Origin of the sequence: Paraburkholderia sp. IMGN_8, from assembly GCF_038050405.1 — a bacterium.
Taxonomy (GTDB): domain Bacteria; phylum Pseudomonadota; class Gammaproteobacteria; order Burkholderiales; family Burkholderiaceae; genus Paraburkholderia.
Window position 1 is genome coordinate 1,194,245 of record NZ_CP150900.1, and the last position, 115,343, is coordinate 1,309,587.

At 62.3% G+C, this 115,343-nt stretch carries 94 protein-coding genes, 2 tRNA genes and 2 pseudogenes (1 of these 98 cut by a window edge); 61 read left to right on the forward strand and 37 right to left on the reverse strand.

Annotation, left to right across the window (positions count from 1 at the left end):
• A protein-coding gene (locus WN982_RS05775) for a peptidoglycan DD-metalloendopeptidase family protein (protein ID WP_341314796.1) crosses the window boundary here: on the reverse strand, window positions 1-552 show its 5' portion. It extends 165 nt beyond the left edge of the window; 552 of the gene's 717 nt are visible here — the first part of the coding sequence; its start codon is at window positions 550-552; its stop codon lies beyond the left edge, outside the window.
• A 129-nt stretch (window positions 553-681) separates the two neighbouring features.
• Window positions 682-1,590 carry an aldose epimerase gene (locus WN982_RS05780; protein WP_341314797.1) on the reverse strand — a complete coding sequence of 303 codons (909 nt, stop codon included), beginning with the start codon at window positions 1,588-1,590 and terminating at the stop codon, window positions 682-684.
• A gap of 640 nt (window positions 1,591-2,230) precedes the next feature.
• Between WN982_RS05780 and WN982_RS05785 the strand changes: the two genes are divergently transcribed.
• Together WN982_RS05785 and WN982_RS05790 are read left to right on the forward strand one after the other, a co-directional pair.
• Window positions 2,231-3,061, forward strand: coding sequence for an undecaprenyl-diphosphate phosphatase (locus tag WN982_RS05785; protein WP_341314798.1), 831 nt, complete (start codon window positions 2,231-2,233; stop codon window positions 3,059-3,061).
• A 296-nt stretch (window positions 3,062-3,357) separates the two neighbouring features.
• A tRNA-Arg gene (locus WN982_RS05790) sits at window positions 3,358-3,431 on the forward strand.
• A gap of 76 nt (window positions 3,432-3,507) precedes the next feature.
• Here the strand turns inward: WN982_RS05790 and WN982_RS05795 are convergent.
• Complete coding sequence (locus tag WN982_RS05795) at window positions 3,508-3,891, reverse strand: DUF427 domain-containing protein (RefSeq protein ID WP_341314799.1); 384 nt, start codon at window positions 3,889-3,891, stop codon at window positions 3,508-3,510.
• Between the two features lie 266 nt (window positions 3,892-4,157).
• Window positions 4,158-5,735, reverse strand: a complete 1,578-nt coding sequence (locus tag WN982_RS05800) for an acid phosphatase (RefSeq protein WP_341314800.1) — start codon at window positions 5,733-5,735, stop codon at window positions 4,158-4,160.
• A gap of 307 nt (window positions 5,736-6,042) precedes the next feature.
• Between WN982_RS05800 and WN982_RS05805 the strand changes: the two genes are divergently transcribed.
• Window positions 6,043-7,356: a cytochrome c peroxidase gene (locus tag WN982_RS05805; protein ID WP_341314801.1), complete on the forward strand. Its 1,314-nt coding sequence runs from the start codon at window positions 6,043-6,045 to the stop codon at window positions 7,354-7,356.
• Window positions 7,357-7,392: 36 nt separating this feature from the next.
• Here WN982_RS05805 and WN982_RS05810 read toward each other — a convergent pair whose 3' ends face one another.
• Entirely contained in the window at window positions 7,393-7,632 is a 240-nt protein-coding gene (locus WN982_RS05810) for a hypothetical protein (protein ID WP_341314802.1), read from the reverse strand.
• Window positions 7,633-7,894: 262 nt separating this feature from the next.
• Between WN982_RS05810 and WN982_RS05815 the strand changes: the two are divergent.
• A pseudogene (locus WN982_RS05815) lies at window positions 7,895-8,134 on the forward strand (hypothetical protein); the annotation flags it as partial.
• Between the two features lie 112 nt (window positions 8,135-8,246).
• A complete protein-coding gene (locus WN982_RS05820; RefSeq protein WP_341314803.1) occupies window positions 8,247-8,696 on the forward strand; it encodes an NUDIX hydrolase in 450 nt (149 codons plus the stop codon).
• A 55-nt stretch (window positions 8,697-8,751) separates the two neighbouring features.
• Here the strand turns inward: WN982_RS05820 and WN982_RS05825 are convergent, their stop codons facing one another.
• Together WN982_RS05825 and WN982_RS05830 are read right to left on the reverse strand one after the other, a co-directional pair.
• The gene (locus WN982_RS05825; RefSeq protein ID WP_341314804.1) at window positions 8,752-9,630 is read right to left on the reverse strand and encodes a transporter substrate-binding domain-containing protein; all 879 of its coding nucleotides are present in this window, start codon (window positions 9,628-9,630) and stop codon (window positions 8,752-8,754) included.
• A gap of 206 nt (window positions 9,631-9,836) precedes the next feature.
• Window positions 9,837-11,546, reverse strand: a complete 1,710-nt coding sequence (locus WN982_RS05830; protein WP_341314805.1) for a glutamine--tRNA ligase/YqeY domain fusion protein — start codon at window positions 11,544-11,546, stop codon at window positions 9,837-9,839.
• 256 nt (window positions 11,547-11,802) lie between these two features.
• Here WN982_RS05830 and ggt point away from each other — a divergent pair, with 256 nt between their 5' ends.
• Together ggt and WN982_RS05840 are read left to right on the forward strand one after the other, a co-directional pair.
• On the forward strand, window positions 11,803-13,557 hold the full coding sequence (gene ggt, locus WN982_RS05835) for a gamma-glutamyltransferase (RefSeq protein WP_341314806.1): 1,755 nt from the start codon (window positions 11,803-11,805) through the stop codon (window positions 13,555-13,557).
• A gap of 49 nt (window positions 13,558-13,606) precedes the next feature.
• Complete coding sequence (locus tag WN982_RS05840; RefSeq protein WP_341314807.1) at window positions 13,607-14,179, forward strand: alpha/beta hydrolase; 573 nt, start codon at window positions 13,607-13,609, stop codon at window positions 14,177-14,179.
• Window positions 14,180-14,311: 132 nt separating this feature from the next.
• On the opposite strand, the gene WN982_RS05845 is transcribed toward WN982_RS05840, so the two are convergent.
• A complete protein-coding gene (locus WN982_RS05845) occupies window positions 14,312-15,532 on the reverse strand; it encodes a CaiB/BaiF CoA-transferase family protein (protein WP_341314808.1) in 1,221 nt (406 codons plus the stop codon).
• Window positions 15,533-15,828: 296 nt separating this feature from the next.
• Here WN982_RS05845 and alaS point away from each other — a divergent pair, with 296 nt between their 5' ends.
• Window positions 15,829-18,453: an alanine--tRNA ligase gene (gene alaS, locus WN982_RS05850; RefSeq protein WP_341314809.1), complete on the forward strand. Its 2,625-nt coding sequence runs from the start codon at window positions 15,829-15,831 to the stop codon at window positions 18,451-18,453.
• 921 nt (window positions 18,454-19,374) lie between these two features.
• Here alaS and WN982_RS05855 read toward each other — a convergent pair.
• Window positions 19,375-20,280 carry a LysR substrate-binding domain-containing protein gene (locus tag WN982_RS05855; RefSeq protein WP_341315725.1) on the reverse strand — a complete coding sequence of 302 codons (906 nt, stop codon included), beginning with the start codon at window positions 20,278-20,280 and terminating at the stop codon, window positions 19,375-19,377.
• Window positions 20,281-20,396: 116 nt separating this feature from the next.
• Here WN982_RS05855 and WN982_RS05860 point away from each other — a divergent pair, with 116 nt between their 5' ends.
• The 17 genes and pseudogenes from WN982_RS05860 (at window position 20,397) to WN982_RS05940 (ending at window position 36,911) form a co-directional block, all read left to right on the forward strand.
• Window positions 20,397-21,671 (forward strand): YbfB/YjiJ family MFS transporter, encoded by a 1,275-nt coding sequence (locus tag WN982_RS05860; protein ID WP_341314810.1) that lies wholly within the window; start codon window positions 20,397-20,399, stop codon window positions 21,669-21,671.
• A gap of 417 nt (window positions 21,672-22,088) precedes the next feature.
• Window positions 22,089-22,410, forward strand: a pseudogene (locus WN982_RS05865) (threonine aldolase); the annotation flags it as partial.
• Window positions 22,411-22,482: 72 nt separating this feature from the next.
• Window positions 22,483-23,013, forward strand: a complete 531-nt coding sequence (locus WN982_RS05870) for an NUDIX domain-containing protein (protein ID WP_341314811.1) — start codon at window positions 22,483-22,485, stop codon at window positions 23,011-23,013.
• A 23-nt stretch (window positions 23,014-23,036) separates the two neighbouring features.
• Entirely contained in the window at window positions 23,037-24,185 is a 1,149-nt protein-coding gene (locus WN982_RS05875) for an iron-containing alcohol dehydrogenase (protein WP_341314812.1), read from the forward strand.
• A 48-nt stretch (window positions 24,186-24,233) separates the two neighbouring features.
• Window positions 24,234-24,683, forward strand: coding sequence for a thioesterase family protein (locus tag WN982_RS05880; protein WP_341314813.1), 450 nt, complete (start codon window positions 24,234-24,236; stop codon window positions 24,681-24,683).
• 4 nt (window positions 24,684-24,687) lie between these two features.
• Window positions 24,688-25,626, forward strand: a complete 939-nt coding sequence (locus tag WN982_RS05885; RefSeq protein WP_341314814.1) for a branched-chain amino acid ABC transporter permease — start codon at window positions 24,688-24,690, stop codon at window positions 25,624-25,626.
• Window positions 25,619-26,905, forward strand: coding sequence for a branched-chain amino acid ABC transporter permease (locus WN982_RS05890; protein ID WP_341314815.1), 1,287 nt, complete (start codon window positions 25,619-25,621; stop codon window positions 26,903-26,905). The genes WN982_RS05885 and WN982_RS05890 overlap by 8 nt, the downstream gene beginning before the upstream one ends.
• Window positions 26,902-27,654, forward strand: coding sequence for an ABC transporter ATP-binding protein (locus WN982_RS05895; RefSeq protein WP_341314816.1), 753 nt, complete (start codon window positions 26,902-26,904; stop codon window positions 27,652-27,654). Before WN982_RS05890 ends, WN982_RS05895 begins: the two co-directional genes overlap by 4 nt.
• Complete coding sequence (locus WN982_RS05900) at window positions 27,651-28,364, forward strand: ABC transporter ATP-binding protein (RefSeq protein ID WP_341314817.1); 714 nt, start codon at window positions 27,651-27,653, stop codon at window positions 28,362-28,364. The genes WN982_RS05895 and WN982_RS05900 overlap by 4 nt, the downstream gene beginning before the upstream one ends.
• A gap of 483 nt (window positions 28,365-28,847) precedes the next feature.
• The gene (locus tag WN982_RS05905) at window positions 28,848-31,094 is read left to right on the forward strand and encodes a hypothetical protein (protein ID WP_341315726.1); all 2,247 of its coding nucleotides are present in this window, start codon (window positions 28,848-28,850) and stop codon (window positions 31,092-31,094) included.
• Between the two features lie 628 nt (window positions 31,095-31,722).
• Window positions 31,723-32,565, forward strand: a complete 843-nt coding sequence (locus tag WN982_RS05910) for a dioxygenase (protein WP_341315727.1) — start codon at window positions 31,723-31,725, stop codon at window positions 32,563-32,565.
• Window positions 32,566-32,579: 14 nt separating this feature from the next.
• Window positions 32,580-33,329 carry an SDR family oxidoreductase gene (locus WN982_RS05915; RefSeq protein ID WP_341314818.1) on the forward strand — a complete coding sequence of 250 codons (750 nt, stop codon included), beginning with the start codon at window positions 32,580-32,582 and terminating at the stop codon, window positions 33,327-33,329.
• 17 nt (window positions 33,330-33,346) lie between these two features.
• Window positions 33,347-34,228, forward strand: coding sequence for a 3-keto-5-aminohexanoate cleavage protein (locus WN982_RS05920; RefSeq protein ID WP_341314819.1), 882 nt, complete (start codon window positions 33,347-33,349; stop codon window positions 34,226-34,228).
• Window positions 34,225-34,764: a gamma carbonic anhydrase family protein gene (locus WN982_RS05925; protein WP_341314820.1), complete on the forward strand. Its 540-nt coding sequence runs from the start codon at window positions 34,225-34,227 to the stop codon at window positions 34,762-34,764. Before WN982_RS05920 ends, WN982_RS05925 begins: the two co-directional genes overlap by 4 nt.
• 12 nt (window positions 34,765-34,776) lie before the next feature.
• Complete coding sequence (locus WN982_RS05930) at window positions 34,777-35,754, forward strand: zinc-binding alcohol dehydrogenase family protein (protein ID WP_341314821.1); 978 nt, start codon at window positions 34,777-34,779, stop codon at window positions 35,752-35,754.
• The gene (locus tag WN982_RS05935; protein ID WP_341314822.1) at window positions 35,751-36,101 is read left to right on the forward strand and encodes a cupin domain-containing protein; all 351 of its coding nucleotides are present in this window, start codon (window positions 35,751-35,753) and stop codon (window positions 36,099-36,101) included. Before WN982_RS05930 ends, WN982_RS05935 begins: the two co-directional genes overlap by 4 nt.
• Window positions 36,102-36,623: 522 nt before the next feature.
• Window positions 36,624-36,911 carry a helix-turn-helix domain-containing protein gene (locus WN982_RS05940; protein ID WP_341314823.1) on the forward strand — a complete coding sequence of 96 codons (288 nt, stop codon included), beginning with the start codon at window positions 36,624-36,626 and terminating at the stop codon, window positions 36,909-36,911.
• 67 nt (window positions 36,912-36,978) lie between these two features.
• Here the strand turns inward: WN982_RS05940 and WN982_RS05945 are convergent, their stop codons facing one another.
• On the reverse strand, window positions 36,979-38,031 hold the full coding sequence (locus WN982_RS05945; protein WP_341314824.1) for a LacI family DNA-binding transcriptional regulator: 1,053 nt from the start codon (window positions 38,029-38,031) through the stop codon (window positions 36,979-36,981).
• A gap of 493 nt (window positions 38,032-38,524) precedes the next feature.
• Here WN982_RS05945 and WN982_RS05950 point away from each other — a divergent pair, with 493 nt between their 5' ends.
• The 11 genes from WN982_RS05950 (at window position 38,525) to WN982_RS06000 (ending at window position 51,199) form a co-directional block, all read left to right on the forward strand.
• On the forward strand, window positions 38,525-39,523 hold the full coding sequence (locus WN982_RS05950) for a sugar ABC transporter substrate-binding protein (protein WP_341314825.1): 999 nt from the start codon (window positions 38,525-38,527) through the stop codon (window positions 39,521-39,523).
• A gap of 95 nt (window positions 39,524-39,618) precedes the next feature.
• On the forward strand, window positions 39,619-41,130 hold the full coding sequence (locus WN982_RS05955) for a sugar ABC transporter ATP-binding protein (RefSeq protein WP_341314826.1): 1,512 nt from the start codon (window positions 39,619-39,621) through the stop codon (window positions 41,128-41,130).
• A gap of 3 nt (window positions 41,131-41,133) precedes the next feature.
• On the forward strand, window positions 41,134-42,105 hold the full coding sequence (locus WN982_RS05960) for an ABC transporter permease (RefSeq protein WP_341314827.1): 972 nt from the start codon (window positions 41,134-41,136) through the stop codon (window positions 42,103-42,105).
• Window positions 42,102-43,109: an ABC transporter permease gene (locus WN982_RS05965; RefSeq protein ID WP_341314828.1), complete on the forward strand. Its 1,008-nt coding sequence runs from the start codon at window positions 42,102-42,104 to the stop codon at window positions 43,107-43,109. The genes WN982_RS05960 and WN982_RS05965 overlap by 4 nt, the downstream gene beginning before the upstream one ends.
• A gap of 716 nt (window positions 43,110-43,825) precedes the next feature.
• Window positions 43,826-44,944 carry a porin gene (locus tag WN982_RS05970; RefSeq protein ID WP_341314829.1) on the forward strand — a complete coding sequence of 373 codons (1,119 nt, stop codon included), beginning with the start codon at window positions 43,826-43,828 and terminating at the stop codon, window positions 44,942-44,944.
• A 107-nt stretch (window positions 44,945-45,051) separates the two neighbouring features.
• A complete protein-coding gene (locus tag WN982_RS05975) occupies window positions 45,052-46,182 on the forward strand; it encodes a hypothetical protein (RefSeq protein ID WP_341314830.1) in 1,131 nt (376 codons plus the stop codon).
• Between the two features lie 248 nt (window positions 46,183-46,430).
• Window positions 46,431-46,757 carry a hypothetical protein gene (locus WN982_RS05980; protein ID WP_341314831.1) on the forward strand — a complete coding sequence of 109 codons (327 nt, stop codon included), beginning with the start codon at window positions 46,431-46,433 and terminating at the stop codon, window positions 46,755-46,757.
• A 212-nt stretch (window positions 46,758-46,969) separates the two neighbouring features.
• Window positions 46,970-47,494: a heme-binding protein gene (locus WN982_RS05985; RefSeq protein WP_341314832.1), complete on the forward strand. Its 525-nt coding sequence runs from the start codon at window positions 46,970-46,972 to the stop codon at window positions 47,492-47,494.
• 38 nt (window positions 47,495-47,532) lie between these two features.
• On the forward strand, window positions 47,533-48,735 hold the full coding sequence (locus WN982_RS05990) for an acetamidase (protein WP_341314833.1): 1,203 nt from the start codon (window positions 47,533-47,535) through the stop codon (window positions 48,733-48,735).
• A 101-nt stretch (window positions 48,736-48,836) separates the two neighbouring features.
• Entirely contained in the window at window positions 48,837-50,126 is a 1,290-nt protein-coding gene (locus WN982_RS05995) for an MFS transporter (protein ID WP_341314834.1), read from the forward strand.
• A gap of 113 nt (window positions 50,127-50,239) precedes the next feature.
• Window positions 50,240-51,199: a fumarylacetoacetate hydrolase family protein gene (locus tag WN982_RS06000; protein ID WP_341314835.1), complete on the forward strand. Its 960-nt coding sequence runs from the start codon at window positions 50,240-50,242 to the stop codon at window positions 51,197-51,199.
• An 89-nt stretch (window positions 51,200-51,288) separates the two neighbouring features.
• Here WN982_RS06000 and WN982_RS06005 read toward each other — a convergent pair whose 3' ends face one another.
• Window positions 51,289-52,263 (reverse strand): AraC family transcriptional regulator, encoded by a 975-nt coding sequence (locus tag WN982_RS06005; protein WP_341314836.1) that lies wholly within the window; start codon window positions 52,261-52,263, stop codon window positions 51,289-51,291.
• A gap of 471 nt (window positions 52,264-52,734) precedes the next feature.
• Between WN982_RS06005 and WN982_RS06010 the strand changes: the two genes are divergently transcribed.
• Window positions 52,735-53,418, forward strand: a complete 684-nt coding sequence (locus tag WN982_RS06010) for an alpha/beta hydrolase (protein ID WP_341314837.1) — start codon at window positions 52,735-52,737, stop codon at window positions 53,416-53,418.
• An 89-nt stretch (window positions 53,419-53,507) separates the two neighbouring features.
• Here the strand turns inward: WN982_RS06010 and WN982_RS06015 are convergent, their stop codons facing one another.
• The 8 genes from WN982_RS06015 to WN982_RS06050 form a co-directional block, all read right to left on the reverse strand.
• Window positions 53,508-53,711, reverse strand: coding sequence for a hypothetical protein (locus WN982_RS06015; protein ID WP_341314838.1), 204 nt, complete (start codon window positions 53,709-53,711; stop codon window positions 53,508-53,510).
• Window positions 53,712-54,326: 615 nt separating this feature from the next.
• Window positions 54,327-55,127 carry a 5-deoxy-glucuronate isomerase gene (iolB, locus tag WN982_RS06020; protein WP_341314839.1) on the reverse strand — a complete coding sequence of 267 codons (801 nt, stop codon included), beginning with the start codon at window positions 55,125-55,127 and terminating at the stop codon, window positions 54,327-54,329.
• Window positions 55,124-56,050, reverse strand: a complete 927-nt coding sequence (iolE, locus tag WN982_RS06025) for a myo-inosose-2 dehydratase (protein ID WP_341314840.1) — start codon at window positions 56,048-56,050, stop codon at window positions 55,124-55,126. Before iolE ends, iolB begins: the two co-directional genes overlap by 4 nt.
• 10 nt (window positions 56,051-56,060) lie before the next feature.
• Window positions 56,061-58,034 carry a 3D-(3,5/4)-trihydroxycyclohexane-1,2-dione acylhydrolase (decyclizing) gene (iolD, locus tag WN982_RS06030; RefSeq protein ID WP_341314841.1) on the reverse strand — a complete coding sequence of 658 codons (1,974 nt, stop codon included), beginning with the start codon at window positions 58,032-58,034 and terminating at the stop codon, window positions 56,061-56,063.
• Window positions 58,031-60,070, reverse strand: coding sequence for a 5-dehydro-2-deoxygluconokinase (gene iolC, locus WN982_RS06035; protein ID WP_341314842.1), 2,040 nt, complete (start codon window positions 60,068-60,070; stop codon window positions 58,031-58,033). The genes iolD and iolC overlap by 4 nt, the downstream gene beginning before the upstream one ends.
• Window positions 60,071-60,135: 65 nt before the next feature.
• The gene (locus tag WN982_RS06040; RefSeq protein ID WP_341315728.1) at window positions 60,136-60,942 is read right to left on the reverse strand and encodes an ATP-binding cassette domain-containing protein; all 807 of its coding nucleotides are present in this window, start codon (window positions 60,940-60,942) and stop codon (window positions 60,136-60,138) included.
• A gap of 43 nt (window positions 60,943-60,985) precedes the next feature.
• Window positions 60,986-62,140, reverse strand: a complete 1,155-nt coding sequence (locus tag WN982_RS06045) for an ABC transporter permease (protein WP_341314843.1) — start codon at window positions 62,138-62,140, stop codon at window positions 60,986-60,988.
• Between the two features lie 190 nt (window positions 62,141-62,330).
• A complete protein-coding gene (locus tag WN982_RS06050; RefSeq protein ID WP_341314844.1) occupies window positions 62,331-63,377 on the reverse strand; it encodes a sugar ABC transporter substrate-binding protein in 1,047 nt (348 codons plus the stop codon).
• 272 nt (window positions 63,378-63,649) lie between these two features.
• On the opposite strand from WN982_RS06050, the gene WN982_RS06055 reads away from it, so the two are divergent.
• The 4 genes from WN982_RS06055 to WN982_RS06070 all read left to right on the forward strand — a co-directional run bounded on the left by WN982_RS06055 (window position 63,650) and on the right by WN982_RS06070 (window position 67,948).
• Window positions 63,650-64,531, forward strand: a complete 882-nt coding sequence (locus WN982_RS06055; RefSeq protein WP_341314845.1) for a MurR/RpiR family transcriptional regulator — start codon at window positions 63,650-63,652, stop codon at window positions 64,529-64,531.
• A complete protein-coding gene (gene iolG, locus WN982_RS06060; protein WP_341314846.1) occupies window positions 64,524-65,546 on the forward strand; it encodes an inositol 2-dehydrogenase in 1,023 nt (340 codons plus the stop codon). The genes WN982_RS06055 and iolG overlap by 8 nt, the downstream gene beginning before the upstream one ends.
• On the forward strand, window positions 65,546-66,583 hold the full coding sequence (locus WN982_RS06065) for a Gfo/Idh/MocA family oxidoreductase (protein ID WP_341314847.1): 1,038 nt from the start codon (window positions 65,546-65,548) through the stop codon (window positions 66,581-66,583). The genes iolG and WN982_RS06065 overlap by 1 nt, the downstream gene beginning before the upstream one ends.
• A 1,137-nt stretch (window positions 66,584-67,720) precedes the next feature.
• Window positions 67,721-67,948 carry a sulfurtransferase TusA family protein gene (locus WN982_RS06070; RefSeq protein ID WP_341315729.1) on the forward strand — a complete coding sequence of 76 codons (228 nt, stop codon included), beginning with the start codon at window positions 67,721-67,723 and terminating at the stop codon, window positions 67,946-67,948.
• Window positions 67,949-68,088: 140 nt separating this feature from the next.
• Here WN982_RS06070 and galU read toward each other — a convergent pair whose 3' ends face one another.
• Entirely contained in the window at window positions 68,089-68,970 is an 882-nt protein-coding gene (gene galU, locus WN982_RS06075) for a UTP--glucose-1-phosphate uridylyltransferase GalU (RefSeq protein ID WP_341314848.1), read from the reverse strand.
• Between the two features lie 73 nt (window positions 68,971-69,043).
• Window positions 69,044-71,923, reverse strand: a complete 2,880-nt coding sequence (locus WN982_RS06080) for a valine--tRNA ligase (protein ID WP_341314849.1) — start codon at window positions 71,921-71,923, stop codon at window positions 69,044-69,046.
• A gap of 1,097 nt (window positions 71,924-73,020) precedes the next feature.
• Between WN982_RS06080 and WN982_RS06085 the strand changes: the two genes are divergently transcribed.
• Together WN982_RS06085 and WN982_RS06090 are read left to right on the forward strand one after the other, a co-directional pair.
• On the forward strand, window positions 73,021-75,372 hold the full coding sequence (locus tag WN982_RS06085) for a UvrD-helicase domain-containing protein (protein ID WP_341314850.1): 2,352 nt from the start codon (window positions 73,021-73,023) through the stop codon (window positions 75,370-75,372).
• Entirely contained in the window at window positions 75,369-76,175 is an 807-nt protein-coding gene (locus WN982_RS06090) for a 5'-methylthioadenosine/adenosylhomocysteine nucleosidase (protein ID WP_341314851.1), read from the forward strand. The genes WN982_RS06085 and WN982_RS06090 overlap by 4 nt, the downstream gene beginning before the upstream one ends.
• A gap of 15 nt (window positions 76,176-76,190) precedes the next feature.
• Here WN982_RS06090 and WN982_RS06095 read toward each other — a convergent pair whose 3' ends face one another.
• Both WN982_RS06095 and WN982_RS06100 read right to left on the reverse strand, forming a co-directional pair.
• Window positions 76,191-78,095 carry a propionate--CoA ligase gene (locus WN982_RS06095; protein WP_341314852.1) on the reverse strand — a complete coding sequence of 635 codons (1,905 nt, stop codon included), beginning with the start codon at window positions 78,093-78,095 and terminating at the stop codon, window positions 76,191-76,193.
• A gap of 229 nt (window positions 78,096-78,324) precedes the next feature.
• Window positions 78,325-79,590, reverse strand: a complete 1,266-nt coding sequence (locus tag WN982_RS06100; RefSeq protein WP_341314853.1) for an MFS transporter — start codon at window positions 79,588-79,590, stop codon at window positions 78,325-78,327.
• Window positions 79,591-80,082: 492 nt separating this feature from the next.
• Between WN982_RS06100 and WN982_RS06105 the strand changes: the two genes are divergently transcribed.
• The gene (locus tag WN982_RS06105; protein WP_341314854.1) at window positions 80,083-81,759 is read left to right on the forward strand and encodes a methyl-accepting chemotaxis protein; all 1,677 of its coding nucleotides are present in this window, start codon (window positions 80,083-80,085) and stop codon (window positions 81,757-81,759) included.
• A gap of 818 nt (window positions 81,760-82,577) precedes the next feature.
• A complete protein-coding gene (locus WN982_RS06110) occupies window positions 82,578-83,744 on the forward strand; it encodes an IS30 family transposase (protein WP_341315730.1) in 1,167 nt (388 codons plus the stop codon).
• A gap of 153 nt (window positions 83,745-83,897) precedes the next feature.
• On the opposite strand, the gene WN982_RS06115 is transcribed toward WN982_RS06110, so the two are convergent.
• The 4 genes from WN982_RS06115 to WN982_RS06130 are packed head-to-tail and all read right to left on the reverse strand — an operon-like array spanning window position 83,898 to window position 88,743.
• Window positions 83,898-84,758 (reverse strand): HlyD family secretion protein, encoded by an 861-nt coding sequence (locus tag WN982_RS06115; protein ID WP_341314855.1) that lies wholly within the window; start codon window positions 84,756-84,758, stop codon window positions 83,898-83,900.
• A gap of 13 nt (window positions 84,759-84,771) precedes the next feature.
• On the reverse strand, window positions 84,772-84,972 hold the full coding sequence (locus WN982_RS06120; protein ID WP_341314856.1) for a DUF1656 domain-containing protein: 201 nt from the start codon (window positions 84,970-84,972) through the stop codon (window positions 84,772-84,774).
• On the reverse strand, window positions 84,962-87,172 hold the full coding sequence (locus WN982_RS06125) for an FUSC family protein (protein WP_341314857.1): 2,211 nt from the start codon (window positions 87,170-87,172) through the stop codon (window positions 84,962-84,964). Before WN982_RS06125 ends, WN982_RS06120 begins: the two co-directional genes overlap by 11 nt.
• Window positions 87,173-87,183: 11 nt before the next feature.
• On the reverse strand, window positions 87,184-88,743 hold the full coding sequence (locus WN982_RS06130) for an efflux transporter outer membrane subunit (protein WP_341314858.1): 1,560 nt from the start codon (window positions 88,741-88,743) through the stop codon (window positions 87,184-87,186).
• A gap of 156 nt (window positions 88,744-88,899) precedes the next feature.
• Between WN982_RS06130 and WN982_RS06135 the strand changes: the two genes are divergently transcribed.
• Window positions 88,900-89,838 (forward strand): LysR family transcriptional regulator, encoded by a 939-nt coding sequence (locus WN982_RS06135; protein ID WP_341314859.1) that lies wholly within the window; start codon window positions 88,900-88,902, stop codon window positions 89,836-89,838.
• Between the two features lie 210 nt (window positions 89,839-90,048).
• Window positions 90,049-90,210, forward strand: a complete 162-nt coding sequence (locus tag WN982_RS06140; RefSeq protein WP_341314860.1) for a hypothetical protein — start codon at window positions 90,049-90,051, stop codon at window positions 90,208-90,210.
• 63 nt (window positions 90,211-90,273) lie between these two features.
• On the opposite strand, the gene WN982_RS06145 is transcribed toward WN982_RS06140, so the two are convergent.
• The 5 genes from WN982_RS06145 to wrbA all read right to left on the reverse strand — a co-directional run bounded on the left by WN982_RS06145 (window position 90,274) and on the right by wrbA (window position 94,537).
• Entirely contained in the window at window positions 90,274-91,005 is a 732-nt protein-coding gene (locus tag WN982_RS06145) for an SOS response-associated peptidase (protein ID WP_341314861.1), read from the reverse strand.
• Between the two features lie 150 nt (window positions 91,006-91,155).
• Window positions 91,156-91,962: a metallophosphoesterase gene (locus WN982_RS06150; protein WP_341314862.1), complete on the reverse strand. Its 807-nt coding sequence runs from the start codon at window positions 91,960-91,962 to the stop codon at window positions 91,156-91,158.
• A gap of 42 nt (window positions 91,963-92,004) precedes the next feature.
• Window positions 92,005-93,423, reverse strand: a complete 1,419-nt coding sequence (locus tag WN982_RS06155; RefSeq protein ID WP_341314863.1) for an FAD-binding oxidoreductase — start codon at window positions 93,421-93,423, stop codon at window positions 92,005-92,007.
• Between the two features lie 50 nt (window positions 93,424-93,473).
• Complete coding sequence (locus WN982_RS06160; protein ID WP_341314864.1) at window positions 93,474-93,881, reverse strand: DUF2069 domain-containing protein; 408 nt, start codon at window positions 93,879-93,881, stop codon at window positions 93,474-93,476.
• Window positions 93,882-93,934: 53 nt separating this feature from the next.
• Window positions 93,935-94,537, reverse strand: coding sequence for an NAD(P)H:quinone oxidoreductase (gene wrbA / locus WN982_RS06165; protein WP_341314865.1), 603 nt, complete (start codon window positions 94,535-94,537; stop codon window positions 93,935-93,937).
• Window positions 94,538-94,658: 121 nt separating this feature from the next.
• Here wrbA and WN982_RS06170 point away from each other — a divergent pair, with 121 nt between their 5' ends.
• Window positions 94,659-95,975: a YihY family inner membrane protein gene (locus WN982_RS06170; protein WP_341314866.1), complete on the forward strand. Its 1,317-nt coding sequence runs from the start codon at window positions 94,659-94,661 to the stop codon at window positions 95,973-95,975.
• Between the two features lie 35 nt (window positions 95,976-96,010).
• Here the strand turns inward: WN982_RS06170 and WN982_RS06175 are convergent, their stop codons facing one another.
• From WN982_RS06175 to WN982_RS06185, 3 genes are all read right to left on the reverse strand, one after another.
• Window positions 96,011-96,331 (reverse strand): Mpo1-like protein, encoded by a 321-nt coding sequence (locus WN982_RS06175; protein WP_341314867.1) that lies wholly within the window; start codon window positions 96,329-96,331, stop codon window positions 96,011-96,013.
• Window positions 96,332-96,542: 211 nt separating this feature from the next.
• On the reverse strand, window positions 96,543-97,376 hold the full coding sequence (locus WN982_RS06180; protein ID WP_341314868.1) for an alpha/beta hydrolase: 834 nt from the start codon (window positions 97,374-97,376) through the stop codon (window positions 96,543-96,545).
• The gene (locus WN982_RS06185; RefSeq protein ID WP_341314869.1) at window positions 97,373-98,743 is read right to left on the reverse strand and encodes an O-acetylhomoserine aminocarboxypropyltransferase; all 1,371 of its coding nucleotides are present in this window, start codon (window positions 98,741-98,743) and stop codon (window positions 97,373-97,375) included. Before WN982_RS06185 ends, WN982_RS06180 begins: the two co-directional genes overlap by 4 nt.
• A 239-nt stretch (window positions 98,744-98,982) precedes the next feature.
• On the opposite strand from WN982_RS06185, the gene WN982_RS06190 reads away from it, so the two are divergent.
• From WN982_RS06190 to aroC, 3 genes are all read left to right on the forward strand, one after another.
• Complete coding sequence (locus WN982_RS06190) at window positions 98,983-99,444, forward strand: CBS domain-containing protein (RefSeq protein ID WP_341314870.1); 462 nt, start codon at window positions 98,983-98,985, stop codon at window positions 99,442-99,444.
• A gap of 181 nt (window positions 99,445-99,625) precedes the next feature.
• Window positions 99,626-101,563: an MFS transporter gene (locus WN982_RS06195; RefSeq protein WP_341314871.1), complete on the forward strand. Its 1,938-nt coding sequence runs from the start codon at window positions 99,626-99,628 to the stop codon at window positions 101,561-101,563.
• Between the two features lie 92 nt (window positions 101,564-101,655).
• The gene (aroC, locus tag WN982_RS06200) at window positions 101,656-102,756 is read left to right on the forward strand and encodes a chorismate synthase (protein ID WP_341314872.1); all 1,101 of its coding nucleotides are present in this window, start codon (window positions 101,656-101,658) and stop codon (window positions 102,754-102,756) included.
• A gap of 198 nt (window positions 102,757-102,954) precedes the next feature.
• Here the strand turns inward: aroC and WN982_RS06205 are convergent, their stop codons facing one another.
• On the reverse strand, window positions 102,955-104,628 hold the full coding sequence (locus tag WN982_RS06205; protein WP_341314873.1) for an electron transfer flavoprotein-ubiquinone oxidoreductase: 1,674 nt from the start codon (window positions 104,626-104,628) through the stop codon (window positions 102,955-102,957).
• A 189-nt stretch (window positions 104,629-104,817) separates the two neighbouring features.
• Between WN982_RS06205 and WN982_RS06210 the strand changes: the two genes are divergently transcribed.
• Window positions 104,818-105,594: an SDR family oxidoreductase gene (locus WN982_RS06210; RefSeq protein WP_341314874.1), complete on the forward strand. Its 777-nt coding sequence runs from the start codon at window positions 104,818-104,820 to the stop codon at window positions 105,592-105,594.
• 171 nt (window positions 105,595-105,765) lie between these two features.
• Window positions 105,766-106,197 (forward strand): thioesterase family protein, encoded by a 432-nt coding sequence (locus tag WN982_RS06215; protein WP_341314875.1) that lies wholly within the window; start codon window positions 105,766-105,768, stop codon window positions 106,195-106,197.
• Between the two features lie 89 nt (window positions 106,198-106,286).
• Here the strand turns inward: WN982_RS06215 and WN982_RS06220 are convergent, their stop codons facing one another.
• The gene (locus WN982_RS06220) at window positions 106,287-106,832 is read right to left on the reverse strand and encodes a LuxR C-terminal-related transcriptional regulator (protein ID WP_341314876.1); all 546 of its coding nucleotides are present in this window, start codon (window positions 106,830-106,832) and stop codon (window positions 106,287-106,289) included.
• A 280-nt stretch (window positions 106,833-107,112) separates the two neighbouring features.
• Here WN982_RS06220 and WN982_RS06225 point away from each other — a divergent pair, with 280 nt between their 5' ends.
• From WN982_RS06225 to infC, 8 genes are all read left to right on the forward strand, one after another.
• A complete protein-coding gene (locus tag WN982_RS06225) occupies window positions 107,113-107,817 on the forward strand; it encodes a CoA transferase subunit A (protein ID WP_341314877.1) in 705 nt (234 codons plus the stop codon).
• Window positions 107,818-107,819: 2 nt separating this feature from the next.
• Window positions 107,820-108,461 carry a CoA transferase subunit B gene (locus WN982_RS06230; RefSeq protein ID WP_341314878.1) on the forward strand — a complete coding sequence of 214 codons (642 nt, stop codon included), beginning with the start codon at window positions 107,820-107,822 and terminating at the stop codon, window positions 108,459-108,461.
• Window positions 108,462-108,728: 267 nt separating this feature from the next.
• Window positions 108,729-109,640, forward strand: coding sequence for an alpha/beta hydrolase (locus tag WN982_RS06235; protein WP_341314879.1), 912 nt, complete (start codon window positions 108,729-108,731; stop codon window positions 109,638-109,640).
• Window positions 109,641-109,722: 82 nt separating this feature from the next.
• Window positions 109,723-110,076: a RidA family protein gene (locus WN982_RS06240; protein ID WP_341314880.1), complete on the forward strand. Its 354-nt coding sequence runs from the start codon at window positions 109,723-109,725 to the stop codon at window positions 110,074-110,076.
• Window positions 110,077-110,138: 62 nt separating this feature from the next.
• Window positions 110,139-112,385 (forward strand): bifunctional (p)ppGpp synthetase/guanosine-3',5'-bis(diphosphate) 3'-pyrophosphohydrolase, encoded by a 2,247-nt coding sequence (locus WN982_RS06245; RefSeq protein WP_341314881.1) that lies wholly within the window; start codon window positions 110,139-110,141, stop codon window positions 112,383-112,385.
• A 135-nt stretch (window positions 112,386-112,520) separates the two neighbouring features.
• Window positions 112,521-112,597 (forward strand) — tRNA-Val (locus tag WN982_RS06250).
• 250 nt (window positions 112,598-112,847) lie between these two features.
• Window positions 112,848-114,755 carry a threonine--tRNA ligase gene (gene thrS, locus WN982_RS06255; protein ID WP_341314882.1) on the forward strand — a complete coding sequence of 636 codons (1,908 nt, stop codon included), beginning with the start codon at window positions 112,848-112,850 and terminating at the stop codon, window positions 114,753-114,755.
• Between the two features lie 49 nt (window positions 114,756-114,804).
• The gene (gene infC / locus WN982_RS06260; RefSeq protein ID WP_084585254.1) at window positions 114,805-115,329 is read left to right on the forward strand and encodes a translation initiation factor IF-3; all 525 of its coding nucleotides are present in this window, start codon (window positions 114,805-114,807) and stop codon (window positions 115,327-115,329) included.
• Window positions 115,330-115,343: the final 14 nt, after the last annotated feature.

A 115,343-nucleotide genomic window follows, 5' to 3' on the forward strand; every position in this document is an offset into this window, starting at 1 on the left:
AGCCGTCAGATACTCGGCGTTGTGCTTGAGAATCAGCAGGTTGCCGTAGCCGCGCAGGCCGTTGCCGGCATAGACCACCGTGCCGGCCGCCGCGGCCACCACGGGGGTGCCCGACGCAGCCGAAATATCGATACCCTTCGAATTGGCGCCGTCGAAGCGTCGTATCACCGTGCCGTCGGCCGGCCATACCAGCGAGATCGACGAAGCCGGCGCGGACGACGGCGAACTGTCGGCGGGCGCTGCGCGTGGCGTGGCCGAAGCGCTTGCGCTCCCGCCACCACTACTGCGTACAGCGCCGCTCGTCGATGCCGCGTTGCCCGGCGGCGCCACGCGCAACACCTGACCGACCTCGATGCTGTCCGGGTTCGTCAGATTGTTCCAGCGCACGATGCTTTGCACCGACTGCCGGTTGCTGCGTGCGATCTTCGAGAGCGTGTCGCCCCGTTCCACGCGATAGAACCCCGGACCCACCGGCGCAGACCCGCAGGCGGTAAGCACTGCCAGTAACGACGCGCAGGCAAGCCGCTTCATCATTCTTGTTGTGTCAAACATTGGACCTCGCAAAGCGCTGCCACGCGCCGATCCCGATCACGCGGCAGGTAGATGCAAAAGCTGACGATTCTAACGGTTTTGCGTTGCAGCATCCGAGAAACGGGTTGCAGCGCGTGGATGGGGCCGCAATCAGCTAAGCGTGCTAACGCCGATGCGCAACGCAGCCGTCTCGCTTTGACCCGGTTCGAGCCAGCGCAAGCCCATGCCGTTGTGAATTGCATCCGGCAGCCCCAGCCATGGCTCGACGCAGTAGAAATCCGACTCGGGGGCTTCGGTCCATGTCGTCACTGCATACCAGGGCGCCGAGTCCGGGCGTTGCAGGTCGATCGTGATGACCCGGTTCAGGCCGGGCGCGACGAGGCGCACAGGCCGATCAGGCGCGCCGTCGAGACAATGGAAGCGGTCGAGAATGCGCGCCTCGTCGAGCGTATAGCGCGTCTCGCCCGGCTCGGCCGCGCTGATCGAGCCGTCGTCCTGCTGATGACGCCGTTCGGTGCGCGGCAGCTCCAGTGAGGTCTCGCCGCGCTGGGTGTGCGGCAGCGTGAAGTAGAAATGGTGGCCGGCGTAGTAGGGCAGCGGCGCGTCGCCGGTGTTGGCGGTGGTCAGCGTGACTTCGAGCGTGCGCGCATCGACTAGGGTGTACGCGGCTTCAAAACGGAAGCCGAACGGATAGCCGCCGCGGGTCGCGTCGCTGTCGGTCAGGATCATGCGCAGGCCGGCGCCGTGCACGTCCGCGTGAGCCTCGAATGGCAGGTCGCGTGCAAAGCCGTGCATCGGCAACGCGCGCACCATGCCGTCGGCGTCGCGCCAATAGCCGATCTTGCCGTCGACGCGATGCCGTCCGAGAAACGGAAACAGCAACGGATTGCCGCCGCGGATCCTGGCGGGCTGGCTCCAGTTGGCGTGCTCGGGCCAATGGATCACCGGTTCGCCGTCGACGGTCCACGACAGCAGCCGGCCGCCGGCTTGTGGCGCGAAACGGAGCACGGAGGCGTCCTGGGCGATCTCGAGAATGTCCTGTTGGGGGGAGAGGGGCATGGTCGATGGGCCTGGTTGGTAATGGTTAATAGCGGGTCATAGCGCTGGAACGCACGAACACAAAGCGGGCGCGATGGCGAATCCAACTCGCGGCTGGACCCGGTGGCAAGCGCCACGCGAGACGAAGATTCTGCGCTGCTTTGCGCTACGGGGAAACCCTTCTCGGGAAATTGCGGGTGTCGCAGACGCGCCATCCTTGCTGATAATCCGTCTGACTGCCCGGTGTCTTCGACTGCCGGGTGAGACAGGCTCAGGAGGCATTATGGATCTCGCAATGACAATGGCTGTGTCTTTGTTCGGCATGTTCGCAGCAAGCACGGTCTACTTTTTCTACAAGCTCGAACGCTGATCCAACTGTCCTGTTTCGTCATCCGCCGGTCCGTTCACTGCGAGCCGGGCGTTTGATCGCACCAAATTCCGCATGAAACACAGGGCCGCCGCCACGGCGGCCCTGTTTGTTTATCTGCCGCGTAACAATGGTTTCGAGTTGTGACGCGGTGCATCAAAATTTTCCCAAACGCGGTTCAAAAGCTTGGCGGTGTCATTGCAGCCAGGCATAATCGGTGCGCTTTGACGCGCCGGTTCTTTCTTTCCGCGGCGCGCTGTTCCCTGACATTTTCCTTACGAAGAGGGCCGCCGCGTGAACCTATCGTTTCTGATTTTCCTCAGTGTGTTGCAAGGTGTCACGGAACTGTTTCCGGTCAGCAGCCTCGGCCATACCCTGCTCGTGCCCGCACTGTTCGGCATGCATATCGACAAGCACGCGCCGCAGTTGCTGCCGTTCCTCGTCGCGTTGCACCTCGGTACGGCGCTCGCGCTGCTGTGGTACTTCCGCAAGCGCTGGTACGCACTGGTGCGCGGTTTCTTCGCGTCGTTCGGCGGCCGTTCCAACGACGATGCGCACTTGATGTGGGCGCTCATCATCGGCACGATTCCGGCCGGTCTGGTCGGGCTGCTGCTGGAGAAGCGGCTCGAGCGGCTCTTTCACGATCTGCGCATCGTCGCAATTGCGCTGATCATCAACGGCGTGCTGCTATGGTTCGGCGATCGTCTGCAACGCTCGCGTGAGCATCAGGCGCCGGAGAAGTTGACCTTCCGCCAGGCGTTTTTCGTCGGGCTGGCGCAGATCGGCGCGCTGATCCCGGGCTTTTCGCGCAGCGGTCTGACGATGATCGCCGGCAATGCGGCCGGCCTGACTGCGGAGAAGGCCGCTGAGTTTTCGTTTTTGCTCGGCACGCCGATCATCTTCGCGGCCGGCGTCCTCGAATTGCCGAAGCTGTTCCACACGCCGGGCCAACTCGCCGATGCGCTGCTGGGCGGCGTGCTGACCGCGATCGCGGCTTATCTCAGCGTGCGTTTCCTGATGCGCTATTTCGAAGGCCGCGGACGTCTGGCCTCGTTCGGCGTGTATTGCGGGATCGCGGGGATCGTGTTCCTCGGCTGGTTCATGTTGCATCCGCAGCCGGTTTGATTGCGTTCGATTCGCCTGCTACGCGCTGGCGGGCGAGAGTCGATCGGTTATAATCCGGGCCCGGCCCAACCTGCCGGGCCCGTTTGTTTTCGTGACTTGACTCGACATGACATGGCGATAACTGCTGAGCACGGTTGAGATTTCCAGTCCCGGCCCGGTCAGTTACAATTTCGGTATCCCGCGAACCCTGCGGCGCGCACTGTAGCGTGCAGGGCACAGGTTGCCAAAGCCCGAGAGCGGGTTCTCATTGCGGGTGATGCACATCGTACGTTGGCGTAGCATCGCCTCTCTTCATTACGGCAGTAGCTCAGCTGGATAGAGCATCGGCCTTCTAAGCCGAGGGTGGGGGGTTCGAGTCCCTCCTGCCGTACTTCAAATGCTCGCGCCGCGGTCTGCGGTGTTTCAGAGCCTCTTTCTCCCGAGCGTGTGTTCTTGCCGCGGCTGGCTCACGTTGCCGGTTGCACGTCGATCGAATCGACGCGATCCGGATAGAACGCCAGGTGCTGCGCAATCTCCTTTACCGCCGCGTACGGCGCCTCGTACGTCCACACTGCATTCACCGTGCGCTCGCCTCCCACGGGAATGCTGTAGTACGCGCAGTCGCCCTTATACGGGCAATAGGTCGCGTGGCCGGCGCGTTGCAGCAGCGCCATCTCGACGTCCTTGCGCGGAATGTAATACACGGGCGGATACGACGCTTCGCGCAGCGTCAGCGCATCGCGCGTGTCGGCGATCACGCGGCCGGCTACGGTCACGACCACACGGGCTTTGCTCGGCTCGATCGTAATCGGATGATCGGGACCGGGGACCTTGATGGTTTTTTCAGTCATGCTGTCGAACTCCTTGATGAGTGGGCCAAGCCTGTAACACGCTGCTTGAAGTGTCGAGCCGCCATCGACGGGAACGATCGCGCCTTCGCTCGAAGCATACGCCGGGTAACGACGGCGCGTTTGGGGCTCGGCTTGTGTCCCTGCTCGTGTCATGGCTTACGTCCGGCACGAGCGCGTCAGCCCGCCCTCTGCGCGACGAAAACAAAAAAGGGCAGCCGAAGCTGCCCTGTCAAAGCCGCGCCGTCAGGCGGACTGTTGCTTGGCGATTATTGTTTGATGTTCAGCGCGGCCGTCAGATCGCCCATCGGCTTGCCGCCGTTGCTGACCAGCGCGGCGTCGCGAGCCGAGATGCCCGGCAGCGTCGGCAGCGCGAAGCGGTGTGTGATGAAGCGCAGGATCGACGTCGTGTCGTACTGCGTATGATCGACGAAACCCTTCTTCGCGTACGGCGAGACGATCAGCGCCGGGATCCGCGTGCCCGGGCCCCAGCGATCGCCCTTCGGCGGCGCCACGTGATCCCAGAAGCCGCCGTTTTCGTCGTACGTGACGACCACCAGCATGTTGTTCCACTGCGGGCTCTTCTGCAGATGCGAGATCACGTCGGCGATGTGCTGGTCGCCCGACGCGACATCGGTGTAACCCGGGTGTTCGTTCAGGTTGCCCTGCGGCTTGTAGAACGACACTTGCGGCAGCGTGCCGGCGTCGATGGCCTTGATGAACTCGGAGCCGGCCATGCCGCCGTCGAGCAGGTGCTGCGCGCGGTTCGCGGTGCCCGGCGCGAGATCGGCAAAGTAGTTGAACGGCTGGTGATGCGGCTGGAAGTTCGGCGCGGTCAGATTCGGGCCGTAGATCACGTTCGACGTGCCGGTTTGCGTCGCCGACAGCGCCGCGCCCCATGCGCCGCCGTACCACGCCCACGACACGTTCGCATTGTTCAGCAGGTCGCCGATGTTCTGCTGCGTCTGCGCCGGCAACGTGGTGGCGAGGCTCGGATCGGCCAGCGTGGCGTCGCCGCCCGAAGCCGCCTTGTTGCCGCTCGGCTGATACGGCGGCTGCATTGTGTTGATCGCGTAGAAGTCAGGCGTCAGGTTGCCCGACAGCACATATTTCGGCGGGCCGCTCAACGCCGAAGCCGGTGAATTGGCCGCGAGCTTCAGCGTGACACCGTCGCTTTCCACCGCCGAGATCGATACCGCCGCCGGGCTCTTGTCCGCGTTCGGATAGGTCGGCGTGCATGAGCAAATCAGCCATTGGTGGTTCAGGAACGAGCCGCCGAATGCGCCCATGAAGAAGTTGTCGGCCAGCGTGTATTGCTGCGCGATTTTCCACAGCGGCAGCTTGTCGGCGTCGAGCGTGTAATGGCCCATGACGAGGCCGCCGGAATCCGCCCATGCGGCGAACTTGTCGTTCTTGCCGCCGTTGATCTGCATCTGGTTCTCGTAGAACCGGTGGTACAGGTCGCGCGTCGTGGCGGTGATCGGCGTGTTGAAGCCGTTCGGATCGTCGATGGCGAACGGGCTGTTCGGCAGGTTGGCGGTCATGGCCTGCGTCACTACCGGCGTCACGCCGGTTTGCGTCAGGCCGTTCCACACTTGCGGCAGCGTCGCGAGCGGTGTGCCGTTCCGGTCGACCTGCGTTGCGCTCGCCGCCGTCACGTTCTGCAAGCCGTTGGCGCCCGGGAAATTGCCGTACAGATTGTCGAAGCTGCGGTTTTCCGCGTAGATCACCACGACAGTCTTGATCGACGTGATGTCCGGCTGCGTGACTTCGCTGCCGCCGCATGCATACAGGCCCAGCGCTGCGGCGATCGCGATAGGCGTCGCGCAGATCAGTTTCTTGTTCATTTGGTATGTTTTCTCTCTCGCATTGGGGACCGGCTTGTGCAGTGCTTGCACGGATGGCCGCGGACGAAAGTCTCGCAAGGGAATTTGACAGAGAGATGTAATTAATTACGAATGCATTCGTTCCAAGGTTTTTCGTCGGCCATATGTCATTTAAACGACATGTCGGTGAAATACGCTCGCGCACTTCAACATCGAAAGCACTCACATCATTCTTATGCGGCTTGGTCTGACGGGGATTCGGGAAAGGGTGGTTCGGCTGGCGGCGCGGCGTCTTGTGCGGCCGGCTGGGTTCGGCGCTGCGCTGGCGATGGCAATGACTGTGGCGGCGTGCGATGCACGGGCGCCGTCGGCCGGCGGGGCGGCTGCTGTGGCGTCGGATGTGGCAGCAAGCGCGTCGCACGCCTCGGCGCCCGCGGTCGCGATCTCTGCCGCACCTGCGGCGGCCTCGGTGGTGCAAGCGGCTGCGCATGACGGTGGCCAGACCCGCGCGCAAGTTTACGAATCGGTGCGCCAGATGACGGCGCTCGGCAAGCAGCTGTTCTTCGACGCGTCGCTGTCCGGCTCGGGCAAACTGGCGTGTGCGTCGTGCCACAGTCCCGATCACGGGTTCGCGCCGGCCAATTCGCTGTCGGTGCAACTCGGCGGCAGCGATATGCACCGCACCGGCATGCGCGCGGCGCCCACGCTCACGTACCTGCAATCAGTGCCTGCATTCGCCGAGCATTATCACGAGTCGGATGACGAAGGCGACGAAAGCGTCGATGCGGGTCCGACCGGCGGTTTGACGTGGGACGGCCGGGTCGACCGCGGTGCGGACCAGGCACGGATTCCGCTGTTGTCGTCGTTTGAAATGGGCAGCACGCCGCAGAAGGTGACGGCCGCCGTGAAGGCCGCGCCGTACGCCGACGCTTTCCGCGCGGCATTCGGCGAACACATTTTCGACAATGACGACGCTACCTTCAAAGCCGTGCTGCAAGCGCTGGAAACCTTCGAGCAAACGCCCGAGCTTTTCTATCCGTACACCAGTAAATACGACGCCTATCTGGCCGGCAAAGCGCAACTGACCAAAGCGGAATTACACGGTCTGCAGGTCTTCAACGACGAAAAGAAGGGCAATTGCGCGAGCTGCCATATCAGCCAGCGCAGCAGGGATGGCGCACCGCCCCAGTTCAGCGATTTTGGTTTGATTGCGATCGGTGTGCCGCGCAACCGGGCGCTGCCGGTGAACCGCGATCCGCATTTCTATGACCTCGGCGCCTGCGGGCCGGAGCGTACCGATCTGAAGGGGCGCGCCGAGTTTTGCGGCATTTTCCGCACGCCGACGCTGCGTAACGTCGCGTTGAAGAAGAGCTTCTTCCACAACGGTATCTATCATTCACTGGACGAGGCGGTGCGCTTTTATGCCGAGCGCGATACGAATCCGGAGAAGTTCTATCCGGTCTCGAAGGGGAAAGTACAGAAGTTCGACGATTTGCCGCAGCGTTACTGGGCCAATCTGAATACCGAGCCGCCGTTCGATCGCAAGCCGGGCGACAAGCCGGCGCTCGACGAGGCTGAGATCAAGGACGTGGTGGCGTTCTTGAATACGCTGACCGATGGATACAAGCCGGCCGCGCAGTGAACGCGATCCGGGCGGCCTGGGCCGCCCGGATCGCGTTCAACTGCCTGTGCCCGTGAGGATCAGATAGCAGCCGACCAGCAGCAGCGCAAACGATGCGAGCAGACAAGCGGTGCCGACCCGTCTCAGCAGATTTGGCCAGTGTGCGCGCGGAAATCCGTCCATACGCACGATGCGCCGCGCGAGACCTGGATCTCGGCGGATGGCAACCGGCATGAGCGCTACGCAAAGCAGCGCAAGGGCGACGGTGAAAGTTTCGAGGGCGAACGAGATATCCATGATGAGCTGTTTGAAGCTTGATCTGTGCTGAGGCGCAGCAATCAATCTTAAGCAGGCTTTTCCTATGAGGATATGAGACGTGTCCTAAAAACGCTGAGCAGACGGCGTGCCCGTTTGTGCTGGCTCGGCGTCAATCGGCAGCCGCGGGTTACCTCGCGCGGTCACTCACGGCGGGACGCCATGCTATGCTTTTGGGGTCCAGATCATGAGCTGAGGCTTGCACGCTTGTGACCGCCCGAATCAATGTCGAGGAGAATCCTTCATGTCGATGCGAACCCGTGCTTTCTTTCATCTGACAGTCGGCGGCCTGCTGCCTGGCGGCGCGATCAGCGCGCAAGCGGCAAACCTCGGTTTTCTGAACGACACGCCGCTCAGCTGGATGAAACAGCGTGACGTCGACTCGATCAATGCAGCCGTGATCACCGCGCTGAACACCAGGCAGGACGGCGAAAGCGCGGACTGGGTCAACGAAGGCACCGGCAACAGCGTGAAAATCGACGCCTGGCAGCTGCAGAAAAAGCACTGAGCATGCAGGCCAGTATGACAAAGAAGCGCGCAGCCTCGCGGCCGGCGCTGTCCGGAGCCATGCATCCGGCCGATGGCGCGGTGCGGCGATGAGCGCGCGGGTCGTGTCGTGCGGCATCGTGCTGCTCGATCCGGATGGGCGGGTGCTGCTCGCGCACGCCACCGAAACGTCGCATTGGGACATTCCGAAAGGACACGGGGAAGAGGGCGAGGCGCCGCACGTCACTGCGCTGCGCGAGATGGTCGAAGAGACCGGCATCGCGATCGCGGCCGAGCGCCTGAAAGATCTCGGCCTGTTCGTCTATCGGCGTGACAAGGATCTGCATCTGTTCGCCGCGCGCGCCACCGCCGGCGAACTGGATCTGTCTTCGTGCATTTGCACGTCGTTGTTTCCGCGCCGCTCGGACGGCACGCTGATTCCCGAAATGGATGCGTACCGCTGGGCCGCGCCGGACGAAGTCGAACGGTATGCGAGCCACAGCCTCACAAGGCTCTTTCAAACCACGCTTTCACTCGCGGAGCTGCATCGCTCGCTGTAGCGGCAGCCGTGCGGGCGGTCCCACGCCCCGGCTGGCTGCCCGGCGTCCTGGCGCTTCAGTCGAGCGCGCGGTCGTTCGGATGAGCGAACAGCGCGCGGTTCTGCTCCGACAGCGGAAAATTCAGATTGATGCCGTGCGGCGGAATCGGCTGCGTGAACCACAGCTTGTACAGACGTTCCGCATCGCCGGAGGTCTGGCCGCGCGCGATCACACCATTCACCAGATTGCGGAACGGCTCGTCGCCCTTGCGGAACATGCATGCGTAGACTTCATAGCCGAGCGGTGTACCGGTTACCGCGAAGTCTTCGGGGTGCGGGTCGGTCGATTTGAAACCGTACACGATCGGCTCGTCCATCACGAAGGCCACCGCCCGATCGTCCTTGAGCGCGGCGAATGCTTCCTGATGATCGCGCGCGCTGGTGATGCGCATGTTTAGCTGTCTATCGGTGTTCAGGCGGCGCAGCAGGCGTTCGTCGGAGGTGCCGGCGGTCGTGACCACCGTCTTGCCGGCTAGATCCTGAAAGTCCGTGATGCCGCTGCTCTTGCGCGCGATCATGCGCACCGCGTACTGGAAGAAGCTGTTCGAGAAAGCGGCCAGATTCTCGCGCTCGACCGTGTGCGTGGTCGAGCCGCACTCCAGATCGATCTGATTGTTCAGCAGCATCGGCGTGCGGTTCGACGAGGTGACGGTGATTTCGTGCACCTTCAACTGCGGCATGCCGAGCGTCTTCCTGATTTCATCGACGATCTGCAGCGCGATAGTCTGCGAGTAGCCGACTGTGTGCTTGCCGTCGAAGTAGGAGAAGGGAATCGACGCTTCGCGCACGCCGAGCACGACCACGCCGTCGTCGTGGATTTTCTTCAGCGTGCCGGTCAGTTCGTCGGCGTGAGCGGTGCACGCGAGCGATGCTGCGCCGCATATGAACAGCGCCACGAGCGCTCCACGTGCTCCGCGTGTGCCAAGTGCCATGCGTTCGGAATGTACTGCAGGAACGGTACGCGCGTGACGTGTGCCCCATGCACTCGCCCCGCGGCGGGCTGCAACTTTCATCGGATCTCCCGGACCGGCGCGCACCTCGCATCACAAGATGCACGCCGTGTTCAACTCCAGATCTTCTATGAGCGAAAAGCCGTTCCAGCTTACGCCGGCTTGCCCCAACTGTCGCGCAGACTGACGATGCGATTGAATACGGGTTTGCCCGGTTTCGAATCGACGCGGTCGGCGACAAAGTAGCCGTGGCGCTCGAACTGATAGCGCTGTTCCGGCAGCGCGTCGCGTGCGCCCGGTTCCAGGTAGGCATTGACCACGCGCTTCGAATCCGGATTCAGCGCTTCGAGGTAGTCGCGGCCGCCCGCGTCCGGTTGCGGTTCCCTGAACAGACGGTCGTAGATGCGCACCTCGGCCGCGCACGCGCCTGCGGCGCTGACCCAGTGGATGTTGCCCTTCACCTTGTAGTTGTTCGCGCCTTCTGTGCCCGATTTGCTGTCCGGGAAGTAGTTGCAGTGGACTGCAACGACGTTGCCGTTCTCGTCTTTTTCAGCGCCCGTGCATTCGATCACGTAGCCGTAGCGCAAGCGCACCTTGTTGCCGGGGAACAGGCGGAAATAGCCCTTCGGCGGCGCTTCGGTGAAGTCGTCGCGCTCGATCCACAGTTCGCGAGAGATCGGGAATTCGCGCACGCCGTGTTCCGGATGGTGCGGGTGCACCGGCGCGTTGCAGGATTCGGTGACGCCCTCGGGGAAGTTGTCGACGATCAGTTTGACCGGGTCGAGCACAGCGGCGATGCGCGGCGCCTTCTCATCCAGATCGTCGCGCAGCGCGCCTTCGAACACGCTCATGTCGATCCACGAATCGACCTTGGTGACGCCGATGCGCTCGCAGAACAACTGGATGCCCTCCGGCGTGAAACCGCGCCGGCGTAGGCCGACGATGGTCGGCATACGCGGGTCGTCCCAACCGTCGACGTGGCCTTCGGTCACCAGTTGCAGCAGCTTGCGCTTGCTGGTGATCGCGTAGGTCAGGTTCAGGCGCGAAAACTCGATTTGTTGCGGCAGCGGACGCGTGAAAATGCCAGCTTCGGCCAGCTCGTTCAGAATCCAGTCGTACAGCGGACGGTGGTCTTCGAATTCGAGTGTGCACAGCGAATGCGTGATGTTTTCCAACGCGTCCGAGATGCAGTGCGTGTAGTCGTACATCGGGTACACGCACCATGTGTCGCCAGTGCGGTAGTGATGCGCGAAGCGGATCCGGTAGATGACCGGATCGCGCATATTGAAGTTCGGCGACGACATGTCGATCTTCGCGCGCAGCACGTGCTCGCCTTCCTTGAACTCGCCGGCCTTCATGCGGCGGAACAGGTCGAGGTTGTCCTGCACGGAGCGATCGCGGAACCGCGACGGCGTGCCGACTTCGGTTGCCGAGCCGCGGTTCGCGCGCATCTCTTCGGCCGACTGGCTATCCACATACGCCTTGCCGCGCTCGATCAGCAGCTCGGCGAATTCGTACAGCTTGTCGTAGTAGTCGCTTGCGAAGTAGAGCTGTTCCTTGCCGTCTTTTTCCCACTCGAAGCCGAGCCAGCGCACGGAATCGATAATCGAGTCGACGTATTCGACGCTTTCCTTTTCCGGATTCGTGTCGTCGAAACGCAGATGGCACACGCCGCCGTAGCTGCGCGCCACGCCGAAATTCAGGCAGATGCTCTTTGCGTGACCGATATGCAGATAGCCGTTCGGCTCAGGCGGAAAGCGCGTTTCTACGCGTTGGCCCCACTTGCCGGTGCGGTTGTCGTCGTCGATGATGTTGCGGATGAAATTGGATGCCGCGGGCGCGTCGTTGCGTTCGGTATTCATGCGAGATGGTCAAAGTCTGTCGGGGGCGCGCAATGCGCTCACTTATCCGTCAATTCTACCTGACGACTCTCGTCGCGGCAGGCGAATGCGGTGCGCAGCCAACGTTTGAGCGGTTTGGGCGGAATGTTGAGGTCCGGCGACGCGCGGCGAAATGCGCTAGAGGTGCTATAACGACAGGCCACGCCACCGTTGGCCGCCTTGCACGAACGCCTGCCGTTCGTGCAACATGACGCCCTTGGTTCACGGAGTTTCTCGGATGTCCGTCCCGACGCACGACGCGCCTCGCGCACCTTTCGCCTCTCTTTCCCTCGCTCGAATCCTGACGGCCGCGGCCGTGTTCGCCGCATTCACCGGCAGTTTCGTCGCCCCGGCGCCCGCGCTGGCGAAAACCGCCACGCCGAAGACCGTGCTGGACGCCTCGGCGGTGGCCGTGCCGGATCGCTACAGCGCCGACACCGCGCAGCAGATCTTCGCCGCCGGCGGCAACGCGGTGGATGCCGCGGTGGCGATCGCCTTCACGCTCGCCGTGACTTATCCGGACGCCGGCAACATCGGCGGAGGCGGTTTCATGACGGTGTTCATGGACGGCAAACCGTACTTTCTCGACTATCGCGAACGCGCGCCGCAACTGGCGAGCCGTGACATGTACTTCGACGACAAAGGCAACCTCGTGCCGGGCATGAGCCTCGTCGGCCATCGCGCGGTAGGCGTGCCGGGCACGGTCGACGGCATGTGGGAAGCGCAGCAGCGTTTCGGCAAGCTGAAGTGGAAGCAGGTGATGGCGCCGGCGATCCGTTACGCTACCGACGGTTTTCAGGTCGAGCCGTGGCTGCAGAAACGCCACGACGACGCGGCGAAGGATTTTGCCGGGAAGACCAATTTCGATGCCTATTTCTCGAATCTGAAAGCGGGCGTCACGTTCCGTCAGCCCGAGCTCGCGCAAACCCTGTCGCGCATCGCCAGCGACGGCGGGCGTGAATTCTACGAAGGCCGCACCGCCGATCTGATTGCCCGGCAGATGTACGGCCACGGCCTCGTGACCAAAACGGACCTGATTCAATACAAGGCGGTCTGGCGCCAGCCGGTCACCGCAGAGTGGAACGGCTACAGGATCGTCTCGGCGCCGCCGCCGAGTTCGGGCGGCATCGGACTGATCCAGATGCTGAAAATGAAGGCGGATCTGAAGCCGGCCTTCGACGGGCTCGAACTGAACTCCGTGCCGTACATCCACCTGATCGCGCAGATCGAAGACCGCGTGTTCGCCGATCGGGAGCAGTACCTGGGCGACCCGGATTCGTACAAGACGCCGGTCGACAAACTGATCGACGATGCCTACCTCGCGCAACGTGCCGACGAGGTCAAACCCGATGCATTGCCGGGCGCGACGCCGGTCAAACCGGGCCTCGGCGACACGATGCCGGAAAAAGCGCAAACCACGCATTTCTCGGTGGTCGACAAGTGGGGCAACGCCGTATCGAACACTTACACGTTGAATGGGCCGTTCGGCTCGGGCGTGGTGGTGGATGGCGGCGGCTTCCTGCTGAACGACGAAATGGATGACTTCGTCACCAAGCCGGGCACCGGGAATCAGTCCGGCGTGACCGGCAACGAAGTCAACACCGTGGCGCCGGGGCGCCGGCCGCTGTCGTCGATGGCGCCGACCATTTTGCTGAAGGACAACAAGGTGTCGCTCGTGATCGGCACGCCGGGCGCCTCGCGCATTTTCACATCGATCTTTCAGGTGATGACGAACCTGTACGACTTCAGTATGGCGCCCGCCGATGCACTGGCTGCAATGCGTTTCCATCACCAGTTGCTGCCGCAGAAGACGATCTACTGGGAGCCGTACCATCCGATCACGGGCGAGTTGGCCGAGCAACTGCAAGCGAAGGGCTATACGTTGCAAGGACAGCAGTTCAACGGCGACGTGCAACTGATTCGCGTCGACGGCACGAACCCGGAGCCGGCAGCCGATCCGCGCGGCGTGGGCGTGGGACGTGTATTTCATTGAACTGCGGCTTCGGCCGACCCAAAAAAAACGACCTGTGACGGGGAAGGTGATGAGCGGGCAAAAAACAGAAGTACTCGTGCTGCCGGGCTACCAGAATTCCGGCGAGGGCCACTGGCAAACGCGTTGGCAGGCGCTTGATCCCGCGTTCGCGCGTGTGCAGATGCCGGACTGGGATCATCCCGCGCGCGATGTGTGGTGCCGTACGCTCGATGCGGCGGTAGCCGCTGCCGATGCCCCGGTGGTGTTGGCCGCGCACAGCCTCGGCTGTCTGACCACGGCTTTCTGGGCGGCGCAGTACGCCAGCGCCGCGCAGCTTGCGAAGGTGGCGGGTGCGTTGCTGGTGGCCGTGCCCGATCCGTCGGGGGCGCATTTCCCGCAGGATGCCAGCGGGTTTGGGCCGGTGCCGCTGGCGCGTTTACCGTTTGCGAGCATTGTTGTCGCCAGTAGCGACGATCCGTACGGCGCCATGCCGTTCTCACAGACCTGCGCGACGGCGTGGGACAGCCGCTGGATCGGCATTGGGCCGCGCGGTCATATCAACGCCGACAGCGGGCTCGGCGATTGGGACGAAGGGCGGCGCTGGCTGGCCTCGTTCAGCAAGCCGGAGGGGGCGTCGAAGTGAGTTCCCCTTGGCGGGTTGGGCGCGACGGGCGCTGGCCTTGAGTGACTGTGGCGCGCTGCCATGGGTGCCGCCTGGAGTGCCGCCTGGACTCAACGCTCCGGTTCGGACGCCGACACCGCTTCGCTGCCATGCTTAAATCACCGACTGCCCCCGCAACGCCGCAATCCGCGCCTCGTCATAACCGAGCACGTCGCGCAGGATGCGGTCGGTGTGCTCGCCGAGCGTGGGCGGATGGGCAAGCGCCTCGGGTGGCGTGCCGCTCATATTGATCGGATTGCGCACCAGCTTGACCGTGCCTCCGGACGGATGCGGCAGATCGACTTGCATGCCGCGCGCCACCACCTGCTCGTTCTCGAACACCTCGCCCAGATCGTTGATCGGCCCGCACGGCACGCCGGCGGCTTCCAGCGCGGCGATCCATTGCTGCTTGCCCTGCAGGCGGACCATGTCCGCGAGGATCGGCACCAGAATGTCACGGTGGCGCACGCGAGCCGGGTTGCTCGCGAAGCGTTCGTCGTCGGCCAACTCCGCACGGCCACCGGCTTCGACAAACTTGCGGAACTGGCCGTCGTTGCCGACCGCGACGATGATCCAGCCGTCGCTGGTCTGGAAGGTCTGGTAGGGCACGATGTTCGGATGGGCATTGCCCCAGCGCACCGGCGGCTGGCCGCTGGCGAGAAAATTCGAATTCATGTTGGCAAGCATCGCCACCTGCACGTCGAGCAGCGCCATATCGATGTACTGGCCTTCGCCCGTGCGGTCGCGATGCGTGAGCGCGGTCAGCACGGCGATGGTCGAATACATGCCGGTCATCAGGTCGGCGATCGCGACGCCGGCTTTCTGCGGGCCGCCGCCCGGCTGGCCGTCGCGCTCGCCGGTAATGCTCATGAAGCCGCCGATGCCTTGCACGATGAAGTCGTAGCCCGCCCGCTGCGCATACGGCCCGGTCTGCCCGAAGCCGGTCACCGAGCAGTAGATCAGATCGGGCTTCACTTCTTTCAGCGACGCGTAATCGAGACCGTACTTCTTCAACTGGCCGACCTTGTAGTTCTCCAGTACCACATCGCTTTGCGCGGCCAGTTCGCGGATGATCCGCTGGCCTTCGGGCGACGCGATATCCACGGTGACCGAACGCTTGTTGCGGTTCGCCGCGAGGTAGTAGGCGGCCTCGCGCGTATCGTCGCCTTGCGGCGTTTTCAGATACGGCGGCCCCCAATGACGGGTGTCGTCACCGACCTCGGGGCGTTCGATCTTGATGACGTCGGCGCCGAAATCGGCCAGCGTCTGCGCGCACCAGGGCCCGGCGAGCACGCGTGTGAGGTCCAGCACGCGGATATGACTGAGAGCGCCCATATTCTTCGATGTCTCCTAGGTAGCCGAAGCGGCGCGTGAGGCGCCGTCGATGTGGGCAATCTTAAGCGATTCCCGCGCGGCGGCGCAGTCAGCCGAACGGCATAGGACGAATGAAATGCCTCGCCATGTCCCGCGCTACCAGGTGAAACCTGGCCGAACGGCTAACGGTGCACAGCGGGTGCGGGGCGCGCCGCCGCGCACGGGCGCCGATCCCGTATAATCAGTCGTTTAAGAAACAATCAGTTGGCGCATCCCCATGATGCCGCCGGAAACAGTCAGGACCGTCCCCGCACGCTATGAAAGCCGCCGAAATCCGCGAGAAATTCCTCAAGTTCTTCGAATCGAAGGGCCATACGATCGTCCGCTCGTCGAGCCTTGTGCCCGGCAACGATCCGACACTGCTCTTCACCAATTCGGGAATGGTGCAGTTCAAAGATGTGTTCCTCGGCGCGGAGTCGCGTCCGTATTCGCGCGCCACGACCGCGCAGCGCAGCGTGCGCGCCGGCGGCAAGCACAACGATCTGGAAAACGTCGGCTACACCGCGCGTCACCACACGTTCTTTGAAATGCTGGGCAATTTCTCGTTCGGCGACTACTTCAAGCGCGATGCAATCCACTACGCGTGGGAATTGCTGACGGGCGTGTACCAGCTGCCGAAAGACAAGCTGTGGGTCACCGTCTATCACGAAGACGACGAAGCACACGACATCTGGGCGAAGGAAGTGGGCGTGCCGGTCGAACGGATCATCCGCATCGGCGACAACAAGGGCGCGCGCTACGCGTCGGACAACTTCTGGCAGATGGCCGATACCGGCCCGTGCGGCCCGTGCTCGGAAATTTTCTACGACCACGGCCCGGACGTGTGGGGCGGCCCTCCGGGGTCTCCTGAAGAAGACGGTGACCGCTACATCGAGATCTGGAATCTCGTGTTCATGCAGTTCAACCGCGATGCTCAGGGCAACATGACGCCGCTGCCCAAGCAGTGCGTCGATACCGGCATGGGTCTTGAGCGTATTGCCGCGGTGTTGCAGCATGTGCACAGCAACTACGAGATCGACCTGTTCCAGGCGCTCATCAAGGCAGCCGGCCGCGAAACCGGCGTGGCCGATCTGACGAACAACTCGCTGAAGGTGATCGCCGATCACATCCGCGCGTGCTCGTTCCTGATCGTCGACGGCGTGATTCCGGGCAACGAAGGCCGCGGCTACGTGCTGCGCCGTATCGTGCGCCGCGCGATCCGCCACGGCTACAAATTGGGCAAGAAGGGTTCGTTCTTCCATCGCATGGTCGCGGACCTCGTTGCGCAGATGGGCGACGCGTACCCGGAACTCAAAGAAGCGGAACAGCGCGTGACCGACGTGCTGCGTCAGGAAGAAGAACGCTTCTTCGAGACCATCGAGCACGGCATGTCGATTCTCGAAGGCGCGCTGGCCGACCTCGAAGCGAAGGGCGGCAAGACGCTCGACGGCGAACTCGCATTCAAGCTGCACGACACTTATGGTTTCCCGCTCGATCTGACGGCGGACGTGTGCCGCGAGCGCGAAGTGACGGTCGACGAATCCGCCTTCGACGAAGCGATGGCGCGTCAGCGCGAACAGGCTCGCGCGGCCGGCAAGTTCAAGATGACGCAGGGCCTCGAATACTCGGGCGCGAAGACCACGTTCCACGGTTACGAAGAAATCGTCTTCGACGACGCGAAAGTGATCGCGTTGTACGTAGACGGTGCGTCGGTGAAGGAAGTGACCCACGGCCAGCAGGCGGTTGTTGTGCTCGACCACACGCCGTTCTACGCGGAGTCGGGCGGCCAGGTCGGCGACCAGGGCGTGTTGGCTAACGCGAGCGTGCGCTTTGCGGTTACCGATACGCTGAAGGTGCAGGCCGACGTGGTCGGCCATCACGGCACGCTTGAGCAGGGCACGCTGAAAGTCGGCGACATCGTGAAGGCTGAGATCGACGCAGTGCGCCGCGCGCGCACGGCCCGCAATCACTCGGCTACCCATTTGATGCACAAGGCGCTGCGCGAAGTGCTCGGTTCGCACGTGCAGCAGAAGGGTTCCCTGGTGGACCCGGAGAAGACCCGTTTCGACTTCGCGCACAACGCGCCGATGACCGACGAGCAGATCCGTCGTGTCGAAGAAATCGTCAATGCCGAAGTGTTGGCGAACGCGCCGGGCATCGTGCGGGTGATGCCGTTCGACGAAGCGGTGAAGGGCGGCGCGATGGCGCTGTTCGGCGAAAAATACGGCGACGAAGTGCGCGTGCTTGACCTCGGTTTCTCGCGTGAGTTGTGCGGCGGCACGCACGTGCATCGCACCGGCGATATCGGTTTCTTCAAGATTGTGATGGAAGGCGGCGTTGCTGCCGGCATTCGTCGCGTGGAAGCGATTACTGGCGACAACGCAGTGCGCTTCGTGCAGGACCTCGATGCGCGGATCAATGCGGCGGCTGCTGCATTGAAGGCGCAGCCGTCGGAGCTGACGCAGCGGATCGTGCAGGTGCAGGATCAGGTGAAGTCGCTGGAGAAGGAGCTTGGCGCGTTGAAGTCCAAGTTGGCTTCGAGCCAGGGCGATGAGCTTGCCGGCCAGGCGATTGAAGTTGCCGGCGTGCATGTGTTGGCTGCCACGCTTGAGGGCGCGGATGTGAAGACGCTGCGGGAAACGGTCGATAAGCTGAAGGACAAGTTGAAGAGCGCGGCGATTGTGCTGGCCTCGGTTGAAGGCGGCAAGGTTAGTTTGATTGCCGGTGTGACGGCGGACGCCAGCAAGAAGGTCAAGGCTGGTGAATTGGTTAATTTTGTTGCGCAGCAAGTTGGGGGGAAGGGTGGTGGGCGCCCTGATATGGCGCAGGCTGGTGGGACTGAGCCGGCTAATTTGCCTGCGGCGCTTGCGGGGGTTAAGGGGTGGGTTGAAGGGCAGCTTTAAAGCTGCAGGGGTTTGCTGCGCGGGATTGGGGGGTGGTTTGCTCGCGCAGTAGTGGTTTTTTTGCCTTTCGCGGCGCTATTGGTTGTGTGCCTGCGGCGTTGGCCTTTCCTTGATTTCTTAGTGGTCTATTCGCGTCGCCCGTGTGCGGGGCAGGCACTTACTTTCTTTGCCGCCGCAAAGAAAGTAAGCAAAGAAAGCGGCTTCACCCCGCTAATTCTTAAGCGGGTCCCCTGGCTTGGAGGAGGTAGTGGAGCATCTGGAATCGGTGTTCTCGCACATTCCGCGCTGGTGACAAGGCAGTCATACTTCCGGCGGCGCTGCGCGCGCCGTAGCGGTACTTCACAAAACCCTCTGGTCGTTTCCGCTCCACGTTGAGGCAACCGCGGCGGCATATTTCACGCCGTAGCAATCTTCTGCGTCTCGCCGAATAACCTGCTGTGCGTTACTTTTCCAGCAATCCATAAAGCGCAAGCCGAAAATCACTTCGGCGCCTCGCCGAGGCGAAGTGCCTGGGTGCGCGAGTGCGCTCACCACTCCGAGTAAAACGCTATTGCCTTAGCCAGACATTGGGGACGCGAGGGGCGGACCACCGCGCCGAACCAGGCGCAGGCGCCCAAATCGCGAGACGGTTTGATGAAGTACCGCGTCGGCGCGCGCAGCGCCGCCGGAAGTATGACTGCCTTGTCACCAGCGCGGAGTGCGCGAGAACACTGATTCCAGATGCTCCACTACCTCCTCCAAGCCAGGGGACCCGCTTAAGAATTAGCGGTGTGAAGCCGCTTTCTTTGCTTACTTTCTTTGCGGCGGCAAAGAAAGTAAGTGCCGCCCCGCACAGGGGCGACGCGAATAGACCAATAACAAATCAAGGAAAGGCCAACGCCGCAGGCACACAGATATAAGCGCCGAGCAGGCAAAAACACGTTAAGAAAAAGCCACCGCCGCAGGCGACTCAACCGCACCATCAACACCGACTAGCGTGTTCTTCAGCGCATTTAGAGCAGAAGAAAAATGCCCCCGCCGCCAGACGAGAAGCGTCTCGATCACCCCAATATCAGCAAGCGCATGCACAGCAATATTGCTAGCATCGGCTTGCAAATCCAGCACCGACCGTGGCGCCACAGCCACCCCAGCCCCGGCGGCGACACAAGCCACAATCGCATGATAAGAACCCAGCTCAAGCACTCGGGCTGGCCTGACACCATGCTCCAAATACCACTTCTCGATATAAGCGCGATACGCACACCCGCGTTCAAACGCAATCAAAGTCGATAAAGCAATATCCCGCACTTCGCGAATCGGCCGATGCCCCCGCGGCGTCAGCATCACCAGTTCCTCGCGGAACACCGGCACCGTCTCGAACAACTCGCCGAGTACGGCAGGGTCCGGCGGCGTCGCCACCAGTGCGGCATCCACTTCGAATTCGCGTACCCGCTCGATCAGCTTGCCTGTGGTGCCGGTTTCGAGTTCGAGCGCGACGTCGGGCCAGTTCTGGTGATAACGCGCGAGCAACCCAGGCAGGCGCGTTGCCGCAACGCTCTCCATCGTGCCCAGCCGCAATCGCCCACTCGGACGATCCTGGCGCACGGCATGACGCGCCTCGTCGGCAAGCGCGAGCAGCCGCTCGGCGTAGGGCAGTAGCGTCTCGCCAGCCGGCGTCAGCACGAGGCGCCGGCCGTCGCGGATGAACAGATCAGTGCCCAGTTGTTCTTCAAGCTGCTTGATACGCGTCGTCACATTCGATTGCACGCGATTGAGCTTGGCAGCGGCGCGCGTTACGCCGTTTTCCCGCACGACGGCGCGAAAAATGGTCAAGGCGGCCAGATCCATGATTCTCTCCAAGCGATGGGTTGCATCCAAATTATTCATTTTTTGTGATCGAAAGGTCAAGCTAATATGGATCCAATGCGCCGGCGACCGCCGGCTCCGCTGGATTGCCACCGCCTATGAACGATCTCGCCTCGAATGTGCACGACGTCCGTGCCGAACGCCATGCTGCCCGCCGCGCGGCGCTTGCCTGCATGGTCACGCTGGCGGTGGCGCTCGGCATCGGACGCTTCGCGTTCACGCCGCTGCTGCCGCTGATGCTTCATGGCAGCGCCTTCGGGCAGCCGCAAATCGATATCCAGCACGGCGGCTGGCTCGCGTCGTTCAACTACGCGGGTTATTTCGTCGGCGCCGTCACCTGCGCGGCGCTGCGGGCCGAGCCGGCACGGATGGTTCGCGCCGGCCTCGTCGTCACGGTCCTGCTGACGCTGGCGATGGGTGTCACGAGCCAGTTCTGGATTTGGGCAGTGGTGCGTTTCGTCGCCGGCGCAATCAGCGCCTGGACCTTCGTATTCGCGTCGCAGTGGGGCCTGCGGCGGCTGGCCGAACTTGGCGCGCACGGGTGGGGTGGCGTGATTTACACGGGCCCGGGCGGCGGCATCGTCGGCACGGGATTGCTGGTCAGCGTCGCCGGCGGTTATGGCGCGACGGTGGGTTGGATCGGCTTCGGGCTCATCGCGGCGGTGCTGTCGATCGTGGTTTGGCCGGTATTCGGCGCGGCGCCCGCCTCCACCGCACGAAGCGCGAGCCCCCGTGCGGCCTCGACTACCGCTGCTCACGCGAACCAACACGCCGCGAGCCAAGGCATCCCACATCGCGCCGACGCCTTCTGGCTGGTCCTGCTCTACGGCGTGCCCGGCTTCGGCTACATCATTACCGCCACCTTCCTGCCGGTGATCGCGCGCCATGCGCTGCCGGGCTCGGCCTGGCCCGATCTGTTCTGGCCGATGTTCGGCGCGGCGCTCATCGTCGGCGCGCTGTTGGCGGCGTGGCTGCCGGTGCATTGGGACAATCGCACGCTGCTTGCCGGCTGCTATGTGCTGCAAGCCTTCGGCATTGCGCTGGGCATCGTCTGGCCGACGGCGGGCGGCTTCTCGTTCGGCAGCGTTCTGATCGGTCTGCCGTTCACCGCGATCACCCTGTTCGCGATGCGCGAGGCGCGCCGTTTGCGCGGCGACGATGCGGCAGGCCTGATGGGCTATGCGACCGCGGCGTATGGCGTCGGTCAGATCGTCGGCCCGCTGGTCGCCGCGCCGATCGCGGAACATACCGGATCGTTTTCGCCGGCACTGTGGCTGGCGGCGGGCGCGTTGCTGCTGGGCGCAGCCGGCCTGATCATCGTGGCCCGCATGCCGCGCGGCCGCGGCCGCATGCCCCATTGCGACTGCAACTAACGGCAATCCATTGAGGCGGCGCGGTACGACCGGACGTTGCGCGTGGAGCGCCGGAGGGTCCGATCGGCGCCCACCTTCTCACGGGATGTTCCACGAGCGCTGTATCAGCGCTTCCATGTCCATCTTCAAGGCCCGCGCCCACGAGCGTGCCTCACGACCGTCCCCAGGAGCGTCCCCTCACCAGCGTTTCCCATGAGCATCCCCGCGACCCGCCAGCCTCTCCACATCCGCCCCCGCCAATCTCGCCAACCAAAAGCAAATAACCTCTTAGCGCACTAAAATGACCGCTTTCCCGTCATCTCAGCGCGCCCGTCGCCGGACGCGTCGCCAGCCATGCAACATTTTGCGTCCGACAACTACGCCGGCATCTGTCCGGAGGGGCTCGATGTGCTGATCGCCGCCAACAACAGCGGCCTCGAAGTGCGTTTCATGCCGGCGCCCTGGCTCGGTCTGCTCGACGGCGACGTATGGTTGCGCAACGCGCGTCATGCGAACGCCATGGCGCAATTGCTGCAAAGGCGGTTGCAGGAAATTCCCGGCGTGAGCATCATGTTCCCGAGCGAATCGAACGCGGTGTTTGCGCAGCTGCCGGCGCAGGCGGCCAAGGCGATGCGCGCGCGGCTGGAAGTTCTACGAATCCATTGGCGCGGGCGGTTGCCGGTTGATGTGCGCATGGGACACGCAACCGGATACCGTCGAGCGTTTTGCTGCAGAAGTGCGCGAACTGTGCACGGCTTGAAAGCGCGCGCCGGGTACGGCGCGGCACGCAAAACATAATCAGACACAAGACATACAAGACGTCCCTCTCGCCATGACTCAATATCAATTTTGTCCACGCTGTGCCACGCCCCTGATCGAGCGCGCCGACGCCGAGCACGAAGGCGGCCGCGTGCGCCAGACCTGTCCCGATGCGGAATGCGGCTACGTCCACTGGAACAATCCGCTGCCGGTGGTGGCCGCGATCGTCGAGTACGAGGGCAAGATTCTGCTCGCGCGCAACGCCGCGTGGCCGGAAGGCATGTTCGCGCTGATTACCGGTTTTCTGGAGAACGGCGAGACGCCGGAAGAGGGCATCGCCCGCGAAGTGCTCGAAGAAACCTCGCTGCATACGGAGACGGTCGAGCTGATCGGCGTATACGAATTCATCCGCAAGAACGAGTTGATCATCGCGTATCACGTGAAGGCATACGGGATGATCGCGTTGTCGCCGGAATTGCTCGAATACCGGCTGATCGAACCGGCCAAGCTGCGTCCGTGGCGCGCGGGCACCGGTCAGGCGCTCGGCGAATGGATGCGTCGGCGCGGCTTGCCGTTCGAGTTTGTCGAAAGGCCTGGGCAATAGGCTCGAACAAAGGAAGGGACAACATGGCCTACATCTACTATCTGACCCATATCCATCTTGGCTACGACGCGCTGTCGCAACTGCCGTCGGAATGCGCGCGAATCGGTATCAAGCGGCCGTTGCTGATTACCGACAAGGGCGTGGTTGCAGCCGGCATCGTCCAGCGCGCGCTCGATGCGTTGAAGTTCGGCGACGTGCCGGTGTTCGACGACACACCGTCGAATCCGACCGAAGCGATGGTGCTGGCGGCCGCCGTGCGGTATCGCGACGAAGGCTGTGACGGGTTGATCGCGGTGGGCGGCGGATCGTCGATCGATCTGGCCAAAGGTGTGGCGATCGCGGCCACACACCCAGGCGCGCTAACCCAGTACGCGACCATCGAAGGCGGCAGCCCGAAGATCACCGAGGCCGCCGCGCCGCTGATCGCCGTGCCCACCACCGCGGGCACCGGCAGCGAAGTCGCGCGCGGCGCGATCGTGATTCTGAACGACGGCCGCAAGCTCGGCTTCCACTCGTGGCATCTGCTGCCGAAATCGGCGTTGTGCGATCCGGCGCTCACGCTCGGGCTGCCGCCCGGTTTGACCGCCGCGACCGGCATGGACGCGGTCGCGCACTGCATCGAAACTTTCCTCGCGCTAGCCTTCAATCCGCCCGCGGACGGCATCGCGCTCGACGGCCTGGAGCGCGCGTGGGCCAACATCGAACGCGCGACGACGGACGGCAGCGATCGCGCAGCACGCCTGAACATGATGAGCGCGTCGATGCAAGGCGCGATGGCATTCCAGAAAGGCCTCGGCTGCGTGCATTCGCTGTCGCATCCGTTGGGCGGCCTGGTGATGAACGGGCGCACGTCGCTGCATCACGGCACGCTGAATGCGGTCGTGTTGCCGGCAGTACTGCGCTTTAACGAAACCGCCGACACCGTGGTCGCCGAAAAGCGCTATGCACGGATGCGTCGCGTGATGGGTTTGCCGGAGAACGCGGATCTTGCGCAGGCGCTGTTCGACATGACCGCGCGGCTCGGTTTACCGACGGGGCTGAAGCAGATGGGCGTCGACGAAAGCGTGTTCGACAAAGTGATCCAGGGCGCGCTGGCCGATCACTGCCATCGCACGAATCCGCGCGAAGCGACAGCCGACGACTACCGCCGCATGCTGACCGAGTCGCTTTAAGGCACCCAGGCAGAACAACGACCGAGACAACGACCAAGACCCGTCACGATGAATAAACCCGCACCGGCCGCGCGCGCGGCGTACCCGCACTTTCTGCCGATCACGACGCGCTGGATGGACAACGACGTCTACGGCCATGTGAACAACGTCGTCTATTACAGCTACTTCGATACGGTGGTGAACGAGTATCTGATCCGCGCCGGTGTGCTCGATTTCGAGCACGGCGCGACGATCGGCCTCGTGGTCGAGACGTATTGCAACTATTTCGCGCCGCTGGTGTTTCCCGACCGGGTCGACGCGGGCTTGCGGGTCGTGCGGCTCGGTACGTCGAGCGTACGTTACGAAGTGGGGCTGTTCAAGGAAGGCGAAGATCAACCCGCCGCGCAAGGTCATTTCGTGCATGTTTATGTGGATCGCGCGACGCGTCGTCCGGTGACGCTGCCGGCGCAATTGCGCGCCGCGCTCGAACCGCTGACCGTGGCAACGGTGGCGGAATAGGCGCGTGCAGTCGTTCGTCATCAATCTGCTGAACGGGGTCAGCTACGGGCTGCTGCTGTTCATGCTGTCGGCGGGCCTGACGCTGATTTTCAGCATGCTAGGCGTGCTGAATTTCGCGCACGCGAGCTTCTATATGCTCGGGGCGTACGTCGGGTTTTCGGTGGCGGCGCATGCGGGGTTCTGGCCGGCGCTGGTGATCGCGCCGCTGATCGTCGGTGTGATCGGCGCGGCGATGGAACGCTGGCTGTTGCGTCGCGTGCGTCCGCACGGTCATCTTGCCGAGTTGCTGCTCACCTTCGGCGCGGCCTATCTGCTCGGCGAAACAGTCAAGCTCGGCTGGGGCTTGAGCGCACTCAGCGCGAGCGTACCGGCCGCACTCGAAGGTCCGTTGTTCACCGTCTACGGCGCGGCCTTTGCGCGCTATCGGGCGTTCATGATGGCCGTGTCGCTGGCGATGCTCGCGGTGCTCTACGCGGTGTTGCGCGTGTCGAAAGCCGGGTTGATCGTGCGCGCCGCGCTCACGCACGCGAGCGCCGTCGAGGCGCTCGGCCACAACGTGCCGCGCGTGTTCACCGGCGTGTTCGCGGCAGGCACGGCGCTCGCCGCGTTGGCCGGCGTGATCGGCGCGCCGCTCTTCGTGATCGAACCGGCGATGGCGGAGTCGGTCGGGTCGATCGTCTTCGTGGTAGTCGTGATCGGCGGGCTCGGCTCGTTGAGCGGGGCGCTCGCGGCTTCGCTGATCGTCGGCTGCGTGCAGACTTTTGCGGTGGCAAGCGATGTTTCGTTGGGCGACGTCATGTCGGCATTCGGAGCATCGCTGCCGTCCGCATGGGATGCGCTGACGCTCGCGCAACTCGCGCCGCTGATCCCTTATCTGCTGCTGATCGCGATGCTGGCGCTGCGCCCGCGCGGACTCTTCGGCCGGCGTGACGACCATGCGTGAACTACGCGAATCGGCCGAATCGCCCGTGATTCCGTCTCGCTCGAGGTGGCGCCTGATCGCGCCGTGGCTCGCGCTCGTTGCCTTCCTCACGGTGCCGCCGCTTGTCTGGCCGCAAAGCTGGCTGCTCGCCTATCTCGCGCAGAGCGCGACGATGATCGTTTTCGCGCTTTCGTACAACTTGTTGCTCGGTGAAACAGGGCTGCTGTCGTTCGGCCACGCCGCCTATTCCGGGTTGGGCGCGCTCGTTGCCGCGCAAGTGTTCAACCGGATCGGCGTGCCGCTGGTGTTGCTGCCGCTGGTGGGCGGCATCGGCGGCGCGTTGTGCGGCGTGTTGTTCGGTTTCGTCTCGACGCGACGTGCGGGTACCGCGTTCGCGATGATCACGCTCGGCATCGGCGAACTCGTCGCGGCGGCCGCGTGGACATTGCCCGACTGGTTCGGCGGTGCGGCCGGCGTGCCGATCGATCGCGCGAGCGGGCCGATGCTGGGGCGCTGGAGTTTTGGCCCCGCGTCTCAGGCCTATGCGTTGATCGCGCTGTGGTGCGTGCTGGCGACTGCCGCGATGTTCGCGCTATCGCGCACGCCGTTCATGCGGCTCGCCAACGCCGTGCGCGACAACCCGGCGCGCGCCGCGGCGATCGGCTGCTATCCGCGCCGCATCCGCTACGGCGTGGTGGTGTTGTCGGCATTTTTTGCGGGTATCGCGGGGACCTTGGGGTTGATCAATGTCGAACTGGTGTCGACCGAAAGCGTCGGCATGATGCGTTCGGGCGCGGTGCTGATCGCGACGGTGATCGGTGGAACGGCGGCGTTTTTCGGACCGGTGGCGGGCGCTATCGTCTTGACGTTTTTCAGCGTTGCGATGGCGAGCGTCACGCGGGCGTGGCTGTTCTATCTGGGGCTGTTCTTTATCGTGGTCGTCGTGGCTGCGCCCGATGGCCTCGCGGGCTTCGTGCAGCGGCACACCGCTCGCGTCGCCGACTACGGCTGGCGCGTGTGCAGCAAGGCTTATCTATGGGGCACAGCGTCTGCGCTGCTGTGGACGCTCGCCGTCGTGCTTGCTGTGCAGTGGGCGTACGCCGCGCAATTCGGCGCGGACGACGGCGCGGCTTTTAACGTAGTCGGCGTGCCGATGGCAACGGCCTCGTCGCATCTATGGCTGGGCATAGCGGTTTGCATCCTCGCGGTACTCGGCGTACTCGCGGCGCATTGCGCGGCGCGCGCGCGAGCACGCCTTGTCGCGTTGCGCCGCGCGCCGATAACCGGGGACGCACGATGATCCCTGCCCTCGCGCTTTACGGCATCGAGAAACGCTTCGGCGCGACGCAGATTCTGCGCGGCGTCGATCTCGCGATCGAGCCAGGCGAGCGTCACGCGCTGATCGGCCCGAACGGCGCCGGCAAGTCGACGCTCTTCAATCTGATCGCCGGCGGCGCGCGGCCGAACGCCGGGCGCATCGACATGTTCGGTGCGGAAATCACACGCCTGGCGCCGGCCGCGATCACGCGTCGTGGCCTCGCGCGCAGCTTCCAGACCACTAGCGTGTTCGCGCGGCTGAGTGTGTTCGACAGCTTGCGTTGTGCAGCGATGCTTGCCGAGCGCGATCGCACGCGCTGGTGGCAGCGCTTCGGCGGTTCACGCACGGTCGATGCGCGCGCCGAACAGGTGCTCGACGCAGTCGGGCTGAGCGCACGCCGGCACATCCAGGCCGGCACGCTCAGCTATGCGGAGCAGCGCGCGCTCGATCTCGGTCTTGCACTGGCGGGTGGCGCGCACACCTTGCTGCTCGACGAACCGACCGCCGGGATGAACCGCGCCGAGGCCGCGCGCGCGATCGAACTGATTCGCCAGACGACCGCCGGCCGCACATTACTGATGGTCGAGCACGACATGGACGCCGTGTTCGGTCTCGCCGACCGCATCTCTGTGCTGGTGCAAGGCCGCATCATCGCGACCGGCACGCCGTCGGCGATTCGCGCGGATGCGGCGGTGCGCGCCGCCTACCTCGGTGACGGTTTCGGCGCATGACGGCCCTGCTCGACATTCAAGGACTGAACGCCTGGTATGGCGCGAGCCAGGCGTTGCATGGCGTCACGCTGCGGCTCGACGCGGGCGAAGTGCTCGCGCTGGTCGGGCGCAACGGTTCCGGTCGCTCGACGCTGGCGCGCGCCATCATGGGCCTCGTGCGTAGCGAGGGCGAGCTGCGCTTTGCCGGCCATTCGCTCGGCGGGCTGCGCACGTTCGAAATCGCCCGTCTGGGGCTCGGCTATGTGCCCGAGCATCGCGATGTGTTTCCGACGCTGAGCGTCCACGAGAATCTGCAACTCGGCGTCGCGCCGCGTGACCGAGGCCGCACGCCGCGTTTCGCCTTCGACGACGCCTACGAACTATTCCCTGTCTTACGCGAACGAAAACGCACGCGTGCCGGCGCATTGTCGGGCGGCGAGCAGCAGATGCTGACCTTGGCCCGAACGCTGCTCGGCGACCCTGATCTGCTGGTGATCGACGAACCCGGCGAGGGCCTCGCGAGCCAGGTGATGGGGCAGATCGCGCAGTGTCTGCGGATGCTGCGCGATCGCGGCGTGGCGATGCTGCTGATCGAACAGCGGCTTGTGATCGCGCAAGACATCGCCAGCCGTGTCGCGGTGATGGGGCATGGCGAGATCGTTTTCGATGGCGTACTCGCTTCGTTTCTGAAGCGGCCCGACGTGATGCAGGAATGGCTCGGCGTGGGTTAACCGCTGAGCGGCGTGCCGTGATTTTATTGCGCCGCGGCATTCGAAATTGCGATCGATTTGCTCTCCTGCTGTGAGCTCGACGCGCAATGAGCCTCGGTCGGGGCGTCGATCACGCCAACCTTGCCGTTTGAATCCCATTTTCGGATAGGCCGCTCGCGCCCGATGCATGCGGCTTTGCGATGAAACGCTCGAACGATTCAAACGCTTGATCGTTTGGTGAGCGTCCTCCAGAAATCTTGTCGGCAGCGCGCCGACAAAAAAAGACAATCAGGTCAAAGGCACGCAGCGGCGGCTCGGTGTTTAAAGCCGTCGTATGCGTGACGAACCATGCCGTGTCAGGTGCGCGAGAGACGCACCGCGGCTTCAGGAGGAGACGTCATGAAACAGACAGGCGCATCAGGCGCATCAGGCGAAGCACAGGCAACCGATGCGTGGCGCACGCGGGCCAGCGCCGGCGCAGCACTGGTGACAGCGGCGCTGCTGATGTCCGCGTGCGCCGACGCCAGTTCGACCACGGGCGATGTGGCATCCACGCCGTCGACCCAAACGAGCGCCGCGACGGGTGTAGCAAGCGCGGCGGGTGATCGCGACGGCCGCCTAAGCACTGCATCGACCCCGGACGTAGGGCTCGTCGCCAATTCGACGAACGGCGCGGCCACAACAAACGCAGACCAACCCGCATCCGCTTCACGTCCTGAGCTCGAACTCGCGAAGGCCAAACAACTGGCAGCCGAACAGCGCATCGCTGGGCGCGTGCCATCGGCGAGCGGCATGACCGAGAAGCGCGCCCGCCCGTTGACGCTGCGCGATTCCGGCATCGACGGCTCGTTGATGTTCGCGCGCGACGTCGATTTCCGCGTGACCGGCGACATCGGCTTCATGATTCACGACATGGCAGCCACGCTGAGCCCGGCGCACGCTGGCCAGCCGATCGTATTCGACGATCCGACCAGTGTGACGATCAACGTCCACCGCGGCCAGGTCACACTCGACAGCGCCAGGCTCACCGCGATTTTCAACCGCTACCTGTTCCAGTACCAGGGCTCGCCGCTGCGCAACATGCGCGTGGTGCCGCAGGACGGCGGCAACTTGCGTATTACCGGCGAGATGCATCGCGAGACGTGGGTGCCGATCGTGCTGATCGGGTCGCTGTCGATGCGCAGCGCCGACGAACTCGTGTTCCATGCCGATCACGTCGAGGTAGCCGGCGTCGGCGCTGACAAGCTGATGCAGGCCGCGCACGTGAAGATGGCCGATCTGCTGAAAGTGGACACACCGATTGCGCGCCTCGACGGTGACGACGTCGTGATGCAGGTCGCCAAACTGACGCCGCCGCCCGCATTGCGGATGACGATCACGCAGATCGACACCGGTTCAGCCGGCGTGCGCTTCACGCTCGACGACCGCACCGTGCCGAAGATCGACTGGCCCGCGACGATGCCTGCGCGCGGCATGCTGGTGCAAGGTGGCGACGTCAAGTTCATGCGTTCGATGCCGATGAACATCGACATGGCGCTGACACCGATCGACGCGAACGCGCCCTTCGTGCTCGATCTGTATCACTACCGCGACCAGATGTCGGCCGGCTATTTCACCTTCGACGAAGCGGGCGCACTGAACGTGCATCTGCCGTCGTATACGACGCTAGCCAGCGCTGCGCAGGATGCACCGGTGCAGACCGGCAGCGCGAGCGCGCGCTTTAACGACAGCTTCATTCGAGCGCAACAGGCATCGCTCGCGCAGGCGCGCGCGGTGTGGCAACGCGTGCCGCCTGTTTTACGGAGTGCTTCGGTGGCACGAGCGATTCCGGTGGGCACACGAGCTGCGCTTTCCGGCCGGAGCATGGCCATGCCTGGATCGGCGATCGGTGACGAACGTCATTCGGTTGGACCCGCGGCGTTGATTCATGTCGAGAACGTGGACTTCTACGTAGCGGGGCGAATCGGTTTTCATGTGCGTACGCTCGATGCGCAGATGGTGCCGAAGAAGGCAGGTCAACCGGTCGACCTCGATGATCCCGATCAATATGACATCCGCATCATTGGCGGCGAGGTGGTCGAGCCGTGGCCCGCGATGGCGGCGTTATTCAACGATTACTTGCTGGATTACGAACCGCGTTCGCTGAACGATTTGCAACTGAAGCCTGTGGATGGCGAATTGCAGGTGAAGGGCGGGATCAAGCTGTGGAATCACTTTCCAGGGGTTTGGTTGCCGACCACGATGAGCGGCACGATTGTCGCCAAAGACGAGCGGCATCTTGTGTATGCACCGACTTCGGTCAAGGTGCTTGGGGTGCCCCAGGCTGCGCTGTTGCGTGCGTTGGATATTCCGCTGGAATCGTTGACGCCTTTTAGGCGAAAGGGGGTTGCCTTGCAGGGCAACGAGTTGGTCTTCGATCAATATACGGTGTTTCCGCCGCCGGTTTTGCAAGGGCGTTTGGCGAGTGCTAATGTCACCGACGATGGTTTGGTTTTGAAGTTCAAGCGTGATGGCTCGTTCGCTGTCGCGAGGCCGCCCGCTGGCGCGGGGAAGAGCTTTGTCTGGATCGAGTCCGGTGATGTGAAGATGTTTAATTCGTTAGTCACGAATGCAAGGACTTTGATTCGGGATCAGGCTAATCCTGGCGTCATGAAGTTTGATCTTTATGGGTATCGGAGGGATGTTTCTAAAGGGAAGGTTAGGATGGCCGCTGATGGGGCCTTGGATGTGGATTTGACAGTCGGGAAGTAGTGGTTTTTTTGCGCGTAGCGCCTGAGTGGGGTTTTGACTTTGGTTCTGTGTGCCTATGGCGTTGGCCTTTCCTTGATTTGATATTGGTTTATTAGCGTTCCCCCTGTGCGGGGGGCACCTACTTTTCTTTGCCGCCGCAAAGAAAAGTAGGCAAAAGAAAGCGGCTTTACACCGCCAACTCTTAAGCGGGTCCCCTGGCTTGGAGGAGGTAGTGGAGCATCTGGAATCAGTGTTCTCGCGCACTCCGCGCTGGTGACAAGGCAGTCATTCTTCCCGCCTCGCGCTGCGCGCTTGCCGGAACGGTACTTCTCACAACCTCCCTCCGGTTGTTTGCGCCCGTAGTTTCCCCCCGTCCGCCTGTCGGCGTGCATCGCACGCCCGCGTAGCTGCGGTCATCCGGCAAATAATATTTTTTGTTGCAATCGGTTGCACGTTCTGGCGGCCTCGCGCGGGTGGCGATTTACATCGACTACGGGTTAACTATCAATCATTTTAGCTTTGACATCGACTTCTTCGCAAATTAATATGCAAACGATTGCATTGATGGAGGTGACCTGTGGCAAATTTGAACCATCTGGACAATGTGCCTGATGACGCGGCGTCGGTAACCGCGGTTGTCAAGGCGGCAATGGGCGCGACCGACAACCCCCGGCTCAAGGAGCTCGTCGACGCGCTAGTCGAACACGGCCACGCGTTCCTGAAGCAGGTGAGGCTGACCGATGAGGAATTCGAGAAGGGCCTGGATTTCGTGAGGGCGGTCGGTCTGGCGTGCAACGACAAACACAATGAGGTCGTTCTGCTCGCCGACGTGCTGGGCTTGTCGACTCTCGTTACGTTGCTGAACAACTCGGACACAAGCGGCCGCACGCCGGGTGCCCTGCTGGGGCCGTTCTATCGGGGCGACTCGCCGCAATACGCGAATGGCGAAAGCATCGCATGCGGGGACTCGCCGGGTTCTCCGCTCTTCGTGGACGGCCGCGTGCTCAACACCCGGGGTGAACCCGTTGCCAACGCCAAGGTCGACGTCTGGCAAGCCTCGCCAGTCGGCTTGTACGAAAACCAGGACGCGAGCCAGCCCGACATGAACCTGCGCGGCCACTTCTACACCGATAGCGAGGGCCGGTTTACCTGCAAGACCGTGCGTCCCGCCGGTTACCCCGTGCCCACCGATGGGCCGGTAGGCGTGCTGCTCGAAAAGCAGAATCGTCACCCTTTCCGGCCAGCGCATCTGCACTTCGTCATCATCGCGCAAGGCTACGCGACCCTGGTCTCGCAAGTGTTCGCCGATGACTCGGAACACCTGAATTCCGATGTCGTGTTTGGTGTCAACCGTCGGCTCGTCGGCACGTTCGAGCGCCACGATCCGGGCACGGGGCCGAAGCAGGACGTAGACAGGCTCTACTACACGCTCGAATACGACTTCGTGCTCGCCGAAGGAACGCCGACTTACCCAACTCCCCCCATCAAGTAAGGCAGAGGTCTCAAGTGTCCAACACTCTTTCAGGGAAGGTCGCGGTCATCCTGGGCGGAACCGGCGGGATCGGCGTTGCCACAGCCAGGCGTCTTGCACAAGCGGGCGCCCGCGTCGTAGTCGTGGGTCAGCACGACCTCGCCAAAGCGCAGCGCGTGGCTGCCGACCTGCCAGGCGAAGGCCACGGCGCCGCGCTTGCATCCATTACCGCGAGCGAGAGTCTGGGCGCGCTGGCCGGTCTGGTTCGTGACCGGTATGGCCGCGCGGATATTCTCGTGAACACCGCGGGCTTTACCCAGCCCGTCAAGCACGCCGATCTGGATGCGCTCACCGACGAATTGATCGATGAGATCCTGAAGGTCAACTGGCGCGGACAATTCGCGGCCATCCGCGCTTTTCGCCCACTGCTCGATGCGTCGGGCGACGGCCTCGTCATCAACGTGTCGTCGATTTCCGGGACCACCGGCGTCGGCAGCAATATCGCCTACTGCGCGGCCAAAGCCGGACTGGATGTGATGGCGGCGTCGCTCGGCCGTGCGCTTGCGCCACGCATTCGTGTCCTGAACGTGTCTCCAGGGGTGGTCGACACGTCCTTTGTTCCCGGCCGCGGCGACGACTTCAACGACAAGGTCGCGGCCACCACGCCGCTCGGCCGCATCGGCACGCCGGAGGATATCGCCGCGGCGATCGAAGCCTGCGCCACTCATCTGACATTCAGCACCGGTGTGACCATCGTCGTCGACGGTGGCCGGCGCCTCAACTAGTCGCAGCGAGGCTCAACATGCATTCCCGCAAGACCATCATCACCTGCGCTGTAACCGGCAATATCACCAAACCGGAGCAGCACCCGGGGTTGCCGATCACGCCCGGGCAGATTGCCATCGCGTCGCTCGAGGCCGCGGCCGCAGGCGCGGCAGCCGTTCATATCCACGTGCGCGATCCCGACACGGGACGACCCTCGATGGACCTGGCGCTTTACCGTGAAGTCATCGAACGCATTCGCGCGGTGAACGCCGAACTCATCATCAATCTCACCACCGGCCCGGGCGGGCGCTTCATTCCGAGCGACCACCACCCCAGAGTGGCGGCGCCGGGCACTACGTTGCTGCCGCCGGAAAAGCGCGTCGAGCATATTCTCGAACTCAAGCCGGACATCTGCAGTCTCGATCTGAACACCATGAATTCCGGCGGCGACGTAGTCATCAATACACCTAAGAATGTCACTCGCATGGCCAATGTCATTCGCGAGGCCGGCGTCAAGCCCGAGCTTGAGATTTTCGACTCCGGTGACCTGCACCTCGCATTGGACCTGATCAAGGAGGGCGTTCTGGAGGGTCCAGGTCTCTGGACCCTGGTGATGGGCGTCAAATACGGCTTCTCGGCCAGTCCGGAAACGCTTCTCTACGCGCGTGATCTGCTACCGGGTGACGCCGTCTGGTCGGCCTTCGGCGTCGGCCGTTTCGAATTCCCGATCGTCGCCCAGTCATGGCTGGCGGGCGGTCATGTCCGGGTCGGCCTTGAAGACAACATTTACATCGCCAAGGGCGTGCTCGCCGAAAGCAATGCGGTACTGGTCACCCGTGCGCGCGACATCGTGCAATCGTTGGGCGGTGAACTCGCGACCAGTCAGGAGGCTCGCGAGCTTCTGGGTCTGAAGCGATGAGCGCGGCTCAGGACGCATCGGTATTCGGCGCGCCAATGGTGGATCCGAGCGCCTACATCGCCCACGGCACGACGCTTATCGGCGACGTATCGATAGGTCGTCAGGCGTCCATTTGGTGCAACTGCGTGCTGCGCGGCGACGTCCGGAAAATCGTCATCGGCATGCGCACGAACATCCAGGACGGTACGGTCATCCACGGCACGACCAACGGTCTGCCAGTCATCGTCGGCGATGACGTGACCGTCGGACATGGCGCGATTTTGCACGCCTGCACCATCGAAGACGGAGGGTTTGTCGGCTTCGGCGCACGCGTACTCGATGGAGCCGTTGTCAGCTCAGGCAGCATGCTGGCCGCCGGCGCGGTCCTCACGCCTCGCAAGGTGGTAGGCGCCGGCGAGTTGTGGGCAGGGAACCCCGCGCGTCTGTTGCGCACGCTGAGCGACGAAGAATTCGAGGGGATGGCGGCCTCGGCTCTCCGATATGTGGCACTGGCCGAGCGCTACAGAACCGCTCGACCCGTCATCTTGACCTTTTAGGAAATCGAATAAATGAAAACAGTTCGTGTGATGGAAAAGAGCGCCCACATCGACTCGCTCGATCTGCATATCGGCGCGCAAGACGTACCCGATGTCGACTATGCCGACTGCCTCGTGCGCGTGGTGAGCGCCGCGGTAAACCCGAGCGACGTGAAGGCCGTGTTGGGCTTCATGCCCCATGCGGTGTGGCCGCGCACGCCGGGACGCGATTACGCCGGCATTGTCGTCGAGGGGCCGCAGGAGATGCTCGGCAAGGAAGTGTGGGGCAGCGGCGGTGAGTTGGGCATCCGGCGCGATGGCACCCATGCCGGCTATCTCGCGGTGCCTGTGGGCAGCGTGCGTGCCAAGCCGGGCAATCTGACGATGGAGGAAGCGGGCGCGATCGGCGTGCCGTTCGTGACCGCCTTCGAAGGGCTGCAACGGGCTGGGGGCGTGGAACGAGGCGACGTCGTCCTCGTGCTGGGTGCAAACGGAAAAGTGGGGCAGGCCGCGATACAGCTCGCGACGCTGGCCGGAGCGAAGGTGTTCGGTGTCGAGCGCACGAATGAACCGTATATCGGCCATGCGAACGCCGATGTCACCATGATCGACGCCTCGTCGCAAAACCTGGATGAAGTGGTTTGTCAATTGACTGACGGCCACGGCGCAGACGTCGTGTACAACACGGTTGGCAGTCCGTACTTCGAGAAGGCCAACAACGCCATGGCGGTGCGAGGTACGCAGATTTTCATCTCTACCATCGAGCGTCCGGTGCCGTTTGACATCTTCACGTTCTATCGGGGGCAGCACACCTATGTCGGGATCGACACACTTGCACTCGACAGCACCGAAGGCGCGCTCATTCTCGATGCGTTGCTGCCGGCGTTCGAGCGTGGCACGTTAAAGCCGTTCCCCATCGTTGAGGATTTCGTCTTCGACCTGTCCGACGCGGCGCTGGCGTATCAGGCCGTTTTCCGCGGCGCGGCTAACCGGGTGTTGCTCAAACCATGAACGTCACCCGCTTTGAAGAGGCACTGGAATATTTTCCGCCCAACCACTTTTCAATGCGGTGCGTCCGGCTTCAAGGCCACGAAGCCGGACCGGCGGAGTCGCTGTGGATCGGCGTTTCGACGATAGAGCCAGGCGGCTACACCACCTCGGATGCATCGCCTGTCGAAAAACATTATGTAGTGCTGGAAGGCGAAGTCATCGTGATGACTGATCAGGGCGAGGCCGCGCTAACAGCCTTCGATTCGTGCCGCATTGCGCCGGGGGAACGGCGCGCGTTGCATAACCGTTCCGGCCGCCCGGGGAAGATTCTGCTTGCGATGCCATTTCTGAGGCCAGAGCACTGCTGACGAGCCGACGGCAGTCGTATCTGCGCGCGTGCTTTCTATGGCGACCCGCAAAGGTTATGCGTGAGTGACTCCACCTCTGTTTTGACGGGCATGCGACTTGGCGCTTGTGAGCGGCGGCATGCCCAAAGTGCATCTGTGGGCATTTTTTTATATGTGCGGCGCGGCGGCATGTGGGTCACGGCGGGACGGCGCGCGCACTGTGTGACGCAAGGCAACGGCATCTGGTGTCCGCCGGCCGTTACGCATAGCGTCTTGTCCGTGCACGCAGCCGATATTTGCGAACTGCGAATAGATGCCGCGCTGAGCGCAGACCTCATACCCGCGACGCGCGTTCTAAATTGCTCCGACGTATTGGCCGCGATATTTTCGGCAGTGCAACGACCGGCCAAAGACCGCTCGTTCGCAGCGGTAGTCGCTCTGTTAGCCGATGAGCTGCACACAATGCCTGAAACCGCCTGGCATTTTTCTGTCCGCATGCCGTCGCCGGGAAGCCGTGTCGCCGCACTATGCGAGACACTGCTCATGCATCCCACCAAAGATGTGGCGCTCGAGAGCGCGGCAAGCCAGGCTGGCGTCAGCAGCCGCACCTTGAGCCGGATTTTTACCAAAGAACTGGGCACCAGTGTCGGCCGATGGCGCCGGGAAGTGCAGGTGGGTACGGCGATGTGCGCACTGGTGCACGGTATTTCAGTCGCGGAGACGGCCCGCAGTCTTGGATTCACGGCGAGCGCGTTTTCGACGTTCTTCAAAGCGCGTATCGGCTATGCACCGCGCGAATGGCACGCGCGTCAGCGCACGCTGCCCGCTTGAACGAGGCGATTCAGGCTGAGACAGCGGCGCGTCCGTGGTTTCAGCCTGCCTGCTGCCGCAGTGCGGATCACTCCACTGAGGAGGCCGCGGTTTTCGCTGCCCTCGCTCGCAGCGGCGTGTTGCGCGGTGCGGCGGTCGAGCCGCGAACCATCAGTTCGGGAGGCAGCGTAATCCGGTGCGGGGCCGCACCCGGCGTGGCAATCATGCCGAGCAGCAGTTTTGCGGCCTGCCGTCCCATTTCCCGATGCTGGATGCGCAGCGTCGTCAAAGGCGGATGAAGCATGTCGAGAAGCGGCATGTCGTTGTGGCCGATAAGCGAAATATCCTTCGGGCACGCTAGATGATGTTCCGCAAACACGTCATAGCATCCCAGCGCGATCAGGTCGTTCGCGGCGATGATGGCGGTCACGCTTTTGTGCTCCTTTAGCAGCTGGTCGCAGGCCGCCCGGCCCGCTTCGCGCGTGAACTCGGCAGCCTCGAGGATGACGGCGCCGGTCAGACGATGCTGCTGCACCGCCATCTGGAAGCCCTGAATTCGCGAGAACCCGGTGGCGAGGCGCTCAGGGCCCGCGAGGTGCGCAATCCGCTTGTGCCCCTGTTTCACCAGATGATCGACGGCAAGCTTCATGGAGAGGAAGTCGTCGTTGACCACTTCCGGAACCTGTCCGCCTTCCTCCGCGCGATTCACCAGCACGACGGGTATGCCGTCGAGAAGGCAACGCCGTACCAACGGATCCTGACGGGCGGCAGTGGCGAGGACCAGACCGTCGACCTGCCGCTCGAGCATCTGTTCGAGCATGCGTTCCTGATCTTTCAGCGTGCCAACGGTATTGGCGATCAGGACGCCGTAGCCTTCTGCCGCGAGCTCTTCTTCGATGCCGCAAACAATGGGCGGGAATATGGGGTTCTCGATATCGGGCAGGCACACCCCGACCACCCTCGACTGGCCGCCGCGAAGCGCGGACGCAAGCTTGTTCTGACGGTAGCCCAGCGATTTCGCGGACGCCAATACCCTGCGGACGACTTCGTCCCCAATCAGATGACGCGTTGCGGGATTGAGCGCTCGCGACACGGTCGACGCGTTGACAGACGCGTGATGCGCGACTTCGCGAATTGTCACGCGGCTCGTTGCGCGGGATTCAGATGATTTGGCCATGGAAGTGATTGTATAGGTGCAAAGGGTTGCCCTCAATGTTGCAAGTACAAACCCTATGCTCCAGGTGTCAGAAATGCATTGACAAAGGTGTCTGTCTCGCTAGTATATGCATACGTTTGCATGAAATATGTCGGGCGCGAACAAATCAGGATGGCGCGCCCTGAAGTGCTGCCAGCACAGTGCCTCCGGCAGCGATCGGGCATAGGTGCAAGGGCGAAGTTCGAAGGTGCAGTCGGTGTACGCGCGGCGCCATGGCGCACCGGTTGCAAAGACAGGTGCGACATAAGCACGATGCAGCAAAAGCTTAATTTCTCGCACGCAATTAAGCAAACGATTGCATGAATTGTGTGCGAGATTGAATGTGCATCCCGGATGCGTTGCGGCGACCGGACTGGCGTACTGGGCCCGGGGCATCCGCATTCGGGCCTGCCACAAGAATAGTTAAACGGAGACGACCTTGAAACTGATACCAGAACTGACGAGCCAATCGGCAAAAAAACGCCTTCTCATGACCTGTGCGGTCGCGCTGGGCATCACCACCGGGCCAAACGCGTTTGCGGCAGGCGAGAGCGTCGCGGCCTTCTACAAGAATCAGGTCGATCCGCATTTCGCCCTCGTGCACGCCGGCGTCGATGCCGCAGCGAAGGACCTCGGCGTTTCCGTGACCCATTACGCCCCTACGCGGCCCAATGATCTGGGTGAGCAGCTCAGCGAACTCGAGGACGTGAGTGTCAGGAAGCCCAACGCCGTGCTGTTCATGGGCGTCAATCCTCATGGCGTCGTGCCGGAGATCGAGAAGGTCAACGCGATCGGCATTCCGATCGTCAACTACAACGATCGGGTTGCCGGCGGCAAATTCGCCTCTGTCGTCGTGGCCGACGACTTCAATCTTGGTCTGGACGTCGGCCGTTATTTGCTCAGGAGCCTGGATGGGAAAGGCAATGTCGTCATCCTTGAAGGGGTGAAGGGATCCACGACGAGTGACGAGCGGGTGCGCGGTTTTCACAAGGCGCTGGAGGAGTTTCCGAACGTCAAGCTGCTGGCGTCCCAACCCGCCAACTACCAGCGTCTGCAGGCGCTTCAGGTGATGGAGAACCTGATTCAGTCGAATCCCAAAATCGACGGTGTGCTCGCGGCAGCGGACGTGATGGCGATGGGGGCGATTGAAGCACTGGAGGCGGCCGGCCAGAAGCAGGTCAAGGTGGTGGGCATCGGCGGTGTGCCGGAGTCGGTCAAGGCCATCAAGGACGGCCGCCTGTTGGCGACCGCCGAATTCAACGGTTACAAGATGGGCTGCATCGCCACGATGGCGGCCGTGAGGACTGTGCGTAAGGAGTCCGTTCCGCAGACCATTCTGATCAAGGGCATCGTCATCGACAAGACGAACTATGCGCCATTCGAAGTGCCGGGCGACAAACGGCAGTGTCCGAAATGGGCCGAAATCGTTAGCAACTAACGAGGTAAGGGTCTGCGCTGGCGCGTAGCCGGGCATCGCTCGAACGGTACGACTGCGTCGCCAGTGACAACTCGAGCCACAAAGTGAAGGCAAACATGGAAACAACGATTCCGACCGCCGCCGTGCCTCTTCTGGAATTGCGCAAGATCTGCAAGAGCTTCCCGGGTGTGCGCGCCCTGACCGACGTCGATCTTCAACTGTATGCCGGCGAAGTGCATATGCTTCTCGGGGAGAACGGTGCAGGAAAGTCGTCCTTGATGAAGGTATTGTTCGGCGCGTACAGGGCCGACTCCGGAGCGTTTTTCAGCGATGGCCGACCCATCGCCATCGAGTCTCCTGCTGACGCCAAACGACTGGGCATTGCGGTGATCTTCCAGGAGTTTTCCCTCGTTCCGCATCTGACGATCGCGCAGAACATCTACCTGGGTCGCGAGCCACGCAATCGCTTCGGTCTGCTCGATCATCGCCAGATGCATCTCGATGCCAGGGCTGCACTGGAAGAACTCGGACTGGCCTACGATACCCATGCGTACGCGGCCGATCTCGGCGTCGCGCAGCAGCAAATGGTGGAGATCGCGAAGGCGCTTTCGCACCATGCGCGCGTCCTCGTGATGGACGAGCCGACGGCGGCGATTTCCGATCGGGAAGCCGAGGCGCTGTTCAATGTCGTGCGCAAACTGCGCGAGTCCGGCGTCGCGATCGTTTATATCTCGCATCGCATGAAAGAGGTATTCGATCTGGGCGATCGCGTCACGGTGCTGCGCGATGGCCGTCTGGTGCAGTCGATGCTGGCCACTGCCGCGACACCCGACGAACTGATCGCGCTGATGGTTGGCCGGTCAGTCGGTACGGTGTACAAGCGCCACTATTTCGGCGAGCCGGGCAAGGTCGCGCTCGATGTGCGTCGGCTGACCACCGCGACCGGCGTTCGCGGCGTCGATCTTCAGGTCCGGTGCGGCGAGATTGTCGGACTCTCGGGGCTTGTCGGCGCCGGGCGCACGGAGGTTGTGCGGGCAGTTTTCGGCGCAGACCCGATTCAAACTGGCCAGGTCACTGTCTTCGGGCAAGCCGTGACCGGCGGCCCTCACAAAGTCGCGGCGATGGGCGTAGGCCTGATTCCTGAGAACCGGAAGCAGGAGGGGCTTGCCCTGAAACGCTCCGTGCACGAAAACCTGCTTACGGCCAGTCTGTGGAAACTCTTTCCGCGAGGATGGTATCAAGCGGAGAAAGCAAGGAGTGCCACTCAAGCGCTCATCGATTCCCTGCGGATCGCGCCCGGCGACCCCGGTAAAAGCGCCCGTGTGCTGAGCGGCGGCAATCAGCAGAAGATCGTGATTGGCAAATGGCTCAGTGCAGGCTGTCGTCTCTTCATATTCGATGAACCGACGCGCGGCATCGACATCGGCGCAAAGACGGAAATCTTCAATCTGATCGAGAACCTGATCAAAGACGGCGCCGCCGTTCTGCTCATCAGTTCTGAATTGGCCGAGATTGTTCACGTTTGCGATCGCGCCTATGTCATGCGCGAAGGAGTGGTCTCGGGTGAATTGCCGAGAGAAAACCTGAGCGAACAGAACATTCTTCGCCTGGCGATGCACGGGAGCTAAATCATGGAAGCAAGCATTGAAAGAGTCAGCGTGATGCGAAGGAGGCGGCCTGTGCCGTCGATTGTCGCGGCGAGTGTCGTACTTGCTGTGGCGGCGATGCTGGGTGTGCCCGGATTTGCATCGAGCGGCAATATCACCAACATCGGACTGCAGGTCTCGATCCTGCTCATGATTGCCATGCCGATGACGCTTGTCATCCTGAGCGAGGGGCTCGACCTTTCAGTGGGCGCGCTACTCAGTCTCTGCGCGGTCGTTTTCGCCCAGACCCTGGGGTTGGGCTGGGGCATCGCGCTGGCGTTATGCGCTTCAGTGGCGGTGGGGATGCTGGCAGGTTTGTTCAACGGCACACTCATCGCGAAGCTGGGGCTTCCTCCCTTTGTTGTCACCCTCGGTACGCTAGGCATCGCCCACGGTATTGCGCTCGTGCTGACGGACGGCAACGCGGTTGTCATCGGCAACCCAGTCGTGGCCCAGCTATATGCGTGGACCATCCTCGGTATTCCGTTTCCGGTGATCCTTGCGCTCCTCGCATACGCGCTCACTCATCTGCTGCTGTACCACACCAGGTTTGGCACCTATGTGTTCGCCATCGGCGGTAATCGGGATGCGCTGCTTCTTGCCGGTATCAAGGCCAAGGTATTTCACGTTGCCATCTATGTCTTCGGAGGATTGATGGTCGGATTGGCGGCGCTTGTGCTGGTCGGCCGAATGAATTCCGCGGAGCCGGCGTCGGCGATCGGGATGGAGTTCGATGCGATTGCGGCAGTGGTCCTCGGCGGCACTTCTTTTGAGCGTGGCGACGGGTGGTTGTTCGGTACGGTCATGGGCGTCGTGACGATCGGCGTTCTACGAAATGCGTTGAATCTCCTCGGCATCGAGTCCTCTCTTCAGGTTGTCTCCGTGGGGATGCTGGTCCTGCTCGTTGTCGTGATCGATAGTGTTCGCAAGTCCAGAGTGAATGGAGCGAAAGCATGAGTATTCTGAACAACTCCCGCTTTGTATTGTCCCGCGTGAGCCTGCTGGATGTTCGTCATCATGTCCGCGAAGAAACCGCCACGCTCATCTATCGCGTCATACTCATCGTGCTGATTGCGATAGCATTGGCTTTCGCGACGGCCGCGTTCTCCGCGGCGCCCAATCTGCTCAACGTCTTGCGTCAGGCCAGCCTGATGTTTTTGCTCGCCTCCGGGCTCACGCTGGTGATCCTGTCGGGTGGCTTCGATCTCTCGATCGCGGCCAACCTCACGCTATCCGCCTGTCTTGCAGCGGGTGTCATGAAGACCGGCGGGTCGCCGATCCTGGCGGCCGCGACCGCGCTTTCGTGCAGTACGCTGATCGGCCTGCTCAACGGTCTGGCGGTGACGCTGTTGCGACTTCCACCGTTTCTTGCCACCTATGGGATGCTGTGGGTCGTTCAGGGACTCGCGTTCCATTACATGGGCGGCAACGAGATCTACGGTTTTCCGATGGCGTTCAGAACACTCGGAACGGGATTTCTTGGCGGCATACCGCTGCCTGTCTACATGATGGTATTCGTGCTGGCTGGCGCGACGCTCATCACGGGAGGGCTCAACTTTGGCCGTGAAATCTACGCGATTGGCGCGAATAGCGAGGTTGCGCGGCTCTCCGGTATTCCCGTGCGTCGGCGCAAAATCGCTGTTTACACAATAAGCGGTTTGATGTCCGGCATTGCCGCACTGGTTTATCTCGCGCGAGTCAATGCAGCAGATTCAGCCATGGGCGAGCCGCTTCTGCTCCCCGTTATCGCGGCCATCCTGATCGGTGGCACGTCGCTGTTCGGTGGCGTGGGAAGTCTGTTGGGCACACTGTCCGGGTGCATCATTCTCGCGCTTGTGATTGACGGGATGAACCTCCTGAACCTCAATGCAAACTGGCAGCCACTGGTCATCGGCTCCGTACTCCTCATCGCGGTGCTCGCGGACGTGCTCGGGCGCGGCAGGAAAGAGCGAATCGGCTAACGCTGCGGAGCGACGAATGACCGCACGGTCGGTAGCCGCGTGCTGGATTGTGCGTTTTGCACGTCCGTTGTCACTATCGTCGCTATTCCCTTTGCCGTCGATCACGAAAACGGACGCTTTGATAAGCAGCGAGACTTCGAGATCAAGGACTATGACCCGATGTTCCGTATTATCTGGATAACGATCCGGGTCGGCCAACGCAATCGGTAACTGGATGGCGCGGGCGTGCATCCGGAGAGTAAAGCGATCTGCCGATCTTCAACGTGCGGACGCTGCTGCAACGTGTTCATGTCTTTGCGAAGGAATCGCCAGCGCGGATGCGCCTCGCGTACCCCGGTTATAGCTTCTGGACAATCCCGGCTTCAGAGAAGATCGGCATGCAATCGACTGCTGAATAATGTTCATCTGAACAATCGTGAAAGCCAGGGGAAAACGTGAGTCACGAAATTATTGACTCGCTCGAACGGCGTAATAGAATGCAATCGATTGCATAGTTTGTTGCGAAAGTGGCCGGATTGAAGAAGGGTTTGGCGTGGCGGTGGTCGGAAAACCGGCTAAGGCTTCGACCGATGCGATCTGATTGTCAGGCCGGTGCATCGGGTGTTTTTTAGCTGAATTTCCCGGCTAGATAATTCGTATAACGAATATATAAATACGAACTGTGAGACAGGAAGCGGCTCGCAGTGAATCCATTACCTGGAGCGAGAGAGGAAGACATGAAACGAAGGCTGATTGCCGCGGTCATCGGTGCTGGGCTGTTCAGCGCCGGACTGAGTACCGCGAGCTTTGCGCAGAGTAGCGTGACGATGGCAGGCAAACTGGACGATGGCGTGACTTTCGTCGACAACGAAGGCGGCCACAGCAATACCAGGGCCGATAGCGGTGTGCTGTTTCCAAATCTATGGATATTGACGGGCACTGAGGATCTGGGAGGTGGCATCAAGACGGTTTTCAAGTTGTCGAGTCTGTTTAACCTGAACAACGGTCAGCTCAATCAGCCGAACACGCTATTTGGCCAGCAAGCATGGGTGGGCCTGCAGACCGACTACGGCACGCTGACTATGGGCAATCAGTTCGACTTCAGTGCGGATTTCTTTGGCCAGTTCAACGTGGGCGCCTCTGGCAGCGGTTACGCGATCCACCAGGGCGACTTTGACCACACCAACAATGACCGGCTGAAAAATTCAATCAAGTACACGAGTCCCGTATGGGGCGGCTTCACGTTTGGGGCGATGTACGGTTTTAGCAATACGCCCGGAAGCTTTCATGACGGAAGCGGTTGGAGTGCCGGTTTGCAATACGCCAACGGACCTCTGACTATCGGCGCGGCGTACACGTACCAGGCCACGCCCACGCTAGACCCTTATGCGCAAATTGGTACCCGCACGTTCTTCGGCGTGCCGGTCGCCAGTGTGTCGGGCAATACCGCGACCGATCTGATACCGGAGTTTCAGATCAGGTCGCTGGGAACGTTCGGGATCGGCGCGTCGTATGCGATTGGAGACTTCACCCTCTACGGCAACTTCAGCGACACCGTCCTGAAGTACCAGGCCCAGACCTCGGTCATGCATGTCTATGAAACGGGCGCGACGTATCAGGTCACACCTGCCACGCAACTGGTTCTGGGCTACCAGCACACCGGCTTTGAAGGCCACACGTGGAATCAGGTGACCGCGGCCGCGCTTTATTCGCTGTCAAAGCGTACCCAGGTCTATATCTCGGGGGATTACCTGAAAGCGTCATCCGGCGTGGACGCCGTCATTGGTGGAAGTTTCGCGCCCTCTTTGGCGGGGCAACAGGCTGACGTGCGGCTTGGCATCTATCACGCTTTCTGACCACCTTTACTTCGCCGACGCGCCAGCGTGGCGATAACCGAAATGGGGAAACGCTCCCCACCCCAGCTGAGGCTGGAAATTTTAACGATGGTTGGAGGAGTCAACAAATGAAACGTGCATACCTTGGACTGGCTGTAACGGGTGCTTTGGCGGTCGGTGCTTACGCGTGGGGTAGCGACGCGGCAGAGACCGTGCCGAAGTGGGTTGCGAATATTCCGGTGACGAGCGCCAAACCGTTCGGCTTTGATATCAGCGCGTCGGCGGACGGCAAGTATTACCTTGCCGACGGGGCGAATGCCACGCTCGACGTATTCGACGCGAAAACGGCCACGCTGCTCGACCAGATTTCGGCGGACTTCGCCGGCATTGGGCCCAGCCACGACAAATCGGGCCCGTCGGGGGTCACACCCGTGCCGGGCACCTCGTTGGTGTACGTGGGCGATGTCAACGCGGTCAAGCTGATCGACGTCGCAACAAAAAAGCTGGTGAAGACCATTACCGTCAGCACGTCCGGTATTCGAGCCGACGAGAGCTGTCTGGACCCTGAACATCACGTCGTGATGTTTTCGAGCGGCGCGGAAGAGCCGCCTTTCGCCACCTTTATCAATACCGAGACCCAGGCGGTGATCGGGAAACTCACGTTAAAAGGTTCGACCGGTCTTGAAGCGTGTGCCTACGACCCGAAAGGCAAGAACTTCGTGCTGAACAACGATGGCACGAAAGCCAACCCGAAAGGGGAGGTCGATGTGATTCCCGTCGCGTCCGTTCTCGAAGGAAAACCTGTCGTGGCGAACGTATTCGTGCTGAAGGGCTGTGAAGGTCCGACCGGCCTCGCAATGGGGCCGGGAAACGATGCACTGATCGGGTGTGATCCGGACGAGGGCGGCAAGCAGACGACGTTGATCATCGACCGTACGAATGGCAAAACCGTCGCCGAGTTGCCGTTTGGCGGCACCGACGAAGCCGTGTACGACCCGGTATCCAATCGCTACTTCCTCGCCGCCGGTCATCATTCGGCTGACAACGTCTCCCAGGTCGGAAGCAAGACGGCGAAGTTCGATCCGGCGCTCGGCATCATCGACGCCGCCACGCGCAGCATTGTCGCCATTGTCCCTACGGCGATGGGCGCTCACTCGGTCGCGGTGGACGGTGAGTCTCATCACGTTTTCGTGCCACATGCACCGGGCCATTCGGAGCAATTCGCAGGCGCTGGTGTAGCGGTATTCGCGACCCAGTAACCGTCCCGGTCATTATTCGGCGCTTGTGATTCGCCGAAGGACCGTGCTGTTAGACGGTTGTGCCCCAAGGCTTCGTCAAGCGGTCCTGGGGCACGTTCCTGTATCTCCTCGTCTGAAGCGGCGAGTGAGCCTCAAGAGTCGTCAATCAACGCCGAACCAATGCGCCGGCTGGCGCGATTGCGTTCAGCGGCCGATAGAGCTTCGCTGCATCGCCATCCATCTACCCTAACTTTCAAAGAGACTCAATCATGGTCCAATTTCGTGCAGTTTCAACTGCACTCGTCGTAACGCTTGGCTTGGTGCTTATTGAGGCACCTGTGGCGAAGGCTCAATCAGCGGGTGGGGATGCGTCCTCATCCATGGCCGCGTCAACGCCAAAACAGATCGCCAAGGCCCAACGGAAGGCTCAGCGCAAGGCCGCGCGGGCAAAGAAGAACGCCGAGCTGAAGGCACTCGAGAAGAGCGGTTATAGACAGTCGGGCAATCAGGATAACTATCCGCAAAATCTTCTGGATGCGGAACGCAAAGCGGCCGCATCGAAACCGGCAACACCGGCGCCCGCTTCGGGTCAGTAACAAGCTCAACTTTTTGGGTGACGCCGAGGGTGACGTTCTCAGCGAAAAGGCCGGTCGAAAATTATCGGACTTGTTGGTAAGCGCGTGATCTTTCTGGTTATAGCAAATCGCTCGACACAACATAAGCTTCATCCATCGAGTCCTGCGCGAAGTGTCATGAAGAGGAGACTAGCTTGAGAGTGTGTCGTTTTGCTCCGTCAATCAGGGCTGTATTGGCCACCTTGCTTGGTTCGGCCTGCCTTGTTTTCCTGAGCGACGTTCGTGCCGCCGACGCCACGCAGTCGCAACAGGCAGCAGCCCCGGTTGCGAGCTATTCGCTGAGCATCAGGCAGGCGACGAAGCTCGTCGAGATCGCCACGGCGAGCGCGCAGAGCCGCCATCTCGCGATGAGCTTCGCCGTGCTCGACCCAGGAGGTCACCTCATCATGGCTGTGCGCATGGACGGTGCACCCTTTGTCAGCATTGATTTCGCCCGCGGAAAAGCCTTCGCTTCCGTTGCGCTCGGCGGCCAGTCCGGTGCAACACTGGAGCAACGCTTCAAGGACGATCCTTCGGAGTACAGCAATGTTTCAGGCGCAGGTTATTTCGCGCCGTTTCTCCCGGCACGAGGCGTGTTTCCTGTCTTTGTCGATGGGCACCTGCTAGGTGCTGTCGGTGCGAGTGGTGCACCTTCGGAGATTGATGACCAGGTGGTCAAGGGTGCAATTGAAGCAATCGGTGCAACGACCGTGCGATGACACGTCGTGTCCTATCGAAACATATTGGGAAGATTTTCATGAAACGCGAAACAGAACACCGCGATGCAGTCAGCGCGACAAGCGCCGCAGACGACAGGCGTGCCACGACACTCGACGCCACCGACGCTTGCCGGCGATCTATCCTGAAACTCGGCTTCGGCGCGTTTGCCGCGGGCGCTTTAGGACTGTCGGGGAGCGCTCGCGCGCAAAGCGGCACGTCGCAAGGAGCGGCTGTTGCGGCGGCCGCGCGCGAAGGACAGACCATCAAACTGGTGCCGTCGCTCGACACGGTCAAGGTCGGGCAGATCGACCCCGGTGCGCCGACGGCGGTCACGATCAGGTCGGGAGATACCGTCTGGTACGACGGCACATGGACCAATTGGGGCAATGAGGCGAAGTACGGGCTGACCTTCAAGGAGCGCGAGCCGATCCGCAAGAAGTACCCGAACGGTCCCTTCTCGCTGATCGGACCCGTTTCGATCATCGGTGCCGAAGCAGGCGATCTGGTCGAATGCCGTATGTTGAAGATGCGGCCGATCGACTGGGGCTGGAACTCCGCGCCGCCCGGCGTCGGCGCATTGCCGCACGATTTCAAGCCCTACCTCCGATATCTGAAATTCGACAAGGAGAGGACGGCTGCGGCGTATGTGCCCGGCGTCAATATTCCACTCAGGCCATTCCAGGCGTATATCGCCGCGCAGCCGACCGGCGACAAACCCATCAGCGCGAATCTGGCCGGCAATTACGGCGGCAATCTGGATTGTGCCGTGCTTGGTGTGGACACGTCGATCTTCCTGCCTGTACAGGTCAGTGGCGCCCGCGTGTGGACCGGCGGCTCCATGGGGGCATCGGGTGAAGGAAACGTCGATCAGACCTCGATTGAGACGGCTTTTGAAGAGATGCGCATCCAGTACATCCTCCATAAGGGCGCTGCCCTGAGTGTGCCGATGGCAGAGACGCCCGACCACTGGATCGGTTTCGGGTTTTCTGACTCCCTGGAGAACTCACTGGTTGCCTGCTTGCGGCAGATGATCGGCTGGCTGTCCGCCGCGACCGGCATTGCGCCGGAAGATTGCTACGGAATCTATAGCGTTGCCGGTAGCTTCCGCGTGACGCAATACGCCAATCAGACCGGCACGGTCTACTCGACCATCCCGCCGAAGGGTATTCACTGCATGCTTCCCAAGCGCATTTTTTCCCCTGCGCTGGAAGAACGCATCGCAACGTCCATACGGGCTTGAACCCATGGTGGTGCGTCAGTTCAACAGGCGTTCGCCAATGCCTGGCTACAGCACTCCGGCTGGGCCGCGTGGCCGTGCAGATGTTGCAAGGAGATGATTCGATGAATGTGAAAGACCCGAAACCGTCTATGGAAGGCGGCCTGGCCGAAACACGCCGCGCAGGTCCGCTACTGGCCCTGCTGGTGTGTTTTCTCGTGATCGTCCTCGATGGATTCAACACGACGTCGATCTCCTTTGTCGTGCCAAAGCTCGCTCATGAATGGCACCTGGCGCCGGCGCTGTTCACCACCGTTTTCGTGGCGACGAACATCGGCGCGGCGCTTGGCTTCATGGCATCCGGTCCATTGGCTCAACGTTTCGGACACCGTTATATTGGTGTCGCAAGCGTCGTGCTGTTCGCCGGAAGCACGTTGCTGACGATGTATGCGGACAATATTGCCGGCTTGTCCATCATGCGCCTTGCGGCGGCCATCGGCTTGGGCGGGGCGCTGCCGATCGCCATTACGGCGTCGGCGGGCATCATTGGAGCGAAACATAAGGTGGCGGCATCCCTGCTCATTACGACCGGGATGTCAGTTGGTGCGGTTACGGGCGGTGTGGCCGGCGGCCCCCTGATGGGTCACTTCGGCTGGCAATCGATCTTTCTGACCGGCGGTGTCCTTCCTTTCCTGCTGGTTCCCGCATTTTTTCGCATCCTCCCGGCTCGCGGCCCGGAGAAAATCGATGCCGCCGCCGTGCGTGTGACGAACCCGCTCAAGGCCCTGTTCGAAAATGGTCTCGGAGCCTACACGTGCCTGCTCTGGCTGTTTTCATTTCTGATCTTTATGGACGTCTATGCACTGCTCTTCTGGGTGCCGACGCTGCTGGTGGATTTCGGCTTCTCACCGGATCATGCGTCGGTCGGCATGGCGGCCTTCAGTATCGGTGGCCTGAGCGGCAACATCCTGATGACGGCGGCTGTCGCGATGATGACGCTCGCCGGCAGGCTCAGGGTGAAGTCGGCTCTGGTTCTGGGATTGGTGCTGGTGATGAGCAGTATTGCCGGCCTTAGCCAGATGGCCGTGTCTTCGGGCCTCGTTCTGTTGCTCATCGGCGTGATCGGCGCCGGTCTGGTCAACGGCATCATGGGTCAGACCGCGCTCGCTGTGGCTTTTTATCCTCCGGAGATACGCGCGACCGGTGTCGGCTGGGGGCATGCGATAGGGCGGGTCGGTTCCTTTGTGGGGCCGGCGATCGGGGGCGGGCTGCTGTCGCTCGGCTGGCCCGTACGCGATATCGTCCTCACCTCCGTGCTGCCCGCAGGTGCTGCGATTCTCGCGCTCGCCGCCCTGTCGTTGGTCGGTCGCAGAACGGCTCAAAAATTTCCCGCGGAAGCCGTGGTGGAGAACTGAGACTCGCCAGGTCATTTACCGCTCCATGACAAGCCAGCGATTGGGCTCGCAAACGGGGCTGCCTCCGAACTTCAAATCCAGCTTTTTACTCCAACGCGAAAATACCCTCGATCATGAAGATTATTGCTTACGCCGAAACCGGCCGCACCGCACTGGGAATCGTCACTAGCGCGACGCACTTCCTCGCCGTCTCCGATATTGCTCCGGACCTTCCATCCAGCCTCATTTCAATCCTGGAGCAGGAGGATGGGCTGATGCGGCTGCGGCGCGCGGCAGAAGGGCGACAAGGAGACCGGGCTCTGGCTGATGTCGCACTCAAGCCCTTCCTGGACCGCCCGAACGCTCTCTGGGCACTGGCGCTAAACTTCAAGAGCCACATCGCGGAGACTGGACTTCAGACGTCCAGTGAGTTTCCACACCTGTTCATGCGCACAGCTGCGTCCTATGTCGGCGCGGGCGAGCCAATTCTGGCGCCGCCGGAATCCGTTGCACGTGCGTTCGACTACGAGGGCGAATTGGGCGTCGTCATCGGCACGCCGGGGCGTTATATTCCGGTGGAGCGAGCGTTGGAGCATGTGGCGGGTTACACCTGTCTCAACGAAGGATCGGTTCGTGAGTTCCAGATGCACAATCGTCAATTCGGCCTCGGCAAGAACTTCGAAGCATCCGGGTCCTATGGACCATGGTTGATGACCAGCGACGAGTTTGGCGATCCAGCGAAGCACACTGTCATGACTCGCATCAATGGTGTCGTCCGTCAGCGCGCGCCATTGGACGACATGTTGTTGGGCGTTGCGCAAGTGATCAGCTATCTGAGTCAAGGTTATCGTTTGCGCTCAGGGGACCTCATTGCAATGGGAACGCCGGGCGCGTTGAAGCCTCAGCCGGATGACGTCGAGGGTCGCGATCTCTCGCGTCAATACGGTCCGTTTCCGACGCCGGGCCTGGTTCATATGCGGCCGGGAGACTGGGTCGAGGTCGAAATCGACGGACTGGGTGTGCTTCGCAATCCAGTTGTCGCCGACACGTCTCTCAGTGAGAGTGGCCACGCAGCGCGGAGGTCCGCGGCCTGATTCCGTTCTTCCGCCCGCGCGCAGCGATCTGTGCTCATCGCGGATCGCAGATTCAAGGGTGACGGCGAGGAGGACGGTCTCTTGACCGCTCAGCCTCGCTGATTGTCCAGCGTAACCGAATGCCTGCGAAATTCACTGGGTGGCACACCCATGTGTTGCGCGAAAAAACGTGTGAAATGGCTGTGTTCTTCGAACCCCAACTCCTCGGCAACATCGGCAAGCGGTTTGTCGCCGGCCCCGAGCAACTGGATCGCACGCGACATACGGACCCAATCGATGTAGTGCTGCGGCGAAATGCCCATGCATAGGCGAAATTGCTGGAAAAATCTCGACCTGGATAGACCGACCTGAGCGGCCACCTGGCCGACGGTGGGATTCGTTGCCGACGCATGCTTGATGAAATCCACCGCTTTGCGGATGCGAAAGTCGATCGGTCTGCCTGACGAGATGATCCCCGCCGTCAGCGCAGGATCGGCAAAGTCTCGACCGAGTGCGGTGACCAGATCCACAAGAATGTGCACGCAACCGTCGTCCTGCGCGACCAGGTGGTTGGTGATCGCCGCGGCGATGCGATCCACGTGATGCCGCACGTCCGGTGTGACGACGACCTCAGCTTTAGGAAAGATGCTCGCCGTCCCGCTCTCAGCAAGTTTCAATTGCTGACGCAGCCAAGGTGCTTCGATGACGAGCGAGAGGATCAGGGACGGCTCGTCGTCACTGCTGCTTTTCGAGTGTTCGACCCAGGGGTTCAGACAGATGGCCCGCTCGGTTGTGAGCGCGCAATCGTCTGTACCGATGCGGAAATTGCAATTGCTTCCGCCAAGCTTGAAAAGGAACTGGTATTGGGAGTGCGCGTGAGCGACAAGCGGACGGCTTATGAAGTTCACCGTGGCTCGCCCGAAACTTCCTTGCAGAATCCAGACAGGCTTGTCTCCATCAATTGGTACTGTCGTCATACCCAAAAAATTTCTCCTCGTGGAACGAGGCGGTGCATACGCCTTGCCGGGGTTCCATGAATACAAAAAAGACGCTTCGGTAAGCGGCGAGATCTTGCGGAAAGCCATTCGATTGGCAATTCTCCTAGGCCTCACTTAATCAAAAGTAAGGAGTGCAGTCAATGGGTATAAACGTGTTCTGACATGATGGGTATCCGATCGCGTTGTTACGCGCGTGACCGTGATGAGATGCGTATGGACGGGCAGTCGCGTGTGTACACGCTCAACGTGGATGTCTCAGTCGTCTATCACTGCATAGCGTCGTTCACGCAACGAATTCTGGACGATTTGACAAGCAATCGGCTGTTTCGGTCAGGTGTTCCAGCAGCGCTCGGCATATATTGAAGCTACCGTGATGTGTGAGAGAGATTCCATCGCACCGGGGAAGACGGACTCGCACGAAATTCATTGTGTTATTCGAAAGTAGGGATAGGCATGCCGTTTTTTGAACGAGAAGGGATACGTTTCGCCTACGATGAATTCGGTCCTTCTGGGGCGCCTGTCGTTGTTTTCAGTCATGGCTTCCTGATGGACGGCGACATGTTCCAGCCGAACGTTGTTGAACTCCGGAATGAGTTCCGTTGTGTCGTATGGGATCAGCGCGGTTTTGGCGCGACTGGGACCACCACCCGGGCGTTCAGCTACTGGGACTCCGCGAAGGATCTCATCGCTTTGCTCGACCATCTGGAGGTTGCCTCGGCATCGCTTGTCGGCATGTCCCAGGGCGGATTTATATCGATGCGTGCGGCGTTACTGGAGCCGGATCGTTTTCGGGCGCTCGTTCTGATATCGACAAGAAGCGATGTCGACTCCGAGCAGGTCCGGCAGTCTTTTGAAGAGCTGAAGGCGGAGTGGGCGCGCAATGGCGCCAGAAATGTGGCGGAGAATCTGTCGGTGTTTCTGTTTGGTCCGGAGTACGCGGCATCCGCATGGATTCGCAAATGGATGAACGCTAGCGCCGAACACTTCGAACACGCTGTGAATGCCCTTGTTTCGAGAGACGATATCACGCCGCGCCTTGGCGAGATTACGCATACGTCGATCGTGTTTCACGGACGCGACGACGTCGCCATCAGCCCTGGCTGTGCGCAGGCGTTGGCCGCTGCGTTGCCGAACTGCAAAGAGCTTGTGCTGGTCGACAAGGCGGGGCACACGCCGAACTTGACGCATGCCGAAATTGTGAACCCGCCTTTACGGGATTTCCTGCTTCGCTATGCGCGGTAGGCGGGGCGCGCAGTCCTGATCGGAGCGCACGTTCGTTGCGCTACCCGTACGCCGATGGCGATATGACGACCCTGCGGCTTGCGGTGATCTTATTTGCTGTCCGTTGTTGTTTGCTGGTTGTCTTGTGGCTTAGCAGCCGATGTTGACTGATCCGTGCTTGTTTGGGTTTTGCCGGGCGGTTGATAGCGGGTGTGTTCGTGGTCGTGATTCACGTGCATATGTTCACTGGCGAAGGCCGGAGCGAGGAAGAGTGCACTCAAAGCGACGACTGTGGAAAGCGCGGTGACTTTCATGATGAACCTCCCTGCTTGAATTGAAGAGCGCGTATTTAACGCTATACGCATTTTATTCACAGCAAGAGGTAGTGAAAACCCTTGATTGGCTTGATTTAAAAGGTTGAACCGGGGTCTTTCGTTTCGCGGCCAGGAAGTTTGGCCATGTCATGATTGGTCGCGACTGGGCAATGGATTACCCAGATCAATCCGCGATGGCGAGCGTGTGGAGGCGACCCCCACCGCACGTGAGCGAAGCCCCCTGGTTTCCCATGCAGACCCATCCGCGACGCACGCAGTGCGGAGTGGAAAGAATGATGCAGGAAGAGCGTATCCGCGCCCGGTGTTGAGAAGTACCGTTCGGCGCGCGTAGCGCCGCCGGAAGGATGACTGCCTTGTCACTCACGCTGAATGTGCGAGAACACCGATTCCAGATGCTCCACTGCCTCCTCCAAGCCAGGGGACCCGCTTAAGAATTAGCGGTGTGAAGCCGCTTTCTTTGCTTACTTTCTTTGCGGCGGCAAAGAAAGTAAGTGCCTGCCCCGCACAGGGGCGACGCTAATAGACCACTAAGAAAACAAGGAAAGGCCAACGCCGTAGGCACACAACCAGAACCGCCGGGACGGCAAAAAAACCTCAACTATCCTTATTAATAATCCACTCATGCGCTGGATCATTGCGAAAATGCCAAACCCTCTGCCCACCAGCCATAACATTCAAATAATAAGACTCATACCCATAGGGAACAACAACCGGATGATACCCACGCGGCACCATCACGACGTCGTGATCCTCAACCGCCATGGACTCATCAATGTCCCTCATGTCTGTATACACGCGCTGAAAAGCAAACCCTTGCGGCGGATCGAGCCGATGATAATAAGTCTCCTCAAGCGAACTCTCATGAGGAACATTATCGGTATCGTGCTTATGCGGCGGATAGCTGGACGCATGCCCCCCAGGGGTTCTTACCTCGACAACAAGCAAAGATTCAGCAAGCTCAGTCTGCGGAAGAATATCGCATACGTATCGCGTATTTAACCCCTTCCCACGAGTCGAGCGCTTCATGGAAGAAGGCTCAATCAACCTCGCCGGATAGGCGCCTTTAGCAGGCGCGCTAGCCACACCAATCTCCGCGTCGCGGCAAGCCCGAACAGTAGCCCGCACGCCAGGTGGCAAATACAAAGCATACGGTGCAGCATCCTCGAACACGCTATCGCGTGACCCCAAAGAACGCCACGTCGAGTCAGCGGTCTCGACATCCACCGTGCCCGTCAGCACCACAATACAAACCTCCCGCGACGGCTCGAGCACATGCACGACCTCATTCTCACCCAACCGGTAAGCGGCAAACCCCACATACCGCCAACACGCCGACTCCGGCGTCACCCGCGCGATCGTTTGGCCCTCGCGCTGCGCCTTCACCAATAAGCTCATGCTGCCTCCTGCTCAGTCGTGCCACCGGCGTCAAGCGGAGCATCAACCAACGCTCTCAATGTCCGGTATCCCTTTTGCGCATATTCAAACGATGGCGCGACCACCGGATCCTGTTCAGCTTCGACCACCAGCCAGCCGCGATAACCATGCCGCTTCAACCGATCGACGATCGCCGGGAAATTCACCGCGCCATCGCCCGGAACAGTGAACGCTCCGTTAATCACGGCGTCGAGAAAGCTCCAGTTGCGATTGCGCGCAAGCTTCATCACCGCCGGGCGTACGTCCTTGCAGTGGACGTGGCACACACGCGCAATATGCTTGTCGAGCACCGCCAACGGATCGCCTCCCGCAAACGTGATATGCCCCGCGTCGAACAGCAGACCGACCGCGTCGCTCGTGCGCGACATCAGTTGATCGACGTCGGCCGGCGTTTCGACATACGCGCCCATGTGATGGTGGTAGGCGAGCCGCACGCCGCGGCTGAGCGTGTAGCGCGCGAATTCATCGACGCGAGCGGCGTAGGCGTCCCACTGCGCCTCGCTGAAAAAACGCGGCCGTTGATACAGCGGTTGCGGCGCGCCCTGGATCGAATCGGCGACTTCGCCATACACCATCGCCGTCGCGCCATTCTGCGCGAGCAGGTCGAGATGCGGGCCGACTTCGGCGATTTCCTCTTCGACGCTGCGTCGTGCCAGCCGTCCCGAGTACCACCCGGAAACCAATGCCAGATCGTATTGGGCAAGCAGCGTCTTCAGCGCTTGCGGCTCACGTGGAAACTTGTTGCCGAGCTCGAAGCCCTGATAGCCGATCGTGCGTCCTTCGGTCAGCGCGACGTCGAGCGGCGTTTCGCCGCCGAGCGACGGCAGATCGTCGTTCATCCACGATAACGGGTTGATGCCGATACGTACGTCGAAAGCAGTCATGCGGGCGTCCTCATTCGTTGTCGGTGGAGCCGGCGGAATCGGCAAGTTCGCCAGGTTCGGCGCGCGCGGCGAGTTGCGCGTCGTATTTCGCACGCGCGGCGCGCACAGTGTCGCGCGCCGACACTTCGGGCACGGCGACTTCCCACCACCAGCCGCCGTCGTCGGTAGTGCGGGCAGGGTCGGTGTCGATGCTGATCACGTAAGTGCGATCGGCGGCGCGCGCGCGTTGCAGCGCGCTTTCGAGTTCGGCGACATCCGCGACGTGCTCGGCCTGAGCGCCGAGCGAGCGTGCATGTGCCGCGAAATCGATCCTGGGGGCGCCAAGCGGACCTTGCGTGCAATCGTCGAGCAGGTTGTTGAACGGTGCGCCGCCGCACGCCTGCTGCAAGCGGTTGATGCAGCCGTAGCCGCGATTGTCGAGCACCACGATAATCAGCTTCGTGCCCAGCATCACCGAGGTCGCGATCTCGCTGTTCATCATCAGATAGCTGCCGTCGCCGAGCATCACGATCACTTCACGCGCGGGCCGCGCGAGCTTCACGCCGAGGCCGCCGGCGATTTCGTAGCCCATGCACGAGTAGCCGTACTCCACGTGATACGCGCCGGGTTTGCCGGCACACCACAGCTTGTGCAACTCGGCAGGCAAGGTTCCAGCGGCGCATACGACGATGTCGTCGACCGCGGACCGCGCGCTCGAACGCTGCACCGCGCCGATCACGTCGCCTTCATACGGCAGCACGGTGTCGCGTTGCGGCGCATGCGTGAGCGTGCTGACCGTGTCGCGCCAGCTCGCTGCAAGTTTGTGCGCGCGCGCGGTCCATGTGCGATCCGCATGCCAGCCTTGCAGATGCGCATCGAGCGCATCGAGCGCGAGACGCGCGTCGGCTTCGACCGCCAGCGCGCGATGCTTGAGGCCGTCGAACGGATTGGCGTTGATGCCGATCACGTCGGCCTGAGTGAACAAGGTGTTCGAGCCGGTCGTGAAATCCTGCAGGCGCGTGCCGATCGCGAGCACGCAATCGGCGTCGTGCGCGAGGGCGTTCGCGGCGGGTGAACCGGTCACGCCCAACGCGCCGGCGTTCAACGGATCGTTCCACGCGAGCGAGCCTTTGCCGGCTTGCGTTTCCGCTACCGGAATGCCGTGCACGGTGGTGAAGCGGTGCAGCGCATCGGTTGCGTGTCCATACAGAACGCCCCCGCCCGCGACGATCAACGGTCGCTTGGCGCGCCGCAGGCGCATGAAGGCTGCCTCGATATCTTCGGCGCGCGGCGCAGGAGAATGAAACGTGACGACGCGCGGCGTAAAGAAGTCGGTGGGGAAGTCCCATGCCTGCGCTTGCACGTCCTGAGGCAATGCGAGCGTGACAGGTCCGCACAATGCGGCATCGGTCAAGACGCGCACGGCGCGCGGCAACGCGTTGAGCAATTGCGCCGGATGCACGATGCGGTCGAAGTAGCGCGACACGGGCTTGAACGCATCGTTGGCGGAGATGCCGCCGTCGTGGAAATCTTCGACTTGCTGCAAGACCGGATCAGGCGCACGGGAGACGAATACATCGCCGGGCAACAGCAGCACAGGCAGACGATTCACATGCGCGAGCGCGGCGGCCGTCACCAGATTCGTCGCGCCCGGTCCGATCGAAGTCGTGACCGCCATCATGCGGCGACGGAAATGCGCCTTCGCATAGGCAATCGCGCCATGCGCCATCGCCTGTTCATTGTGGGCGCGCAGTGTGGGCAGTTCGTCGCGATGCTGATACAAGGCCTCGCCCATGCCGGCGACATTGCCGTGGCCGAAGATCGCGAATACGCCGCCAAAGAGCGGCTCGGTGCCGCTGCCGTCTTCAGTCGCGACGCGAAGCGCCGCGAGATAACGGACAAGCGCTTGTGCGGTCGTCAGGCGGACCGTGCCGCCCGACGGCGCGTGCGTCTGGGTGGCGTCGTTGGCGGACGCCGTATCGTGATGCAACACGCGTTGGTTCATGCCGCCTGCTCCTGATGAACGTGGCTCGCCGCACTACGCTGCGTGGCCGCCGTGCCGCGGGTCGCGCGCCACGACGCGATCAGCGTTTCGAAAGTGCGGCGCACGCGCGCGATCAATTCGTCGTCGCCGATCTCGCCAGCCAGCCATGCATGGCTCGGCTCGTGAAAGATCGTGCGGCCGACCGTAAAGCCGCGGCACGTCGCCGACTGCGCTGCCGCGCGAAAGCCCTCGTTCAACTGCTCGACGGCCGCCGACAAACCGAGCAGCACCACGCCCCGGCAATACGGGTCGCGTTCGGCGATCAGCGCATCGACCGCTTGCCATTGCGCGGCATCCATCGGTTCGAGCTTCCACCACTCGGGATAGATGCCGATGTTGTAGAGCCGCTTCAACGCGCGATAGACGATGTCCGGCGCTTGCGGCAGATGCGCGTGCTTCGGCGGAATCACTTCGAGCAGCAATTCATGGCCGCTCGCTTGCGTGGCGTCGTATAGCGCGCGCAGTTGCGCCTCCTGTTCGAGGCGCTGTTCGACGGCTTCGTCCGGATGGTATTGCACGAGGCACTTGGCGATGTGCTCCCGCGGCCAGGCGATCAACGTTGTGCCGATCGAGCGGCCATGATCGAACACCAGCGGCACGGAGCCGGGCAATTCGACCGGGCGGCCGATCCACCAGCCGCGGCCCGTCGCATCGTTCAATGCATCCTGACCGTAGCGGTCGTCGATCAATACGCCGACGCGGCCTTGCAAACCTAGCGCGCTTTCCGTCTGCGCGACGGCTTCGACAAACAGTCCCTTCAGTTGCGCGATGCGCGCTTCGTCGGCGCCGGTCTGCTGCGCGAGTTCGAAGAACTGGTTGCGGTGATCGAACGCGAAGCCGAGTACTTCGTCCCATTGCCTGCGGGCAGGGGAGACGCGATGCAGACGCGCCAGCGTCGCGTCGCGATCGGGACGGCGCATGCGTTGCGGATCGGCTTTGGCTTCGCGCAGGAAGTAGTCGAGTTCGGCGGGCGTCGGCATCGCCGGGGCGCAGCCGTGACGCGACACGACCAGCGCGCCGCTCGCATTCGCGGCACGCGCGCAGGCTTCTAGCGGTTGATCGCGCAACCATCCGGAAAGGAAGCCGGACGCGAACGCATCGCCTGCGCCGAGTACGTTCAGCACTTCCACTTCCACGCCGCCATGAATCGGTGCATCGTCAAGCGTTGCGGGCACGTTGCCGTCGATGATCTGGCAACCCAGCGGTCCGCGCTTGACAACCAGCGTGGCGGGCGTCACGGCGCGGACCATCGCGAGCGCGTCGATCAGTTCGGTCTTGCCGCCGGCGATGCGGAATTCCTCCTCGGTGCCGATCACCAGATCGAAGAGCGGCAGGATGCGCTGCAAATGCGCGGTCACGCCTTCGTCGGCGACAAAGCGGGTTTCGCCGTCTGCTTTGCCCGTGAGGCCCCACAACACCGGACGGTAGTCGATATCGAGCACGGTGCGCACCTGGTTGCGCCGCGCGTAGTCCAATGCGCGGCGGCTCGTGCGGTTAACCTGTTCGGTCGAGAAATGTGTGCCGGTGATCAACAGCGCCTTCGACGACGCGATGAACGCCTCGTCGAAATCCGCTTCATCGACGGCCATGTCCGCGCAGTTCTCGCGATAGAAGATCAGCGGGAACGTTTCGCGGTCTTTCAGGCCGAGCAGAACCAAAGCGGTCAAGCGCGCCTGATCGACGCGCACGTGACTGACGTCGCAACCTTCCCTGGTGAGCGTCTCGGTGAGAAAGCGGCCCATGTGATCGTTGCCGACGCGCGCCAGCATCGCCGACGCGAGCCCAAGCCGCGCGCAACCGAACGCGATATTCGCCGACGAACCGCCGAGGTACTTCGCGAAGCTCGACACGTCTTCGAGCCGCGCGCCTACCTGCTGCGCGTACAGATCGACGGCGAGGCGGCCGAGGCAAACGATGTCGCGGCTGCGGCCCGGCGCGAAGCGGCTGGCGCCGGCCTGGTCTACGCCGACTTCGCTGGAGGTGCTGGAATGATCCATGAATGTTCCTGAATAGCTGAGCGCGGCAACAGGCACGGCAAGCGCCTGCCCCACGCGCGAATGAATCAGATCGTCGCGCCGTCGAGTTCGCCGATCATCTTCTGCATCTCGGCGCCGCCGGCCATCATGTCGAGTACTTCGTCCTTGCTGATGGTGTCCTTCGTGAACGTGCCGAGCGATTTGCCGCGATTGAGCAGCGTGAACGAATCGCCGATCGGATACGCGTGGTGCACGTTGTGCGTGATGAAAATCACCGAAATGCCCTTTGCGCGCGCCGTGTGAATCAGTTTCAGCACGTTGAAGCTCTGCTTGACACCGAGCGCGGCAGTCGGCTCGTCGAGGATCAGCACACGCGCGCCGAAGTGAATCGCCCGCGCGATCGCCAGACATTGCTTCTCACCACCGGACATCGTGCCGATCGGCTGATGAGGATCGCGCACGTTGATGCCCATTTCGGCGAGCTTGTCGCGTGCGGTTGTCGCGCTGGTTTCGAGGTCCATCACGTTCAGGAAGCCGAACAGTTTTTTCTGCGGCTCGCGGCCCATGAAGAAGTTGCGCGCCACCGACAGCAACGGCACCAGTGCAAGATCCTGATAGACGGTGGCGATGCCGAGATCGAGCGCGTCTTTCGGCGACTCGAACAGCACGGGTTTGCCGTCCACCAGATACTGACCGGACGAGGGTTGGTGCACGCCGGCGAGGGTCTTGATCAGCGTCGACTTACCCGCGCCGTTGTCGCCGAGCAGGCAATGCACTTCGCCGCGCTTCAGGCGCATGGTCACGCCGCTCAGTGCGATGACCTGACCGAAGTACTTGCTGACGTTTTCGAGCGCGAGAATCACGTCGTCCTGCGGCGCGCCCGTCGTACTCACAGCGCTCACGGTATTCGTATCGGACATGTTCGCCTCCTCGTTGTTACGATTGCGCGACGCGGCGGCGCACATAGTGATTGAACAGCACGGCGATCAGCAGCATCACGCCGAGGAACACGCGGAACCAGTCGGAGTCGACGTTCGTGTAGGTGATGCCGATCTGTACGACGCCGAAGATCAGCGCGCCGAAGCAGGCACCGATCACCGAGCCGTAGCCGCCGGTCAGCAGCGTGCCGCCGATCACCGCCGCGATGATGGCTTCGAATTCGGCTTGCAGCCCACGGTCGGCCGCGGCCGACCCGATATCGCACACTTGCAGCACGGCGAACAGGCATGCGCAGAACGCGGTCAGCACGAACAGCGAGATCTTCACGCGCCGCACCGGCACGCCGACGTTCTTCGCCGCATTGGCGTCGCCGCCGACCGCGAAAATCCAGTTGCCGAAGCGGGTTTTGGCGAGCGTGAACGCGCAGACCGCGGCCAGCGCGAACCACCAGAGCAGGACTTTCGGAATGCCTGGCACAAGCGGGTTGCCGTTGTCGAGCAGCTTGACGATACCGATGTGGCCGAGCCAGGCGAACAGGCCCTTGAACGCGACGCCCTGGAAGAACGTATGGGCGAACCAGTCGTGAGCGGCAACGTCGCCCACGCCGGAGATGATCGTGCGATCGGCGAACATCACCGAGAGCGCCAGCGTGAGCCCGCGCAAAATGAATAGAAACGCCAGCGTGACGATGAACGACGGCAGCCGCGTGCGCATCACGAGGTAGCCGTTGAGCGCGCCGAGCAGCATCGAGCCGGCGAACGCAAACACGATCGACAACGCAATCGGCCAATGGAAGTACATCGTGGGCAGCGCGACCATCATGCCCGCAAAGCCGATCATCGAGCCGATCGACAGATCGAATTCGCCGGCGATCATCAGCAGGCACGCGCCGACCGAAATCAAGCCGAGATATGCGGCCACCTGTGACCAGTTCATCACGCCGTCGAGGTTGAACATGCCCGAGTTGCCGGCCGCAAACCCGAACACGAGGAACACCATCACCGTGCCGGCGAGCGCCGCGAATTCCGGACGGTTCAGCAGATGCCTGACCCAGGATTCCTGGCGGACACGCTCGTCGGACGTTGCAGTTGTCTCGGTTGCGGAAGGGGGCTGCTTGCGCGAATGGAAGTGGAAGGGGTTGGCTACGCCCATTGAAGCTCTCCTTGATGCGCCGGTGGATGGCAGTCAGTGACCGACCGTGGCGCTTAATGCGTGTAAAAGCGCATGTAAAAGCATGGCGAATGCAGGCGTGGGGCGGCCCGGCCGGTCGCGGCCGGCCGCATCCACTTTCTTCATACCTGGCGGAACGGTTCTCCCGTGTCCGTACTCCCTGCGCAATACGTCAGCGGTACTGCCCAGCGTATTTCACGACCTTGTCGATATTGGCCTTGGTGATGAAGCCCGGGCCGGAGCCGATATTGCGCGGCCCATAAGCGGGCGCCAGGCCGTAAGTGGCGAGACGTTGCTGGAACTTCGGATTCGCCTGCAGGATCTGGCGGATCTTCGCTGGATCGGTGGTGTGTTCCTTCTTCACGACGGCGAGCACGGCGACCGGGATATAGCCTTGCAGGTAGGGTTGCTGGTCGATCGCGAACTGGATCGTGCCGTCCTGGATGCCCTTGGCGATGTCATTGTCGAAGTCGAAGGTCGCGAACCAGACCTTGCCGGCGAGACCCATCTGCTGCAGCGCCTTGATCGTCGGCGCCGCCGACAGCGGGCCGAGGGTCAGTACCGCCTGGGTGTTCGGGTGATTGCGCAGATACGCGCTCACCTTGGATTGCACGCCGGTCGGATCCTGGCCGGCGTCGAGCGTGGAGGCCTTGAAGTCGACGCCGATCGCCTCGGCAAAGCCGCGGCAGCGTTCGAACGAAGCCGGGTTGGTCGCGTAATGGTTGACGCACAGGAACGACTTGATGCCCGCTGCCTTCGCCTTTTCGCCGGCGGCTTTGCCCGCGGCGTATTCCGGCTGGCCAACGTGCATGATCGCGCCGAGCTGCGCGCTTTGCTCTTCGGTGCCGGAGTTGATCGTGACGAGCGGGATGTGTTTCTGAGTGACCTTGGCGATCGAACTCTTGAGCACGTCGAAGTCGGCGATCGAGACGATCACGCCGTCGTAGTTGCGTGCGGCGCCCTGTTCAACCAGGCGTGCCATGTCGGCGATGTCGCCGTTCGGCGGATTGCGGTAGTCGGTCTCGACGTTGAAGTCCTCGTCGGCCTGTTTGATGGCGTTCTTGATGGTGTTCCACCACGAATCCGAATCCGGCGCGTGGCTGATCAGCACGAAGTGAGCGTCAGCCGCGCGGGCGGCCGACGCCGCACCGAATCCCGTCGCCAACGTCAATGCCGTTACCAGAATCCTGAGCGTAGCCTTGCCATTGCAAAGTCTCATTGTCTCCACCTTTCTCGGTCTGTCGTTATTGAAGGAGCGTCTGGCGGGCTGTCCATCTGCACGTGTATCGGCACATGTCGGCGAAGCACCATCGCTCACGACCAAGATTAGGTCATCTTTCGAAGCGTTGCAATGAAAATTTCATAACAAATAAAAATGGAAAATACGTTCCATTTGATGTGGCGCCTGCCTATAATCGGCAGCGTCGACATGACGTGCAGCGGGCTTGCAGAGGCCCTGCCGCACTGCAATAGAGCAACGAAGAGAGAGCCATGGCGGAAGAGAGCACAGAAGAATTGCGGAGCGTCGAAGAATTGATGCAGCGCATCGCGGAAAACTACGAAGCGTTGCCGCGTCAGTTGAAGAACGTCGCGACGTATATCGAGCAGCATCGCGCGAGCGTCATGGTGGATCGCACCAGCGATATCGCTGCGAGCTGCGGCGTGCACCCGTCGGCGGTGGTGCGCTTTGCGCAACGCTTCGGTTTTTCCGGGTTCTCCGATTTGCAGGCGGTGTTTCGTCAGGCGTATACGGGGCAGGGCACGTCGTCGCCGAGTTATCAGCAGAGGATTCGCAAGCTGATCGACGAGAAGCCCGGCGCGTTGTCCGGTGGCGCCGTGGCGCGCGAATTCATTGCGGCCTCTCGTGGCGGTCTTGAAGAACTCGAAGCCGGTCTCGACGACATGCAATTCGATGCCGCGGTGAAGATGCTGCAGCAGGCCGACAACATCTATGTGATCGGTGTGCGGCGCTCCTTTCCGGTGGCGAGCTACATCGTCTACGCGTTGCAGCACACGCCCAAGCGCGTGCATCTGGTGTCGGGTTTCGGCGGCATGTATCGCGAACAGATCCGCAGCGTCAAAAAGGGCGACGTGGTGATCGCGATCAGCTTCGCGCCGTATGGCAAGGAAACGCAGTACTGCTTGCGTGTCGCGCATCATCATCAGGCGAAGACGCTGGTGATTACCGATAGCCAGTTGTCGCCGCTCGCGCGTTATGCAACCACGCAACTGTATGTGAAAGAGGGCAGCGCGTTTGCGTTCCGTTCGCTGACCAGCACGATCTGTTTGTGCCAGGCGTTGTTCATTGCGCTCGCGTACAAGCTCGAATTGAACGTAGAAGAATCCAAAGACACTGGAGGATACGATGACTGAAACGGCAGGCGGCAAGACGATTGACGTAGCGGTGTTCGGCGCGGGGCGCATCGGCAAGATTCACGCGGCGAATCTTGCACGCCAACCGGGCGTGCGGCTCAAGTATGTGGTCGACGTGAATCGCGAGGCGGCCGCGGCGCTCGCCGCCGAACACGGCGCGCAGGTCGCGGATATCGACGGCGCAATGGGCGACGCGTCGATCGGCGCGACGGTGATCTGTTCGAGTACGGACACGCATGCGGATCTGATCATGAAATCCGCCGCGCAGAAGAAGCATGTGTTCTGCGAGAAGCCGGTGGACCTGACTTTGGAGCGGGCGCGTACCTGCGCCGAAGCGGTCGAGCGTGCGGGCGTGGTGTGCATGATCGGTTTCCAGCGCCGCTTCGATCCTACGTTCTCCGCGTTGAAAGCGCGCGTCGATGCAGGCGAAATCGGCACGCCGGAAATGCTGGTGGTAACGAGCCGCGACCCGGGCGCGCCGCCGGTCGAATACATCCGGCACTCGGGCGGTATCTTCAAGGACATGCTGATTCACGACTTCGACATCTTCCGCTGGATTCTCGACGACGAAGCCGACACCCTGCATGCCACCGGCAGTTGTCTCTCCGACCCGGCGATTGCCGAGGCGGGCGATATCGATTCGACCGCGGTGACGATCCGCACGAAGCGAGGCCGCCTGTGTCAGATCAACACGGCGCGCCGCGCGGCGTATGGCTACGACCAGCGCTTCGAGATACTCGGCAGCACCGGCATGTTGCAGGCAGGCAATGTGCGACCCACTGAAGTCACCGCGTACTCGAAAACCGAAGTATCGAGCGACGTGCCTGAAGCATTTTTTCTCGAACGCTATCGGGCGGCTTATGCACTTGAAATCGCGCATTTCTTCGACGCGATCATGCACGGCAAGCCGGTTCGCACGACCGTCGCCGACGGCCTGAAAGCGCTTGAACTCGCCGACGCCGCTACGCGCTCGTGGCGCGAGGGACGCGCGGTAAAACTGGGCGAGGTATCGTGATGAAGACGGGTACGCAAGCAGTGCGTATGGGCGTAGTCGGCCTTGGACGATTGGGCAAGCGTCACGCGGAGAACCTGGCGTATCGCGTGCCGGGCGCTTCGTTGGTGGCCGCTTGCAGTCCGCTGGAAGAGGAACGGGCGTGGGCGCGCGAGGCGTTGCCCGAGTCGCTTCTCTATGACGATTACGCGGACTTGCTCGCCAATCGCGAGGTGGATGCCGTGTGGCTCGTCACGCCTTCGTCGTTGCACGCGCAACAGATCGTCGATGCGTTGCGCGCCGGCAAACATGTGTTCTGCGAGAAGCCGTTGTCGCTGGATGTTGCCGAGTGCGAGCGCGTGCTGGCTGAAGCCGCGCGCTATCCGCATCTGCAAGCGACCATCGGCTTCATGCGCCGTTTCGATCCGAGCTACAAGGACGCGTTCGACAAGATCGAGACGGGCGTAATCGGCCGGCCTTTTCTGGTCCGCTCGCAAACGACCGACAAGAACGACACCGACGGTTTCTTCGTGCGTTTCGCTGCGACTTCCGGTGGCATTTTTCTCGACTGCACCGTGCACGATATCGACGTCGCGCGCTGGCTGCTTGGCAAACCGCGCGCCAAACGTGTGTTCGCGACTGGTACCGTCGCGCTGCATGAGGGCTTGCGCGAATTTGGCGACATCGATAACGGGGTGGCGATCTGCGAGTTCGAAGACGGCAAGCTCGCGATGTTTTATGCGTCGCGCACGCAGGCGCATGGTAATGATACGCACAGCGAAGTGATTGGTACGGGCGGGGCGTTGGCGATCGGTTGTAATCCGCGGGTGAATCGCGTCGAGATTTATGATGCCACGGGCATCCGCAATGAATGTACGCCGAGCTTTTTTGATCGATTCGAGGAGGCGTTTCTGCATGAGGCGCGGGCGTTTGTTGCCGCGGTACTGCACGCGGGCGCGGTGGCAAATGCGGGCGCGACGCTCGCCGATGCGCTTGAGGCGACGCGGATCGCTACCGCGTTGCGGACTTCGCTTCAGAGCGGGGAGGCGGTGATGTTATAGCGATTTGGTTGTTTGCCTGCGGCGGTGGTTATTGTCTGTTTGCCTACGGCGTTGCCCTTTCTTGATTTGTTATTGGTTTATTGGCGTTTCCCCTGTGCTGTTTGCCTGCTCGGCGCTTTTTGTCTGGGTGCCTGCGGTGTTGGCCTTTCCTTGATTTGATATTGGTTTATTAGCGTCGCCCCTGTGCGGGGCAGGCACTCACTTTCTTTGCCGCCGCAAAGAAAGTAAGCAAAGAAAGCGGCGGCACACCGCTAATTCTTAAGCGGGTCCCCTGGCTTGGAGGAGGTAGTGGAGCATCTGGAATCAGTGTTCCCGCGCACTCCGCGCCGGTGACAAGGCAGTCATACTTCCGGCGGCGCTGCGCGCGCCGTCGCGGTACTTCCCAACACCGATCGCAGATGGGCGCCTCCGGCATCATTCTTCCCGCCTCGCACTGCGTGCTCGCCGGAACGGTCTGCAAGGGAAACCAGTGACTTCGTTTGCGCGCGGCGGGGGCCATCGGCTCCGCCTCGGCGAAGCGCCCGAATGTGCGAGTGCGGGCCATCACGCAAAGCGAAGAGTCGGTACGACAGTGAAGATTGGCAATGCAACGGCGGGCCAACGCGCCAGACAAAACGCGAGCGCCGCGGCGAGGCATGGGGGACGGACGGTGAGCCACCGCGCCGGGCAAAACGTTGACGCGAAACTGGCAGGCGGTTTGATGAAGTACCGCGTCGGCGCGCGCAGCGCCGCCGGAAGTATGACTGCCTTGTCACTAGCGCGAAGTGTGCGAGGGCACCGATTCCAGATGCTCCACTCTCCATTTCCGTATTGGAACAGAGGTGTTGCAACGACCGGTTGAATCCGCCGCCGCTTTCTTTGCTTACTTTCTTTGCGGCGGCAAAGAAAGTAAGTGCCTGCCCCGCCCAGGGGCGACGCTAATAGACCACCAAGAAATCAAGGAAAGGCCAACGCCGCAGGCACGCAGACAGAAAGCGCCGAGCAGGCAAACAGCACAGGGGGAACGCCAATAAACCAATAACAAATCAAGGAAAGGCCACCGCCGCCCGGCGGCTAACCACATCGTGCGGTAAAATTTGACGCCTGACATCCAGCGTCGTCTACGACGCCTCACCCCGAAGGTCATCGTCGATGCAAATTCAGATTCACAAGGAAGTCGATGCGCGCGGGCTGATGTGCCCGCTGCCCATTTTGCGCGCCAAGAAGGCGCTCGCCGACATGGAAAGCGGCCAGATCCTCAAAGTGCTGGCCACCGATCCAGGCTCGCAACGCGATTTCGCCGCGTTCGCAAAGCAAACCGGCAATGAAATCGTCGAAAGCTCCGTGCAAGACAAGATTTTTACGTTCCTGATGCGCAGGCGCTGACACGGACTTCAACTCAGCAGCGCTGAGTTGCGCAAAACGTCTCGTGCCCCAAAACAAAAGGCGCTGTGCCCGCAAACGCGGGGCACAGCGCCTTTTTTACTTCTTGCCGGGGTCCGACAAGCTTCCCGGCAAACCGCCGTTCAGCCTTCCAGCACCGGCGAACGCGTACGCAGATACTCCTGGAAATCCGCCGCCACTTCAGGGTGACGCAGCGCGAACTCGACCGTCGCCTTCAGGTAACCAAGCTTGCTGCCACAGTCGAAACGCGTGCCGTGGTACTTGTACGCAAGCACCTGTTCGTCGGCGAGCAGCGATTGAATTGCGTCCGTCAGCTGCAATTCGCCGCCTGCGCCCGGCTTCAGCGCGCGCAGATGTTCGAAGATCCGCGGCTTAAGCACATAGCGGCCCACCACGCCGAGATTCGACGGCGCAACGGCCGGCTCCGGCTTTTCGACGATGCCTGACATCTTGATGATCGAGTCTTCCCACTCCTTGCCGTCGACAATACCGTACGACTTCGTCTCCGCGGCCGGGATCTCTTCGACGCCGATCACCGAGCTGTGATAGTGGTCGAACACCTCGATCATCTGCGTCATCACAGGCGGCGTGCCGTACAGCAAGTCGTCCGCGAGGATCACGGCGAACGGGTTGTCGCCCACCAGTTTTTCGGCGCACATCACCGCATGGCCGAGACCGAGCGCTTCCGGCTGACGCACGTAGAAGCAGTCGACATGGCTCGGCTTGATGCTGCGCACCAGTTCCAGCAGCTTGTCCTTGCCGCGCGCTTCCAGTTCCGCTTCGATTTCGTATGACTTATCGAAGTGGTCCTCGATCGCGCGCTTGCTGCGGCCCGTGACGAAGATCATTTCAGTGATGCCGGCCGCCATTGCCTCTTCCACCGCGTATTGAATCAGCGGCTTGTCGACGATCGGCAACATCTCCTTCGGGCTTGCCTTCGTGGCAGGAAGGAACCGCGTGCCGAGACCTGCTACCGGAAATACCGCTTTCGTAACTTTTAGCATGTGAATACCCTGAGTCCTCGGGTTTAGCTTTAGGTCCGCGCCCATCCTCAAGAGGTGGGCACGGAGCCTTCGATCAGGCCGGCAAGCGCGCCAATTGGGCTTTCAGCTTGCCGATAGTGGTTTCAAATTCTGCGAGCCTTTTCTGCTCCTGCTCAACGACTGCGGGCGGCGCCTTTGCAACAAAACTTTCATTCTGCAATTTGGCATTACATTTGGTGACTTCCGTGCTCAGCCGCGCAATTTCCTTCGACAGACGTTCGCGCTCGACCGCCACGTCGATTTCCACCTTCAGCACCAGCTTGTCATTCCCTACGATAGCAATTGGCGCGCCATCCGCCTGCGCGTCCAGGGTTGCCTCGTCGGCAATGATCTGCACTTCCGACAAACGGGCCAACGCCTGAGCGTACGGCGCGAAGGTGCGCAGGCGCTCGGCGTTGCCGGTCGCGAGCAGCGGCACCTTGGTCGCTGGCGACAGATTCATTTCGCCGCGCAGATTCCGGCACGCGTCAATCACTGCTTTCAGCTCCGCCGCCCATTGCTCCGCCTCTTCGTCGAGCTTCGACGGCTCGGCGACGGGGTAGGGCTGCACCATAATGGACGCTTCGCCCTCTGTCTTGCCTTGCGGATAACGACCGGCCAACGGCGCTACTTTTTGCCACAACGCTTCGGTGATGAACGGAATCACCGGATGCGCGAGGCGCAATACGGTTTCGAGTACGCGCAGCAGCGTGCGGCGCGTGGCGCGCTGCTGGTTCGGCTGACCCGTCTGGATCTGAACCTTGGCGAGTTCGAGATACCAGTCACAGTATTCGTCCCACACGAACTTGTATAGGGCGTTGGCCACATTGTCGAAGCGATAGTCGGCAAAGCCCTTGGCGACTTCCGCTTCGACGCGTTGCAGGTGCGAAACGATCCAGCGATCGGCCGACGAGAAATTCAGGTGGCCGTCCGGGCCGCATTCGCCGCATTGTTCTGGCTTGCCGAAACCGCAGTCGTGGCCTTCGCAGTTCATCAGCACGAAACGCGTGGCATTCCACAGCTTGTTGCAGAAGTTGCGATAGCCTTCGCAGCGCGCCAGATCGAAGTTGACGTTGCGCCCGAGCGTGGCCATCGACGCCATCGTGAAGCGCAGCGCGTCCGTGCCGAAGGCCGGGATGCCGTCCGGGAATTCCTTGCGGGTTTTCTTTTCGATCGACGCGGCCTGCTTCGGATTCATCAGACCGGTGGTGCGCTTGGCGACCAGCGTATCGAGATCGATGCCGTCCACGATATCGATCGGATCGAGCGTGTTGCCCTTGCTCTTCGACATCTTCTGGCCTTCGTGGTCGCGCACCAGACCGTGCACGTAGACCGTGTCGAACGGCACCTTGCCGGTGAAGTGCGTGGTCATCATGACCATGCGGGCGACCCAGAAGAAGATGATGTCGAAACCGGTGACCAGCACCGACGACGGCAGGAAGTGCTTCAGTTCTGTCGTTTCGTTCGGCCAGCCGAGCGACGAGAACGGCACCAGCGCCGACGAGAACCATGTGTCGAGCACGTCTTCGTCGCGCTTCAGGGCGCCCGTGTAGCCGGCCGCGGCGGCCTTGGCGCGGACTTCCTCTTCCGTTTTGGCGACGAAGATTTCACCGTTTTCGCCGTACCACGCCGGGATCTGATGGCCCCACCAGAGTTGGCGCGAGATGCACCAGTCCTGGATGTTTTCGAGCCATTGGTAGTAGGTCGTGGTCCAGTTTTCCGGCACGAATCTGATTTCGCCGCTGCGCACGACGTCGAGCGCCGTTTCCGCGATCGACTTGCCCGGATTGAAGGTGCCTTCCGGGGCCGGCTTGCTCATCGCGACGAACCATTGGTCCGTCAGCATCGGCTCGATGACCACACCGGTGCGGTCGCCGCGCGGCACCATCAGTTTGTGCGGCTTGACCGATTCGAGCAGGCCGAGCGCTTCGAGGTCGGCGACGACCAGCTTGCGCGCTTCGAAACGGTCCAGACCGCGGTATTTTTCCGGCGCGTTGTCGTTGATCTTCGCGTCGAGCGTGAGGATTTCGATTTGCGGCAGTTTGTGGCGCAGGCCGACCTGATAGTCGTTGAAATCGTGTGCGGGCGTGACTTTGACCACGCCGGTGCCGAATTCGCGATCGACGTACTCGTCGGCGATGATCGGGATTTCGCGGCCGGTGAGCGGCAGCTTGACCGTTTTGCCGATCAGGTGCGCGTAGCGTTCGTCTTCCGGATGGACCATGGCGGCGGTGTCGCCGAGCATGGTTTCCGGGCGCGTGGTGGCGACCGTCAGATGGCCCGAGCCGTCCGCGAGCGGGTACTGGATGTGCCAGAGGTGGCCGTTTTCCTCTTCGCTGACCACTTCGAGGTCGGAGACGGCGGTGAGCAGCACCGGATCCCAGTTCACGAGCCGCTTGCCGCGATAGATCAGGCCCTGTTCATACAGGCGTACGAAGACATCGCGCACGGCGGCCGACATTTTGTCGTCCATCGTGAAGTATTCGCGCGACCAGTCGATCGACGCGCCGAGACGGCGCACCTGATTCGTGATGGTCGAGCCGGATTGCTGCTTCCATTCCCAGACGCGTTCGGTGAATTTTTCGCGGCCGAGGTCGTGGCGCGAGACGCCTTCGGCGTCCAGTTGACGTTCGACGACGATTTGCGTGGCGATGCCCGCGTGGTCCGTACCCGGCACCCAGAGGGTGTTTTCACCGAGCATGCGGTGATAGCGGGTGAGGCCGTCCATGATCGTTTGATTGAACGCATGGCCCATGTGGAGGGTGCCCGTGACGTTCGGGGGCGGCAGTTGAATCGAGAAGTCTTTCTTGTTCTCGTCGAAGGATGGCGCCGCGTAGGCGCGCTTTTCCCATTCGGGGCCCCAATGGGCTTCGATGGTGTGGGGCTCGAAGCTTTTTGCAAGGGTGGAGGTGGTGTCGCTCGGGGTCTCGCTCATTTGTCGGTCTGCTGGAAGATGCAAAGAATGCTCGATTATAAGCGGCGCTGCGGGTGGGGCCTTGGATTGGGGTTTTGTTTGCCTGGGCGGCGCTATGGTCTGCACGCCTGCGGCGTTGGGTTTTGCTTTCGTTTTTTGCCTTCGCGGCGCTTTCTGTCTGTGTGCCTACGGCGGTGGCCTTTCCTTGTTTTCTTAGTGATCTATTAGCGTCGCCCCTGTGCGGGGCAGGCACTTACTTTCTTTGCCGCCGCAAAGAAAGTAAGCAAAGAAAGCGGCTTCACACCGCCAATTCTTAAGCGGGTCCCCTGGCTTGGAGGAGGTAGTGGAGCATCTGGAATCGGTGTTCTCGCGCATTCCGCGCTGGTGACAAGGCAGTCATACTTCCGGCGGCGCTGCGCGCGCCGCAGCGGTACTTCCCAACACCGATCGCAGATGGGCGCCTCCGGCATCATTCTTCCCGCCTCGCACTACGTGCTCGCCGGAACGATCTGCGAGGGAAACCAGTGACTTCGTTTGCGCGCGGTGGGGGCCATCGGCTTCGCCTCGGCGAAGCGCCCGAATGTGCGAGTGCGGGCCATCACGCGGAGCGAAGAGCCGGTACTACAGTGAAGATTGGCAATGCAACGGCGGGCCAACGCGCCGGACAAAACGCGAGCGCCCCGGCGAGGCATGGGGGACGGACGGTGAGCCACTGCGCCGGGCAAAACGTAGACGCGAAATTGGCGAGCGGTTCGATGAAGTACCGCGTCGGCGCGCGCAGCGCCGCCGGAAGTATGACTGCCTTGTCACCGGCGCGGAATGCGCGAGAACACAGATTCCAGATGCTCCACTACCTCCTCCAAGCCAGGGGACCCGCTTAAGGGTTAGCGGTGTGAAGCCGCTTTCTTTGCTTACTTTCTTTGCGGCGGCAAAGAAAGTAAGTGCCTGCCCCGCACAGGGGCGACGCTAATAGACCACTAAGAAATCAAGGAAAGGCCACCGCCGCAGGCATACAGACATAAAGCGCCGCGAAGGCAAAAAACCCAAAAAAACCGCAAAAAACCCTCAGCCCCGGAGGGGCATATAATGTCGGACGCACTTGCCGTCCCTCCCACAAAATGCCCGATCTGCTAGCCAATCTAAACCCCGAACAACACGCTGCGGTAACGCTGCCAAACGAGCCAGCGCTCATTCTGGCCGGCGCGGGTAGCGGCAAAACCCGCGTCCTGATCACTCGCATCGCGTGGCTCATCCAGCACGGGCTGGCATCGCCCGCGACCATCCTGGCGGTGACCTTCACCAATAAAGCCGCCCGCGAAATGATGTCGCGTCTCTCGGCGCTCTTGCCGATCGACACAAGAGGCATGTGGATCGGCACCTTCCACGGTCTCTGCAACCGCATGCTGCGGGCCCATCACCGTGATGCCGGATTGCCGGCCACCTTCCAGATCCTCGATACCGCGGACCAGCTCTCCGCGATCAAGCGTCTGATGAAGGGCCTCAACGTCGACGATGAAAAGTACCCGGCGAAAAATCTCCAGTACTTCATCAACAACGCCAAAGAACAAGGCCTGCGCCCGAAAGACGTCGACGCTACCGACAACTTCAACCGCAAATTCGTCGAGCTCTACGAAGCCTACGATCAGCAATGCCAGCGCGAAGGCGTCGTCGATTTTCCGGAACTGCTGCTGCGCTGCTATGAGCTGCTCGCGCACAACCCGCCGCTGCGCGCCCACTATCAGGCGCGCTTCCGTCACATTCTGGTCGACGAGTTCCAGGACACCAACAAGCTGCAATACGCATGGCTCAAGCTGCTCGCGGGCCAGACCAACTCGATCTTTGCCGTCGGCGACGACGATCAGTCGATCTACGCATTCCGCGGTGCAAACGTCGGCAACATGCGCGACTTCGAACACGAGTTCAACGTCCGTCATCTGATCAAGCTCGAGCAGAACTACCGCTCGCACGGCCATATTCTCGATGCGGCCAATCGGCTGATCGCCAATAACTCGCGCCGTCTGGGCAAGAATCTGCGCACCGACGCGGGCCACGGCGAACCGGTGCGCGTGTATGAGTCCGCGACCGATTCGCAGGAAGCCGGCTGGATCGTCGAGGAAATCAAGGCGCTCATCAGCACGGGCACGTCGCGCAGCGAAATCGCGATCCTCTACCGCAGCAACGCGCAGTCGCGCACGATCGAACACACGCTGGTGAACGCGGGCATCGCGTATCGCGTGTACGGCGGTCTGCGCTTTTTCGAGCGTCAGGAAGTCAAGCATGCGCTCGCGTATCTGCGCCTGATCGACAATCCGAACGACGACACCGCGTTCGCGCGCGTCGTCAATTTCCCGACGCGCGGCATCGGCGCGCGTTCGATCGAGCAACTCGCGGACGCGGCGCGTCTCTACAACTGTTCGATGGCCGCGGCGATTCCGTATGTCGCGGGCAAGGCGGGTTCGAGTCTCGCCGGCTTCGCGAATCTGATCGGCAGGATGCGCGCGGAAACGCAGCAGATGAGCCTGCCGGAAACGGTCGAATACGTGGTCCGCACGAGCGGTCTCGCGGAGTTCTACCAGAACGAACGCGAAGGCCAGGACCGGCTGGAAAACTTGCAGGAACTGGTCAACGCCGCCGCCGCTTTCGTCAGCGAGGAAGGCTACGGCATGGATACGCCGGCGCGCTCGATTCCGCTGCGTCCCGGCGCCACCGCGGCACCCGAACTCGCCGTTGCCACCAACGATCCGAACACAGTCGTGCTGGATGCGCCAGATATCGCCGATCCGGCGCAAAACCCGGACACGATGACGCCGCTCGCCGGTTTCCTGTCGCACGCGTCGCTCGAAGCGGGCGACAACCAGGCGCAAGCAGGCCAGGAAGCCGTGCAGTTGATGACGGTGCACGCGGCCAAGGGCCTGGAATTCACCGCGGTATTCATCACCGGTCTTGAAGAGGGGCTGTTCCCGCATGAGAACAGCGCGATGGAATCGGACGGTCTGGAGGAAGAGCGCCGTCTGATGTACGTGGCGATCACGCGGGCGAAGGAGCGTTTGTATCTGTCGTTCGCACAGAGCCGGATGCTGCATGGCCAGACGCGCTACAACATCCGTTCGCGTTTCTTCGACGAACTGCCGCAGGAAACGCTCAAGTGGCTCACGCCGAAGGTCGAGGCGGGCGCGCGCTGGGGCGGCCGGTCGGATAACGCCGGTTATGGGCGCGACTGGTTCGCGCGGCCGGGGTATACGGGCGCTGCGTCGTCGACGCCCGCGCCGTTACCGGCCTTTGCCAACGAACAGCGCGCGGCGGAAACCGGTTTCCGCGTCGGCCAACATGTGTTCCATACGAAGTTCGGCGAAGGGACGATCACCGCGCTCGAAGGCGGCGGCACCGACGCGAAAGCGCAAGTCAAATTCAAGCGGCATGGCGAGAAGTGGCTGGCGCTCGCGGTCGCCAAACTGCAGGCGGTCGAATGAGTACAGCCAGTATCGATGTCGCCCAGAGCGGCGCTCCTGTCACGCATCGTCCGCTCGGCATTCTGGCGGCGTTGCCCCAGGAACTCGGCGATCTGATCGAAGCGATGCGCGGCGAATCCGGTGTGCGCACCATCACGCATGGTCAGCGCGACTATCACCTCGGCACTGTGCACGGCGCGCCGTGCGTGGTGACGTTGGCGCGGGTCGGCAAGGTCGCGGCGGCGGCAACCGTCAGCGCGCTGATTCATGCGTTCGATGTCGAGGCGGTCGTGTTCACGGGCGTCGCGGGCGGCGTGGGGCGGGAAGTGCGGGTCGGCGACATCGTCGTTGCCCACGCGCTGCTGCAACACGATCTCGACGCGTCGCCGCTGTTTCCACGCTTTGAAGTGCCTCTGCTCGGCATGTCCCGGTTTATAGCCGACGCGGCGCTTGCCGGGCAACTCGCTGCCGCGTGCGAGCGGTTTGTCACCGAAGAGGGCACGGCTTCGGCGGCGCGCTTCGGTACGCACACGCCGCGGGTGCATCGCGGGTTGATCATCAGCGGCGATCAGTTCGTCGCCAGTGCGGCCGGTGTACAGGCCTTGCGCGATGCGTTGCCGGACGCACTGGCCGTCGAGATGGAAGGTGCGGCGATCGCGCAGGTCTGTCACGAGTATGGCGTGCCGTGCGCGGTCGTGCGAACCATCTCGGATACCGCGGACGATCACGCGCCGCAGTCGTTCGCGTCGTTTCTGACGGAGATCGCCGGGACGTATTCGAACGCGATCCTGAAGCGGTTTCTGGAGGCGCGCGGCACGGTTTGACGCTCGCTTCGCGAGCTAACCTTGCCCCGATCCGCCTAGCGCCTCGCGCACCTGCTGCAACGCCGCCGGATCTTCGATCGTCGGCAAATCCCCCGGCTCGCGTCCTTCCGCCAGCGCCGCAATCGCGCGGCGCAGCAGCTTGCCGGAGCGCGTCTTCGGCAGCATCGATACCACATGCACGCGTGCCGGCCGCGCAATCGCGCCGAGCTGCCGGTCGACCGTCGCAGTCAGCGCCGCTTCCAGCTTCGCCCGCGCCTTGTCGCCGTCGTAGGCCTGCGCGTCGCGCAGCACCACGAACGCCAACGCCACCTGGCCCTTCAGCGCATCCGTCACGCCAACCACCGCGACTTCCGCGACCGCCGCGTGGCTCGACAACGCTTCCTCGATTTCGCGCGTGCCCAGCCGATGACCGGCGACGTTGATCACGTCGTCGGTGCGGCCGAGGATCGTCACATAACCATCTTTGTCCTGGATGCCCCAGTCGAACGTCGAGTAGACCTGCTGGTTCGGGATGCTCGACCAGTACGTGCTGACAAAGCGCTTATCGTCGCCCCACACGGTCGACATGCAGCCCGGCGGCAGCGGATAACCGAGCGTGAGCACGCCTTTTTCGCCGGGCGCGCAGGGCTCGCCGGTCAGTTCGTTGCGCAAGGTCAGATTGAAGCCGGCAGACGGTACGCCCGGCGAACCGAGTTTGGTCGGCAACGCCTGAACGCCGCGCGGAATCGCCAGAATCGGCCAGCCGGTCTCGGTCTGCCAGTAGTTGTCGATCACCGGCTTGCCGAGCGCGTCGGCGATCCATGCGGCGGTCGGTTCGTCGAGCGGTTCGCCGGCCAGGAACAGCGCGCGCAGGCTCGACAGGTCGGCTTTCTTCAGCAGCGCGGGGTCCTGCTTTTTCAGCACGCGCAGCGCGGTCGGCGCGGTGAACATCAGGTTGATCTTGTGCTGCGCGACGAGGCGCCACCAGATGCCGCCGTCCGGGCGAATCGGCGTGCCTTCGTACATCACGGTGGTCAGGCCTGCGATCAGCGGCGCGTAGACGATGTAGCTATGGCCGACCACCCAGCCCACATCCGACGCCGTGAACATCGTGTCGCCGGGCTGGCCCTGAAAGATGTGTTCCATCGATGCCGCCAGCGCCACCGCATAGCCGCCCACATCCCGCTGCACGCCCTTCGGCTTGCCGGTCGTGCCCGATGTGTACAGCACATACGAAGGCTCGTTCGATTCGAGCCACTCGCACGGCACATGGGCGTCGAAAAACTGCCCGCGCAGTGGCTCGTAGGCGACCAGATAGCTTGCGTTGAGACGCTCGGGAGCGAGTTGCCGGTCGATCAGCAACACGTGCGGGGTCTTGTGCGCTGCCCGCGCGAGCGCTTCGTCGACGAGCGGCGTGTAGTCGATTACTTTGCCGCCGCGCGCGCCGGCGTCGGCGGTAACGATCAGCACGGGTTTCGCATCGTCGATGCGGGCGGCGAGATTCGGCGGGGCGAAGCCGCCGAACACCACTGAGTGAATCGCGCCGAGCCGCGCGCAGGCGAGCATCGCGAACAGCGCTTCGGGGATCATCGGCAGATAGAGGAGCACGACGTCGCCACGCTTTACGCCTAGCGAGCGCATCACCGCGGCCATGCGGTTGATTTCCGCGTACAGATCGGCGTACGTGTAGCGCCGCTCGATGCCGGTTTCCGTCGACACATACACCAGCGCGTTCTGTTGCGCGCGCTCGGCCAGATGCCGGTCCACCGCGTTATGGCACAGGTTCGTGCGCCCGCCGACAAACCAGCGCGCAAACGGCGGATTCGAGCGGTCGAGCACACTGTCGAACGGCGTCTCCCAATGAATCCGCCGCGCTTCGTCGCGCCAGAATGCCTCGGGGTTCTCGATCGAACGGCGGTGGAAGTCGCGATAGCTTGTCATCGGCGGCGATCCTTCTGCTGCATGAGTGAAGGAATTTCGAGTCGCACGCCCGGTTTGTACGGCGCGAGAGCGGGGGCGTGTATCCGCGCAAGCATAGAGCACGTGCGGCCGTGGGGACAACGCGGGTTCACCATGAGCGGGGCAGGGGCGATCCAGATGGCAGACCCTTGGCCCAAAGAAAAAAGGCGCCGCAGCGCCTTCTTCCTCATGCAACTGCCGGGCGAACCCATCAAGCTTGCGCGCGCTTGCCTTCGACATCCGGCAGAAACACCGTCAGCATGCCGATCAGCGGCAGGAACGAGCAGACCTTGTACACATACGCGATGCTGGTGGCGTCGGCCAACTGGCCGAGCACGGCCGCGCCGATCCCGCCCATGCCGAACGCGAAACCGAAGAACAACCCCGCAACCATCCCTACTTTGCCGGGGATCAGCTCCTGCGCATAGACGAGGATCGCCGAGAACGCCGAGGCCAGCACCACGCCGATGATCACGGTCAGCACGCCGGTCCAGAACAGGTTGGCATACGGCAGCAGCAGCGTGAACGGCGCGACGCCGAGGATCGACACACAGATCACATATTTGCGGCCGATCCTGTCGCCGATCGGACCGCCGATCACCGTGCCCGCCGCAACCGCCGCGAGGAACACGAACAGATGGACCTGCGCGGCCTGCACCGGCAGATGGAATTTGTCGATCAGATAGAAGGTGAAGTAGCTGTTGATGCTGGCGAGGTAGAAGTACTTCGAGAACACCAGCAGGATCAGTACGCCCATCGCGAACATGACCTTGTTGCGCGACAGCGTCGCGTGCCCGGCCACATTGCGCGCCTTCTTCACCGACGGATGCTGCTTGTACCAGCGGCCGATCTGCGCGAGCACGACGATCGCGACGAGCGCCGCCACCGAAAACCACGCGATGCTGCGCTGGCCGTGCGGAATCACGATCAACGCGGCGAGCAGCGGTCCGAGCGACGAACCCGCATTGCCGCCCACCTGGAACAGCGACTGCGCAAGACCGTGACGACCACCCGAGGCCATCCGCGCTACCCGCGACGACTCCGGATGAAACACCGACGAGCCGCAGCCGACCAGCGCCGCCGCCACCAGCAGCACGCTGAAACTCGGCGCGACCGACATCAGCAGCAGGCCGGCGAGCGTGAAGCCCATGCCGACCGGCAGCGAATACGGCTTCGGATGCTTATCCGTATAGATGCCGACGAGCGGTTGCAGCAGCGACGCGGTGATCTGGTAGGTCAGCGTAATCAGGCCGATCTGGCCGAAGGACAACGAAAAGTTGTCTTTCAGCATTGGGTAGATGGCCAGAATCAGCGACTGGATCATGTCGTTGAGCAGGTGCGAAAAGCTGATCGCACCGAGCACGGAATAGACCGTGCGCTGGACTTTGGCCGCCGGCTGCACGGCGGCGAGGTGGACGGGATTAGCGGTACCGGCTGACGCGCCGGCAAGGGCGCTTTTTTCGAGGCTCGTTTCCATACGCTAGATGAGAGAGAAGGAAAAAGATGACGGGTAATGAATCGAGGCTGCCGACTTAGGTTCATTGCTGGTTTCGATGCCGCGGCATTTCGACGCGGCGCCCGGCGTTGTCAGCTATTTGTCTAAGTTTAATGTGGCTCGTACGAATTGTAAGGACAATTTTTGTCGCGAATCGGACGCTTTGCGTGCCGCAAATGGAAGGGGATCCGACGTTATCGGCACCATGACGGTGCTTGGCGGCTGATGCGTTGCCACGGATAGGCGCGGCTGGCAACCCGTCTCAGAAATACGGTTCGGGTATTTTTGGCCATGTATAAAACGGTCGCGGGCGCGCGGCTTACGAGGCGGCGCTGCCCGGGACCGGGCGACACGCGGTCGGCATGAATGCGGGCAGCGCTAAAGATCGCAGACGTTTATGCCGTAGACCCGGAGAGAGAAGAAGCAATGCCGGAACCGACCTTTTCGGCAGTTCGACACGTGGGGACGAGAAATATGAAAGCAGTTTCGCTGGGTGGCCAGAAGGGCGCGGGGTTCGTACCGGAAGGAGAAGCGGCAGGCAAATCGCAATCGCATGGGCAGGGCGGCCGGGGACCGGCTGTGCGTCTCAAGGGCTTGTCGGTGAAGGCGATGTTGCGGCTGGCGTTCGCGGTGCTGCTGATCGGCACGCTTGCGATCGGCGTGTTTTCGCTTACCCAGATCAGCCGCCTGAACGGTTCCGCGCAGTCCATCTACGACCAGGGGCACGTCGCCAGCCGCGCCGCCGAGGAGGCGCGCGGCCACATGCTGCGCGCGAGCCGCGCGCAAAAGATGCTGCTGACCGCGACCACCGCGAAGGAGCGCGACGAACTCGGCGCCGACATCGATAAGGGTTTGAGCGGCCTTGCCGCGCAACTCGGCACGCTGCAACAGTACGTCGAAGCCTCCGACGCCAAGGCCGTCGATCAGCAGAAGAAATTCGCCGCTGCGGTCGCTACGTGGAGCGGTCACTTGCGCGATTTCGTGACGCTGGTGAAAGCGCAGCCGCTCGATCTGTCGCAGATGAACTGGCAGGTCGGCACGCAGGACGTGTCGCTGCTGGTCGAAACCGGCAAGCTCGAAAAACTCGTCGACGAACTGGTCGCACAGCGCGGCACGGCTGCGAAGGCGACCATCGAGGCGTCGGGCTTTATTTATCACTCGTCGTTCGTGATGATCGCGGTGATGACGGTCGCGCTGATCGTGCTGGCGTTCGGCATCAGCGAATGGGTGGTGCGACGCCTGGGCGCGCAACTCGGCGGCGAGCCGGGATACGCGAAGGAGATTGCCAGCCGGATCGCGGCGGGCGATCTGTCGAATCAGATCGTGCTGGGCCGCAAGGATAAGTCGAGCATGTTGTACGCGCTGCACGACATGCAGAACGGCCTCTCGACCACTGTCTCCGACATTGCAGCGAGCGCCGATGCGATTGCGACTGCATCGGGCGAGATTTCGATGGGCAACCAGGACTTGTCGCAGCGCACCGAGCAACAGGCGATGGCGCTCGAGCGGACTGCGAGCAGCATGGAGCAGTTGACGTCGACGGTACGGCAGAACGCGGACAACGCGAAGCAGGCGAGCACGCTGGCCAATAACGCCTCGGAGATCGCCGAGAAGGGCGGCGACGTGGTGAGCCGCGTGGTCGCGACGATGAATGAGATCAACGATAGCGCGCGGAGTATTGGCGACATCATTGGCGTGATTGAGGGGATTGCTTTTCAGACCAATATTCTGGCTTTGAATGCGGCTGTTGAGGCTGCGCGGGCTGGTGAAGAAGGGCGTGGGTTTTCTGTTGTTGCTGCCGAAGTACGGAATCTGGCTCAGCGGAGTGCGGCTGCTGCAAAGGAGATCAAGGGGTTGATCAGTACCTCTGTCGAGCGGGTGAGCAATGGGTCGACTTTGGCCCAGGATGCTGGGCAGACTATGGATGAAGTCGTTAAGGCCGTGAAGCGCGTGACCGACATCATGGGAGAGATTTCGGCTGCTTCTTCCGAGCAGAGTGCTGGGATTGAAGAGATTAACCTTGCGGTTACGCAGATGGATTCTGGTACTCAACAGAATGCCGCTCTTGTTGAGCAGGCTACTGCGGCTGCTCGGTCTTTGGATGATCAGGCGCGGGGGTTGAAGTTGATGGTAGGGAAGTTTAGGTTGTAAATTTGTGGGTTTTTTCCCTGCGCGGGGCTTGCTGTCTGTTTGCCTACGGCGTTGGCCTTTCCTTGATTTCTTAGTGGTCTATTAGCGTCGCCCCTGTGCGGGGCAGGCACTTACTTTCTTTGCCGCCGCAAAGAAAGTAAGCAAAGAAAGCGGCTTCACACCGCTAATTCTTAAGCGGGTCCCCTGGCTTGGAGGAGGTAGTGGAGCATCTGGAATCTGTGTTCTCGCGCATTCCGCGTGAGTGACAAGGCAGTCATACTTCCGGCGGCGCTGCGCGCGCCGACGCGGTACTTCATCGAACCGCTCGCCAATTTCGCGTCTACGTTTTGCCCGGCGCAGTGGCTCACCGTCCGTCCCCCATGCCTCGCCGAGGCGCTCGCGTTTTGTCCGGCGCGTTGGCCCGCCGTTGCATTGCCAATCTTCACTGTAGTACCGGCTCTTCGCTCCGCGTGATGGCCCGCACTCGCACATTCGGGCGCTTCGCCGAGGCGAAGCCGATGGCTCCCACCGCGCGCAAACGAAGTCACTGGTTTCCCTTGCAGACCGTTCCGGCGAGCACGTAGTGCGAGGCGGGAAGAATGATGCCGGAGGCGCCTATCTGCGATCGGTGTTGGGAAGTACCGCGACGGCGCGCGCAGCGCCGCCGGAAGTATGACTGCCTTGTCACCAGCGCGGAATGCGCGAGAACACCGATTCCAGATGCTCCACTACCTCCTCCAAGCCAGGGGACCCGCTTAAGGGTTAGCGGTGTGAAGCGGCGGATTCAACCGGTCGTTGCAACACCTCTGTTCCAATACGGAAATGGAGAGTGGAGCACGATGGAACGACAAAGAAGACCGTGGTTAAACACGGTGCAGAAGGCCGAAATCTGGAAGCTGTGGCGTGAGGGCGAGTCGCTGAGCGCAATCGCGCGGATGCTCGAGCGCCAGCCGAGTGCGGTTTATCGTGTGGTGAACAGGAACGGCGGGATTGCCCCGGCCGCCCGCACACGATCTGCGCGCGCGCTGACGCTGGCCGAGCGCGAGGAGATATCGCGAGCCCTGGTCGCAGACAGAACGATGGGCCAGATTGCACTGCAACTGGGGCGCTCGAAATCGACCATCAGCCGGGAAATCGCGCGTAACGGCGGCAGCCACAGGTATCGGGCGCACGAGGCCGATGCGAACGCCTGGGAGCGTGCACGGCGGCCGAAGGTGTGTGCGCTGTCGGGCAATGGGCGCCTGCGCCGGCTGGTGGCAGCCAGGCTCAAATTACAATGGGCCCCTGTACAGATAGCGGGGTGGCTCAGGCGCGAGTTCCGGGTCAACAAGGACATGCAGATATCTCACGAGACGATCTACCGGAGCCTGTTCATCCAGGCGCGCGGGGTCCTTAAAAAGGAACTCGTTGAGCATCTTCGTACGAACCGCACGATGCGCCAGGCAAAGAGCGCCTCGGCAAGCGGCCAGAACAGGGGCAGGATAGCCGGGGCAGTGTCGATCAGCGAAAGGCCAGCCGAGGTGGAGGACCGTGCGGTACCGGGCCATTGGGAAGGCGATCTGCTGGCGGGCTCGAACAACACCTACATTGCCACACTGGTGGAGCGGCACTCGCGTTATGTGATGCTGGTCAAGGTGGCAGGCAAGGACACGGCAAGCGTGGTGTCCGCGCTGATCAGGCAGGTGAACAAACTGCCCAAACAACTGCGTGGATCACTGACATGGGACCGCGGCACGGAGATGGCGAGCCACCGGAACTTCACGATTGCCACGGACGTGCAGGTGTATTTCTGCGATCCGCGAAGCCCATGGCAACGGGGCAGCAACGAGAACACGAATGGCCTGCTGCGTCAGTACTTCCCCAAAGGCAAGCCGGTGGACGGCTATTCGCAGGCGGAATTGAACAAGGTCGCCGCGCGCCTGAACGGTCGACCCCGTCAGACCTTGCAATTTATGAACCCTGCTGAAAAACTGGCAGAAACGTTGGGTGTTGCATTGACCGGTTGAATCCGCCGCCGCTTTCTTTGCTTACTTTCTTTGCGGCGGCAAAGAAAGTAAGTGCCTGCCCCGCACAGGGGCGACGCTAATAGACCACTAAGAAATCAAGGAAAGGCCACCACCGCAGGCACACAGACAAGAAGCGCCGCGAAAGCAACCCCATCAACCAGGATTAACAACAACAGTACAAGTAATGCCTGCTGCAAGCACAACATCATCAGGCACGGAATCAATCCGAACCCTAACAGGCACACGCTGTGCCAATCGCACCCAGTTGAAAGTCGGATTCACATCCGCCAGCAACTCGCGGCTTTCGGGATTATCCCGATCATAAATCCCTCGAGAGATGCTCTCGACGTGCCCCTGGAGGGTGCCACCACTCATCAGCCGAACTTCGGCCTTATCTCCAACGCGAACATGAGGAAGCTTCGTCTCTTCGAAGTACCCATAAACCCAGAAGGAATGACTATCGACAATAGCCAGCTTGGCAGAGCCAGCAGTCGCATAATCCCCACGAAAAACATTAAGGTTAGTGACATAACCGTCCACAGGCGAAACAACCCGCGTCCGCGCAAGATTCAACTTGGCCGCATCGAGCGCAGCCAGCGCTTGCTGATAAGCAGCATCAGCAGCAGAAGCCGTGTGAGTAGCATTCTCACGGCTCTCTTTGGAGACGACCAAAGCATCCATATCCGCGCGCCGCTGCGCATCATCCCGCCGCATCTGCAACTCAGCTTTGCGCGCCGCAACCGCAGCTTGAGCCTGCTCGACAGCAATCTCATAGTGCGACGGATCGATCTGCATCAACAGATCGCCCTTTTTTACCAACTGGTTGTCCTTCACCGCTAGGTCGACAACCGCGCCGGAGACGTCAGGCGCCACATTCACAATCTCAGCGCGCACGCGTCCATCACGAGTCCATGGTTCATCCATGTAGTGAACCCACAACACGCGTCCAATCAAAATCGCGACGATAAAAATAATGGCTGTCGCGACGAAGCCCACAATATTTCGGATGGTCATGTTTCGACTCTGATCAACGATAAACGGCGAGACCCAGCACGCCGCACATACACACGAGCAAGCTGGCCCGGAATAGGGATGGATGCCACACCACGCGATACAAGCCCGTATAGGCAATCACGCGGTCCAACACCCAGGTAAGCGCGGCGCCCGCGATAAACAGCAGCACGATGGCCGGCACGTAGGCGTCGAAAACGGCAATATCACGTGGCATGACGAACTCCTTCAGACGCGTCGGCTCGTCCGCTCACCAGCGTTTCCAGCGGCGATTGCGGATCGAGCAGCGCGGTACGAATGAAATGCAGTTGACTCAGGATGCGTTGCAGTTGATGTCGCTCCTCACGCGGCAGCGTGAAAGTCGCCAGCATCTGCTGAACCGCGGCGATCGCATCGATGGTCGCCGCCAACGCGCGGTCCAGGCGGTCCGCGCGCGCCTGCTCGAAGAGCGCGGTCACCGCATTGCGCATCGCCCGCAACGACACGCGCCACGGCATCGTCTTCGCATAGCGCGCGTCGGCGGGCAGCGCCGCCACTTCGCGGCGCAGATCGATCATCGCGTTGCCCACTTCGAGCACCGAGAACAGCCAGCGCAAGGTCTCACGCTTGAGCTCGGGTTCGTTCGGCGCGAGCGCGTTGATCTGGAACATCAGATCACGCGCGCCGCTCTCGAAGCGCGAACGCACCCGGCTCATGCCCGCGCGGCTCGCCAGCACCACCTGGCGGCGCAGGTCCATCAGCAGGCGGTTGCGCAGCCACGGCGTCGACGGCGGCAGCAGCACCGCAAAGGCAATCGACGACACCAGCATCGACAGCAGCAGCGCTATCGCATCATTGATGAAGCCGCTCGGATCGTAGTGAATCACGTTGTCCGGTCCGGCCAGGAAACAGAAGAAGATGCAGTAGCCGACGCCGTAGCCGGCCAGCGACGGGCGCGTCGTCATGAATACGCCGAGCAGCAGGAACGGCGTGAGCACGGCGCACAGCAGCGGAAAACCGTCGATGTGCGGATACACGCCGAATACCGCGATCATCCCCATCACCGAGGCGATCAGCGTGCCGCCGCCCATCTGGATCGCCGTGCGCATTGGATTCGGTGACGACGACGCCAGCGCGCAGGTCGCTGCCGCGGTCAGCACGAGCGTCGTGCCGCTCGGCCACGCGGTCGCGATCCAGAACGCGCCGAGCACCATCATGACGATGGCCGCGCGCAAGCCGGCTACGCCCGCTGCGATCGCATTGGTCTTCGGCTCGTAACGCTCGATCCAGCGTTCGCGCTCGTGCATATCGACGGCGAGCGACGCATAAGTCGCCGCGTACGCATGCAGATCGTCGACGAAGCGGTACAGCAGTTCTGCACCGGTGTCGAAATCGAGCAGCGGCGCATCCGCATGTGTTTCCAGTGCGTCGCGCGTCGCGCGCACGCGCCTGGGCAACGCGGCTTTGTAGGCATCGAGTTGCGCGGCGGCGTGCGCGGCGTCGGCGGCGCTCAGCACGGGTTCGCCGGACTTCGCGAGCAGCGGGGCGATTTCCTTGAAGTACGGTTCGAGTGCATCGATCGCGACGGCCGCGCCGCTTGTGTTTGCATCGCGCAGCCGGTTCATCAATTGATGCAGCGCATGAAAGCGCGTCGATGCCGTCATGAACTCGCTGTTCAGACGCGCCAGGCGCCCGCCGCGCATCCGTGAGTCGGGGCCTTCGAACACGGCCACGCTGCGCGCCGCTTCGAAACCGACGATGTCGGCGACAAAGCGCGCGTTGGTGGCCTCGATCTGCGCGCGGTCGTTGCGGCCCGCCAGCGACGCGCACACGTACTCGACGAACGCTGAGAAGCGCGCGCGCACGGTGCTGCGCATCTGCAAGCCGGCGTACTGCGGCAAGACGAGGCCGCTGACCGCGCCAGCGCAGACGATGCCGACCACCACTTCGGCGACCCGAGTGAGGGCGCTCAGAAACGCGCCGTCCGGATGCTGCGAAGCGGGAATGCCGATCAGCGCGGCGGTATAGCCGGCCAGCACGAAACCGTAGGATTTGAAGTTGCGGTTGCGCGCGGCGCCCGCGGTGCAGATGCCGACCCAGATGGCGGTCGCGACGATGAACATTTCCGGCTGCTGCGCAAACAGGCCGATGAACGCGAGCATCACAACGAGGCCGACCAGCGTGCCGCAGATCCGGTAGAAGCTCTTGGCGAACACCATCCCGCTTTGCGGCTGCATCACGATGAACACGGTGGTCATCGCGGTGCGCGGCTGCGGCAGGTCGAGCTTCATCGCGATGCCGAGCGCGAGAAAACAGGCCGCGAGCGCCTTGAACAGATAGATCCACGTGCGGCCGTCGGTGCGGGCCCAGCCGGCGACGGCCGCGCAGAGCGCGGCGAACGGGTTCGGCTGCGAGGCGGGAGAAGGGGAGGCGGACATGGTCGGCTTCCTTACTCTGCCGCGCTTGCGTTGGCGGACGGGCGGCTTGTACTTGCCGCGGCGCTCGAATCTGCTTTCACTTTGCCCTTGCCATGCCCCGGCAGCGTTTCGTTTTCCTGCGGACCGTTAGCCGGTTGGTCGAGGCCGCCGCCCAAGGCGGTGACCAGCGACGCATGCGCGCCGAGGCGCTCGGCCTGAATCTTCGCGACGCCTTCCTGCGCGCGCAGCAACTGGCTTTGCGCGACCAGCACGTTCAGATAGTCGGTCAGGCCGCGCCGGTAGCCTTCGCGGGACAGATCGTAGTTCTTGCGAGCCGCCGCGACCGAACGGTCGGCGTCGTCAGCCTGCGTGGCGAGCGAGCGGATCCGCACCACCTGATCGGCGATGTCCTTTAGCGCGCTGACGATCGACTGGTTGTAGCGATCGACGGCTTCGTCGTAGCCCGCCGACGCCGCGCCAAGTTGCGAGCGCAGCCGTCCGCCGTCGAAGATCGGCAGCGACAGCGCCGGACCGGCGCTCCAGCTATGCGACGGGTTCTTCAGGAACTGGAACAGCGGCCCCATCGCCGCATAGCCGCCGATCGACGCCAGCAGATTGATGTCCGGATAGAAATCGGCCTTGGCGACGTCGATGCCGCGCGCCTGCGCCGCCACCGTCCAGCGCGCCGCGACCACATCGGGCCGGTGGCCGATCAGGTCAGCAGGCAGCGTGCCCGGCAGGCCGGCCGGCGCGTCGAGCGCGAGCGTCGGACGCCGGATCGAATCGCCCGCGCCCGGACCTTTGCCGGCCAGCGCGGCCAGTTGATTGCGGCCGAGCGCGATCTGCTCCTCGATCGCATCGATCTGACGCTCGTATTCCGGTAGCGGCGTTTCGGCCTGGCTCACTTCGAGCTGCGTGCCGATGCCGCCCTTCAGACGGCGTGTGGCCAGATCGGCGATCTGCTGCTGTTGCTGCAGCGTGGCCCTGGCGATATCGAGCAGCGCGTAGTTCATCGACATCTCGATGTACGTGCGTACCACATTGCTTTCCAGTTCGAGCTGGGCGGCGCGGGCATCCGCGGCACTCGCGTGAGCGGCGTCGAGCGCACGTTCGGCGGCGTTCTTGTCTTTGTCCCAGATATCCAGGTGATACGAGAGCCCGAGCGTGCCGGTGTTGTTCCACGATTGCTCGCCGGCAAGCGGGCCCGGGCCGTAGTACAGGTTGTCGGCCCATTTCTGACGCTGGATCGACAGACTGCCGTTGACCTGCGGCGACAGCGCCGAACGGGCGACGCCGGCCATCGACACGGCTTCGCGCACACGTGCCTGGGCGACGGCCAGCGTCGGATTGCCCGCCTGTGCCGCTTCGATCCATTCGTTGAGTTGCGGGTCGTTATAAGCGCGCCACCAGTCGGCGGCAGGCCATTGCGCGTCGGCATTGGCTGCCCGGATGGCGTTGCCCGCGTCGAGCGAGGAGGGCTCGATTCCGCTGGCTTGCGGCGCGATGCCTCCGGTACTGGCACAGCCGGCGATTGTTAATAGGATCGTAAGAACCGCGGCGGCGGCGACCCTTTTCGGTACCGGAGACTGCACGATTTCCTCCAAAAAATAGCTATAGAACCTTGTGCGTCATTATATTTTTTGATTGATTGGGGAATAACCGGTAAAGGTGCAAGGCATTTTTACGGAATGTGAGACAATCGCCTTTGCGAATTGTGTAACAATCGCTCCGAGTCATCGAGGAATAGTATGGATACGCTCCAAAACATGCGCGTATTTGTCCGCGTCGTCGAAGCGGGCAGCTTTACGGGTGCTGCGCAGCACCTGAACACGACCACGGCGTACGCGTCGCGCGCGGTTTCGGATCTGGAAGCGCACCTCCGCACGCGGCTCCTGAACCGCACCACGCGCCGAATCGCGCTGACCGAGGCAGGCGAGCGCTATCTGCAACGCTGCGAACAGATCCTCGCGTACGTCGATCAGGCCGAAGCGGAAGCGAGCGACGCCCACGCGCGCCCCTCAGGCAAACTCAAAGTTCACGCAATGACGAGCTTCGGCCAGCACTATGTGGTGCCGGCCGTCGGCCGCTATCAGCAGCGCTATCCGGACGTGCACATCGAGCTCACACTCGCTCAGCGCATGCCCGATCTGCTCGACGAAGGCTTCGACGTGTCGCTGACGCTCGCAACCGGTCTGCCGGATTCGGGGCTGGTGTCGCAGCGCCTGGGCAGCGCGTTCAGCATTGCGTGCGCGTCGCCGGCTTATCTGGAGCGGCACGGCGTGCCGCAAACGCCTGCGGACCTCGTGCGCCACACCTGCCTGCAAATGGTGACGCCGGTGTTTCCCACCGACAAATGGACCTTCGACGGCCCGAACGGCGAGGAAACGGTCGCTCTCGGTCCGGCCACGTTCCAGGTGAATGTTGCCGAAGCGATGGCGGTGGCGGTGTCGAGCGGCATGGGCATCGGGCTGATTCCGATCTACTCGGCGATCAGCGGTTTGCGTAGCGGCAAGCTCGTATGGCTGCTGCCGGAGTACACGTCGCAGGAAATGAATCTGTATGCGCTGTACCCGTCGCGGCAATATCTGGACGCAAAAATCCGCACCTGGGTCGAATTTCTGCGCGACGAACTGCCCGCGACGCTGGCGGTCGACCAGGCCGAGTTGCGCCAGTTCGCGCGCACCTGAAGCCGCGCCGGGCGGGCGGTTGACCATCGTTGACAATCGCCGGCGCGTTCGCGTGACAGCCTGTTACACAAGTGCCGCGTCGCAACATTTCCTTACTTCTGCGCCGCGGTCGTTTTGCTAACGTGTCATTCATGCGCTGCCGGCTTCAGCCGGACGTGTTCAATCAGCCGCCGTTCGGCAAATCGTAACAACTGGAAGGACGAGGGATTCATGGATACGCATCTGATGATCGGCGTGGCCGTCATGTTGGGACTGATCGGAATCGCCGCATCGCGCGATTTGCTGCGCCGTTTGCGTGAACAGCAGCCGCAGCTGGTGCCGATCAAGGTCGAGCGCCCGGTGGATTTGTCTGCACAAAGGCGCGACCGCTGAGTTTGGCTGCAGTGCTCATCTGCCACGTTCAGCTATTGAGTTTTCACGATCGAAGCCGCGCTTTCAGGGCAGCGCTTCGATCAGACCCGGCTCGTCATTGAGCGTGCGGTCTACCTCGGGGCTCACCCGATGCCAGCGAAAGCGCCCGGCGGGTACACAGGCGCCGCGCGCGAGCTGCTCGAGTTCACCCGGCGGCAGCGCCGGATCCAGCCAGCGGCGCGCCGCATCCGGCGCGAACACCAGCGGGCGGCGGTCATGCACGTCGATCAGGCCCGCGTCGGCGGTGGCTGTGACAATCACCAATCCCATGCCTTCTGTTTGCGGCTCGGTGCCGCGCACGCTCGATAGCGCGGCAAGGTACATTGGCGCGTCGCTTTTCAGGCGCACGAAATAGGGTTGGCGGATCGTTCCGGCGTCCTGGATTGCCCCCTCCATGGCGTCATCGCGGGTGTCCGTGCTGGGCGCCGCTTCCACGCGCCATTCGAACCAGCCGTCCGCGGGGACCAATACCCGTCCGGTTTTCCACAGGTCCTTGAAGTAGCGAGCGTTCGCCGCGGTTTCGGCGCGCGCGTTGATCGTTTGCGGCAGATGCTGCGCGCGTGCCCAGGCCGGGCAGTAACCCCAGTGGATCGCGCGCAGCGTCTGGTCAGGATATATCGCGAGCGGATGCGTGCCGGGCGACAGGTTGTAGCCGGGGCGGCGGTCGGCGGTGTCGAACAGCATCAGCGGATCGCTGAGGCCGAGATGCTGCGCATAACGAAGCGGATCGCCGTACTGGCTGATTCGACCACACATGAGCAACCTCCTGATGCGACCGACCTGACCGGCAAGACTGATTCGGCCCATGGGGCCAACACGTCAGTCACGACAGTCACTACCCAGCCGACGACAACAGCGTAGTGCGTGCCGCGTAGCCTGGATACCCAGATCGGCCCCAAGCCAACGCTAGATCTCCACCACCTTGACCCAGTCGAACTGCGGATTCTCCGGCTCGCGGGTACGCCGGTCGAGATAGCCGCGCGGATTGCAGACCACGCGCGTGCCGTTCACCGTGTAATCGAACGACGTATGCGTATGTCCGTGAATCCACAGCGCGACGGGGGCACGCACCAGTTCCGGCAGATGGCTGACAAAGCCGGCCGAGACGCGGTCTTCCGCGTAGCGCTCGGCCAGACTCAGCCGATGCGGCGCGTGATGCGTGACGACGATCGTCTTGCCCCCGAACGGTTTGGCCAGCTCGCGTTCGAGCCATGCGCGTGCCTGCCTGTGCAGCGCGAGAGAGTCGGCGGGTGTGAAATCGCGCGGAGAATCCAGCGTGTCGTGCGGCCAGTTCATCTGGATCAGGCCGCGGAAGTCGAGCATCGCCCGGCGCGATGCTTCGATGGATTGGGCGAGCGCGGCTTCGTCGGCGCCGTATAACGCGAAGTCGGTCCACAAGGTCGTGCCGAGCACGCGCCAGCGGCCCTGCGGGTCGACGAGCGTGGCGTTGTTCAGCACGTACACGTTGTCGACCGAGGCCGCTGCGTCGTAGAGCGCCGTTTCGAGTGCGCCGAATTCGCCGTCGTAGTACTCGTGATTGCCCGGCACGTAGATCACCGGCACGGCGCCGTTGAAAGTTTGCGCGGCCCAGCGCGGCCCGGCCGCGTGATTGTGGATGTCGCCGGCAAGCACGATCAGATCCGCCTGCGCATGCGGGATCAGCTCGGGCTCGTCATTCTCCAGATGCAGATCGGACAGCACTCGAATCTTCACGGACGGCTCCTGCGATGGGCCTCGAATCAGAGGCTTCAGACCTTAGCGTAGCACCTTGCCGGGGTTCATCAGATTGAGCGGATCGAGCGCGCGTTTGACGGCGCGCATCAATTGCACCTCGACGTTCTGCTTGTAATGCATCGCTTCGTCGATCTTCAATTGGCCGAGCCCGTGTTCGGCGCTGATGCTGCCGCGGTGACGGTGCACGTTGTCGTACACGAGCTGATTGATCGGGCTTTGAAACGCCTTGAGGAACGCGTTCGCGTCGACGCCCTCGGGTGCCTGCACGTTGTAGTGCAAGTTGCCGTCGCCCAGATGGCCGAACGTGACCATCCGCGTGCCCGGCACAGCCTGCGCGATCGCCGCGTCGGTTTCCTCGATGAAGTGAGCGATGCGCGAAATCGGCACGGCGATATCGTGCTTGATGTTCAGACCTTCTTCCGCCTGCGCGAGCGGAATATGTTCGCGCAGATTCCAGAACGCCCGCGATTGCGTGAGGTTTTCCGCGACCACCGCGTCTTCGACGAGGCCTTCTTCGAGTGCGATTTCCATCAGGCGCTCGAACAGCCCGCGCGCATGTTCCTCGCTTTCGCTGTCCGACAGTTCGAGTAGCACCACTTGTGCGTGCGGCTCGGCGAACGGATAGCGCATCTGTGCAAAATGCCGGCCGACCAGCCGCAGACAGAAATCCGACATCAGTTCGAAACCGGTCAGAAGCGGTCCGGCGACGCGTTGCGTCAGCGACAGGAAATCGAGCGCCGCATGCGGCGACGCCAGTGCGGCGAGCGCCGTGACGCGCGCAGCCGGCTGCGGATGCAGCTTGAGCACGGCGGCGGTGATGATGCCGAGCGTGCCTTCCGCGCCGATGAACAGGTCGCGCAGATCGTAGCCGGTGTTGTCCTTGCGCAGTCCGCGCAGGCCGTCCCACAGTTCGCCTTGCGGCGTCACCACTTCGAGGCCCAAACACAACTCGCGCGTGTTGCCATAGCGCAGCACGCCGGTGCCGCCCGCGTTGGTGGCGAGATTGCCGCCGATCGTGCAGCTGCCTTCGGCGGCGAGGCTCAACGGGAACAGCCGGCCCGCTTCCTCAGCGTGCTTCTGCACCTCGGCGAGGATAACGCCGGCTTCGACAGTGATCGTGTTGTTGTGCGGATCGATGTCGCGCACGCGGTTCAGGCGCCGCAAACTGACGACCGCCTGCGCGCCGCTCGCATCCGGCGTTGCACCGCCGGCGAGCCCAGTGTTGCCGCCCTGCGGCACCAGCGCGACGCGATGTTCGACGGCGAGCCGGACGAGCGCCGCGACTTCTTCAGGCGTGGCCGGGCAGAGCACCGTGCAGGCCGTGCCGGTGTAACGGCGGCGCCAGTCGGTGAGATAGGGCGCGGTGTCGTGCGGGTCGGTCAGTACATGGGCGGCGCCGATGGCGTCGCGGCAGGCGGTGAGAAAAACGGCTTGGGTCATGATGGTCGGTCAAGGTGTTCGGCGGATAGGTTACGCGGGAAGCGCGGTCCTCATTGGGCGCTTCCCCTGGCCTGCTTTGCGTTCTGTTTTGCTGCCTGTTTTGCCGCGCGCTTGAACGGCGCGACATAGGCGAGCGTGCAGACGAAAAAAACCACTGCGAGGGCGCTTTCCAGCCAGCCGAGGCGCGCACTCGAACCGTGGTCGCTCCAGCCGCGTACGATGCCCTCGGCAAAATACAGCAAGATCAGCATCGACGCCCACTGCAGCGTGTAAAGCCGGCGCCGCCAGACGCCCGGCAGCGCGATCAGCAGCGGCACCGCTTTGAGCACCAGCGCCGAGCCGCCTGGCCGCAGCGGCGCGAGCCACCATTCCCAGGCAACCGACAACACGATCAAAGCAAGCAGGGCGGCTGTAGCGCCGAACGCGGCCGGGTGGTTTTGCGGCACGAGTGGGGGCATGGCGGTTGCGGTTGTTGCGCTGGCTGCCGCGCGATTTGCCACGTCCGGCTCGCTCACGGACGTTCGCTCATCGACGCCGCCGTGCGCGCGACGCGTGCGCCCAAGGCGATCGCGAGCGTTTTTTCGTCGGCGGAGATGCCGTGTTCGGCGCTGCCCGCACGGGCGAAATGCGATGCGCCGTACGGCGTGCCGCCGGTTTGCGTGGTGCTCAGCGCGCTTTCGGTGTATGGAATGCCGACGATCAGCATGCCGTGATGCAGAAGCGGCAGCATCATCGACAGCAGCGTGGATTCCTGGCCGCCGTGCAAACTGCCGGTCGACGTGAACACGCACGCCGGTTTGCCCGCCAGCGCGCCGGACAGCCATTGCGGCGTGGTGCCGTCGAGAAAGTACTTGAGCGACGCAGCCATATTGCCGAAGCGGGTGGGCGAGCCGAGCGCCAGACCGGCGCATTCTTCGAGGTCGCTCAGTTCGACGTAGGGCGGGCCTTCGGCGGGAATGTCCGGCTGGGTCGCTTCGCAGACGGTGGAAACCGCCGGCACGGTACGCACGCGTGCCTGCATGCCGGGGACGCTGTCGACGCCGTGCGCGATCGCCAGCGCGAGCTCGCGTGTGGCGCCGTGACGGCTGTAATAGAGCACGAGAATGTCTTTCATAGGCCTCATCGGTGAACGGGTATTATAGGGGTTGGGTCCGCTGCAGAGGCCATCCATAGCCGTTCGGCCAGGTTTCGCGCACTGTCCTGAAACACCGGTTCACGAAGCAAGGAGGTGGGGTTTGTTGTCCAGAGTGCGTTTCGATCTCGACACGCTCAAACGGCTCGCGCAGTTTGCCGCGAAGCGCAGCGGCGAAGACCGCATTCCGCAGGTGGCCGGCAGTCTCACGTTCACCACCATGCTCGCGCTCGTGCCGCTCGCCACAGTCGCGTTCGCGTTGTTCACCGCGTTTCCGATTTTCAGCTCGTTTCAGGAGTCGCTGCAGTTTTTTCTTGCCGAGCATCTGATGCCCGCGCAGCTCAACAGTCAGATTTTCAACTATCTGAACCAGTTCGCGTCGAAGGCCAAGGGGCTGACTACGATCGGCATGATCCTGCTGTTCCTCACAGCAGTGATGACGATGATGACGATTGAATCCGCCTTCAACGTGATCTGGCGGGTGCGCAAAGCGCGGCCGTTTGCGCAGCGCGTGCTGGTCTATTGGGCGATCATTACGCTCGGACCGATTCTGATCGGCGTGAGTTTGTCGATTTCGTCCTATCTGTTCACGCAATCGATGGCGCTCACGGCGACCCAGCATCTCCCGGCGCCGATCGAATGGGCACTCACCGGCGCCGCGCTGCCATTGACGGCGCTCGCCTTCACGATTCTCTACGTCTATCTGCCGAACTGCCGGGTGGAATGGCGCGATGCGGTGATCGGCGGAGTCACTGCCGCGATCGCGTTCGAGCTCGGCAAGCGCGGCTTCGGTTACTACGTGCGCCGCATTCCTACCTACACCGCGGTGTACGGTGCATTTGCCGCCGTGCCGTTGTTCCTGCTGTGGATGTACCTTTGCTGGTTCATCACGCTGGCGGGCGCGATGATCGCGTCCGCATTGCCGGCCATCCGCATTGGCCAGTTTCATCGCCCGACTTTCGAGGGCAGCAATCTGTTCGATTCGCTCGAATTGCTTGCGCGGCTTTCAGAAGCGCGCGATGCGGGCAAGCGCGGCTACACGGTGCAGGAACTCTCGCGCATGCTTCGCCGCGACATGGACACGACGCTCAACCTGCTGCAAAGACTCGAGGCGATCGAATGGATCGCGAGCTTGCAGGAAGACGGCACGCGCCCGCACTTCCTGCTGCTGGCGAATCCGGCACAGATCACGGTCGAGCGCTTGTTCGGCCTGTTCGTGATCGATCGCGCGGAGCTCGAATATCAGCTTGGTCTCAACTCGACGCGCGTGGATGGCGCAACGCTTCTCGCGGCGCTCGAGAACGACAAGCTGCAATTGACGCTCGCCACGTTGCTGGCGGCGCGCGCTGCGGCGCGTGGTGCGGCTTGTGCCGAGGAAGACGAGCAGGGTGCTTCTTCAATGCCGCATCAGGCCGCCTGAAGCGACAGTGAAACCGCAGTTAAACTGCCGGGAAACTACAGCGAAATCTTCCCGACGCAGATGTCCTTGAACATGACCCAGTCGCCCATCAGGCTGTAGAGCGGATGCCGGAAAGTCGCCGGCCGGTTCTTCTCGAAGAAGAAATGCCCGACCCAGGCAAAGCCGTATCCGCAGACAACGGCAGCTGGTAACCATAGCCAGTCGCCGGTGGCGAGCGCCATGGCGAGACAGCCGATCACGCCGAGCGAGCCCACGAAATGCAGCCGCCGCGAGACCGTGTTGCGATGCTCGCTCAGGTAGAACGGATAGAACTCCGCGAAACTCGCGAAGTGATCGGTGTGCGCGGTTCGAGCCATCACAGCCTCCGAATTTCGACTCTTCTCGACTCCGTGCCTGCCGTTTCCCGGGTTTCGGACGCGCGTGGACCTGCTTAAGGCGCGCTCAAAACCGGACAGGCTTGAACCATTGTGCGGCTATCGGCTCATGCGCGCAACCTGGCCATTCGGCCGATGGTATGCGCGCACCGACGCGGTTATCGTGACGATTCGTGGCGCCTATTCGTGGCGACTACTGAGCGACGGTTGCTGCCTTCGAAGCGAAGCTGAACAGGGCGTCGAGCGTTGCATCGGGCTGCTCGGTCATTAGCGCGTGACCGGCTTCGAGCGTGATGGTGTCGACCGGTACGCCGGCTCGCGCGAAAACGTCGGCGAGCGCTCTGGCCGCGCGCGGCGGCGTCATCGCATCGCGCCTGCCGACGATCAGCCGCGTCGGGCAACGTACTTGCGCGGCGCGCGCGGGGCCGTCCGCGTAGCTGTTGCAGGCGGTGAAGTCGGTGTGGAACAGATGCGGTTCGCCGTTCGCCGAGACGCGCTCCATCAGCCGCTGATTCATGCCGTGCAGCCAGAAGCCCGGGCCGGGGCAGGAAGGCTTGGCGGCGAGTGTCGAATGCGACCACTGATTGACCATGCCGATCGCCTCGGGCTCGCGATGCAACGCGGCGTCGAGCAAGGCGTCGGAGACGGTCATCGGCACGGCGGTGGCGAGGAGAGCAAGGTGCGTCGCGCGTTCCGGATAGCGGCCGGCGAAGTCGAGTGCGACCAGCGAGCCCATGCTGTGACCGGCCACGAACGCGCGTTGCACGCCGGCGGCGTCGAGCAGGGCGGCCAGCCAGTCGGCCATTGCCGCTACGGTGGCAAGCGCCGGGCCGTCACTGCGGCAGTGTCCGGGCAGATCCACTGCCAGCACGCCGAAGCCGTGGTGCGCGAAGTAGCGCGTTTGCAGCGGCCATACGCTATGGTCGTGCTCGGCGCCGTGAACGAACACGGCGGTCGGCAGGCTGGCGTCGAACGGTTTGCCGCCGGTATAGGCGTAGGCCGGTTTGGCTTGAACAGTGAGGATCATGCGGACTCCGGGCGCGGTGCGCCGCCGCCAGCGGATGCGGCGGATGAACTGGACGGGCCGGCTTGGGGCGTAGTCGGCCCGCCTGCTTTCTGGGCGGCTTTCAGTGCGCGCTTGAGGTCGTCGATCAGATCGTCGGGATCTTCCAGGCCGATCGAAAGGCGGATCGTGCCTTCGGCGATGCCGGCTGCGGCGAGCGCGGCGGCGTCCATACGGAAGTGCGTCGTCGATGCCGGATGGATCACCAGCGAGCGCGCGTCGCCGACGTTCGCCAGATGCGAGAACAGCGACAGCGCTTCGATGAAGCTGCGGCCGGCCGCGCGGTCGCCGCGCAGATTGAAGCTAAATACCGCCCCTGCGCCGCGCGGCAACAGACGCTTCGCGAGCGCATGGTCAGGATGCGTCGGCAGTTCCGGATAAGCGACGGTTTCGACCGCAGCATGGGCGGCGAGGAATTCGACCACTTTGCGCGTATTCGCGACGTGCCGTTCCATGCGCAGCGGCAGCGTCTCGATGCCTTGCAGCAGCTGCCAGGCGGCCTGCGGATGCAGACAGGCGCCGAAATCGCGCAGGCCCTCGCGGCGCGCGCGCAGCAGGAACGGCGCGACGGTGCTTTCTTCGGCGAACACCATGCCGTGAAAGCCTTCGTACGGCTCGGTGAATTCGGGGAAGCGGCCCGACGCCTCGAAGTCGAACGTGCCGCCGTCCACCAGCACGCCGCCGATCGTCGTGCCGTGGCCACCGAGGAATTTGGTCGCCGAGTGGTAGACGAAGTCGGCGCCGTGCTCGAACGGTTTGAGCAGGTAGGGGGTGGTAAAGGTCGAGTCGACCAGCAGCGGTACGCGGTGCTCATGCGCAATCTGCGCGACCGCGGCGATATCGAGCACGTCGAGGCCCGGATTGCCGAGCGTTTCGCCGAAAAGGAGGCGCGTGTTCGGACGCAGCGCCGCGCGCCATGCGTCGAGATCGCCCGGTTTGACGAAGGTCGTCTCGATGCCGAAGCGCCGCAGCGTGTAGTGCAGCAGGTTGTGCGAGCCGCCGTACAGCGCGCTGGAGGCGACGATATGGGAGCCGGCGCCCATCAGCGTGGCGATCGCCAGATGCAGCGCCGCCTGACCGCTGGCCGTGCCGATCGCGCCCGCGCCGTTTTCCAGCGCGGCGACGCGCTCTTCGAACACGGCCACGGTCGGGTTCGAGATTCGCGAGTAGACGTGGCCGGCGCGCTCCATATTGAACAGCGCCGCAGCGTGGTCAGAATCGCGGAACGAAAACGAGGTGGTCTGGTAGATGGGCGTGGCGCGCGCGCCGGTGGTGGGGTCGGGGGCTGCGCCGGCGTGCAGCGCAAGCGTATCGAAACGGTTGGCGGACATCCTGGGCGGCGAAGCCACGGGCGGCCTCGCGAAAGGTGAAAGTGGCGGCCATCCTATCACCGGCACGAATCGCTTCAAGCGCGGTTTTCCCGATGGCCGCAGTCCGGGTTTTGCCGGGCACGGCGTGCGAACCCCCGCTGCGCCTTGGCGGGCGGGCCGCTTTCCTTTTATGGGGCTTTCCGCTAGGATCGAAAGTCACTCATGCTTTACCAGCTTAGCGGGCATACGGGAGACAGATCATGCGAGTCAGCGACATTCTTAAAGTCAAAGGCAACACCCTTTTCACGGTCACGCCGGATACGACGCTGCACGACGCAGTCAATGCGATGGCGGAGCACGATATCGGCTCGCTGGTCGTGATGGAATACGGCGACCTCGTCGGCATGCTGACGTTTCGCGAGATTATCCTGATCTTGAGCAAGAACGGCGGCAGCGTCGGCACCTCGACGATCCGCAAGGTGATGGACGATCATCCGCTCACCTGCACTCCGGAAACCGACGTCAATGAGGTGCGGCGCATGATGCTCGAGCATCACGTGCGCTATTTGCCGGTGCTGGAAAGCCGCACGTTGATGGGCGTGATCTCGTTCTACGATGTCGCGAAGGCTGTGGTCGAAGAGCAGGGCTTTGAAAACCGTATGCTCAAGGCATATATCCGCGATTGGCCGGAAGAGCAGCAGGAACAGCAACCGGCGCGTTGATTCATGGGGCTCGCGCGGCGCTCGAGCCGTTGTGGCGAGCGTGAAGGTGCACGCAAGGCGCGCGCGAAAGCGTGCGCTTTTTTGTGTCCGGCTCAGCGTCAATGTTCGTGGGCTGCCTGATGCCGGGTTTGCGCACGTCGCTTTGTCCTTCGTTGCTCTTTTAGCCCGTTCTCCGACCTTCATGAGCGATCGTCCGTTACCTGCCGCCCGCCGCGCCGCCCGCACTCACGAGGCGCACGAATCCCAGTTTCGCCTGCTCAGCCAGCGCCGGTTTGCGCCGTTTTTCTGGACCCAGTTCCTCGGCGCGATGAACGACAACGTCTTCAAGATCGGTTTTACGTCGCTCGTCACGTATCAGGCCGCGCGCTTTTCCGGCGTCGATCCGAAGACCGCGGCGTTCCTGATTTCGGCGATTTTCATCCTGCCGTTCGTGCTGCTGTCCGCCACCTCCGGTCAGATCGCCGACAAGTACGACAAGGCGATGCTGACACGCTTCGTCAAGAGCTTCGAAATCGTCGTGATGCTGATCGGTGGCGGGGGTTTCTGGCTGCATAGCGCGCCATTGCTGTATCTGTGCACCTTTTTGATGGGCGTCCATTCGACTGTGTTCGGGCCAGTCAAGTATTCGTACCTGCCGCAGCATCTGTCGAAGGCGGAACTGGTCGGCGGCAACGGGATGGTCGAGATGGGCACCTTCGTCGCAATCCTGATCGGGACGATCGTCGGCGGCGCGGGGGCGGGTTTCGCCGAGCACGGCGCGGTGGTGCTGGCTTGCGCTTGCGTCGCGATTGCGCTGGTCGGGCGGGCCGTATCGAGCTTCGTGCCGATCACGGCGGCGCCGCAGCCCGATTTGCGCATCAACTGGAATCCGGTCACCGAGACCTGGCGCAACCTGAAGCTGGCGCGCGAAAACCGTACGGTGTTTCTGAGCCTGCTGGGTATCTCGTGGCTGTGGTTCGTCGGCGCGACCTTTCTGTCTTCGTTTTTCCGTTTCGCGAAAGACGTGCTCTCCGCCAATCCGGATGTCGTGACCGTGCTGCTCGGCACCTTCTCGATCGGCATCGGACTGGGGTCGCTGCTGTGCGAAAAGCTCTCGAAGCGGCGTATCGAAATCGGTCTCGTGCCGCTCGGCTCGATCGGCATGAGCGTGTTCGCGATCGATTTGTTTTTCGCCAGCCACGCGCTGCCGGCGGTGGGCCACCTGCTGAGCGTCGGCGAGTTCCTCGCGCGGCCCGCCCATTGGCGCGTGCTGGCCGATCTGTTCCTGCTGGCGATGTTCGGCGGTTTTTACAGCGTGCCGCTCTATGCGCTGATCCAGAGCCGCAGCCAGCCGAGCCACCGGGCGCGCATCATCGCCGCGAACAATATTCTGAACTCGGTGTTCATGATCGTCTCGGCGCTGATGGCGATGGGCCTGACCGCGGCGGGCTTCAGCATTCCGGCGATTTTCCTCGTCACGGCCGTGCTCAACATCGTGGTGGCGACCTACATTTATTCGCTGGTGCCCGAGTTTCTGCTGCGCTTCGTCGCCTGGGTGCTGGTCCATACGTTCTACCGGATTCGTCTGGTGCATGCCGAACGCATTCCGGAAGAGGGCGCGGCCGTGCTGGTGTGCAACCACGTGAGCTTTGTCGACGCGATCGTCATCATGGCCGAGAGCCCGCGGCCGATTCGTTTCGTGATGGACCATCAGATCTTCAAGACGCCGTTCGCCGGCTGGGTGTTCCGCCAGGCGAAGGCGATTCCGATTGCGCCCGCGCATCAGGACCCGGAGTTGCTGAAGCGCGCCTATGAGCGCTGCGCGCACGCGCTCGCCGACGGCGATCTGGTTTGCATCTTTCCAGAGGGCAAGCTGACCAGGACCGGCGAGATGAATCCGTTCCGCCACGGCGTGACTGAGATCATTCGCCGCACGCCGGCACCGGTCGTGCCGATGGCGCTGCGCGGGTTGTGGGGCAGCGTGTTTTCACGCGCCAACGACGCGCGCTGGCCACGGCCGATCCAGAAAGGCGTGATGAGCCGACTGACGCTGGCCGTCGGCGAGCCGCTCGATCCGGCGGCTGCGACGCCGGAGGTGTTGCAGCAGATCGTCACCGAACTGCGCGGCGCGCGGAAGTAGCGGGGACATAGGAGGGCCCGGCGAGCGACGCGGCCCTGGCCCCTTGGGGCTGGCATAATAGCGTTTTCCCCGCTTTTCTTTGGACGACGCCCATGTCCGGCAACACTCTCGGTACGCTTTTCACTGTCACGTCCTTTGGCGAATCGCATGGTCCCGCAATCGGCTGCGTGATCGATGGCTGCCCGCCGGGCATGGCGCTGAGCGAAGCCGACATCCAGCTCGAACTCGACCGCCGCAAACCCGGCACGTCGCGCCATGTTACGCAGCGTCAGGAAGAAGACAAGGTGGAAATCCTGTCCGGCGTGTTCGAAGGGCAGACCACCGGCGCGCCGATCGCGCTGCTGATCCGCAACACGGACCAGCGCAGCAAAGACTACGGCAACATCGCCGAAACCTTCCGTCCGGGTCACGCCGACTACACCTACTGGCAGAAATACGGCATCCGCGACTATCGCGGCGGCGGCCGTTCGTCGGCCCGTCTGACGGCACCGACGGTGGCGGCCGGCGCGGTCGCGAAAAAATGGCTGCGCGAGCATTTCGGTACTGAGATTCGCGGCTATATGGCGGCGCTCGGCGAGATCGACGTGCCGTTCGTCGACTGGGCGCACGTGCGCGAGAATCCGTTCTTCGTGCCGAATGCGGAAATCGTGCCGCAACTCGAAGACTACATGGACGCGCTGCGCAAGGACGGCGATTCGATTGGCGCACGTATTAACGTCGTGGCTTCCGGGGTGCCGGTTGGACTCGGCGAGCCGCTGTTCGACCGCCTCGACGCGGACATCGCGCACGCGATGATGGGCATCAATGCGGTGAAGGGCGTCGAGATCGGTGCGGGTTTTGCCAGCGTCGCGCAACGCGGCTCGGTGCATGGCGACGAATTGACGCCGGAGGGGTTCGTCGGCAATCACGCGGGCGGCGTGCTCGGCGGCATTTCGACCGGACAGGACATCACGGTGTCGATCGCGATCAAGCCGACCTCGAGCATCCGCACGCCGCGCCGTTCGATCGACAAGGCGGGGCAGCCGGCTATTGTCGAAACGTTCGGGCGTCATGATCCGTGCGTCGGTATCCGCGCAACGCCGATCGCCGAATCGATGCTCGCACTGGTGCTGATCGACCACGCGTTGCGGCACCGCGCGCAATGCGGCGACGTCTCCGTGGCCACGCCGAAGATCGCGGCGAGCGCGCCTTGATGTGCGTTCTTTGAACGCCTTCGTTCGACCCGCGCAGCGCTGTTGTCTGTGTGCCTGCGGCGTTGGCCTTTCCTTGAATTGATATTGGTTTATTAGCGTTCCCCCCGCACAGGGGCGACGCTAATAAACCAATAAGAAAACAAGGAAAGGCAACACCGCAGGCACACAGAAACATGCCGCCGCCAAAGGCAAAAAACCTTACATATTCGGATAATTAGGCCCACCGCCGCCCTCAGGCGTGACCCAAACAATATTCTGGGTAGGATCCTTAATATCGCATGTCTTGCAGTGCACGCAGTTCTGCGCGTTGATGACCAACCGCTCGCTACCATCATCGTTCTTGACGAACTCATACACCGCAGCAGGGCAGTACCGAGCTTCAGGCCCAGCGTAAGTCTGAAGGTTCACATTCACCGGCACTGAAGGATCCTTCAGCGTGAGGTGCGCTGGCTGATTCTCTTCATGATTGGTGTTCGAAATAAAAACCGAAGACAACCGGTCAAAAGTCAGCTTCCCATCCGGCTTCGGATAAACAATCGGCTTGCACTGCGAAGCAGGCTTCAACATCTCGTGATCGGAATGCTGATGATGTAGCGTCCACGGCACATTGCCGCCCAACACCTTCTGCTCGACCCCAACCATCAGCGTACCGAGGTACAAGCCCTTACTCATCCACTGCTTGAAATTGCGCGCCCGATGCAACTCGGTATGCAGCCACGAAGTCTTGAACGCTTCCGGATAAGCCGCCAGCTCATCGGATTGACGCCCAGCCTGAACCGCATCGAAAGCCGCTTCAGCCGCCAGCATCCCGGTCTTGATCGCCGCATGGCTACCCTTGATCCGCGATGCGTTCAGGAACCCGGCATCGTCGCCGACCAGCGCACCGCCCGGGAACACCAGCTTCGGCAGCGACAGCAGGCCGCCCGCCGTGATTGCCCGCGCGCCATACGACACGCGCTTGCCGCCTTCGAGTACCGCGCGGATCACCGGATGCGTCTTGTAACGCTGGAATTCCTCGAACGGCGACAGGTACGGGTTCGTATAACCCAGGCCGACCACGAAGCCCACCACCACCTGGTTGTTGTCCATGTGGTACAGGAACGAGCCGCCGTACGTGTCGTTCTCGAGCGGCCAGCCGGCCGTGTGCATCACCAGACCCGGTTTGTGCTTCGAAGGATCGATTTCCCACAGTTCCTTGATGCCGATGCCATACACCTGTGGATCAACGCCTTCGCGGAGCTTGAATCTGTCGTTGAGTTGGCGCCCCAGGTGCCCGCGCGCGCCTTCGCAGAACAGTGTGTACTTCGCGTGCAACTCCATGCCGAGCTGGAAATTGTCGGTCGGCTGGCCATCCTTGCCGATGCCCAGATTGCCGGTCGCCACGCCTTTGACCGAGCCGTCGTCGTTGTACAACACTTCGGCCGCGGGAAAACCCGGGAAAATCTCGACACCCGCCGCCTCGGCCTGCTGCCCCAGCCAGCGCGTCACGTTCGCGAGGCTGATCACATAGTTGCCGTGATTCTTGAAGTTATCCGGCAGCGCCCACGTCGGCACGCTCTTCGAGCCGGTCTGCGTCAGGAACAGGAAGCGGTCTTCGGTCACGTCCACGGTCAGCGGCGCGCCTTTTTCCTTCCAGTCGGGGATCAGTTCGTTCAGCGCGCGGGGGTCCATCACCGCGCCGGAGAGGATGTGCGCCCCGATCTCCGAGCCTTTTTCCAGTACGCAGACGCCAATTTCAACGCCTTTTTCCTGCGCCAGCTGCTTCAGGCGGATCGCCGCGGACAGGCCAGCCGGGCCGCCGCCGACGATCACCACGTCGTATTCCATCGACTCGCGCGGGCCGTACTGCTCAATGAGACTTGCGGGGGTCATTGATGCTCCTCTTACCGTTAGAATGCTTTTTTCGGGATCGTATTGTGGGCGATCGATTCCTGCACTGCAACCAGATGAACAGAGATTAGCACGATCGTTCTATTTGTGTGATACGGTATTGACCCGCACTGAGGGTCTTACCACACCTGTCAACCGCATCTGCAGTTTCAACCGAACAAGGGAACGACAATGGGCCGTTCGATCAATCTGGAAGGCAAGGTCGCGCTGATTACCGGCGCCTCGAGCGGGTTGGGAAAGCGCTTTGCTCAGGTGTTGTCGCAGGCAGGCGCCAAGGTCGTACTGGCAAGCCGCCGCACCGAGCGTCTGAAGGAATTGCGCGCCGAGATCGAGGCGTCCGGCGGCGCGGCACACGTGGTTTCGCTGGACGTGACGGATTATCAGAGCATCAAGGCGGCGGTGGCCCACGCGGAAACCGAAGCGGGCACGATCGACATTCTGGTGAACAATTCGGGTGTATCGACCACGCAGAAGCTTTCGGAGGTCACGCCGGCAGATTTCGAATACGTGTTCGATACCAACACGCGCGGCGCGTTCTTCGTCGCTCAGGAAGTCGCCAAGCGCATGATCATGCGCGGCAACAATGCGCAGAAGCCGTCGTACCGGATCATCAATATCGCGTCGATGGCGGGTTTGCGCGTGCTGCCGCAGATCGGTTTGTACTCGATAAGCAAGGCGGCCGTGGTCCATATGACGAAGGCTATGGCGCTGGAGTGGGGCAAGCACGGCATCAACGTGAACGCGATCTGCCCGGGTTATATCGATACCGAGATCAACCACCACCACTGGTCGACCGAGCAGGGGCAGAAGCTGGTGTCGATGCTGCCGCGTCATCGCGTCGGCAAGCCGGACGATCTGGACGGCCTGTTACTGCTGCTGGCAGCGGACGAATCGCAGTTCATCAACGGCTCGGTGATCGCCGCCGACGATGGTTTCGGGCTGGCCTGAACGCGGCTTTGCGCGCCTTTGTGCGGCTCAGCGACACTTCGGATTAGCGCGCGAGCGACGATACAGTTTTACACACACAGGCCTTCTGAAGAGGGAAGGCCCGCGCTATCTTGATTCAACGCCGGTCTGCGCGCCGGTTTCAACCTGGTTTCAACCCGTAAAAGAAGTGCAATGAGCAATTTTCACGCAGTTTTTGAGATGTCGATGCCGATCCGTTGGGGCGACATGGACGCATTCGGCCATGTGAACAATACGGTCTATTTCCGTTACATGGAGCAGGTGCGGATTTCCTGGTTCGAGCAACTGGGTCTCGCCGGCAGCAACGCCGACGGGCAGGGGCCGGTGATCGTCAATGCGTCGATGGAGTTTCTCAAGCAGTTGCACTATCCCGGCGACGTGATCGGCCGGATGACGGTGGCCACCCCCGGCCGCAGCAGCTTCGACACCGGTTTCGAGCTGGTGCGCGCCGACGACCCGGACACCGTGTATGCGCGCGGCGCCGCGCGCTGCGTGTGGATCGACTACGCGGCAGGCAAGTCGGTGCCGGTTCCCGATCAGTTGCGCGCGACCATCGAGCGCGCCGGGCTGGTCAAGGCGGCTTAGTGGCCAGGCTTAGTAGCCACGTTTAATCGCTAAACCCGCAGCGCGAGCCACCGCCGCGAACGTAGCGGACAGCTTCCGGGCCGCTCTGCTCAATGCCCGAGCAGGCGCTGCAGCAACTCGGTTGCGTTGCCCGTATCGTATTTGCGCATCAGCCGCGCGCGGTAGACATCGACCGTGCGCGGGCTGATCTCCAGCGCCCGTCCGATCTGCTTGCTGGTTTTTCCGGTCACCAGTTGCGCGGCGATTTCGCGCTCGCGCGGCGTCAACTCGACCGCGACGCGCCGCGTCGCGCTCAGATCCTCGAACGTCCAGATGCCGGCCGCGTGTGCCTCGGCGCGTTGCCGCGAGCGGCCCGTCACGTGGCACCAGAACAATTCCCCGTTGGCGCGCTTCATGATGCGGTCGTCCGCGTAGCTGCCTTGCGCGGTCATGATCGGCGGAATCCGCGCGCCGATCCGCTCGAACTCATCCGTGGACGGATACAGCACCTGGAACGACTGGCCGAGCAGTGCCTCGCGCGTGCAGCCGAATATCGACGCCAGCTCGTCGTTGCAGTCTTCAATGATCCGTTCGCGCGACAGCACGAGCCCGATCGGCGCGAGTTGAAAAGCGGTTTGGTAATCCAGTGCGGGCATGGGCAGGCGGCAAGTACTTATGTATTTTTGCGTATTGTGCCGTACGGCGCGCCCAGCGTACTCTTTCGGGCACATCACAACGCGGCGAAGCCGTCCGCGGCGGGCATCGGCGCAAATAATCAGGCAACTTAGGCGGGCAACCCCGGCAATCTGAGCGCACGGCCGGCCGCGGATGACTAGAATGACGTGTCGGGCTTGCGCCCGCTGGACGTCATACCAGCCGTAACGATCCGGCGGCCGGCGTACCGGTTTCGGGTTTCCATAAAGGAAGGGACAAACGATGAACAAGGTCTATCCAGGCGCGGCTGACGCGCTGAAAGACATCGTCAAGGACGGGCAGACGTTTGCCGTCGGCGGCTTCGGGCTGTGCGGCATTCCGGAGGCGCTGATCGGCGCGCTGCGCGATTCGAAGGTGCAGGGCATCACCTGTATCAGCAACAATGCGGGCGTCGACGGTTTCGGCCTCGGTCTGTTGCTCGAAACGCGCCAGGTCAAGAAGATGATCTCGTCGTATGTCGGCGAAAACAAGGAGTTCGAACGCCAGTATCTGGCCGGCGAACTCGAGCTCGAATTCACGCCGCAAGGCACGCTCGCCGAGAAGCTGCGTGCCGGCGGCTCGGGCATTCCGGCGTTCTTTACGAATACCGGCTACGGCACGCTGATCGCCGAAGGCAAGGAAACCCGCCAGTTTGGTGACAAGCACTACGTGCTCGAACGTTCGCTGACGGCCGATGTCGCGCTCGTCAAGGCGTGGAAGGCCGACAAATCGGGCAACCTGATCTATCGCCGCACCGCGCGCAACTTCAACCCGATGTGCGCGATGGCCGGCAGGATCACGGTCGCGGAAGTCGAGGAAATCGTTGAGGTGGGTGAGCTCGATCCGGACGCGATCCACACGCCGGGCATCTTCGTGCAGCGCATCGTGCTCAATGCGCATCCGGAAAAACGCATCGAACAACGCGTCGTCCGCGCGAAAGGAGACTGATCATGGCATGGACTCGTGACGAAATGGCCGCGCGCGCGGCGAAGGAATTGCAGGACGGCTTTTACGTGAACCTCGGCATCGGCTTGCCGACGCTGGTGGCGAACCACGTGCCGCCGGGCGTCGAAGTGTGGCTGCAGTCGGAAAACGGCCTGCTCGGCATCGGCCCGTCGCCGACGGAAGACGAAGTGGATGCCGACCTGATCAACGCCGGCAAGCAGACGGTGACCACACTGCCGGGTTCGTCGATTTTCTCGTCGGCGGATTCGTTCGCGATGATTCGCGGCGGCCACATCAATCTGGCGATTCTGGGCGCGATGCAGATCAGCAAGAAGGGCGATCTGGCCAACTGGATGATCCCGGGCAAGATGATCAAGGGCATGGGCGGTGCGATGGACCTTGTGGCGGGCGTCAAGCGCGTGGTCGTGCTGATGGAGCATGTCGCGAAGGGCGATCAGCACAAGATCCTCGAAGAATGCACATTGCCGCTGACGGGCGTGGGTGTGGTCGATCAGATCATCACCGACCTCGGCGTGATCGAAGTGACGGAAGACGGTCTGAAGGTGACCGAACTGGCGCCGGGTGTCAGTGTCGAGGAAATCAAGGCGAAGACCGGCGCGCCGCTCGATGTGAGCGCGGTGAACTGAGTTGCGTCGTGGGCCGGTCAGTGTTTATGAACCTGACCTGACTGGCGCGGCGGCAGAGCATGATCCGAAGCGGGTGAGGCGTGAGTCTCGCCCGCTTTGTTTTGTGCGGCGCGTGTTTGTTCCCGTGTTTGTTCCAATTCGGCTCGTCTTAGACCGTTCGGCCGATCCTTACCGCGCGGCAAAGCGGTTTACAATCGTTTGCAGGTTGGACGCTCAATTCTGCTCGGCCTTTGGACCGCGCAGCGCCGCTTTTGCAAGGAACCCTCGATGACCGCAACGTTCGCTTCCACCGCCGAGCGGCCCGTGCCGCGCCAACGTTATGTGCAGTGCGCGAGCGCCGCTGGCTTGCACCGCATTGCCTACACCGAGTGGGGCGATCCGGCCAATCCGCGCGTGCTGGTCTGCGTGCACGGCTTGACACGCTCAGGGCGCGATTTCGACCGGCTCGCGGCGGAATTCGCCGCCACTTATCGGGTGGTGTGTCCGGATGTGGCGGGGCGGGGCTTGTCATCGTGGCTCGCCAACCCCAGCTTCTATGGTGTGCCGCAATACGTCGCCGACATGGTGACGCTGATCGCGCGCCTCAATGTCGAAACGGTCGACTGGTTCGGCACGTCGATGGGCGGCCTGATCGGACTTGGGCTTGCCGGGTTGCCGGACACGCCGGTCCGCAAGATGCTGCTGAACGACGTCGGTCCGCATCTGGAACCGGTGGCCGTGGAGCGCATCGGCGATTATCTCGGCAAGCCTGTGCGTTTCGAAACGCTGCAACAAGGTATCGATTACGCTGCGTTGCTCGCCCAGACTTTCGGCCCGCTCACGCCGGACGAATGGCGTGAGATCAATACGCCGCTTTTGCACGAGCAGGACGGCGGCTGGCAATTCCGCTATGACCCGCGCATCGCGCAGCCGTTTGCCGCGGCTACCGAAGAGGCGACCAAGCTTGGCGAGGCCGCGCTATGGCATTCGCTGGCTGCATTCCAGGGGCCGGTGCTGGTGGTGCGCGGTGAGCAGTCGGATCTGCTGTCGCGTGAAACCGTGGCGAAGATGGTCGAGTCCGGGCGCGCGGTATCGAGCGTGGAAATCGCAGGCGTCGGGCATGCACCGGCGTTTCTGTCGGCCGATCAGATCGGCATCGCGAGGCAGTTCTTTATCGGCCCGGCCGCCGAGGCGTCATAATATGTAGTTCCGTGCGGCGTTCTGAAGGGATGTAATGCGGAACGCATTTTCGATCAACGCTCAACCAACCTCAGGATTCTTCATGGCAGTCATTCGTCACCACGTCGGCAAGCGCCTCTCGGAAATCGCCGTGCACAACGGCGCCGTATACCTCGCGGGCCAGATCGCCGAAGACGCGGATCAGGACATCACGGGTCAGACGCGCGAAGTGCTCGGCCACATCGACCGTCTGCTGGCTGAAGTGAACAGCGACAAATCGCATTTGCTGTCGGTGCAGATCTTCATCTCCGACATGGCGCATTTCGCCGGTATGAACGCTGTGTGGGACGAGTGGGTCGCACAAGGCGCTACGCCGCCGCGCGCTACCGTCGAAGCCAAGCTCGCGAACCCGAAGTGCCTCGTCGAAGTGGTCGTGGTCGCTGCGCAGCGCAGCTAAGCCATTGTTGTTTTTGCTGTTGAAATTCCGTTGATCCGTCCCGCCTGGCGGCACGCCGCACCATGACTACCGAAACAACTGTTCCACACACGCCAACGCCTCTTCCTTCCTTCGACGAAGCGATGGCGTTCGTGCGCGAACACGCGGGCGAGGTGCGGCTGTCGTCGGGCGAGTTGCTGGCGGAGCATGCGGCGGGTACGGCGTCGATCATGCGTACACTCAACGTCGATCCGCCGGCGGTGCTGGCGGCGGCGCTGTTTGCGCTGACGCCGCATCTGCAGGACCCGGAGCGCGTGATCGCCGACAACTTCGGCGAAGAGGTCGCGCAACTGGTCGGCGACGTGCGCAAGCTGTTGCGCTTGGGCACAGTGAGCTTGCGCGCCGCGCAGAATGCGATTCCCGAAGCCGGGCGTGACGCACAAGCGGCGCGCCGCGCGCAGGTCGAGGCGCTGCGCAAGATGCTGCTCGCATTCGCGCAAGACATTCGAGTGGTGTTGATCCGGCTCGCGTCGCGACTGCAATCGCTGCGCTATTACGCGGCGGCGAAAGTGACGCCGTCGCCCGACGTCGCGCGCGAGACGCTCGATATTTACGCGCCGCTCGCCAATCGTCTGGGCATCTGGCAACTGAAGTGGGAACTTGAAGACCTCGCGTTCCGTTTCGAAGAGCCCGTCACCTACAAGCGCATCGCCAGGCTGCTCGATGAAAAGCGCATCGAGCGCGAGAGCTATGTCGAGCAGGCGATCGCGCGCTTGCAGCAGGAACTGGCTGCAGCGCACATTCGCGCTGAAGTCAGTGGCCGGCCGAAACACATCTACAGCATCTGGCGAAAGATGCGCGGCAAGGAGCTGGACTTCGCCGAACTGCACGACGTGCGTGCGTTTCGCGTGATCGTGCCGGATATCAAGGATTGCTACACCGTGCTCGGCATCGTGCACAACCTGTGGCAACCGGTGCCGAAAGAGTTCGACGACTACATCTCGCGGCCCAAGCCGAATGGCTATAAATCTCTGCACACGGTCGTCATCGGCGACGACGGCCGCGCATTCGAAGTGCAGATCCGCACGCAGGAAATGCATCAGTTCGCTGAGTACGGCGTGGCAGCGCACTGGCGCTATAAGGAAGCGGGCACGCGTGGTTACGGCGGCCAGTTCAGCGCCGACGAGAAGTACGACGAGAAGATTGCGTGGCTGCGTCAGCTGCTCGCGTGGAAAGACGAAGTATCCGAAGGCGAGCACGGCGAGAAGCGCGCCGCACAGCCGTGGGAACAACTGCGCCAGGCTACGCTGGACGACGACCACATTTACGTGCTCACACCGCAAGCGCGGGTGATCCCGTTGCCGCACGGCGCCACGCCGGTGGACTTCGCGTATCACCTGCATAGCGAGCTCGGGCATCGCTGCCGTGGCGCGCGCGTCGACGGCGCGATGGTGCCGCTCAACACGCCATTGCAAAACGGCCAGACGGTCGAGATCGTCACGGTGAAAGAGGGCGGTCCTTCGCGCGACTGGCTCAACCCGCAGCTGGGGTATCTGCAGAGTTCGCGGGGACGGCAGAAAGTGCGCGCGTGGTTCAATGCCGTCGAGGTACAGGAGCACATCGCGAGCGGCCGGGCGATGGTCGAAAAGACCTTGCAGCGCGAGGGCAAGACTTCGGTCAATCTCGATCAGCTTGCTGCGAAACTGGGCTTCAAGACCACCGACGATCTGTTTTCCGTGGTCGGCAAGGAAGAGTTCAGTCTGCGGCTGGTCGAGCAGGCGCTGCACGACGCGCCGCCGCCCGAGCCTGTGGTCGAAGCGCCGGAGCAGTTCGAGAAACGGAGCAGCGGCGCGAGCGTTGCGCGCGGTGCGTCGACCGGCGTGCTGGTGGTCGGCGTCGACGCATTGCTCACCCAATTGGCGCGCTGCTGCCGGCCCGCACCGCCCGATGAGATCAGCGGCTTTGTCACGCGCGGCAAAGGCATGTCGATTCATCGCAGCGATTGCCCGACTTTCCTGCGCATGGCTGAACGTGCGCCCGAGCGCGTGCTGCAAACCGCGTGGTCCGCGGATGTGATGAGCGGCCGCGGCCAGTCCGTCTATCCGGTCGACCTCACGATCGACGCAACGGATCGGCAAGGCCTGCTGCGCGATATCTCCGAAGTGTTCGCGCGCGAAAAGATGAATGTGATCGGCGTGAAGACGCAGACACGTCGCAATGCCGCGTTCATGCAGTTCACTGTCGAGGTGTCGAGTGCCGCGCAGATTCAGCGCGCGTGTACGCTGCTCGGCGAAGTGACGGGTGTGGTGCGCGCTTCGCGCAAGGGGTGACGCGCGTGCCCGGCAGCCTGTATCGGCGCGCATCCGCTGAGACCGCCGAGACATTAGCGTGTGAGTAGAAATTTAAAGTCAGTGCATAAAAGTACTTGCCAAGCGATGTGCGGCTCCATATAATCTCGTTTCTTCAGGCTCGTAGCTCAGCTGGTTAGAGCACCACCTTGACATGGTGGGGGTCGTTGGTTCGAGTCCAATCGAGCCTACCAACGAAAGAGGAATTCCGGTTTTGCCGGGGTTTCGCAAGCTGCAGGAAGCGCCTCGGCGCAAAAGGCGAATACGGTTATGACACCGCGAACGTTGACCGAAACTACTTCGGAGCGACGCTAGTCGAGGACCACTTTCGCCAATGTAGTTTGCAGGAAATGTGAATGCGGCCCCTCGAAAGCGGGGCCGCATTTTTTTTGGCTTGTTTGATGGTTGTATGTGCCGCCGCCGGTCGGCACCACGGAGAACGCAATGGTTTCGATACGTCTGCCTGACGGTTCTGTTCGACAGTACGAGCATCCGGTGACCGTCGCCGAAGTGGCCGCGTCGATCGGCCCCGGTCTCGCGAAGGCCGCACTCGGCGGCAAGATCGACGGCGAGTTGGTGGACACGTCCACGCTGATCGATCGCGACGTGGCGCTCGCCATCGTCACCGAAAAAGACCTCGACGGTCTCGACATCATTCGTCACTCTGCGGCGCACTTGCTCGCGTACGCGGTGAAGGATCTGTACCCGGAAGCGCAAGTCACAATCGGTCCGGTGATCGACAACGGCTTTTACTACGACTTCGCCTACAGCCGTCCCTTCACGCCTGAAGATCTCGAGAAGATCGAAAAGCGCATGCAGGAACTCGCGAAGAAAGACGAGCCGGTCTCGCGCCGCGTGGTGACGCGCGGCGAAGCGGTGGACTATTTCAAGAGCATCGGCGAAAAGTACAAGGCCGAGATCATTGAGTCGATCCCTGTTACCGATGAAATCAGGTTGTACTCGCATGGCGGTTTCACCGACCTGTGCCGCGGCCCGCACGTGCCGTCCACCGGCAAGCTGAAGGTCTTCAAGCTGATGAAGGTGGCCGGCGCCTACTGGCGCGGCGATTCGAAGAACGAACAGCTGCAGCGCATTTACGGTACGGCCTGGACGAAGAAGGAAGACCAGGAAGCGTATCTGCACATGCTCGAAGAGGCGGAGAAGCGCGATCACCGCAAGCTCGGCAAGCAACTCGATCTGTTCCACATGCAGGACGAGTCGCCGGGCATGGTGTTCTGGCATCCGCGCGGCTGGACGCTGTGGCAGCAGGTCGAGCAGTACATGCGCCGCCGCGTGAACGGCGCCGGCTACCTCGAAATCAAGACGCCGATGATCATGGACCGCTCGTTGTGGGAAGCGTCGGGCCACTGGCAGAACTATCGTGAAAACATGTTCACGACGGAATCGGAAAAGCGCGACTACGCGATCAAGCCGATGAACTGTCCGGGTCACGTGCAGGTGTTCAATCACGGTCTGCGCTCGTATCGCGATCTGCCGCTGCGTTACGCGGAATTCGGCTCGTGCCATCGCAATGAATCGTCGGGCGCGCTGCACGGTCTGATGCGCGTGCGCGGCTTCGTGCAGGACGACGCACACATTTTCTGTACCGAAGACCAGTTCATCAGCGAATCGATCGCGTTCAATACGCTGGCGATGAGCGTGTACAAGGACTTCGGCTTCGATCACATCGACATCAAGCTGTCGCTGCGCCCGGATGCGCGCGCCGGCACGGATGAAACGTGGGATCGCGCGGAGCAAGGCCTGCGCGAAGCGCTGACCGCCTGCGGCGTGACCTGGGAAGAGTTGCAGGGCGAGGGCGCGTTCTACGGCCCGAAGGTCGAGTACCACATCAAGGACGCGCTTGGCCGCTCGTGGCAATGCGGCACGTTGCAGCTCGATATGGTGCTGCCGGAGCGTCTGGGTGCTGAATATGTGGCAGAAGACAACAGTCGCCGCCGGCCGATCATGTTGCACCGGGCAATCGTCGGATCAATGGAGCGTTTTCTCGGTATTCTGATCGAGCACCATGCTGGTGCAATGCCGTCATGGCTCGCACCGATGCAGGTTGTGGTGATGAATATCGCGGAAAGTCAGGCCGAATATGCACAGTCTCTAGCCCAATCGTTGCAAAAACAAGGGGTTAGAGTGGAGGCTGATTTGCGAAACGAGAAGATTAGCTATAAAATACGGGAGCACACGCTGGAAAAGGTGCCGTATCTCCTTGTGGTCGGCGATAAAGAGCGTGATGCCCAAACGGTAGCCGTGCGTGCCCGTGGTGGTGTCGATCTGGGTGTGATGCCCCTCGATGCCTTCATTGAGCGTCTGCGTCAGGACGTGCAGTCGTTCAACTGAGCCACTTGGCAGCGCGGCTTGTTTTTTTAATTTTTAGAGGAAACGTAACATCGCTACTGATAAGTCTGCGCACCGCATCAACGGTGAAATTACGGCACCCGAGGTGCGTCTGGTCGGAGTCGAGAACGAACCGCTCGGCATCGTGAAACTCGCTGATGCGTTCCGCATGTCGGAACAGCAAGACGTGGACCTGGTCGAAATCGCTCCGCAAGCGGTTCCGCCGGTTTGCCGCTTGATGGACTACGGCAAGTTCAAGTACTCGGAAGCGAAGAAGCAACACGAGGCCAAGCTCAAGCAGAAGGTCGTCCAGGTCAAGGAAGTCAAATTCCGCCCGGGTACCGATGACGGTGACTACAACGTCAAGCTGCGCAACCTTATTCGCTTCCTCGAAGACGGCGACAAGACGAAAATCACGTTGCGTTTCCGTGGCCGCGAAATGGCCCACCAGGAAATCGGTATGCGCATGCTCGAGCGCCTGCGCACGGACCTCGACGAAGTCGGTCAGGTCGAGCAAATGCCGAAAATGGAAGGGCGCCAGATGATCATGGTGCTCGCTCCGAAGAAAAAGAAGTAAGTCTGGCTGCGCGC

Bases quoted from the DNA above. Each gene is read 5' to 3' on its own strand.
- WN982_RS05780 (WP_341314797.1), bottom strand. From the start codon at position 1,590: ATGCCCCTCTCCCCCCAACAGGACATTCTCGAGATCGCCCAGGACGCC.
- WN982_RS05795 (WP_341314799.1), bottom strand. From the start codon at position 3,891: ATGACTGAAAAAACCATCAAGGTCCCCGGTCCCGATCATCCGATTACG.
- WN982_RS05800 (WP_341314800.1), bottom strand. From the start codon at position 5,735: ATGAACAAGAAACTGATCTGCGCGACGCCTATCGCGATCGCCGCAGCG.
- WN982_RS05805 (WP_341314801.1), top strand. From the start codon at position 6,043: ATGGCAATGACTGTGGCGGCGTGCGATGCACGGGCGCCGTCGGCCGGC.
- WN982_RS05810 (WP_341314802.1), bottom strand. From the start codon at position 7,632: ATGGATATCTCGTTCGCCCTCGAAACTTTCACCGTCGCCCTTGCGCTG.
- WN982_RS05820 (WP_341314803.1), top strand. From the start codon at position 8,247: ATGAGCGCGCGGGTCGTGTCGTGCGGCATCGTGCTGCTCGATCCGGAT.
- WN982_RS05830 (WP_341314805.1), bottom strand. From the start codon at position 11,546: ATGAATACCGAACGCAACGACGCGCCCGCGGCATCCAATTTCATCCGC.
- ggt (WP_341314806.1), top strand. From the start codon at position 11,803: ATGTCCGTCCCGACGCACGACGCGCCTCGCGCACCTTTCGCCTCTCTT.
- WN982_RS05840 (WP_341314807.1), top strand. From the start codon at position 13,607: ATGAGCGGGCAAAAAACAGAAGTACTCGTGCTGCCGGGCTACCAGAAT.
- WN982_RS05845 (WP_341314808.1), bottom strand. From the start codon at position 15,532: ATGGGCGCTCTCAGTCATATCCGCGTGCTGGACCTCACACGCGTGCTC.
- alaS (WP_341314809.1), top strand. From the start codon at position 15,829: ATGAAAGCCGCCGAAATCCGCGAGAAATTCCTCAAGTTCTTCGAATCG.
- WN982_RS05855 (WP_341315725.1), bottom strand. From the start codon at position 20,280: ATGGATCTGGCCGCCTTGACCATTTTTCGCGCCGTCGTGCGGGAAAAC.
- WN982_RS05860 (WP_341314810.1), top strand. From the start codon at position 20,397: ATGAACGATCTCGCCTCGAATGTGCACGACGTCCGTGCCGAACGCCAT.
- WN982_RS05870 (WP_341314811.1), top strand. From the start codon at position 22,483: ATGACTCAATATCAATTTTGTCCACGCTGTGCCACGCCCCTGATCGAG.
- WN982_RS05875 (WP_341314812.1), top strand. From the start codon at position 23,037: ATGGCCTACATCTACTATCTGACCCATATCCATCTTGGCTACGACGCG.
- WN982_RS05880 (WP_341314813.1), top strand. From the start codon at position 24,234: ATGAATAAACCCGCACCGGCCGCGCGCGCGGCGTACCCGCACTTTCTG.
- WN982_RS05890 (WP_341314815.1), top strand. From the start codon at position 25,619: ATGCGTGAACTACGCGAATCGGCCGAATCGCCCGTGATTCCGTCTCGC.
- WN982_RS05895 (WP_341314816.1), top strand. From the start codon at position 26,902: ATGATCCCTGCCCTCGCGCTTTACGGCATCGAGAAACGCTTCGGCGCG.
- WN982_RS05900 (WP_341314817.1), top strand. From the start codon at position 27,651: ATGACGGCCCTGCTCGACATTCAAGGACTGAACGCCTGGTATGGCGCG.
- WN982_RS05905 (WP_341315726.1), top strand. From the start codon at position 28,848: ATGTCCGCGTGCGCCGACGCCAGTTCGACCACGGGCGATGTGGCATCC.
- WN982_RS05910 (WP_341315727.1), top strand. From the start codon at position 31,723: ATGGGCGCGACCGACAACCCCCGGCTCAAGGAGCTCGTCGACGCGCTA.
- WN982_RS05920 (WP_341314819.1), top strand. From the start codon at position 33,347: ATGCATTCCCGCAAGACCATCATCACCTGCGCTGTAACCGGCAATATC.
- WN982_RS05925 (WP_341314820.1), top strand. From the start codon at position 34,225: ATGAGCGCGGCTCAGGACGCATCGGTATTCGGCGCGCCAATGGTGGAT.
- WN982_RS05930 (WP_341314821.1), top strand. From the start codon at position 34,777: ATGAAAACAGTTCGTGTGATGGAAAAGAGCGCCCACATCGACTCGCTC.
- WN982_RS05935 (WP_341314822.1), top strand. From the start codon at position 35,751: ATGAACGTCACCCGCTTTGAAGAGGCACTGGAATATTTTCCGCCCAAC.
- WN982_RS05940 (WP_341314823.1), top strand. From the start codon at position 36,624: ATGCATCCCACCAAAGATGTGGCGCTCGAGAGCGCGGCAAGCCAGGCT.
- WN982_RS05955 (WP_341314826.1), top strand. From the start codon at position 39,619: ATGGAAACAACGATTCCGACCGCCGCCGTGCCTCTTCTGGAATTGCGC.
- WN982_RS05960 (WP_341314827.1), top strand. From the start codon at position 41,134: ATGGAAGCAAGCATTGAAAGAGTCAGCGTGATGCGAAGGAGGCGGCCT.
- WN982_RS05965 (WP_341314828.1), top strand. From the start codon at position 42,102: ATGAGTATTCTGAACAACTCCCGCTTTGTATTGTCCCGCGTGAGCCTG.
- WN982_RS05970 (WP_341314829.1), top strand. From the start codon at position 43,826: ATGAAACGAAGGCTGATTGCCGCGGTCATCGGTGCTGGGCTGTTCAGC.
- WN982_RS05975 (WP_341314830.1), top strand. From the start codon at position 45,052: ATGAAACGTGCATACCTTGGACTGGCTGTAACGGGTGCTTTGGCGGTC.
- WN982_RS05980 (WP_341314831.1), top strand. From the start codon at position 46,431: ATGGTCCAATTTCGTGCAGTTTCAACTGCACTCGTCGTAACGCTTGGC.
- WN982_RS05990 (WP_341314833.1), top strand. From the start codon at position 47,533: ATGAAACGCGAAACAGAACACCGCGATGCAGTCAGCGCGACAAGCGCC.
- WN982_RS05995 (WP_341314834.1), top strand. From the start codon at position 48,837: ATGAATGTGAAAGACCCGAAACCGTCTATGGAAGGCGGCCTGGCCGAA.
- WN982_RS06000 (WP_341314835.1), top strand. From the start codon at position 50,240: ATGAAGATTATTGCTTACGCCGAAACCGGCCGCACCGCACTGGGAATC.
- WN982_RS06005 (WP_341314836.1), bottom strand. From the start codon at position 52,263: ATGGCTTTCCGCAAGATCTCGCCGCTTACCGAAGCGTCTTTTTTGTAT.
- WN982_RS06010 (WP_341314837.1), top strand. From the start codon at position 52,735: ATGTTCCAGCCGAACGTTGTTGAACTCCGGAATGAGTTCCGTTGTGTC.
- WN982_RS06015 (WP_341314838.1), bottom strand. From the start codon at position 53,711: ATGAAAGTCACCGCGCTTTCCACAGTCGTCGCTTTGAGTGCACTCTTC.
- iolB (WP_341314839.1), bottom strand. From the start codon at position 55,127: ATGAGCTTATTGGTGAAGGCGCAGCGCGAGGGCCAAACGATCGCGCGG.
- iolE (WP_341314840.1), bottom strand. From the start codon at position 56,050: ATGACTGCTTTCGACGTACGTATCGGCATCAACCCGTTATCGTGGATG.
- iolD (WP_341314841.1), bottom strand. From the start codon at position 58,034: ATGAACCAACGCGTGTTGCATCACGATACGGCGTCCGCCAACGACGCC.
- iolC (WP_341314842.1), bottom strand. From the start codon at position 60,070: ATGGATCATTCCAGCACCTCCAGCGAAGTCGGCGTAGACCAGGCCGGC.
- WN982_RS06045 (WP_341314843.1), bottom strand. From the start codon at position 62,140: ATGGGCGTAGCCAACCCCTTCCACTTCCATTCGCGCAAGCAGCCCCCT.
- WN982_RS06050 (WP_341314844.1), bottom strand. From the start codon at position 63,377: ATGAGACTTTGCAATGGCAAGGCTACGCTCAGGATTCTGGTAACGGCA.
- WN982_RS06055 (WP_341314845.1), top strand. From the start codon at position 63,650: ATGGCGGAAGAGAGCACAGAAGAATTGCGGAGCGTCGAAGAATTGATG.
- iolG (WP_341314846.1), top strand. From the start codon at position 64,524: ATGACTGAAACGGCAGGCGGCAAGACGATTGACGTAGCGGTGTTCGGC.
- WN982_RS06065 (WP_341314847.1), top strand. From the start codon at position 65,546: ATGAAGACGGGTACGCAAGCAGTGCGTATGGGCGTAGTCGGCCTTGGA.
- galU (WP_341314848.1), bottom strand. From the start codon at position 68,970: ATGCTAAAAGTTACGAAAGCGGTATTTCCGGTAGCAGGTCTCGGCACG.
- WN982_RS06080 (WP_341314849.1), bottom strand. From the start codon at position 71,923: ATGAGCGAGACCCCGAGCGACACCACCTCCACCCTTGCAAAAAGCTTC.
- WN982_RS06085 (WP_341314850.1), top strand. From the start codon at position 73,021: ATGCCCGATCTGCTAGCCAATCTAAACCCCGAACAACACGCTGCGGTA.
- WN982_RS06090 (WP_341314851.1), top strand. From the start codon at position 75,369: ATGAGTACAGCCAGTATCGATGTCGCCCAGAGCGGCGCTCCTGTCACG.
- WN982_RS06095 (WP_341314852.1), bottom strand. From the start codon at position 78,095: ATGACAAGCTATCGCGACTTCCACCGCCGTTCGATCGAGAACCCCGAG.
- WN982_RS06100 (WP_341314853.1), bottom strand. From the start codon at position 79,590: ATGGAAACGAGCCTCGAAAAAAGCGCCCTTGCCGGCGCGTCAGCCGGT.
- WN982_RS06105 (WP_341314854.1), top strand. From the start codon at position 80,083: ATGAAAGCAGTTTCGCTGGGTGGCCAGAAGGGCGCGGGGTTCGTACCG.
- WN982_RS06110 (WP_341315730.1), top strand. From the start codon at position 82,578: ATGGAACGACAAAGAAGACCGTGGTTAAACACGGTGCAGAAGGCCGAA.
- WN982_RS06115 (WP_341314855.1), bottom strand. From the start codon at position 84,758: ATGACCATCCGAAATATTGTGGGCTTCGTCGCGACAGCCATTATTTTT.
- WN982_RS06120 (WP_341314856.1), bottom strand. From the start codon at position 84,972: ATGCCACGTGATATTGCCGTTTTCGACGCCTACGTGCCGGCCATCGTG.
- WN982_RS06125 (WP_341314857.1), bottom strand. From the start codon at position 87,172: ATGTCCGCCTCCCCTTCTCCCGCCTCGCAGCCGAACCCGTTCGCCGCG.
- WN982_RS06135 (WP_341314859.1), top strand. From the start codon at position 88,900: ATGGATACGCTCCAAAACATGCGCGTATTTGTCCGCGTCGTCGAAGCG.
- WN982_RS06140 (WP_341314860.1), top strand. From the start codon at position 90,049: ATGGATACGCATCTGATGATCGGCGTGGCCGTCATGTTGGGACTGATC.
- WN982_RS06145 (WP_341314861.1), bottom strand. From the start codon at position 91,005: ATGTGTGGTCGAATCAGCCAGTACGGCGATCCGCTTCGTTATGCGCAG.
- WN982_RS06155 (WP_341314863.1), bottom strand. From the start codon at position 93,423: ATGACCCAAGCCGTTTTTCTCACCGCCTGCCGCGACGCCATCGGCGCC.
- WN982_RS06160 (WP_341314864.1), bottom strand. From the start codon at position 93,881: ATGCCCCCACTCGTGCCGCAAAACCACCCGGCCGCGTTCGGCGCTACA.
- wrbA (WP_341314865.1), bottom strand. From the start codon at position 94,537: ATGAAAGACATTCTCGTGCTCTATTACAGCCGTCACGGCGCCACACGC.
- WN982_RS06175 (WP_341314867.1), bottom strand. From the start codon at position 96,331: ATGGCTCGAACCGCGCACACCGATCACTTCGCGAGTTTCGCGGAGTTC.
- WN982_RS06180 (WP_341314868.1), bottom strand. From the start codon at position 97,376: ATGATCCTCACTGTTCAAGCCAAACCGGCCTACGCCTATACCGGCGGC.
- WN982_RS06185 (WP_341314869.1), bottom strand. From the start codon at position 98,743: ATGTCCGCCAACCGTTTCGATACGCTTGCGCTGCACGCCGGCGCAGCC.
- WN982_RS06190 (WP_341314870.1), top strand. From the start codon at position 98,983: ATGCGAGTCAGCGACATTCTTAAAGTCAAAGGCAACACCCTTTTCACG.
- WN982_RS06195 (WP_341314871.1), top strand. From the start codon at position 99,626: ATGAGCGATCGTCCGTTACCTGCCGCCCGCCGCGCCGCCCGCACTCAC.
- aroC (WP_341314872.1), top strand. From the start codon at position 101,656: ATGTCCGGCAACACTCTCGGTACGCTTTTCACTGTCACGTCCTTTGGC.
- WN982_RS06205 (WP_341314873.1), bottom strand. From the start codon at position 104,628: ATGACCCCCGCAAGTCTCATTGAGCAGTACGGCCCGCGCGAGTCGATG.
- WN982_RS06210 (WP_341314874.1), top strand. From the start codon at position 104,818: ATGGGCCGTTCGATCAATCTGGAAGGCAAGGTCGCGCTGATTACCGGC.
- WN982_RS06215 (WP_341314875.1), top strand. From the start codon at position 105,766: ATGAGCAATTTTCACGCAGTTTTTGAGATGTCGATGCCGATCCGTTGG.
- WN982_RS06220 (WP_341314876.1), bottom strand. From the start codon at position 106,832: ATGCCCGCACTGGATTACCAAACCGCTTTTCAACTCGCGCCGATCGGG.
- WN982_RS06225 (WP_341314877.1), top strand. From the start codon at position 107,113: ATGAACAAGGTCTATCCAGGCGCGGCTGACGCGCTGAAAGACATCGTC.
- WN982_RS06230 (WP_341314878.1), top strand. From the start codon at position 107,820: ATGGCATGGACTCGTGACGAAATGGCCGCGCGCGCGGCGAAGGAATTG.
- WN982_RS06235 (WP_341314879.1), top strand. From the start codon at position 108,729: ATGACCGCAACGTTCGCTTCCACCGCCGAGCGGCCCGTGCCGCGCCAA.
- WN982_RS06240 (WP_341314880.1), top strand. From the start codon at position 109,723: ATGGCAGTCATTCGTCACCACGTCGGCAAGCGCCTCTCGGAAATCGCC.
- WN982_RS06245 (WP_341314881.1), top strand. From the start codon at position 110,139: ATGACTACCGAAACAACTGTTCCACACACGCCAACGCCTCTTCCTTCC.
- thrS (WP_341314882.1), top strand. From the start codon at position 112,848: ATGGTTTCGATACGTCTGCCTGACGGTTCTGTTCGACAGTACGAGCAT.